Origin of the sequence: Streptomyces sp. DSM 15324, from assembly GCF_001514285.1 — a bacterium.
Classification (GTDB): Bacteria; Actinomycetota; Actinomycetes; order Streptomycetales; family Streptomycetaceae; genus Streptomyces.
Window position 1 is genome coordinate 178177 of the sequence record NZ_KQ949025.1, and the last position, 113222, is coordinate 291398.

Below are 113222 nucleotides of genomic sequence, written 5' to 3' on the forward strand. Positions count from 1 at the left end.
CCAGCTCGCGCTCGACAACTTCGCCGAGGACTGCACGTCCCGGTCCGGGGGCTGCCCCGTCGGCGACACCCCGCAGGACGTGCGGGACCGGATCGCCGCCCTGCTGAGACGTCTGGAGGCCAAACCGATCCCCGGCGTCTTCCCCCGCGTCCTGACCCAGAGCGCCGCCACCAACGGCATCGCGCAGTCGCTGTACTCGAAGGACTTCTGGGAGTACCTGACCGAGGGCCTGGAACAGGCCTACGACGGGGACGGCAGGATCCTGATGCTGCTGTCCGACTCGATGAACGGCCGCAGCGCCAACGGCGAGTACAGCAACATCGCCGCCGCGAACACCGCCATCAACTGCTCCGACGACCGGCCCCGCTACTCCGCCGAGGAGGTCGAGGCGAAGGTGCCGGAGTTCCGCGCCGCCTCACCCCTGTTCGGGGACTTCCTGGCCTGGTCCATGGTGGGCTGCACCGACTGGGCCGTGCCGGGCGCCGCCGACCACCCGGACGTCCACGCGCCCGGCTCGGCGCCCATCCTCGTCGTGGGCAACACCGGCGACCCGGCGACCCCGTACGAGGGGGCACGCAGGATGGCGACCGCGCTGGGCAAGGGCGTCGGCGTGGAGCTGACCTACCGGGGGCAGGGGCACGGCGCCTACGGCAGCAAGAACAGGTGTGTGCAGGCGGCCGTGGACGGCTATCTGCTGGAGGGCAAGGTGCCGACCGCCGGCACCGTCTGCTCCTGACGCTCCCCCGCAGCGCACCTCCCCGCTTCCCTCCCACTCCCCAAGAAACTGCAGGTCATAGCGTTATCCACAGGCTCCGACGAGTGGACCGCCCTCGACCTACCATGGCCTGACACCCGTCCCGCCACCCGGCGCGGACGGTCGGCGAGGGGGTAGGGCACATGGCGCGATTCCTACGGTGGACGGCTCTGGCAGCCGCCGCCGCGCTGCTCGCGGCGGGCTGCGCCGGCGGCTCCTCGGGGGGCGGGGAGGACGAGAAGCGGCCGTCAGCCGACGCGCGGCCGTCCGTGGGTTCATCGCGTACGGCGAGGGCGGCCCTCCCGGCAGCACTCACCCGGCAGAAGGTGGACTGGGGGCGCTGCCGGGGCCGCGCGGACTCGGCCGCTCCGGGCAGCGAGTGGCGGTGCGCCACCATGAAGGTGCCCCTGGACTGGTCGAAGCCCGACGGAAAGACCATCGGTCTCGCGCTGATCCGCGCCAGGTCCCGGGGCAGCGGCGGCGAGCGGATCGGGTCGCTGCTGTTCAACTTCGGCGGCCCCGGCGGCTCGGGCGTGGCCACCCTGCCGCCCTACGGCTCCACCTTCTCGGCTCTCCGCGAGCGGTACGACCTGGTCAGCTGGGACCCGCGCGGGGTGGGCGCGAGCGAGGGCATCCGCTGTCGCGACGACAAGGACATCCAGGCCGCCGAGTCCCTCGACAGCACCCCGGACACCGCAACCGAAGAAGAGGCATACCTCAGTGACGCCGCGGCCTTCGGCCGGGGCTGCGCGAAGGCCGCGGGCGATCTGCTGGCCCATGTGTCGACCACCGACACCGCCCGTGACATGGATCTGATGCGCCAGGTCCTCGGCGACACGAAGACGCACTACTTCGGGATCTCGTACGGCACCGAACTCGGCGGCGTGTACGCCCACCTGTTCCCTGAGCACGTGGGGCGGCTGGTCCTCGACGCGGTCGTCGACCCGACCGCCGACGCGGTGGGCCATGCCGAGAACCAGGCGAGGGGATTCCAGCGGGCGCTGGACGACTATCTGAAGTCGACGGGCCAGGACCCCGAGCAAGGCACCGCGAAGATCGCGGACCTCCTGGAGCGGCTCGACGGGGATCCGCTGCCGACGTCCGAGGGGCGGCGGCTGAACCAGGCCCTCGCCGTCACCGGGATCGTCCTGCCGCTGTACAGCGAGCAGAGCTGGCCGGCCCTGACCAGCGCCCTGGAGTCGGCGGAGCAGGGTGACGGCACCGAGCTGCTCGCGCTCGCGGACACGTACAACGAGCGGGACTCCTCGGGGCACTACGGCACGGCGTCCCATGCGCAACGGGTCATATCGTGCTCGGACGACAAGCAGCGGCCGACCGCCGAGGAGGCGAGGAAGCGGCTGCCGGAGTTCGAGAGGATCTCACCCGTGTTCGGGGACTTCCTGGGCTGGGACACGGCCGGCTGGTGTCACGACTGGCCGGTGGCCGGGCAGTACGACACCCCGGAGGTGAGCGCGCCGGGCGCGGCGCCCATGCTGCTGGTCGGCAACACCGGGGACCCGGCGACCCCGTACGAGGGTGCCCGGAGGATGGCGGACGAACTCGGCGAGGGGGTCGGGGTGCTGCTCACCTGGAAGGGCGAGGGGCACGTGGCGTACGGCAGCGGGAGCGACTGCGTGGACGCGACGGTGAACGCCTATCTGCTCAAGGGCACGGTGCCGCAGGACGGCAAGGTCTGCTCATGACGGCGGAGGGGGCCCCGGGCACTCGTAGTACCCGGACCCCCCTCCGATCGAAGCGGTCGCGCCTGCCGACGGGGTCAGTAGACCGGCTTGCTCGGTTCGATCTGGTTGACCCAGCCGATGACACCGCCACCGACGTGGACGGCGTCCGAGAAGCCCGCGGACTTCAGGACGGCCAGGACTTCCGCACTGCGGACACCCGTCTTGCAGTGCAAGACGATCTTCTTGTCCTGCGGCAGCCCCTCCAGGGCGGTGCCCAGGAGGAACTCGTTCTTCGGGATCAGCTTGGCGCCCGGGATGGAGACGATCTCGTACTCGTTCGGCTCGCGGACGTCGATGATCTCGATGTTCTCGCCGTCGTCGATCCACTCCTTGAGCTGCTTGGGAGTGATCGTCGAGCCGGCGGCCGCCTGCTGGGCCTCCTCGGAGACGACGCCGCAGAACGCCTCGTAGTCGATGAGTTCGGTGACGGTCGGGTTCTCGCCGCAGACCGCGCAGTTCGGGTCCTTGCGCACCTTCACCTGGCGGTACTGCATCTCCAGGGCGTCGTAGATCATCAGTCGGCCGACCAGGGGCTCACCGGTGCCGGTGAGGACCTTGATGGCCTCGGTGACCTGGATGGAGCCGATGGACGCGCACAGCACGCCCAGGACGCCGCCCTCGGCGCAGGAGGGGACCATGCCCGGCGGCGGGGGCTCCGGGTACAGGCAGCGGTAGCAGGGGCCGTGCTCGGACCAGAACACCGAGGCCTGGCCGTCGAAGCGGTAGATCGAGCCCCAGACGTACGGCTTGTTCAGCAGCACGCACGCGTCGTTGACCAGGTAGCGGGTCGCGAAGTTGTCCGTGCCGTCGACGATCAGGTCGTACTGGCTGAAGATGTCCATCACGTTCTCGGCCTCGAGCCGTTCCTCGTGAAGGATCACGTTCACGTACGGGTTGATGCCGAGGACCGAGTCGCGCGCGGACTCGGCCTTGGAGCGGCCGATGTCGGCCTGGCTGTGGATGATCTGGCGCTGCAGGTTCGACTCGTCGACCTCGTCGAACTCCACGATGCCGAGCGTGCCCACACCCGCCGCGGCCAGGTACATCAGCGCCGGCGAGCCCAGGCCGCCGGCGCCCACGCAGAGCACCTTGGCGTTCTTCAGCCGCTTCTGCCCGTCCATCCCGACGTCGGGGATGATCAGGTGGCGGGAGTACCGGCGAACCTCGTCTACGGTGAGCTCAGCGGCTGGCTCGACCAGGGGTGGCAGCGACACGGGGACTCCGTTGGTCGGTCGATCACTACAGTTGTTCTCCCCGTAACACTGCCACGGCCTTCTTCATTCCGAGACACCCGTTCCGATGCGCGAGACGATGTCGTCCCAGTAGCCGGGCATGGTCTCCCAGGGGTCGTCCAGTCCGCCCCGGTCCCCCCGATCCGTGAACCAGATCGTGGCCGCGCCCTGCCAGCGTGCGATGCGCAGGGCCTCGTCGAGATGACCGCGGGGCACGCCGTGCACCAAGTGGCAGAACCGCTCGGGCGGATGGTCGGCGGTCCACTCGGCCACCTGCGACCAGCGGTAGTCGGTCCAGGAGCCGTGGAAGGTGACCAGTTGGTCGGCGAGCTCGGCGTAGCCGGGGTGCGGGTGGGTGCCGTGACCGAGGACGATGTGGGGCGTGTCACGCAGAGCGCGCAGGGCGCCGACCGTGCTGCGGACCGCGGGGAGTTCAGGGCGTCCGGCCGGGCAGCGGTCCAGGAGGAAGCCGTCGACCTGGTACCAGTCGAGGTGCCGCCGCGCGTCGGAGAGCACCTCGGCGAAGGCGCGGACGCCGTGGCCGAGGTCGAGGTGGCCGAGGACGTGGACGCCCGCGTTGCGCAGTCCGCCGACGGCCTGGAGGCAGTGCGGGTCGGGGCGGACGCCGGGGCCGTCGGCGACGTTCAGGACGACCCAGCGCAGGGCCGCGCCCGCGCGGATGAGCGAGCCCCACTCGGCCGGCGCGAGCAGGGGGTGGGCCGTGCCGGGCATACCGAGACCCGTGCGCAGGTCGGTGGTCCCGGTGCCCGCGGCCCCTGTCGGCGTGCCGGTCAGATACGACATGCCGCCTCCATCCAGATGTCGGCGAGGGACTCCTCCAGATTGATCCGGGGCCGCCAGCCGAGCCGGTCGCGGGCGGTGCGCACATCGGCCTGCTGCCAGCTGCCGCAGCCGTCGGGGTACGGGTACGCGACCGGGACCGCGTGGTCGGGGTCGGCGCGGGGGTGTCCGATGGCCGGCCGCAGATGGGCGCCGGGCGGCCCGTCGAGTTCGTGGAGGGCGCCGCCGTACCCGGCCACGCGCGCGAGGATCGAGGCGGCGTCGCGCAGGCGGACGGCGCGCCCCGAGCCGATGTTGATGACGCCCTGGGCGGCGGACAGGGATGCCGCGTGCACGGCGCGGGCGACGTCGCGGACGTCGACGAAGTCGCGCTGGGCGCCGAGTCCGCCGAGTTTGAGTTCGCCGTCGCCGGACTGCATGGCCCGGCGCATGGCCTCCGCGAGGCGCCCGAGGGGTGATCCCGCCGGGGTGCCGGGGCCGGCCGGGGAGAACACCCGGAGCACGACGGCGTCCAGGCCGGAACCGAGGACGAGTTCGGTGGCGGCGAGTTTGCTGACGCCGTACGGACCGCCGGGGCGGGGGACGGCGTCCTCGGCGGTGGAGGAGCCGGGCTGGCTCGGGCCGTACTCGGCGCCGCAGCCGACCTGCACCAGGCGGGCGCCGCAGCCGCTGCGGCGCAGGGCCTCGCAGACGGTGGCGACGGCGACGGTGTTGTGCCGGGTGAGTTCGCGGGCGCCGCCGCGGGTGGCGCCCGCGCAGTTGACGACGACCTGGGGATGGACCGCGTCGAGGAAGCGGGTGAGCGCGCCGGGGCTGCCGGACGCGAGGTCGAAGCGGACGTCGGCGTCGTCGCCGCGGCCGAGCGCGGTGAGCTGGACGGCCGGGTCGGCGAGCAGGCGGTCGGCGACGAAGCGGCCGAGGTAGCCGTTGGCTCCGGTGAGCAGGACCCTCATCGTGCGGCTCCCTCGGTGTGCGCTGCGGCTGCCGGGGCCGCGTGGGCCGTACTCGCCCCGGGGGTCGCGGCTGCTCCTGTCGCCGTGGGGGCTCCTGCGACCGCGGGTGTCCCGGTGGCTCCGGTCGCTCCGGATCGGGAGGTGGTCATCTGTTCTCTCCTTCGAGGGTGGTGCGGTTGCCTGCGGCTGGATGGAGGAGCGCGTGCGTCGTGCGGTCGGCGCACGGTGGGGGTGGCGCTGCGCGCGGTGGTCGGGGGCCGGCGGTCGGCCGCGGGCCGCCTTGGCGGTCCGGGGCCCGGGCCGGGGTGCGGGAGGCGGGGCCGGTCAGCACCGGTGGGCCGTTCGCGCGTGGGCGGAGGCCCGGCTCAGGGTGCGGAAGGCGTGGACGAGCAGGGGCAGGGCGGCGGCCGCGCAGAGCAGGACCGAAACGCTCGCCGGCCCCCAGGCGGTGACGAGGGTGTCGACCGGGACGGCGAGAGCGCCGCAGCCGGGCAGGCGAGCCGCGAGGACCGTGGCCGGGGCGAGGGCCGTGGCGGTGCCCGTGGCGGCGAGGACGACCGCGGGGACCTGGGGGAAGCCGTGCGCCGTGAGGAGGCGGGCGAGGAAGAGGAGGGCGCCCAGGGTAAGGGTGGGGGCGTACGCGGGCGGCTCGTCCAGGGCCGCGGCGCACACGGCGGTCAGGGCGCCGAGGGCGCCCAGGAACAGGGTGAACACACCCAGCAGGACCGGCTGGACGGACGCGCTGAACTCCTCCAGACCACGGCTGGCGTCGAGTCGGCGGCAGGCGCCCGCGGTGAGGAGGTGGGCGCACCAGGCGGCGGGGGCGCAGGCCAGGGTGAGGGTGAGCAGGGGCACGGCGGCCAAGGGCCACGGGCCGTCCGGTGCGCCGGTGGGCGGTCCGTCGGGACCTCCTGCCACGGCGGCGCGCAGCAGACCCTCGCCCAGGGCGGCGTGGGCGAGGAGCAGGACGGTCCACAGGGCGGTCCTGCGCCGGCCGGGCCGGGTGCCGCGGCGGGGGCCGAGCGGGCCCTTGGCGAGGACCTGGCGCAGGGCGAGGGTGACGGCGAGGACGCCGGCGGCGGCCACGAGGAGGCGCGGCCGCCCGTCGGTGAACCGCAGTCCGGTCAGCGCCGCCGCGCACAGCGCGCCCGGCAGCAGGGTGAGCAGGGCGCGGTCCGGACGGGGGCGCGGGAGGGCCGTGGATGCGGGGGGCGGCGGTGTGTCGTCGCCACGCGGGATACGGGCGTACATCTCCTCGGCCAGGGAGAAGACGTCCCGGTGCCGGAAGCGGGCGGCGGTGCGGTCGGTCACGCCGTGCGCCTCCAGGCCCGCCGCGATCTCCATCGGGTCGACGGCGCGTTCGCACAGTTCCCGGTGACGGTGCATCAGCGCCTTCACGGGGTCCCCGGCACCGCGGCGGGGCGCGGCGGGGGTCTGCGGGTCACCGGGCCGGTCGAGTTCGTCCAGGCCGCTCATCGCGCCCCCTCGGCGAGGGGAGCCGCGGAGGCCGACGTGCCCTGCGCGGGTGGGCCACCGCGCGCCGAGACCCCCCGCACGGGCGGCCCCGCCGTCCAGCCCGGGCCCCGGCGGGCGGTGACCCGGGCGCCCAGGCCGGTCCAGCGGCCGGGCAGTCGGGCCTCGGCGGGGACGGCGAACGGACGGGGGTCGCCGGCCTCGTCGAGCGCGACTCCGAGGGCCGGGCACTGGGAGACGATCTCCAGGTACATGCCGTGGTAGGCCTCGACATTCTGCTCGACGGTGAAGAGTTCCAGCGCGCGGGCGCGGGCGGCCGCACCCAGGCGTGCACGGCGCTCGGGGTCGCGCAGCAAGGCCGCGCACGCCTGCGCGAGCGCCCGCGGATTGCGCGGCGGGACGACGAGCCCGGTGCCGCCGATGACCTCGACGACGGCGCCGACGTCGGTGGACACGGTCGCCCGGCCGCAGAACATCGCCTCCACGAGCCCCAGGGGGAAACCCTCGACGACGCTGGACAGGACGACGACGGCACCGGAGGCGTAGGTCTCGGCGAGGGTGGGGGCCTCCGGGCCGCCGAGCTCCTCGAAGGACACGGGGTTGGTGCCGACGGCGTGCGGGCCCTCGGCCTCGTCGGGGAAGAGCTGGGCCGCCAGCACCCGGCAGTGCCCGAGGTAGGCCCTGCCCTCGGGCCCGGGGGGCGGGCCGACGATCCGCAGGCGGGCCCTCGGCTGTTCGGTGCGGACCTGGGCGAAGGCGTGCAGGAGGGAGACCAGGTCCTTCGTCGGTTCCACCCGGCCGACCCAGACCAGGGTGTGCGGGTCGGCGGTGTCCGGTGCGTCGCCCACGTCCGCGAAGGGCGTGTCGTCCATCCCCGGGTGGATCGTGCGCACCTTGGCGCGGTCGGCGCCGCAGTGTTCCTGCCAGCGGCGGGCGTGCGCGTTGCCGGGGGCGAGGCGGGCCGCCTGCCGGTAGGTCTCGGCGGCGAGCAGGCCGTGGAAGGCGGCGAGCAGGGCGCGGACCGCCGGGCTCGTCGCGGAGGCGGACGCGCCGGGCGCCCCCGAGCTCAAGTAGTGCGTCCGCAGGCGCACGCCGTGCTCCGTCACGAGCAGCGGCACGTCGTGGAAGTGGCGTGCGAGGAGCCCGGGCAGTGCGGCGGGACCACCGGAGGCGGCGTGGCACAGGTCCACCGAGGCGAGGGTGCCGTCGTGCGGGCCGTCGGACCCGTACCAGTCGAGCGAGAGAGGGCGCAGGGCGCGTTCGAGTTGTCCCGTGACGGTCAGCAGCTCGGGTACGCGCGCCTCGCGCGCCGTGCGCAGCACGCCGGGAGCACGGCAGGCGCGCTCCAGAGCGCGGACGGCGCCTTCCGAGCGGAGCGCTCCCACGAGCCCGCGCTGGTCCCGGGCGAGTTCGGCGAGGCCGTAGAGCGCACTGGCGAAACGGTCCGCCTGGGCGGGTGAGCTGTCGCAGAGGGCGGCCACGAGGTCGCCGTAGCACTCGGTGAAGCGCCGGCGTGCGCGCCGTCCGTACACGACCCCGTCCTCCTCGGCCGTCCACAGCGGTGCCGTCCGCACCCGCCTGACCTGCGGCGGGAGTGTGAGACAGCCCGATCGCTCCCGGTGTGGTCCGTCGCTGAGCGCGTAGATGTCGAACTCGTGCTGCCCGAGCCCGCGCACGAGCCGGTCGCACCAGAGTCCGGCGTCACCGCCCACATACGGATAACCACCCTCCGTCAGCAGTCCGATGCGCACGCACGCACCCCCGATCTCCCCTCCGGGGAGCCGCCGTTGACCCGGCGGCTCACAGCGGGAAGAACGTATGCGGACAAGGCGGTGGCGCGACGGACGGTTGTCCATCGCGCCACCAAAAGGGGTGAACGGTCGTAACTTTCCCGTGCGGGTCGCGTTCGGTCGCGCTAGGAGTTCACTCGGATGCGAAACGTCACGGCGCGTTCAGCCGGCCTGCTCCGCCTCCCGCGCCCCGCGCGCCCCCGGCGGGACCGCCCGTCAACTCTTGGGATACACCCAGGGGTTGGGGAGACAGTGGATGCCGTTGTGGTCCAGGAACTTCGTCTGCTGTTGCATGACGGGGGCGAGCTCGCCGTCCTTCCGGCAGTTCTCGTGGTGGTAGCCGAGCCGGTGGCCGACTTCATGGTTGATCAACATCTGCCGGTACGCATGGATCGCGTCACCGTATGTACGTGATCCCTGGGCCCATCTGTACGCATTGATCATGACGCGTTCGGTGGCGGCGGAGTCGCAGGAGACGTTGTCCTCGGTGGTGTCCAGACCCGACTTGGCGCACCAGAAGGCGGTGGTGCCGGGGCTGGCGAGGGTGATGACGAAGTCCGGCTTTCCGGAGGAGACCCGCTCGAAGGTGCGCGCGTCGCCGTGCGCCCAGCTGCGGTCGTCGTTGAGGGTCTTCTGCACGGCCTGCGCGAACAGCTCGCCGTCGAGACCGAGACCCTGCTCCACGTCCACCCGGTAGGTGAACTTCCGCCCCTTGCCCGGCGCCCTGTCGACGCCGGGGATCGCGTCGAACTTCCCGGAACCCTTGAGCTTCGCGTCCAGCGGGTACCTGGTCGCCATCTTCTGGCCGTACGTCAGCGTCACGGCCTGTGCGGAGGGGGTTGCGAACGAGCCCGGCGCGGCGGACTCCAGCGCCCCGTCCGCGGCCCTCCCGGCGGCCGACTGCGACCGGACGCGGTTGGCGTCGCGACCGTCGGTCACCTGCCCCGCCACGACGACGGCCAGCACGGTCGTGACCGCGGCGGCGGCGATCCCGGTGAAGGTCCGCCCCTTCGTGCCCCTGCCGTTCGCGGGTGCGCCCGTGGGCGGCGCGTAGCCGTCCACCCCGGAGCCGGGACCGCCACCGTACGGGCCGCCCCCGGGCAGTTCGCCCGCCCCGGGGCCGGACACCTGGGCGCGCCACGCGCGCGTGGGCGTGAACTGCCGTCCCGGGCGCGTGAAGACGTCGTCGCCCTCGCCCCGGTCGAAGGCGTCGAGGTACTCCTGGCGGGGACCGGATCGCGGGCCCTGCGGCGGCACCGGACGCTGACGCGGTATCACCGGCTGTGCCGCGGCTCCCGCCTGACCGCCTCTCAGGTCGCCCCAGCCGCCGCCTGCCTCACGCAGCTCGGGGTGCCCCCCGCGGACCTGCGGGACAGCGCGCGCTGGGGTGCCGTCGGGATGGCGGGGAACCCCGTGCGACGGCGTGCCGTCGGGAAGCGCCACAGGGGTGCCGTCGGGGTGGCGCCCGGACGCCACCGGGCCGGGGGCTCCCGAGGAGGCGCGGGAGGAGTTCTCGGGTGCGCTCTTGGGCGCAGGTCCACGCCTACTGTGGCGTCCCACGTGAGTCTCAGCCCCCCGGTTTCGCGTCGGCGGTCTCGGCGAGCAGCTCGCGGAAGGCGGTGGCCACCGTCTCCGGGTACTCCATCATCGCCACGTGCCCGGCGTCCGGCAGGGTGAGCAGGCGGGAGTCACGGAAGGCGCGGGCGGCCCGCTGGGCCATGCGGAAGCCGACGAGCTGGTCGCGGCCGCCGTAGATCAGCAGGGTGGGGGCGAGAACGCGCTCGGCCTGGCGCCACAGCCCGTGCTGGCCGCCCAGAGTGTAGGCGTTGAGCAGCCCGCGCGTGGAGCGGGTCATGGCGTCCCAGAAGTAGGGCAGTTGCAGCCGCCGGTCGAGCTCCTCCACGGCGTGCCGGAAGGCCTCCGGGGAGACGCGGCCGGGATCGCCGTAGCAGAGCGCGAGGACGCCCCTGACGCGCTGCTCGGCCGTCCAGTCGCGGGTGAGGCGGCTGAAGAGCGCGGTCACCCCGGGCAGGCCGGCGAGACCGGTCGGGATGGCTGTGCGCTGCACGCGCAGCTCGGGCAGGGCCGGCGAGACCAGGGTCAGGGTGCGGACCAGGTCGGGGCGCACCGCGGCGACGCGCGTGGACACCGCGCCGCCGAGGGAGTTGCCGAAGAGGTGCACGGGGCCGCGGGCGGAGGCGTCGAGGTAGCGGATCACGGCACGCGCGTGTGCGGTGATCGAGTAGTCGCCGTCGTCCGGCGGCGGGGAGTCGCCGAAGCCCGGCAGGTCGACGGCCTCGCTCGCCACGGCCCCGTCGAGCCCGGCCATCAGCGCGGACCAGTTCTGCGAGGAACCGCCGAGGCCGTGGACGAACAGAGCGGGTTCGAGCCCCTCGCGCGCGGGGGGCCGGGACCGGACGGTCAGGGTGACGCCCGGCAGACCGACGGACCGCAGCCGCTCGCCCTCCGCGACCCTGACGGAGGCCACCCTCGGCAGCACGCTGGTGGGCGGCACGGACGGCAGCTCGGTCGAAGACATGCGGGCAATGTTACGAGACGATCACGTGCGGCCATGTGTGTTCGGCATCACAAGAGGGACGTGGGGCAGGTGCCGATACCGGCGCGATTCGGGGGCACATCGCATAGCGTCCGAAACGGGTGTCTCCTAGGCTCGTACTGAGGGCACCCGTGTGTATGGCCCCCGCGTGGTCCCGGGGGCGTCCGTTGGAAGGGAGCCCACCATGGCGATTGACCCCACCGACCCCGAGACGTTCACGGAAGAGGACGACGACTTCGGGGAGATCGACGTCGAGGAACCGGAGAACGCGGCCGCCGAGGAGTACGCGGACGCCGCCCCGGCGCGCGACGACCCCCTGGAAGGCGTGGACCCCGCGCGGGCGAACGAGGCGGATCAAGTCGAACAGACGCGCGTCGTCTCGCTGGACGAGGACGACTACCGCTGACGCCTCACCAGCGCTGACACGTCCATATCGCTGACATGCCCCTACAGCCGACGTGACCACTGCCGACGTCCCGGCGCCCACGAAGGCCTGCCGAACAGGAGTGAGGGAGGATTCTGCCCGGACTGCACCGGTTGAAAACCTTCTGTACCGCTTTTGTGATCGTCCGGTCCGTGAAATTCTGCGCTCGCACCGCGCGCCACACGGTTACCGAAAAGTACGATGGCGGCGCGGCGCTCACCGCATGAGGACGACTTTGGGAGGCGGCGTGACAGCCATCGAGCAGACAGAGGCGGCACGCCCGCGAGGCACGCGCCTTCCGCGCCGTGCCCGACGGAATCAGCTGCTGGGCGCCGCCCAGGAGGTCTTCGTGGCGCAGGGCTACCACTCGGCCGCCATGGACGACATCGCCGAGCGGGCGGGCGTCAGCAAGCCGGTGCTGTACCAGCACTTCCCGGGCAAGCTCGACCTCTACCTCGCCCTGCTGGACCAGCACTGCGAGTCGCTGATCCAGGCGGTGCGGGGCGCGCTCGCGTCGACCACCGACAACAAGCAGCGCGTCCGCGCCACGATGGACGCCTATTTCGCGTACGTCGAGGACGACGGCGGGGCCTTCCGCCTGGTCTTCGAGTCGGACCTGACGAACGAGCCCGCCGTGCGCGAGCGCGTCGACAAGGTCACCACCGAGTGCGCCGAGGCGATCTGCGACGTCATCGCGGAGGACACCGGCCTCTCCCGCCCCGAGTCGATGCTGCTGGCCTCCGGTATGGGCGGTCTGGCCCAGGTCGTCGCGCGCTCCTGGCTGCACAGCGACCGCAGCGTCCCGCGCGACCAGGCGGTGCAGCTCCTGGCCTCGCTGGCGTGGCGCGGCATCGCCGGCTTCCCTCTGCACGGCACCGATCAGCACTGACCCACGGCCCGCTCGTCCGTTTGTTCCCGCCCGCTGTTCGCTCCTGGCGTGGACGGCCGCGCCGTGCAGGTCCCCTCACCGGGCTAATGTGTGCAGCGTACGGCGCGGACGCCCGCGCACCCCATGACCGTCGGAGGGACATAGCCGTGGAGGTCAAGATCGGCGTGCAGCACGCGCCCCGCGAGATCGTTCTGGAGAGCGGTCAGACTCCCGAGGAAGTCGAGCGCGTGGTGGCCGACGCACTGGCCGGCAAGTCGCAGCTGCTCAGCCTCGTGGACCAGCACGGCCGCAAGGTCCTCGTACCGGCCGACCGCCTGGCCTACGTCGAGCTGGGCGAGCCGGCCCCGCGCAAGGTGGGCTTCGGCGCGCTGTAAGGCACGAGCGCCGCAAGGCACGAGCGCTGCGCACGCATCGCGAGAAGGGGCCCGGTGGTCAGGACGACCGCCGGGCCCCTTCGCACGTTCACCGCAGACGCACAGGCCACACAAGTGGTCCCCACAGGAGGATTGCCTTCCGCAGGTCACGGGTAGGACGGGCTGTGACCTTGGTGCACGGCCCGCCGCCCGGGAGGGACCCACATGATCTTGGAAGCGCTCGGCTCCGCTGTGCTCGGTCTCGCGCTCGCGTGGGCGGCGCTCCAGTGCCTGTCCCACCGCCTGCCGGTCCGCGTCCTCGTCCTCGCGACGGGTGTCGCCGGAGCCCTGTTCGGTGACTTCGTCACCCACAGCGCACTGGGCTCCGGCCCCCTGCTGCCGAGCCTGATCGGAGCGGCGGTCTTCTCCGTCGCCTCGGTCTCCCTGCTGCTGCGCCCGGCCGGCCGGCTGCGGCGCCGCTCGGCCCCGGCGTAGCCTCCCGGGGCCTCGGCGGCTGTCAGGCCGCGAGCCCCAGTGCGGCCATCCGCTTGGTGTGGGCCTCGGTGATCCGGGAGAACATCCGGCCGACCTCGGCCAGGTCGAAGCCGTCCGCGACACCGCCCACGAGCATCGTCGACAGCGCGTCCCGGTCGGCGACGACCCGCTGGGACTGCGACAGCGCCTCGCCCATCAGCCGGCGCGCCCACAGGGCGAGCCGTCCGCCCACGCGCGGGTCGGCGTCGATCGCCGCGCGGACCCGGTCCACGGCGAAGCCGGCGTGCCCGGTGTCGTCGAGCACGGCGAGCACCAGGGCGCGGGAGTCGCTGTCGAGGCGGACCGCGACCTCCCGGTAGAAGTCACTGGCGATCGAGTCGCCGACGTACGCCTTGACCAGGCCCTCCAGCCAGTCCGAGGGCGCGGTCTGCCGGTGGAAGCCGTCGAGCGCGGCCACGAACGGCTCCATGGCCGCGGTCGGCTCCTCGCCGATCTCCGTGAGCCGGTCGCGCAGCCGCTCGAAGTGGTGGAACTCGGCCGAGGCCATCTTCGCCAGCTCCGCCTTGTCCTCCAGCGTCGGCGCCAGCTTGGCGTCCTCCGCGAGCCGCTCGAACGCGGCCAGCTCGCCGTACGCGAGGGCGCCGAGCAGGTCCACGACCGCGGCCCGGTACTGCGGATCGGCGGAGGCCCGCGCCCAGTCCTGGGCGGCGATCCCCGTGACGGCCTCGGCGGCCTCGGCGGACCCGGTGGACTCGGCAGGCTCGGCAGGCTCTTCGGGGGCGTTCTCAGGCTTGTCAGAGGTGGTCATGCAGCGCACAATAGCCCGCTCACCGCGCGCCGGAAGTCCCTGGTCAATCAGTGTGACCGCGACGACGCGGACGACCACGTCCGACGGTGTGACAACCACAACGTGACCGAATCGGCCATCGCATGTGCGCGATTCCGGGGTATGGTGGTAATGCGCCTGCCGAATATTCGACGGGCCGCACGTATGAGGATGCCCGGTCGGTGGCCCGATCGGCTCCGACCCGACAGCCCTCCCCGGCCGTACGGCACATCGCGTACGACGACCGGAGGGAACCCTCCAGCGGTACGAGCGCTAGAGCGTCGGCAGAGGTCCCGTGCCATACGGCTCGCCGCCCCGCGGTTGGCCCGTAAGGCAGCCGACGTCCCCGGCACGGTCCGTCAAAGACCCCCGCGCTCGCCTCGCACCGCGTACACAGAAGAGGCAGCACCCTGACTACGACGTTCCGAGAGCTCGGAATCCTTCCCGAGACCGCCGAGGCCCTGGAGGCCGTCGGCATCACCACTCCCTTCCCCATCCAGGAGATGACGCTCCCCGTGGCCCTGTCGGGCACGGACGTCATCGGCCAGGCCAAGACCGGCACCGGCAAGACGCTCGGCTTCGGACTCCCGCTCCTCGAGCGCGTGACCGTCCCCGCCGACGTCGAGGCCGGCCGCGCGCGGCCCGAGGACCTCACCGAGGCCCCGCAGGCGCTCGTCGTCGTCCCCACGCGCGAGCTGTGCACCCAGGTCACCAACGACCTGCTGACCGCCGGCAAGGTGCGCAACGTGCGCGTCCTCGCCATCTACGGCGGCCGGGCCTACGAGCCCCAGGTCGAGGCCCTCAAGAAGGGCGTCGACGTCGTCGTCGGCACCCCGGGCCGGCTCCTCGACCTCGCGGGCCAGAAGAAGCTCAACCTCCAGCACATCAGGTCCCTCGTCCTCGACGAGGCCGACGAGATGCTCGACCTGGGCTTCCTGCCCGACGTCGAGAAGATCATCAACCTGCTGCCGGCGCGCCGCCAGACCATGCTGTTCTCGGCGACCATGCCGGGCGCGGTCATCGGACTCGCCCGCCGCTACATGTCGCAGCCCACGCACATCCGCGCCACCGCGCCGGACGACGAGGGCGTGACCGTCGCGAACATCTCGCAGCACGTGTACCGCGCGCACAACATGGACAAGCCGGAGATGGTCGCGCGCATCCTCCAGGCCGAGGGCCGTGGCCTCGCCATGATCTTCTGCCGCACCAAGCGCACCGCCGCCGACCTCGCCGACCAGCTCAAGCAGCGCGGCTTCGCCTCCGGCGCCGTCCACGGCGACCTCGGCCAGGGGGCGCGCGAGCAGGCGCTGCGCGCCTTCCGCAACGGCAAGGTGGACGTCCTCGTCTGCACCGACGTCGCCGCGCGCGGCATCGACGTCGAGGGTGTCACCCACGTCATCAACTACCAGACGCCCGAGGACGAGAAGACGTACCTGCACCGCGTCGGCCGTACGGGCCGCGCGGGCGCCAAGGGCATCGCCGTCACGCTCGTCGACTGGGACGACATCCCGCGCTGGCAGCTGATCAACAAGGCGCTGGAGCTTTCGTTCAACGATCCGCCGGAGACGTACTCCACCTCCCCGCACTTCTACGAGGAGATGAGCATCCCCGCCGGCACCAAGGGTGTCCTGCCCCGCTCCGAGCGCACCCGCGCCGGTCTGGACGCGGAGGAGCTGGAGGACCTGGGCGAGCCGGGCGGCCGCACCGCACGCGGTGGCCGTGGCGGCCGGCCCGAGCGCGGTGGCCGGGGCGAGTCCCGTTCCACCGACCGCTCCGCCGAGCGCGAGCGTCCGGCCCGCACGCCGCGCCGCCGGCGCCGTACGCGCGGCGGGGCCGTGCTCGACGGAGCGCCGGAGGTCTCCACGCCGGAGCAGACGCCCGTGGCCGAGGAGGCCGCCGCACCCCGCACCCCGCGCCGCCGACGCCGTACGCGCGCCGGAGCGGCCGCCGAGGCGACTGCCGTGACCACGGTGACGCCCGCCGCGCCGGAGGCCGCCGAGGCGGCCCTGACGACCGCGGAAGGGCCGTCCCTGGACGCCCCCGAGGCCCCGCGGGCCACAGACGCCCCGGCCCAGCCGCGCCGTCGCCGCACCCGCCGGTCCGCCGAGACCGCCCCGGCCACGGAGACGGCCGAGGCCGCGGAGCTGACGTCGGCTCAGGCCCCGTCCGCCGAAGCGGCCGTGGCCACGGCCGAGGGCACGGAGACGGCCCCCGAGGCCCCCGCCGCGCCGCGCCGCCGCACCCGCAGGAGCACGGCCGCGGCTCCGGCCGCCGAGGCCGTGGCCGAGACGGTCGAGGCGGCCGGGACGGCCCCGGTCACGGAGGTCGCCGAGGCCGCCGAGGCCGCTGCGGTCAAGCCCCGCCGCACGCGGAAGACGGCCACCACCACCCCGGCGGAGACTGCGGTGGACACCGCGGAGACGGCTGCGGTCACGCCGCGCCGCACCCGCAAGACCGCCGCCAAGACCGCCGCCGCCGCTCCCGCGGAAGCCGCGGTCGACACGACCGAGGCCGTCGAGTCCAAGCCGCGCCGCACCCGCAAGACGGCCGCCGCCCCGGTGACGGCCGAGGCCGCCGTGGACACCGCCGAGGCAGCCGAGGCCAAGCCGCGCCGCACCACGCGCAAGACCGCCGCCACCCCGGTGACGGCCGAGACCGCCGTGGACACCGCCGAAGCAGCCGAGGCCAAGCCCCGCCGCACCCGCAAGACGGCCACCGCCAAGACGGCCGCCCCCGCGGAGACCGTGGTCGACACCGCCGAGGCAGCCGAGGCCAAGCCCCGGCGTCGGACCACGCGCAAGGTCGCCGAGGCCCCGGAGACGGCCGCGACGGCCGAGATCCCGGCCCAGGCCACCGCCGTGGAGGCGGAGGCCAAGCCGCGTCGGACCACGCGCAAGACCGCCGCCGCCCCGGTGACGGCCGAGACCGCCGTGGACACCGCCGAGGCAGCCGAGGCCAAGCCCCGCCGCACCCGCAAGACGGCCACCGCCACGACGGCCGCCCCCGCGGAAGCCGTAGAGGCAGCCGAGGCCAAGCCGCGTCGGACCACGCGCAAGACCGCCGCCACCCCGGTGACGGCCGAGACCGCCGTGGACACCGCCGAAGCAGCCGAGGCCAAGCCCCGCCGCACCCGCAAGACGGCCACCGCCACGACGGCCGCCCCCGCGGAAGCCGTAGAGGCAGCCGAGGCCAAGCCCCGCCGCACCACGCGCAAGACCGCCGCCACCACGGTGACGGCCGAGATCCCTGCGCAGGCCACGGCCGAGGAAGCGGAGGCCAAGCCGCGCCGCACCCGGAAGACCGCGGCCACCGCCCCGGACGAGGCCGCCGAGGCGAAGCCGAGGGTGCGTCGCACCCGTAAGGCGACGGCCGTCGCGGAGCCCGCGGACGGCTGACCGGCACCGGCTGCACGGACCGACGGCCCGGTTCCTCCCCACGGAGGAGCCGGGCCGTCGGCGTTGACGCTGCCGCCTGCGGGTAGCCTCAGCACGTGACCAGGCCGACCTCCTCCTCGACCCCGTTCCCCCCGCCTCCCGGTGCGCGTGCGTACCCGCTGCGGACCGCGCGCGGTGACTTCGCCGTCGTCGACTCGCCGCCGGCCGCCGGTGCCGGGGAGCGGGGCGTGGCGCTGCTGATGCCCGGCTTCACCGGCAGCAAGGAGGACTTCCACCACTTGCACGGGCCCTTGGCGGCACGCGGCTACCGGACGGTCGCGGTGGACGGACGCGGACAGAACGAGTCCGACGGACCGGCGGACGACGAAACGCCGTACGCCCGCGAGGAGTTGGCCAGGGACGTCCTCGCGCAGGCGGCGGCGCTCGGCACCCCCGTGCATCTGGTCGGGCACTCCCTGGGCGGCCAGATCGCCCGTGCGGCGGTCCTGCTGGACCACTCCCCCTTCCTGTCCTTCACCCTGATGTCCTCGGGCCCGGCCGAGATCTCGGAGTCGCAGAAGCTGCGGGTGAAACTGCTGCACGACGCGCTCGCCGTGATGACGATGCCCGCGGTGTGGGAGGCCATCGTGGCGATGGGCCCGCCGGAGGAGGTCGGCGGCCCGGCCCGCGGGTTCGGGAATCCGGAGCAGTTGCGGCTGCGCTGGCTGAACCACAAGCCCGCCCAGCTCCTCGCCACCGGCCGTCAGCTGTGCGCGGAGCCCGACCGCGTCGACGAACTCGCCGCCGTACCGCTGCCGTTCCACGTCCTGTCGGGTGCGCGGGACGACACCTGGCCGCTGCCGCTGCTGGACGAGATGGCCCTGCGGCTGCGGGCCGACCGGACCGTGGTCCCTGATGCCGAGCACTCCCCCAACCTGGACCGGCCGCTGCCGACGGCCCAGGGTCTCGCCGACTTCTGGGACCGGCACCCGCACAGCGGCTAGCTAGTACTGCGTCTGCACGTGCTCCCAGAACCCGTCGCGCAGGGCGCGTCGCAGGTCGGACTGGCCGCGCAGGGAGTACTGCAGGATGCCCTCGGCCTCCACGAGGAGGTCCTGGTCGACGGAGCCGGGCAGGTAGGGGTGGCCGGGCAGCAGCTCGACGAGGGCCTCCCGGCCACGCGCCGCGAGCCACTTCGCCGCGATCTGGGCGCCAACGAAACGGACGTCGTCGCGGGTGGGCCGGCTCGCGCTGCTCGCCTCGTAGGTGGGGGCGGTGCGCCGGACGACGTACGGCTTGAAGAAGTCGAGGTCGAGGGTGCGCTGGCTGTCGACCTCCCAGAGCAGCGGCTCGGCCTGGTTGCGGCCCTCCGGTGCCTCGATGCCCCACAGGTGGACGCGGGCGCCGTACCCCTGGGCGGCCTCCACCGCGGAGACCAGGTCCTCGTCGCCGCCGAGCAGGGCCGCGTCGCTGATGGCGCGGTGCCGGGCCAGTGACTCCAGGTCGGTGCGGATCAGCGAGTCGACGCCCTTCTGCTGGTTGTTGGCGTTGAGGTTGCCCAACCGGACCTTGACGTCCGGGAGTTCGGCGATGGACTGCTGCTCGGCGGTGTGGATGCGGCGCCGGGCGCCGTCGTACCAGTAGACGCGCAGCAGTCTGCTGTCCGCGAAGATCGTGCGGGCGCGGTCGATGAGCGCCTCGATCAGCCCCTCGGCGTCGAGGTCGAAGGCCCTGCGGTCCTCCGTCCCGGCGATCAGCCGGCCCGCGGCGGCGTAGAGGTACCCCGCGTCGACGAAGATCGCATGGGTCGAGGGCGTCTTGGCCACCTCGGCGAGCATGCGGGTCAGCAGCTCGTTCGTGCGGTCGATGCGGGCGGCGAGGGCCGGGAGGTCGTCGTTCATCGCCTCCATTGTCCCGGCGGTCACGCTGTGAACACAACCGATCCCGTTCAGTCTCCGTACACACTCTTACCGACGGGTAATTAGTCGTTCGAAAAATTTCTTTAGCGTAGGGAATGTTTGTAACACGCAGCCCGTTGACTCCTCATGTAGCGAGCAATCCTCCAGGAGGATGACCAGACGAAGGGAGAAGCCTGTGCGCTTCGAAATCATGCGACTCGACGACGTCGACGGCACGCCCGTGGACAGCACCGTCGTGGACGCCGCCTCCGTCAACCGGATCGTGCAGGACGCCGCCGCCATCGGGCAGCGGCTGTGGATCCGACCGGCCGACTCCGCGGCCTCGTAGTCCGCGGGACCTCACACTTCAGAGCCCCGTACGGCGCCGATCGCCGTACGGGGCTCTGTGCGTGGACGCGGGTCAGCTCGCGCGGACGACCTGGGTGACGCCGTTGATGATCTGCTGCACGGCGATCGCGGAGAGCATCATGCCCGCCAGCCGGGTCACCAGGACCACGCCGCCGTCCTTGATGACACGGATGATCAGCAGCGAGTAGCGCATGACCAGCCACAGCACGACATGGATGGCGAGGATCGCGACCCACACCGAGACCTGCATGGCGACACCGTCGGCCTTCTGCACCGCCAGGATCACCGAAACGATCGCGCCCGGCCCGGCCAGCAGGGGCATGCCCAGCGGCACCAGCGCCACATTGACGTCCTTGGTCTGCTTGGGCTCGTCGGTCTTGCCGGTGAGCAGATCGAGCGCGATCAGCAGGAGCAGCAGGCCGCCCGCGATCATCAGGGCGGGCACGGAGACGTGCAGGTAGTTCAGGATCTGGTGCCCGAGGAGCCCGAAGACGGTGATGACACCGCCCGCGACACAGACGGCCTGGAACGCCATCCGCTTCTGCACCCTGCCGGGGCGCCCGGCGGTCAGCGCGAGGAAGATCGGGGTGATCCCGGGGGGATCCATGATGACAAAAAGGGTCAGGAACAGAGAGCCGAAGACGGCGACGTCGAACATCAGTGCAGAAGCCTTGCGGGAAAGAGGAACGGCGGACGGGCGGAGGTGACCCTCAGGCCCCGCCGGTCCCCGGGACGGGGAACGCCCCCGTGGCGCGCCGGGTGATCTCCCCGTACACCTCGGGGTCGGTGGTGTACTCGCCGAGCACACAGGTCTTGCGGCTGCCGTGGTAGTCGGAGGAGCCCGTGACGAGGAGCCCGAGGTCCTTCGCCAGCCCGCGCAGCCGGGCACGGGTGTCCGCGTCGTGATCCATGTGGTCGACCTCGATGCCGTCGAGGCCGGCGGCGGCCAGTTCGGCGATCGCGGCCTCGGGGACCGTACGCCCGCGCTTGTCGGCGCCGGGGTGCGCGAAGACGGTGACCCCGCCCGCGCCCTTGACCAGCCGGATCGCCTCGAAGGGGTCCGTCTCGTGCTTCTCGACGTAGGCCCGGCCGCCGTCGGCGAGCCACTCCTCGGTGAAGGCGTCGCTCACGCTCGGTACGACCCCGAGCTCGACGAGCGCGGTCGCGACGTGCGGCCGCCCCACGGAACCGTCACCGGCGATCCGGGCCACCTGCTCCCAGGTGACGGGCACGCCCAGCTCGCGGAGCTTGGCGATCATGCCGCGCGCCCGCGGCACCCGGTCGTCGCGCACCAGTTCGCGCTCGGCGAGCAGGGCGGGCTCCTCGGGGTCGAAGAGGTAGGCCAGCATGTGCAAGGAGACCCCGTCGAGCCGGCACGACAGCTCGGCACCGGTGACCAGGGTGAGCCCCTCGGGCAGCGCACCGATCGCCTCCGCGTACCCGCGGGTGGTGTCGTGATCGGTCAGGGCGACGACGTCCAGTCCGGCGGCGGCGGCGGCGTTCCGCACCAGCTCGGCGGGCGTGTCCGTGCCGTCGGACGCCGTGGAGTGACAGTGCAGATCGATACGCACAGGAACTCCCAGCGGGACGGCAGACGGAAGGGACGCCTCAGCATAGCCCAGATTCGAACACCGAATGTCACACCCGAAAGCGGGGTTCACCCCCTACATGCAGGGCAGGGCAACCGCCCTGAACAGGCGCGGGGAACCGCGCGGCAGGCCCCATCCACCCGCAGCCGACCACGGACCTCTCACGGCTTGAGCAAGCGCGGTGACAACGCCCCGCACGGCACCAGCTCCACTTCCGCCCCCGCGTCCCGCAGGTCCGTCAGCACCAACTCGTCGTACATCAGCAGCCCGGCCTGCTCGGGCCACATCACCGCCCACAACCACAGCCCGCGGGCCTCCCCCGCGAACACGGCCCGGTCGTCCGGCACCCCGGAGACATGCCACAACGGCGTGGGTCGGCCGACGGCCAGCACCTTCGCCTGCGCGGGTTTCTCGACGCTCATGTACGGCCCCGGGTCGGGCCCGTCGATCCCGGCGTACCGCGCGCCGAGCCCCACCCCGAGCTCCTCCGCGACGAGGATCATTTCGGCCACCCCGCCCAGCGGGCCGGGTCCGGAGCAGGCGACCGCGGTCGCGCGACCGCCGCTGCGGTCGTCACCGGCGTACGTCACGCCCGTGAACAGCCAGCCGACCGGCAGCGGCCACGGCATCCACACGGGCACCTGGGTGCGGTGCACCACGACACTGAGGGCCTCGACGCTGGGCGGGATCACGGGCTGGAGTGGATGCACCGTCCCGTGCACATCGCACTGCCAGGAATCGGAGAAGAGTCCGGGAGCCCTGACCCGGCCACCACACTTCGGGCAACTGGGTTCGCCCCTCATAGGGCCCCACGGTCCTACCCGAGCAGGCCCACGTCAAGGACGATCACCCGTCCGGCCGGAACGGGTTCACCGGACCCGGATGCATGTAGCTTGCATTAATGACCCGGTCCCACCCGGTCGGCGCCTCCGTCGTCACCGCCGCGATCCGGTCGTACAGCAGGATGGCCGCCGCGCCGACGATGACGGCGAGGGGCCCGAGGTCCCCGCGAGGCCCGCGAGGCCCGCGAGGCCCGCGAAGACAATGACGAACGCGAGCCCGAGCAGCAGGGTCCTGCGGCGGCACGGCCTGCGGCCCCCTGCTCGGCGCGGTGCTCGGCGACGCGAGCCGGCGCCCCCCTTCTCCGGCACCGCGCTCCCCGATGGCGGTGGGGTCCTGTGCCTCACGGCGTTCCTGGCGGAGCAGCCGAAGCCCGCCCGGAGGATCTCGCCGCTCACCGGGCCCGCCGAGCCCGCCGGTTCCCGGGGAGCCCCCACCGGACCGGCGCGGTGGTTCGCCGCGGCGGGCGCCCTGACTTCGCACCGAAGATCGAGGAGCTGACAGTGCGACACGCCACCGAGGACCGGTCGGCGTGTGCGTGAACCCACGGGCCGTGCGTTTCGCCAACCCATGCTTTTCGGCCACCGGTTGGTGACCTTCCTCACGAAGCGTCAGTCGAGCGATACGGACCTGCGGGCGGGATCCCGCAGGTCCGTCCCCTGCGTCAGCCAGCGCTCCTGGAGGGCCTGGGCGCCGTGCACCCGCTTCCAGGCCGCCTCGTTCGGGGTCATGGGGAGCAGCGGGAGGAAGCGGACCGGGTCGAGCGGCTCGTCCAGGTCCAGATCCGCCACGAGGCCGCCCGGCTCGGCGACCAGGACCGAGGTGAACGGAGCCCCGGGCCACAGCGGTTCACCCACGTCCAGGGAGGCTCCGGGCGCCACGACCACCCCCTCGACCTGCGGAGAAGCCGCGAGCACGGCCAGCGGCCTGAGCACCTTGTCGGTCTCGGCGAGGCCGCCCCGCACGGAGAGGACCAGTTCGGCGCGGGGGCCCTTGACGGGGTCGGCGAGGACCGCGGTGGGGTCCGCCATCGGCTGCGCCGACATGCCGAGCGTGGCGTAGCGGACGATGTCGCCCTCGTGGAAACGGAGCACCTCGACCCGGTCCGTACCGAGGAAGGTGACCGCCGCGCGGGCGTCCGGCTCGCCCAGCGCCGTACGCAACCGGGCCTCGACGAGAGGAAGAACATCAGCCATGTCGCGAGCATAGAACTCGTCAGTACCGGGCAAAGCAGCGCCTTGACACTTCAGGCGACTGATACTCTGAGCCGGTGGTTCGGGGCAGCACGCCGAAGCGTCGCGATCTTGCCCCGACGCCGATGGGACTCCCTTACGAGGGACCGGCTGGAGGAGGTGGGGCTGTCATGGATCGAAGTCACCCGTGCAGTACCACTCGCTCTTCCGGCCGCTGAGGCAGCTTCCTCTGGTTCCGGCTGACCGCCGTCCTTTCCTGTTCGCGTCTTTCACGCGGAAGAGCACTTCGTTTCGTTTTGCCTGATCTGTCTGATCTGAATCAGCAGCGAACTCGCCACCGCGACGGTGCGGTGCTCCCCGCTTTGTGGACGTGCCAAACATCCGAAGCAGGACGTCCCCATTCCGGGTAGTTCCACCCGTCACGGCCTTTCGTTGCCCGACGCGAAGGAGCCCTGCCATGTCGATGATCCGCGACCTGCGTGCCGTCGTCCGTCCCGCCCGCCCCTCCCTGCTCAAGGTCGGCGTCCGCAAGGGCGGTGTCCGGGTGGACACCGGTGCCTACGACACCACGCGCGACCCCGCGATGCCGTCGGCCGTCGTCGACTGCGCCGTCTACCGCGACGGCTCCCGCGTGCAGTTCGGGCACGCGCTGACCCCGCAGGAGGCCATGCGCCAGGTGCGGCGCGACGGAGGCTTCGTGTGGATCGGGCTGCACGAGCCGACCGAGGCCGAATTCTCCGGTATCGCGAGCGAGTTCGGGCTGCACCCGCTGGCCGTGGAGGACGCGGTGCAGGCCCACCAGCGCCCCAAGCTGGAGCGCTACGACGACTCCCTGTTCACCGTCTTCAAGACCATCCACTACGTCGAGCACGACCGGCTCACCGCCAACAGCGAGGTCGTGGAGACCGGTGAGGTCATGTGCTTCACCGGCAAGGACTTCTTCATCACCGTCCGGCACGGCGGCCAGGGTTCGCTGCGCGCGCTGCGCCACCGCCTCCAGGACGACCCCGAGCTGCTCGCCAAGGGGCCCTCGGCGGTGCTGCACGCCATCGCCGACCACGTCGTCGACGGGTACATCGCGGTCGCCGACGCTGTGCAGGACGACATCGACGAGGTCGAGACCGAGGTGTTCTCGCCGGGCCGCAAGGGCACCCCGCGCGGCACCGACGCCGGCCGGATCTACCAGCTCAAGCGGGAGGTGCTGGAGTTCAAGCGGGCCGTCTCCCCGCTGCTGCGCCCGATGCAGCTGCTCAGCGAGCGGCCGATGCGGCTGGTCGACCCCGACATCCAGAAGTACTTCCGGGACGTCGCCGACCACCTCGCCCGCGTCCAGGAGCAGGTCGTCGGCTTCGACGAGCTGCTGAACTCGATCCTCCAGGCCAACCTCGCGCAGGCCTCCGTCACCCAGAACGAGGACATGCGCAAGATCACGTCCTGGGCGGCCATCATCGCCGTACCGACGATGGTCTGCGGGGTGTACGGCATGAACTTCGACTACATGCCGGAACTGCACTGGAAGTTCGGCTACCCCGTCGTCATGACGGTCATGGTCGGGATGTGTGTCGGCATCCACCGCACGCTGAAGCGCAACGGCTGGCTGTGACCGGGCCCGGACCGGTCCTGACTAGGCTGGACGCCATGACTAGCGAGCTGCTCGACCAGGCCCTCGTCGAGGAGGCCACCAAGAAGTCCGGCCTCATCTGGGTCCGGGGCGCGGGCGAACCGGCCGCGCGTGCGCTGTGGCACGCGTGGCACGAGGGCGCGGCCTGCGTGGTCGGCGACGGGCCCGGCGAGCAGCCGCTGCCGGGGCTCGCGGAGGGCGGCTCCGCCGAGGTCACCGTCCGCAGCAAGGACAAGGGCGGCCGGCTGGTCACCTGGACCGCCGCGGTCGTCCGGCTCACGCCGGGGTCCGAGCAGTGGGAGGCGGCCGTCGCCGAGCTCAAGGGCAAGCGGCTCAACGCTCCCGACGGCGAGGCGATGACGGAGCGCTGGGCGCGGGAGTGCCGGGTGCTGCGCCTGGAGCCGTCGGGGGGTGTGCTGCCGTTGCCCGACGGCGATCTGGCGGCGCGGCCGGTACCGTCGCCGGCCACGACGCGGGAGGCGATCCCCGCCGGGCTGCACCGGCTGCTGGTCCGGCGGAGAAGGCGTAGCACCCCCTGAAGGGCGTAGCACTCCCCGAAGGGCGTAGCACCCCCCGAAGGGCGCAGCTGTTCCCTGAAGGGCGCGCGGCGCCCTCTACGACGTCGGGAGCTGTTTGCCGTAGTCGACCGTCTCGTCCTTCTTCGGTTCCTGCAACGGGAAGTCCTTGCCCCACGAGGAGAAGGTCAGGGTGCCCGCGCCGCCCGCCCGGACCAGGCGCAGCGGGTACGGCTCGCCCTCAAGGGAGACGTCCAGCGTGCCGCCGTCGCCGCCGTCCCCGGTGATGCGGATGGTGCGGGTGCCGGACTGCTCGTGGTGGCCGTCCGTCTTCACCGAACCGTGCAGGGTCAGCAGACCGTCGAGAAGGAGGTCCTTGTCCGTGAAGACGCTGAACTTCTTGTACGAGGGGTCCCCCGACGGCACCTTCACGTACTTGCCGTCGAGCTTGTCCGCCGCGGCCGTGTCCTTGGCGTCGTCGCCGGACGTGCCGTCCTCATGGGTCCAGAACGCCGAGTCGGCCTTCAGGAAGAGCTGCTCGCCCACCCGCAGCAGATGGAACGCGGCCCCCTCCGAGGTCACCGACCCGGTGCCGCCGTCCTCCTTCAGCCGCATGTCGAGCCGGTACGTACGGCCGCTGGTGACCACGGTCCCCGACAGCCGCACCGCGTCCACCGACCCGGCGGCCTTCTTCGTCTTCGCCTGGATCTGCGCGGCGGGCAGCTTGCCCACCCCGTTCGTGCCCGCGTCCGGATCCTCGGCGCACCCCGCTCCCAGGCCGACGACCAGTGCGCACAGCGCGCTCACCAGCGCGGCCCGGCGGGTACGGCTCTGGGGATTCGCAGTCACGGAGAGGCGTGCCTTTCTGCGGAGGTGGGCTCAGCGGCGTACGGCAGCGTACCGGGGCCCGGCACCGTCCTCGGAACGGGTCCGTACGGACCGCTCACCAGGGCGTATCCGATCGGGACGGGCTAGCCTGAAGCCCGCACGAGCGGGCAATTGGGAAGGCGGTCCGAAAAAGGAGAACAGCCGCACCGCGGTACGCAAAAGGAAGCAGGGAACCACAGCCATGGCAGCCGGTGCCCCCCGGATCTTCGTCTCGCACCTCGCCGGTGTCCCGGTCTTCGACCCCAGCGGTGACCAGGTGGGCCGTGTACGCGACCTGGTCGTCATGCTGCGCGTCGGACGCCGTCCCCCGCGGCTGCTCGGCCTGGTCGTCGAACTGTCCACCCGGCGCCGGATCTTCCTGCCCATGACCCGGGTGACCGGCATCGAGTCCGGCCAGGTCATCACCACCGGCGTGCTCAACGTCCGCCGCTTCGAGCAGCGGCCCACCGAGCGGCTCGTCTTCGGGGAACTGCTCGACCGGCGCGTCACCCTCGTCGAGACCGGCGAGGAGGTCACCGTCCTCGATGTGTCCGTGCAGCAGCTGCCGGCCCGCCGGGAGTGGGAGATCACCCGGGTCTTCGTGCGCAAGGGCAGGAAGGGCGGCGCCTTCCGGCGGGCCAAGGGCGAGACGCTCACGGTCGGCTGGTCGGCGGTGACCGGGTTCTCCCTGGAGGAACACGGACAGGGCGCCGAGAGCCTGCTCGCCACCTTCGAGCAGCTGCGCCCCGCCGACCTCGCCAACGTGCTGCACCACCTCTCCGCGAAACGGCGCGCCGAGGTCGCCGCCGCCCTCGACGACGACCGTCTCGCCGACGTGCTGGAGGAGCTGCCGGAGGACGACCAGATCGAGATCCTCGGCAAGCTGAAGGAGGAGCGCGCCGCGGACGTCCTGGAGGCCATGGACCCCGACGACGCGGCCGACCTGCTGGCCGAGCTGCCCGAGGCGGACAAGGAGCGGCTGCTGAGCCTGATGCAGCCCGACGACGCGGCCGACATGCGGCGGCTGATGTCCTACGAGGAGCACACGGCCGGCGGTCTGATGACCACCGAGCCGATCGTCCTGCGCCCCGACGCCACCGTCGCCGACGCCCTCGCGCGCGTCCGCAACGCCGACCTGTCCCCGGCGCTGGCGGCCCAGGTCTACGTCTGCCGCCCGCCCGACGAGACCCCCACCGGCAAGTACCTGGGCACGGTGCACTTCCAGCGGCTGCTGCGCGAACCGCCGTACACGCTGGTCAGCGCGGTCCTCGACGACGACCTCCAGGCGCTCGACCCGGAGGCCCAGCTGCCGGTCGTCGCCGGGTTCTTCGCTACGTACGACATGGTCGCGGCGCCCGTGGTGGACGAGGCGGGGGCGCTGCTCGGCGCCGTCACCGTGGACGACGTACTGGACCACATGCTGCCCGACGACTGGCGGGAGACGGAGTTCCACCTCAACGACGAGGCGGACGAGGCGGACGAGGAGACGGGCGACCGGACGGCCGGCGAGTCGGGCAAGGGGGTGGTCCCCCATGGCTCCTGAGCGCGACGGCACGCGGGAGAACGCGCGCGAGCGCACCCTCTCCGGCGCGACCGCGACCACCCGCCCGCGCGTTCGGCTCGACCAGCCGAGGCCGCCCCGGCGCCGACTGGTGCCCGAGTGGGACCCGGAGGCCTTCGGCCGCCTCTCCGAGCGCATCGCGCGCTTCCTCGGCACCGGGCGGTTCATCGTCTGGATGACGGTCGTCATCATCGTGTGGGTGCTGTGGAACGTCTTCGCCCCGCACGACCTGCGCTTCGACAACTACCCCTTCATCTTCCTCACCCTCATGCTGTCCCTCCAGGCCTCCTACGCCGCCCCGCTGATCCTGCTCGCGCAGAACCGGCAGGACGACCGCGACCGTGTCAACCTCGAACAGGACCGCAAGCAGAACGAGCGGTCGATCGCCGACACCGAGTACCTCACCCGGGAGGTGGCGGCACTGCGGATGGGCCTCGGCGAGGTCGCCACCCGCGACTGGATCCGCAACGAGCTGCAGGACATGCTCAAGGAGCTGGACGACCGGCGCGACGGCCACCGGGGTCATGAGGGCAAGGTGGTATTCCCGGCAGATCGGTCGCCGGGACGTGACACAGACGACCGCTGAGGGGCTGGCCGCGGGGCCCCGGGGGCGCCGTACCATCGTCCTTATGGCTAGCGAAGACGCGGTGCGCGAGGCACTGGCGACGGTGAACGACCCCGAGATCAACCGGCCCATCACCGAGCTGGGGATGGTCAAGTCGGTGGAGATCGGTGCGGACGGGGCGGTCGCGGTCACCGTGTACCTGACGGTCTCCGGCTGCCCGATGCGCGAGACCATCACCCAGCGGGTGACCGAGGCGGTCTCCGGGGTCGAGGGTGTCACCCGTGTCGACGTCACGCTCGACGTCATGAGCGACGAGCAGCGCAAGGAGCTGGCGAACGCCCTGCGCGGCGGTCAGACCGAGCGCGAGGTCCCCTTCGCCAAGCCCGGCAACCTCACCCGGGTCTACGCGGTGGCGTCCGGCAAGGGCGGCGTCGGCAAGTCCTCGGTGACGGTGAACCTGGCGGCGGCGATGGCGGCCGACGGGCTCAAGGTGGGCGTGGTCGACGCGGACATCTACGGCCACAGCGTCCCCCGCATGCTCGGCGCGGACGGCAGTCCGACCCAGGTCGAGAACATGATCATGCCGCCGTCGGCGCACGGCGTGAAGGTCATCTCCATCGGCATGTTCACCCCCGGCAACACCCCCGTGGTCTGGCGCGGCCCGATGCTCCACCGCGCGCTCCAGCAGTTCCTCGCGGACGTCTACTGGGGCGACCTGGACGTCCTCCTCCTGGACCTGCCGCCCGGCACCGGCGACATCGCGATCTCGGTGGCCCAGCTCGTCCCGAACGCGGAGATCCTCGTCGTCACCACCCCGCAGCAGGCGGCGGCGGAGGTCGCCGAGCGTGCGGGCGCGATCGCCGTCCAGACGCACCAGAAGATCGTCGGCGTGGTCGAGAACATGTCCGGCCTGCCCTGCCCGCACTGCGGCGAGATGGTCGACGTCTTCGGCACGGGCGGCGGCCAGCTCGTCGCGGACGGCCTGACCCGCACGACGGGCGCCACGGTCCCCGTCCTCGGCTCCATCCCGATCGACGTCCGCCTGCGCGAGGGCGGCGACGAGGGCAAGCCGGTGGTCCTGACGGACCCGTCCTCTCCGGCGGGTGCGGCGCTGCGGGCGATCGCGGGGAAGCTGGGCGGACGGCAGCGGGGCCTTTCGGGGCTGTCGCTCGGGATCACCCCCAAGAACAAGTTCTAGGCACGACCGACCTGAGGGCCGGCCGGCTCATCAGCCGGCTCGTCGGCCGACTCAGGGGCGCGGGGAACTGCGCGACCGGCCGCGAACGGCCCGCAGTTCCCCACCGGCCTAGACCGCGTACTCGGCGATGTCCTTGATCACCGAGAAGCCGAGCCCGTACGCGCTCATGCCCCTCCCGTACGCCCCGAGGTGCACCCCCTGCCCGGTGGACCCGGCCAGCACCCACCCGAACTCCGACTCGCGGTAGTGGAACGGCGTGGGCACCCCGTCCACCGGCAGGGACAGGCTCGACCACTCCGGTCCGGCGAGGTCGTCCGCCAGCGCCCACGCCGTCTCCGTCTGCTGGTCCAGCCAGTCGTCCCGCAGACTGTGGTCCATCTGCCCGGGCCAGGTGAAGGACAGCAGCCCCACGCCCGCCAGCCAGGCCGCCGAGGACACCGAGGTGGCCTCCAGCAGCCCCGTCCCGTCGGCGCTCCTGCGGGACGGGTTGGCGGCGACGGTGACGACGACCGCGAATCTCCCCCGGTCCTCCCCGGCGGTCTCGTGCCGCACCGAGGGTTCGTCACCGTGTCCGATGGAACCGTGTTCGACGGCCCCGTCGGCCGCCGTCCCCACCTGCATCAGCCAGCGCGGCCCCGTGAAGGCCTCGTCGAGGCCGTACCACGGGAAAGGTGCCTCCAGGTAGCCGTCGACGGTGCGCCAAGCGGAGGGGACCTGCTGTCCACCCTCCGCGGCCGGCACCTGTTCGACTGCCCGACTCGTCGTCTCCATGCCCGGACGCCTCCTCGCTCTCGACGGAACGGTCCGGCCCGCCCCCCTTCGGGCGTACTCGTCCGCTCCGCACAACAACCAGGCAGCATAGCCACCCGGTCGCGCACAGCGGGGAAGGCGGCCGTCAGGCGGCGAAGATCACGTGGCGTCGGAGTCGAAGGGCGGGCGGTCGTCCTTGCCCGGCTCCTCGGGCTTCTTCGTCATGTCGATGCGCCCGCCGGACGAAGAAGAGGACCCAGAAGACGCAGAAGACCCAGAAGACGACGAGGACGAGTCCGTGTCGCGGCTGTGGACGGCCTCGGTGACCTCGGCCATCTCCTTCTTGATGTCGAAGCCGTTGCGGATCTCCTTCAGCCCCAGCTCGTCGTTGTCGAGCTGCTTGCGGATGAAGGTCTTGGGGTTGAGATCCTCGAACTCGAAGTCCTTGAACTCCGGACCCAGTTCGGCGCGGATGTCGTGCTTGGCGCTCTCCGAGAACTCACGGATCTTCCGGACGGTGCGCATCACGTCCTGGATGACCTTCGGGAGCTTGTCCGGACCGAAGACGAGCACGGCCAGGACGACGATCGTCACCAGCTCGAGCGGTCCTATGTCATTGAACACCTGAAGCTCCTTGGGATGTCCGCGGTCCTCGGCCCTCGGCGGTCAGGTCAGGTCTTCCGTGGTCCGGGCCGGGTCCACGGTACCTGTCGCACCTGTCCGACCGGTACTGTCCCGCGCTGCCCGACCGGGTGCGCACCGTCGGTTTTCCGCGTTGTTTGCCTTGTCGTACGGGGTTTCGGGGTCCGGTCTGTGAGGTTTCTGTCAATCCCTGTGCACAGCCTGCCGCTCAGTCGCCCTCAGTCGCCCTCGGCCGACCCCAGGACGAGGGAGAGCGTACGTTCCCTGCCGTCGCGTTCGACGGTCAGCTCCAGGCGGTCGCCGGGGCGGTGGGCGCGGGTCTTGACGATCAGCTCGGTGCCGGAGTGCACCCGGGTGCCGTCGACCTCGGTGATCACGTCCCCGGCCTTGATGCCGGCCAGCGCTCCGGGGCCGCCCGGGGTGACCGGGGCACCGGCGTCGCCGCCCTTGACGCTCACCCGGGCGCCGTCGCCGGTGTAGTCCAGGTCGAGGGTGACACCGATGACCGGGTGGGTCGCGTGACCGGTGTTGATCAGCTCCTCGGCGACGCGTCTGCCCTGGTTGACGGGGATGGCGAAGCCGAGACCGATCGAACCGGCCTCGCCGCTGCCGGAGTCGGAGCCTTCGGCGGCGGAGCGGATGGCGGAGTTGATGCCGATGACCCGGCCCCGGGAGTCGAGGAGGGGGCCGCCGGAGTTGCCGGGGTTGATGGGGGCGTCGGTCTGCAAGGCGTCGACGTACGACACGTCGCTCGCGTCGCCGCTGTCGCCGCCGGCCGTGATGGGGCGCTCCTTGGCGCTGATGATGCCGGAGGTGACGGTGCCCTCCAGATCGAAGGGGGCGCCGATGGCGACGACCGGGTCGCCGACCTGGACGCCGTCGGAGTTGCCGAGCGGGAGCGGCCGCAGGCCGCTGACCCCCTTGACCTTGACCACGGCGAGGTCGTAGCCGCTGTCCCGGCCGACGACGTCCGCCTTGGCGGTCTGGCCGCCGTTGAAGACAACGGTTATCTCGCCGTCGTCGCCGGCGGGCTCGACGACGTGGTTGTTGGTGAGGATGTGGCCGCTGGTGTCGAGCACGAAGCCGGTGCCCGTGCCGGACTCCTCGCTGCCGCTGACGTGCAGGGTGACGACACTGGGCAGGGCACGGGCCGCGATGCCCGCGACAGTGTCGGCGGCGCGCCCGGTGGGCTCCGGGGACGCCTGCGGCAGGCTCACGCTGCGGAATCCGCCGTTGCGCTCCAGCTGGGCCCCCACGATCCCGCCGAGCACCCCGGAGGCCAACGCCAGCGCCAGCGCACCGCCGACGATCCGCTGCCGCACCTGCCGCCGCCGCTGGCCCTCACTGAGTACGGCGCCCCCACTCTCCTGCAACACCCCGCCGGGCACGGGGGCCCAGGGGTCGTAGCGGTGCCAGGGGTTGTCGGAGGGTGCTGTGACGGGGCCATTGGCGGAGGCTCCGGGAGCGGCCGGGGGCACCGCATCGGACACGGCGACCGGGGGCGCCGACGGGACGCTGCCTTCCGACACGGAGAACGACGGCGCGCCGACCACTGAGGCGGGCTGCACCGGGGCCACCCCGGCCACAGACTCCACCGAGCCCGGGGCGGCCGCCGCCTCGACGTGCATCTGGGGCCGAGGCTGGGCCGGGGGCGGGGTCGGTGCCGACCCCACGGGCGGGGCCTGGGCCGGGGCCGGTGCCGGTGCCGGCCCCAGGGCCTGGGCTTGGGCCTGGGCCGGGGTCGGTGCCACGGGCGGGGCCTGGGCCGGGGTCGGTGCCGGTGCCGGTGCCGGCCCCAGGGCCTGGGCCTGGGCCGGGGTCGGTGCCAGGGGCGGGGCCTGGGCCTGGGTCGGGGCCTGGGCCAGACCGTGCGTCTCAGCTTGAGCCTGCGTCCGGGCCAGAACCTCGGCCTCCGTCGTAGCCGCAGCCTGGGCATGAGTCGAAGCGGCGGCCTGAGCCTCACCCTGGGCCGGAGCTTGAGCTTCGGCCTCGGCCTCCGCCGGGGCCAGAGCCCCAGGGGGCCATGCCTTAGCCAGAGCCGACGCCGGGGTCTGACTCGGAGCCCTCGCCTCGGCCGGCGCCTGAGCCGGAGTCGGCACCGGGGCCTGGCTCCGAGCCTCGCCCTGAGCCAAAGCCGCGGCCTCAGGCGGCGCCTGCGCCTCGCACGGAGCCACGCTCTGGGCCTCGCCCTGGGCCACAACCTCGGCGCGGCCCCCAGCTTCCGCCCAGGCCTCAGCTTCCCACCGGGCCTGAGCCTCGGCTTCCGCCCGAGCCTCGGCCTCCGACCTGGCCTCAGCGTCCGCCCAGGCCGCCGTCGTCGCCGGGTGTTGGACAGGTGGGGCCGGGGCCCATGGGCCCGGGTGGCCGTAGGGCGGGGTGCTGTAGGCGTCGGGGTCGTGCAGCGGTATGGGCGGCGCTGCGGCGGGCACGTCGGCCCCGGTCTTCAGGGGCAGGTCCAGTTCGTAGTCCCCGGTGCCCACACCCGTCTCCTCGGCCTGGCCGGCCGAGGCCCCCTCACGGGGCGTCCCCTCGTCCATGCTCTCCCCACCTTCGGACCCGGTCGCGGCCGGGTGATCCCCGTTTCCTGGATTCAACCAGGTTCACGTCGGACCGGCGCCGGGACCGGTTCAGCGGAGGTCGTGCGAGCGCGGGGAGGCGACGGGGGCTGACGTGGTGTCGGGGTCGGGCCCGGCGAGCAGGACGGGGCCGGTGATCTCGGGGGCGGTGGCCCACGAGCTCACGGCGATCGGCGGGGTGGTGCCGAGCGGACGTATCAGCGGGGACATGGCGGCCGCCCCGGCCATCACCGGGGTGGTGAGCCGGTGCAGCACCGTCTCCTCCGTACGCCCGGAGGCCGGAGAGGGCACGCCGGGCAGCAGCGGCGCGGAGACCTCGGCCGGTGCCGCGGGGTTGCCGAGGAGCTGGCCGCCCTGGGCGAGCAGCGGTCCGACGGCCCGGCGCCGCTGGTTCTCGCCCGTCGCGGAGCCCGCCGAGCCCGAGCCCGGGGTCCGGGCCGGTGTCACGTTGCTCCCGCCGCTTCCGCCGCGCGCGTCCGCCGCGGTGTCGACCGGCGCGCCGGTGTTCATCCCGCCGAGGGCGATCGCGGCCAGCGACACCGCGCCGGCGGCGACGAAGGCGAACCGCAGCCCGCGGGAGCGCTCGCCGTCCCGGCCGACGGGGTGGATCCGGAAGCCCCGGTCGGCCGGCGCCAGCGCGGGGCCGTGGTCGCCCGTGGGCAGATAGCCGAAGGAGAACGGCTCCTCCCGGCTCACCCCGAAGACGCCGTCACCGAAGCCCCCCCTGCCCAGCGGCGTACCGCCGCCGTTTGGGTCACCTCCTGCGGGGAGCCCCTGGAGGCGGGCCAGGAAGCTCTCGGAGGGGGCGGGCGGGGCCACTTCCGCGAAGACGTTCTTCAGCCGGCGCTGGGCGTCGACCTCGGCCTTGCACTTCGCGCAGGTCGCCACGTGCGCGAGGACGCGCTCACGGGTGTCATGACCGAGTTCGCCGTCCACGAGGGCGGAGAGCCGGTCTCCCAGATGCTGTTCTGCGAGGAGCCCCTCTGCGGGGGTACGTCGGGTTCCGGTCACGCGGTCGCGCCCCCTCCTCCCAGAGCGGGCACCCGGGACACGAAGGAGCGGCGCTCGGCGCGCGCCTTCGGGGAGCGGTGGGCCAGGGCCTTGCGCAGCTGCGAGCGGCCGCGGTGGATGCGCGAGCGGACCGTGCCCAGCTTGACGCCGAGCGTCGCGGCGATCTCCTCGTACGACAGTCCCTCGATGTCGCACAGGACGACCGCGGCGCGGAACTCGGGCGCGAGGGTGTCGAGGGCCTGCTGGACGTCCGCGTCGAAGTGGGCGTCGTTGAAGACCTGCTGCGGGGTGGGCTCCTTGCTGGCCAGCCGCTCCGCCGCGTCCTCGCCGAGCGCGTCGAAGCGGATGCGCTGCTTGCGGCGGACCATGTCCAGGAACAGATTGGTGGTGATGCGGTGCAGCCAGCCCTCGAAGGTGCCGGGCGTGTAGGTCGACAGGGAGCGGAAGACGCGGACGAAGACCTCCTGGGTGAGATCCTCGGCGTCGTGCTGGTTGCCGGTCAGACGGTAGGCGAGCCGGTAGACCCGGCCGCTGTGCATGCTGACGATCTCCTCCCAGGTGGGCGGAGTCCACGCCTGCCCGTCCGCGTCGGTGGAGAAGGTCGCGGTCTGGGCGTAGTCGCCGGCGTGACGGTGGTCAGCGGTGTCGTTCACGGATGTCGGCCTGCCTGCCGATCCGAGAAAGCGCCGCAGCACTCCTCCCCGATCCACAGGCGCAGCCGCACCTCCCCTGTCGGCTCTGGTGGTGTCCAGTGGAGCCCCTACCATAGCCACCTCGCCCGTTAGCTCCGGATAAGCGGTTTTACGAGAATTTGATCTGTGCTGACACGGCTCATGCGGCTGCGTCAGCACTTGCTCGACGTGCCGTCCCTCGTCGTGATCCAACTGTGTCCCCCGCTCGTCGTTCCCACCCCTTCAAACGCCCGGTCCCATCTGCGGGTTCCCGGCCCCAACGGATACAGTCACGCCGAGGCAACCAGCGGGGACAGGAGAGGGTCATTACCGGCAACCGGCAGGCAAGCTGGGCGTTCGCCGACGCCTACGCCGCCGAGGACGACGCGCTGCGCTGGGCCCGCGACCGGGCCCGCGAGGCAGGGCTGCGCTCGGTGTCGCCCAGCACCGGCGCCGCGCTGCGGCTGCTCGCCGCCACCGTGGACGCGAAGGCGGTCGCGGAGATCGGTACCGGCACCGGCGTCTCCGGGATCCACCTGCTGCACGGCATGCGCCCCGACGGGGTCCTGACCACGGTCGACCCCGAGCCGGAGCACCAGCAGTTCGCCCGGCAGGCCTTCCGCGCCTGCGGCTTCGCCAGCAACCGGGCCCGGTTCATCCCCGGCCGCGCCCTCGACGTGCTGCCCCGGCTCGCGGACGCCGGCTACGACCTGGTCTTCTGCGACGGCGACCGGCTGGAGTTCCTCGACTATCTCGCTGAATCGTTGCGTCTGCTGCGCCCGGGCGGGCTCGTGGTCTTCGAGGGGGTCTTCGCCAACGGCCGCACCGTCGACTCGGGCCCGCAGCCCACGGAGGTCATACGGATCCGGGAGCTGCTGCGGGCGGTGCGCGAGAGCCAGGAGGTGGTGCCGTCCCTGCTGCCCGTGGGGGACGGGCTGCTGTGCGCGGTCAAGCGCTGAGCACGGGTGCGGTCGAGCGCTGAGCAAGGCTGCGGTCGGGCGCTGAGCAAGGCTGCGGTCGGGCGCTGAGCACTGGGCCGTACGGGCGAGGCGCCCCGGAACGACAGCGGCCCCGGCACCCAAGGGGATGCCGGGGCGACTGAAAGGGTATGGTCGCTTGCGCGTCAGCCGACGACCTTCTTGAGGGCGTCGCCGAGCGCGTCGGCCTCGTCAGGGGTCAGCTCGACGACGAGCCGACCGCCGCCTTCGAGCGGAACGCGCATGACGATGCCCCGCCCCTCCTTGGTCACCTCGAGCGGGCCATCGCCCGTCCGCGGCTTCATGGCCGCCATGCTCGTTCCCCTTCCTGAAACCAGCTCACGTCAAAAGCCGACGGCCCTGGCAGGGCACGCGCGATCCAGGCTGGGACACGCGACACCGGCATCGAACACATTGCTTCCCGGCCATTATCCCGCATCTCAGGACCCGATGACCAACATCAGTAGGCATCGCTTGGGCAACGCGCGCGAGCAAAACCACCCAATTCGGCGATGTGGCTGCGATACTGCGCCACCGCACGGACAGCCGCGGTCCGCGCACCGCGTCGATTTCTTTGACGCAGGTCACACGTCACGTCCGGTCCTCGGACGCCATGCTGTTCCCTGGTGACCGAGCGGACACCCGAGCGGACACACCAGCCGACCCACGAGCCGACACACAAGGGGATACGCCATGGCCGACACCGTGCTCTACGAGGTGAGCGACGGGCTTGCGACGATCACGCTGAACCGCCCCGAGGCGATGAACGCGCTGAACGTGGCGGCCAAGGTCGCCCTGCGGGAGGCGGCGCGCGCGGCGGCGGACGACACCAGGGTGCGTGCGGTGCTGCTGACCGCCGCCGGGGACCGGGCCTTCTGCGTCGGTCAGGACCTCAAGGAGCACATCGGGCTGCTGGCCGAGGGCTCGGATCACGTCATGAGCACGGTCAAGGAGCACTACAACCCGATCGTGCGGGCGCTGACGGAGGCGGCGAAGCCGGTCGTCGCGGCGGTCAACGGCGTCGCGGCGGGCGCCGGCTTCGGGTTCGCGCTGGCCGCGGACTACCGCGTGGTCGCCGACACGGCGTCCTTCAACACCTCGTTCGCGGGGGTCGCGCTGACCGCCGACTCCGGTGTCTCCTGGACGCTGCCCCGGGTGGTCGGGCCGGGGCGGGCCACCGACCTGCTGTTGTTCCCGCGGAACATCCCGGCCCAGGAGGCGTACGAGCTGGGGATCGCGAACCGGGTGGTGCCGGCCGCGGAGCTGCGGGCGGAGGCGGAGAAGCTGGCGCGGAAGCTGGCCTCGGGGCCGACCGTCGCCTACGCGGCACTCAAGGAGGCCGTCGCGTTCGGGTTCTCGCACTCGCTCTCGGAGACGTTGGAGAAGGAGAACGAGCTACAGACACGGGCGGGGGCCTCCGAGGACCACGCGACCGCCGTCTCGGCGTTCGTGAAGAAGGAGACGCCCCGGTACTCGGGGCGCTGAGCACGTCTGGGGTGCGGGTGCGCTGTGGCCGGTCGCGCAGTGCCCCGCACCCCTAGGGAGCGCTTCGGCTCACGCACGTTCCCAAGTGGTCGTTGACCAGGCCGCACGCCTGCATCAACGCGTAGGCCGTCGTCGGTCCCACGAAGCGCAGGCCCTTCTTCTTGAGGGCCTTCGACAGGGCCGTCGACTCGTCCGTGACCGCCGGGACGTCCGCGAGGGTCTCCGGGACCCTGCCCGTCGTCGGGGCGTGGGACCAGATCAGCTCGTCCAGGTCGCCCGGGGCCCAGTCCAGGAGCACGCGCGCGTTGGCCAGGGTCGCGTCGATCTTGGCCCGGTTGCGGATGATGCCGGCGTCGGCGAGGAGGCGTTCGCGGTCCTCGTCGGTGAAGGCGGCGACCGAGGCGATCTTGAAGTCGGCGAAGGCGGCGCGGAAGCCCTCGCGGCGGCGCAGGATCGTGATCCAGGACAGACCGGACTGGAAGGCCTCCAGGCTGAGGCGTTCGAAGAGGGCGTCGTCCCCGTGGACCGGCCTGCCCCACTCCTCGTCGTGGTACGTGATGTAGTCGGGCGTGGACAGGGCCCAGGGGCAGCGCAGGGCGCCGTCGGGGCCGGCGAGGGCGGCGCCGTCGCTCACTGCTCGTCCTCCGGTGCGGGCTTCTCGAAGGAGACGTGGGGCCGCGCCGGGGGCTGGGCGCCCGCGAGGGCGGTCTCCAGGACGGCGATCCGGGCGTCGCGCTCGGCGAGCTCGGCGGCGACCCGGTTCAGGGCGTCGTCGACGTCCTCCATGCGGTAGCCGCGCAGGGCCAGCGGGAAGCGGAGCCGGTCGACGTCGGACCGGTCGAGCGGACGGTCCGGGGGCAGCGGGTCGTGCAGCCGCTCGGGGGCCGCCTCGGGCAGCGGCCCGGTGCCCTCGCCGCCGCCCACCACGGCGAGTGTCACCGCGGCGACCACCACGGCGAGCGCGATGACCAGGAACAAGAACATAACCATCGGTGGGTCCCCAGGCTCGGTGTGCTCGGTCTCGGATGTGTTCGGATGTGTGTGGGTCCGATCGTGCCATGCGAGCCCGGCGGTTAGGGTCGCAGGCGGCGGATGCGGGGCGGTACGAAGAGAGGTCACAGGCGATGCTCAGGCTGGGCAGGCGGGAATTCGGGGCCCACGAGCCGGTGATCATGGCGATCGTGAACCGGACCCCTGACTCCTTCTACGACCAGGGGGCCACCTTCCGGGACGAGCCGGCGCTCGCCCGGGTGGAGCGGGCCGTGGCCGAGGGGGCCGCCATCGTCGACATCGGCGGGGTGAAGGCCGGCCCCGGTGAGGAGGTCACCGCCGAGGAGGAGGCGCGGCGCACGGTCGGGTTCGTGGCGGAGGTGCGGCGGCGCTTCCCCGACGTGATCATCAGCGTGGACACCTGGCGGGCCGAGGTCGGCGAGGCGGTCTGCAAGGCGGGCGCGGATCTGCTGAACGACGCCTGGGGCGGGGTGGATCCGGGGCTCGCGGAGGTCGCCGCGCGGTACGGCGTGGGGCTGGTGTGCACGCACGCGGGCGGCTCGGAGCCCCGGACGCGGCCGCACCGGGTGGCGTACGACGACGTCATGGCGGACATCCTGTCGGTGACCCTGGGACTGGCCGAGCGGGCGGCGGAGCTGGGGGTGCCGCGGGAGTCGATCCTGATCGATCCGGGGCACGACTTCGGGAAGAACACCCGGCACAGTCTGGAGGCGACGCGGCGGCTGCCGGAGATGGTGCGGACGGGCTGGCCGGTGCTGGTGTCGCTGTCCAACAAGGACTTCGTCGGGGAGACGCTGGACCGGCCGGTGAAGGAGCGGGTGCTGGGGACGCTGGCGACGACCGCCGTCTCCGCGTGGCTCGGGGCGCAGGTGTACCGGGTGCACGAGGTGGCGGAGACCCGGCAGGTGCTGGACATGGTGGCGTCCATCGCGGGCCACCGCCCACCGGCGGTGGCCCGACGAGGACTCGCCTGAACCGCTGAGCGGTCAGTCGCGGGCCGCTTCCTTCGACACCAGGGCGACCGCCTCGTCCACGTCGTCCGTGACGTGGAAGAGCAGCAGGTCCTTCTCGGCGGCCTTGCCCTGGGCGACCAGGGTGTTCTTCAGCCAGTCGACGAGCCCGCCCCAGTACGCCGTGCCGAAGAGGACGATCGGGAAGCGGGTGACCTTCTGGGTCTGGACGAGGGTGAGGGCCTCGAACAGCTCGTCCAGGGTGCCCAGTCCGCCGGGCAGCACCACGAAGCCCTGCGCGTACTTCACGAACATCATCTTGCGGACGAAGAAGTAGCGGAAGTTGAGGCCGATGTCGACGTAGGGGTTGAGGCCCTGCTCGAAGGGGAGCTCGATGCCGAGGCCGACCGAGGTGCCGCCCGCCTCGCAGGCGCCCTTGTTGGCCGCCTCCATCGCGCCGGGGCCGCCGCCGGTGATCACCGCCCAGCCGGCGTCGACGAGGGCGTGGCCGAGGCGGACGCCCGCCTCGTACTCCGGGGAGTCGACGGGCGTCCGGGCGGAGCCGAACACACTGATCGCGGGGGGCAGTTCGGCCAGGGTGCCGAAGCCCTCGATGAACTCCGACTGGATGCGCAGGACACGCCAGGGGTCCGTGTGGACCCAGTCCGAGGGGCCTCCCGCATCGAGCAGACGCTGGTCGGTGGTGCTCGCCGTGACCTGACCCCGCCGCCGGAGGACCGGTCCCAGCCGCTGCTCGTCCGGCGGCTGCTTCTTCCCCTCGGGGTTTCCGGTAGCCATGTGCGCTCCCTCCGCTTGCAGGTCTTTCCGTGCCAGCGTAGATCCACCCGGGTTACGGAGGGGGGACGTCGGCGTGTCCGGCACAAAGCGCCGGGGTGCCCGGGGTCAGGCGCCGAGCCAGGCCCGCAGCCGCTCCTCCCCCGCGAGGACCTTCGCCACCTCGACGCGTTCGTCGCGCTTGTGGGCCAGGTGCGGGTTGCCGGGGCCGTAGTTGACCGCGGGGACGCCGAGCGACGAGAAGCGGCTGACGTCGGTCCAGCCGTACTTGGGCATCGGGGTGCCGCCCACCGCCTCGATGAAGGCGGCCGCCGCGGGGTGGGAGAGGCCGGGCAGGGCGCCGGGGCTGTGGTCGTCGACGACGAACTCCGTGACACCGCAGTCGGCGAACACCTCCCTGACGTGCGCGATCGCCTCCTCCCCGGTGCGGTCGGGCGCGTAGCGGAAGTTGACGGTGATCACGCACTCGTCGGGGATGACGTTGCCCGCGACCCCGCCCTGGATGCCGACCGCGTTCAGGCCCTCGCGGTACTCCAGGCCGTCGATGACCGGCCATCGCGGCCGGTACTCCGCGAGGCGGGCCAGGACGGGGGCGGCGGCGTGGATCGCGTTGGAGCCCATCCAGCCGCGCGCCGAGTGGGCCCGCTCGCCGGAGGTCTTCAGCAGCATCCGCAGGGTGCCCTGGCAGCCGCCCTCGACCTGGCCGTCCGAGGGCTCCAGCAGAACCGCGAAGTCGCCGGCGAGCCACTCGGGGTGGGCCTCGGCGACATGCTTGAGGCCGTTGAGATCGGCGGCGACCTCCTCGTTGTCGTAGAAGACGAAGGTCAGGTCGCGGTTGGGGGCCGGGACGGTGGCCGCTATCCGCAGCTGGACGGCGACGCCCGCCTTCATGTCGCAGGTGCCGCAGCCCCACAGGACCCCGTCCTCGTCGAGGCGCGAGGGGACGTTGCCGGCGATCGGCACGGTGTCGATGTGGCCGGCGAGGATCACCCGCTCGGGACGGCCCAGGTGGGTCCGGGCGATCACGTTGTTGCCGAACCGGTCCACCGTGAGGTGCGGCAGCGCGCGCAGGGCGGTCTCGATCGCGTCCGCGAGGGGCTTCTCGGTGCCGCTTTCGGAGGGGAAGTCGACGAGCTGCGCGGTGAGGGCGGCGGCGTCCAGCGTGAGATCAAGGGGGGTGTCGGCCATGGCGTCGACCCTAACGCGCCACATCCGCATACCGCTCTTCACCGGCTGAGCACCAGTCTCCTCCGTTTCCATACTCTCCAGTACCTTGTACGCGTGCCAGAGCAGTCCCCTTCCCCCAAGCGTCGCGGCCGCCGCCTCCTGAGGCTCGGCGCGTCCTGCGTGGTCCTGTCAGCCGTCGCGGGCTATGTCGTGGTCCAGTACGTCACCGGTGGGGCCGGCGATCCCGGGTGCAGAGTCGTTTCCGGTACGGGGGACAAGGCGCGGTACGAGTTCACGCCCGAGCAGGCGGTGAACGCGGCGACGATCGCCGCCGTCGGCACCGACCGGGAGATGCCCGAGCGGGCCGTGGCCATCGCGCTGGCGACCGCGATCCAGGAGTCGGGGCTGCGCAACCTCGCCCACGGCGACCGGGACTCGCTCGGCCTGTTCCAGCAGCGGCCCTCACAGGGCTGGGGCACCGAGAAGCAGGTCACGGACCCGGCGTACGCGGCGAGCATCTTCTACGAGCACCTCGCCAAGGTGCCCGACTACACCGAACTCCCGCTCACCGTCGCCGCGCAGAAGGTGCAGCGCAGCGGCTACCCGGAGGCGTACGCCAAGCACGAGGGGGACGCCGTGATGCTGGCCGCCGCGCTCACCGGGACCTCGGCGGCCACGCTGACCTGCGACGGACGTCTGGACTCCGGTACGACGAGCGCGGCGAGCACGGTGGCCGCGGTGGCGGCGACCGGCCCGGACGCGGTGCGCGCGGCGCTCTCCCGGGACTTCGGGCGGGACGCGCTGGAGGAAGCGAAGGCGCAGGAGGACGGGAACGGCGACGGGAACGGGGACGGGGACGGCAAGGCGGCCGCCTCGGCCGGCGCCGGCGTGCCCGCCGCCGAGACCGACGGGCGGACCGTGACCCTGCCCGTGTCCCGGGAGACGTCCGCCGGGCGCGCCGTCCGGGAGCGGGGCTGGCAGCTGGCGCACTGGGCCGTCGCCAACGCCTCGGCGCTGCACATCCGGCAGGTGTCGTACGCGGGCCGGGAGTGGACCGCCGGGAACACCGACAGCCAGTGGCGGCCCATGGGCTCGGGCAGCACGGAGGCGGCCGGGGCGGCGGGGTCGGGCGGCGGCACGGGCAGTGTGCGGATCGTGACCGGTCAGTAGTACGGGCCTTCACCCGGCCGGGTGGCGTGTGGGGCCGCGGACCGGCCCGGCACCCACAGGTGCGCGGCCGGCCCCCCGGAAGGTGGCGGAACCCTTGCGGGCGCGGGGCTCCGGCCGTTCGGCCGACTGTCACATCGGGTGGTTATCGCCCACCTTTGTCCACGGCCCGATAATGCGACGCATTGCCAACTCTTTACATCGGGCGTGCGCAACCTTCGGCGGCTTCGAGCGGTAGTCACAGCGTTCTCTGTTCTCTCCCGTCGAAGGAGCACCATGTCCCTCCCCCTGACCCGCAGGATCGCCCGTGCCGCGCTGCTCGTCGCTGCGGGAGCGGCCGCCGGGGTCGGTGCGGCCGGCTCCGCGAGCGCTGCCCCCTCCACCCTGCCCGCCACCCCGGACCTCGGCGGGCTGACCGCCCTGGACGGGGCGTCCGTCGGCAAGACGCTCGACGGTGCGACCCGCAGTGCGACCGGGGTCGCGGGTGAAGCCGGCGGCAAGGCCGTGGAGAAGGCCGTGCCGGGCGCGGGCAAGGCCGGCGGCAAGGCCGTGAAGAAGGCGACGCCGGCGGTGCAGAAGGTGGCCGGTGAGGCCGCCGGGTCCGCCGGGGGTGTCCTCGGGGACACCGCCAAGTCCGCCACGAAGGGCGGCCTGCCCACGGACGCGCTCACCAAGGGCGGTCTGCCGGGCGGCGGCACGGTGAAGGGCCTGCCGCTCGGCTGACGCCGGGGCGCACTCCGGTGAGACGGACGGGGTCCGGGGCGCTGCCCCGGACCCCGTTCGCTCGTGATCAATACATTTAGCCCGCCAGGCGGGACACCGCGGTGGCGATCCGTTCGTCCGTCGCCGTCAGGGCCACGCGGACGAAGGTGGCGCCCGCCTCGCCGTAGAAGTCGCCGGGGGCCACCAGGATGCCCCGGTCGGCGAGGTGGGCGACCGTGGTCCAGCAGGACTCGTCGCGGGTGGCCCAGAGGTAGAGGCTGGCCTCGCTGTGCTCGATGCGGAAGCCGTGGGCCAGCAGGGCCTCGCGCAGCAGGGTGCGGCGGGCCGCGTACCGGGCGCGCTGCTCATGGACGTGGGTGTCGTCGCCGAGGGCCGCCACCACCGCCGCCTGGGTCGGCGCCGAGGTCATCATGCCGCCGTGCTTGCGGATCTCCAGCAGCGGGGCGAGGACCGCGGGGTCGCCGGCCAGGAAGGCGGCGCGGTAGCCCGCGAGGTTGGAGCGCTTGGAGAGCGAGTGGACCGCGACGATGCCGTCGTACGATCCGCCGTTCACGTCCGGGTGCAGCACGGAGACGGGGTCGGCCTCCCAGCCCAGTTCCAGGTAGCACTCGTCGGAGAAGATCAGGACGCCGTGCTCACGGGCCCAGGCGACGATCCGGGTCAGCTCCTGCCGGGAGAGGACCTTGCCGGTGGGGTTCGACGGGGAGTTCAGCCACAGCAGCTTCAGGCCCTCGGGGTCGAGCCGGGTCGGGTCGTCGTAGACCTCGTACTCCGCCCGGGCGAGCCGGGCGCCGACCTCGTACGTCGGGTAGGCCAGGCGCGGGTACGCGACCCGGTCGCCCGGGCCGAGGCCGAGCTGGGTCGGCAGCCAGGCGACGAGTTCCTTGGAGCCGACGATCGGCAGGACGTGCCGGTGGGTGACCTCACGGGCGCCCAGCCGGCGCTCCACCCAGCCGGTGAGCGCGTCCCGCAGCGCCGGGGTGCCCCAGACGGTCGGGTAGCCCGGGGAGTCCGCCGCGTCGATCAGGGCCTTCTGGATCAGGTCGGGGACCGGGTCGACCGGCGTGCCGACGGAGAGGTCGACGATGCCGTCCGGATGCGAGGCGGCCGTCTTCTTGTACGGCTCCAGCTTGTCCCAGGGGAACGTGGGCAGGCGGTCGGAGACTGCGGACACGGGTTCTGGCTCACTTTCTCGTACGGACCCTGTCGTGTCGTACGGAAGCTGTCGTACGGACGGCAAACGCCCCGGTCCCGTACGGCCGGCAGAGCTGATCAGGCCGTACGGGACCGAGGCGGCACGTAGGGTGCGGGCCGCTGTCGCGGTTACTCGGCCTGCGGCGGCAGCGCGGCGATGAAGGGGTGATCGCGCTCGATCAGACCCAGCTTGCTGGCGCCGCCGGGCGAGCCGAGCTCGTCGAAGAACTCGACGTTCGCCTTGTAGTAGTCCTTCCACTCCTCCGGAGTGTCGTCCTCGTAGAAGATCGCCTCGACCGGGCAGACCGGCTCACAGGCACCACAGTCGACGCATTCGTCCGGGTGGATGTACAAGGACCGGGAGCCCTCGTAGATGCAGTCGACCGGGCACTCCTCGATGCACGCCTTGTCCTTCACGTCGACACAAGGCTGCGCGATGACGTAGGTCACGCTGTCGTTCCTCCTCGATAGGGCGCTGGCGGGCCTCCTCAGGCCCTGCCGCCTGGCGCGCGGGAGCGCGGCGTCGTCGATGCCCGCCCCTAGTATCTCCGTTCTTGGGCATGATCCGAACAGGAGGGGTGAACCGACTAGTGGAATTCTCGGCCTACGGACGCCTCGAGGTCCGTATCACCGCTGCTGACGTGGGCAAACGCGTCTCGGTACGGCGGTTGACCGGCCCTGGGGTCACGGAGGGGAAATTCACCGACACGGTGGGTGTTCTCGCATCATGGGACGCGGGTGTGCTCCTGATCACACGGAAGAGCGGGGAGGTCGTCCGGGTTGACGAGTCCTCCCTGGTCGCCGGGAAGGTCGTCCCCGCCGCCCCTGCCCGCCGCCGGGGTCCGGCCGCCACCTACGAGGAACTCGCCCGCACCGCCTCGCGGGCCTGGCGGCCCGTGGAGAGCGAGCGCCTCGGCGGGTGGGAGCTGAGGGCCGCCGCCGGATTCACCCGCCGCGCCAATTCCGTGCTGCCGCTCGGCGACCCCGGTCTGCCGCTCGACGCGGCCCTGGACGCCGTACGACGCTGGTACCGCGAGCGCGGTCTGCCCGCCTATGTGCAGACGGCGACGGGCGCCGAGGGGACCCAGGAGCTGCTCTGCGCGGAGCTGGAGGGGCGCGGGTGGGCGCGCGAGGTGACCGCCGGACTGTGGACCGGGGCGCTGGCGCCCGTCGCCGACCGGGCGGACGCTGAGGGGGTGGTGCTGGGCAGGGAGGCCGACGAGGCGTGGCTGGCCCGGTATCAGCGCAAGGGGGTGAGCGAGGTGGCTCTGAGCGTGCTCGGGAGCGGGCCGTCGGTGTGGTTCGCGTCCGTACCCGGTCCGGGCGGCGGTGCGCCCGCCGCGATCGGGCGGTGTGTCGTGGACGGGCGGTGGGCCGGGTTCGGTGCCGTCGAGGTCGATCCGGCACAGCGCCGCAGGGGCCTCGCCACGCGCGTGATGGCCGCGCTGGCCCGGCGGGCGCTGGACGAGGGCGCCTCGGCCGCCTGGCTCCAGGTGGAGGAGGAGAACGCGGGGGCTCTGGCGCTGTACGCCGGGATGGGGTTCTCGGCGCACCACGCCTACCACCACTACCGGGAGCCGTCGTGAGCGCGTACGACCCCGCCGAGGTGCGGCGGCTGTTCGCCGAGGAGGCGCGGGCCGAGCGGCCCGACCTGGCGGCGCTGTGTCTGCTGATCGGCGCGGCCGCCGACCCGGAGCTGGGCGAGGCCGGGGTGGACGCCGCGCAGATGGAACTCGACCGGCTGGCCGGGGAGGTGCCCTTCCGGCCGGGTGGGGTGCGGGCGTGGGCGCTGGCGCTGGAGGAGCTGCTGGGCGGGCGGTACGGGTTCCGGGGCTCCGGCGCGGACTACCAGCGTCTGGATTCCTCGCTGCTGCACCAGGTGCTGCTGCGGCGGCGCGGGCTGCCGATCCTGCTGTCGGTGGTGTGGGTGGAGGTCGCGCGGCGGGCGGGGGCGCCGGTGTACGGGGTCGCGCTGCCGGGGCACTTCGTGGTGGGGTTCGGGCCGCCGGAGGATCTCGAACGGCAGGTGCTGGTCGATCCGTTCGACGGGGGCCGGGTGCTGTCGGGCGGCGACGCGGAGCTGCTGGTGGCCGGGGCGGGTGCGACGCGGCTGGAGCCGTCGATGCTGGTTCCGGCGGAGCCGTTGTCGGTGGTGATGCGGATCCTGAACAACATCCGGTCGTGGGCGGCGGCCCGGCCGGAGCGGTCGGACGTGGGCCTGTGGGCGGTGGAGCTGTCGCTGCTGGTGCCCTCTCATCCGGCTCGGTTGCGGTACGAGAAGGGGGCGTTGCTGGTGCAGCGGGGGGATTTCCTGGGCGGGGCAGCGGAGTTGGAGGAGTACGCGTCGCTGGTGGAGGTCGTGGACGAGCCCGCGGCGGCGAAGGTGCGGCGGGAGGCCCATGCGGCGCGCGCCATGCTGAACTGAGCCGTCTTTGGGGTGCGCGTGCGATCCGTGGGTGCGGGTGAGCCCTGACTGAGCCGTCTTTGGGGTGCGCGTGCGATCCGTGGGTGCGGGTGAGTCGTGGGTGCGGGTGAGTCGTGGCCGGTCGCGCAGTTCCCCGCGCCCCTCCCCGCGCTCCTGCGCTCCCGCGCTCCCGCGCTTTTGGAAGACCTTGGCCTGCCCCCCGTTCAGAGCCAGCCCTTCTCCCTCGCTATCCGTACCGCCTCCGCCCTGTTCCTCGCCGCCAGTTTCTGGATCGCCGTCGAGAGGTAGTTGCGGACCGTTCCCTGCGAGAGGTGGAGCCGCGCCGCCAGTTCGGCGTTGGTGGAGCCGTCGGCCGCCGCGCGCAGGATCTCGCGTTCGCGGTCCGTCAGGGGGTTGGCGCCCTCCGCGAGGGCCGCTGCGGCGAGGGTGGGGTCGATGACGCGCTCCCCCGCCAGTACCTTGCGGACCGCCTGGGCGAGCTGGGCGGCCGGGGCGTCCTTCACCAGGAAGGCGTCGGCGCCCGCCTCCATGGCGCTGCGGAGGTAGCCGGGGCGGCCGAAGGTCGTGAGGACGACCAGTTTCAGGCGCGGGAACTCCTGGTGGAGCTGGGCCGCCGCCTCGATGCCGGTGCAGCCGGGCATCTCGATGTCGAGGAGGGCCACGTCGACGTCGTGGGCGCGGGCGGCGGCGAGGACCTCGTCTCCGCGAGCCGCCTGGGCGACCACCTCGATGTCGTCCTCCAGGCCGAGGAGGGCGGCCAGTGCCTCGCGGACCATCGACTGGTCCTCCGCCAGCAGGACCTTGATCGTGCCGTCACTCATGGGCGGGATCCTACGTCCGCGGCGGTGCCCGCCGGGACGCGGGCGGTCACCCGGAAGCCGTGTTTGACGCGGCCCGCCTCCAGCGTGCCGCCGGCCTTCTCCAGGCGCTCGGTGAGGCCGGTGAGGCCGTTGCCGGGGCCCTTGCCGGAGCCGCCTGAGCCGTTGTCCTCGACGCAGAGTTCGAGGCGGGGGCCGTCGAGGGTCTGGCGCCGGTGGACCTCCACCGTGCAGCGGGTGGCGCCGCTGTGCCGTACGACGTTGGTGACGGCCTCGCGCAGGGCCCAGGCGAGGGCGGACTCGCTCTCCTCGGGGACGCCGTCGAGGTCGGGTTCGGCGGGGGTCGTGGCGGTGATGCCCGCCGCCGTCAACGCGACCTGGGCGCCGGCGAGTTCGGCGGCCAGACGGGGACGCCGGTAGCCGGTGACGGCCTCCCGGACGTCGACCAGGGCCTGGCGGCTGACCTGTTCGATGTCGGCGACCTGCTGGGCGGCCTTCTCGGGGTGGTCGGGGAGCATCCGGCCCGCCAGCTCGCTCTTGAGGGTGATCAGGGAGAGGGAGTGGCCGAGGAGGTCGTGCAGATCGCGGGCCAGCCGCAACCGCTCCTCGTTGGCGGCCAGTTGGGCGACGGTGGCGCGGGCCTTGCGCAACTCGACGGTCGTCCGGACCAGTTGGCCGACGCCGGTCATCGCGAAGCCGATGAGCAGGACCAGCACGAGGAGGTTGGCGGCCGCCTCGACGTCGGTGCGCAGGCCGACCAGCATCAGGACCGCCCCGGTGCCGGGGATCACCCAGAACGCCATCCGCGGCGGCAGGGCGATCCCGCCGGCGACGGAGACGTAACAGAACAGGCCGAGCCAGGCGGAGCCGAGCGTGAGGGACAGCACCACGGCGAGCACCGCCATCGCGGCGATGAGGCCGTGGACCACCCTCGACGGGTAGGGCGTCGCCCCCATGTCGCGGAAGAGGAGCGAGAGGTAGACGGCGACGAACACCGCCAGGCCCGTCCAGCCGGCGGCCGTGCCGGCGGTGGTGTGCCGGCCGGACACCAGATCGTGGACCGGTGAGCTCAGGAACACCAGCCAGACGCCGATCCACAGCGCCTTGCGCCGCCACAGCTCACGTCGGGTGCGGGCCGCCTGGCCCAGCAGGATCGACGGCCCCTGGCGGGCTTCCTCCGACAGCGGGTCGTCCGTCATGGCACTCACGCCTTCAGCGTGTCCTTCCGGTACAGCCAGGCCGCGCCGCCCGTGAACAGGGCGAAGAAGACGGCCAGGATGGCGATGTCCTTGGCGTGCGGGGCCCGGCTCTGTTCGATCGCCTGCCCCAGGGCAGCGTACGCGCGGGTGGGCACCCACCTGGCTATGTCCTGCAACCACTGCGGGAAGGTCGTCGTCGGCATCCACAGGCCGCCGAGGATCGACAGCCCGAAGTAGGTGATCATCGTGATGGGCCGGACCGCGTCCCCGCTCGCGAGGTAGCCGATCGCGACGCCCAGGGCGGCGAAGACGAGGCTGCCGGCCCAGATCGCGCCCGTGAGCGCCGGCCACTGCCACGCCTCCAGCCGTACGCCCTTGACGGCGGCGGCGACGGCGAAGACCACGACGATCGACGGGAGGCTGACGACGGCCGCGCTCGCGGTCTTCGCCAGGACGTATCCGCGACCCGGCAGCGTGGTCAGCCGCAGCTGGCGCACCCAGCCGCTCTCCCGCTCCTTGGCGATGCGCTCGCTGTTGCCCATCAGGACGGCCGTGAGGGCGCCGAAGGAGGCCATCGAGACCATCATGTACGTCGGGAGGGTCAGGCCGGTGCCGTCGACCTCGGTGGTGGCGTCGGCGCTGCCCGCGATCAGCAGGAACAGCACCGACGGGTAGACCACCGAGAAGAACAGGAACTTGCGGTTGCGCAGGGCTCGCGCGAGCTCCAGCTTGATCAGGCTGTTCACTTGGTCCTCGCCTCCTCGGCGGCGGTGATGGCGACGAAGGCCTGCTCCAGACCGAGCCCGGCGACTTCGAGGTTGCGGGGGTAGAGGCCGAGGCCGTAGAGCGCGTGGACGGTGGCGTCGGCGTCGGAGGACTGGATACGGACCGTCCGGCCAACGACGTCGAACGTGGTGAGGAACGGCAGGGCACGCAGCGCGGACTCGTCGATGTCGCCCTCGAGGTCGAAGGAGACCCGGCGGGCGCCCGCCTTGGCCTTGATCTCGGCGGCGGTGCCGTCGGCCAGCAGCCGGCCCCGGTGCAGGACGAGGACCCGGTCGGCGATGGCGTCGGCCTCTTCCAGGTAATGCGTGGCGAACAGGACGGTCCGCCCCTGGTCGGCCTGTTCACGCATGGTGGCCCAGAAGCCCTGACGGGTGGTGACGTCCATGCCGGTGGTGGGCTCGTCCAGGACGATCAGATCGCTGTCGCCGGCGGTGGCGAGGGCGAAGCGGACGCGCTGGGCCTGGCCGCCGGAGAGCTTGTTGACCTTGCGGGAGGCGATCTGGCCGATGCCCGCGCGGGCGAGCACGTCGGAGACCTTGTAGGGCTTGGGGTGCAGGGCGCAGGCGAGGCCGACCAGCTCGCCGACGGTGACCTCGTCCATCAGGCCGCCGCTCTGGAGCATGGCCCCGACCCGTCCGGCGACGATGGCCTCGCGCGGGCTGGTGCCGAACACGGTGACCTGGCCGCCGTCGGCCTGCTTGAGGCCGAGGAGCAGGTCGAGGGTGGTGGACTTGCCGGCCCCGTTGGGCCCGAGGAGCGCCACGGTCTCCCCCGGGTGCAGCTCCAGGGTCAGCCCGTCCACGGCGCGTACCTCGCCGTAGGTCTTGCTCACGCGGTCGAAGCCGACCACGGGTGCCGTCTTCGCCCCGGGGGCTGCTGTCTTCGTCGTCATACCCCGATCGTCGCCCGGAGGACCCGGGCGGGGGCAGTGTCGGGCGTCCTCGGTGCCGCATGACAGATGTCATGAGCCGAGGTGCGCGCCGGTGGGGCGCGTGGGGCCCCTCCCGCACGTGGGGGCGGCCCCTCCGAGCCCGTGGAGGCCCGTCCCTGCCCAGGGACGGGCCTCCACCGCCGTCACGGACGGCCGACGGTCAGTTCGGGTTGGTGTCGATGACTCCGACGCGCTCCGCCGCCGTCTTGCCCCGCAGGGCCTTGCGCAGAGCGGCGACGACATCCTGCGGCAGGATGTCCCGCTTGCCGCTCGCGCCGTCGACCTTCACCCCGTCGAAGGTGCTGCCGTACGCCTTCTCCAGCGCCTGGAGGTTGTACGTCTCGACGAGCTTCCCGTTGATGGCCTTGACGCCGAGGATCTTCGGCAGCGACACCGGGCCGAACGGAATGCTGTGTGCCGCGTCGGTCTGCACGGTGACCAGGCCGGACATCGCCGGTTCGGCGAACTCCTTCATCATGCGGTCGACCTCGGCGTTGGTGATCGTCGGCTGCTTGGTCGTCGTCGGGACGGTCACCGGGGCGGTGGCACCGGTCTCCACCTGGGTGCGGTACCCGGCGACGACGGCCTCTTCGGCCTTCGCCGCGTCGATGCCCTTGCCCGCCTTGCCGTAGACGGCGATGGCCTTGCCCGACTCGAACTTGATGGTGCCGTCGGTGGCCGACCCCGCGCCGCCCGCCACGCTCTGCAGCGCCGCCTGGAGCTTCTCCTCGTCGACCGGCATCTCGGGCTCGACCACCCGGTGCTGCCCGAACAGCGAGCCGATCACGGAGACCGGGTTGTAGTCGCTCTTCGCGGCGTCGTCGAGGGTGGCCTGGATGTCGAACTGGAGGCCCGCCTGGTCCGGCTTGAGGGAGACGGTGTCGCCGTCGACGGACAGCTTCAGCGGCTGCGCGGCCCGCTTGTCGAAGGCGTCGTCGAGCTTCTTGACGGCCTCGTCGCGGGTGCTGCCGCCGATGTCGACGCCGAGCACGGTGGTGCCCTTGGGCACGTCGGAGTGGTTCATCAGCAGTCCGGCGCCGTACACGCCGACCCCGCCGAGGACCAGGACGCCGCCGAGCAGGACCAGCTTGCTGCGGCCCTTCTTCTTCGCCTTCTTGGAGCCGGACGCGCTCTGCGCGGCCCTGGCGGCGGGCTTGGGCGCCTTCTTCGCCCCGGGCCCGCCGCTCTGCGTACCGCCGGGCGCGCCGGGGGTGCCCTGGTCAGCGGAGGGCACGACCGGGATACCGCTGGTGACGGTGTGCCCGGAGACGTTGTCGGCGGGACGGCCGTAGCCGCCCGCGCCCGGCCCGGGGGCCTGGATCTGCGGGGTGAGGACCGCGGTGTCGTCGCTCAGACCGCCGCCGGGGAGCCGGGCCGTGCCGGGAACGGTCGTACGAGGGCCGCCGGGAGCGGTCGTACGAGGGCCGCCGGGAGCGCCGCCGTAGCCGTTCGGGGAGCCGGGGATGCCAGGGATGCCGGGGGCGCCGACGGCCGGGCCGGCCGCGCCCTGGGCCACCGGGGGCACGATCGGGCCGTCGCCGGTGACCGGGCCGCCGGTCGGGCCGGTGGGCCCCTGCGGGCCGCCGTGGCCGTGCGGGCCGGCGGGGATGTCGGGGCCGTTGAAGTCGTGCCGGCTGCCGGGACCGGGGGCGCCGCCCTGGCCGTTCGTCCCGGGGAAGCCCGGCTGGTCGCCCTGGCCGTTGCCGGAGAAGTACGGCAGCTCGTCGCGGCGTGCCTCGGCACCGCCGCCACTCTGACCGCCCGGCGACTGGCCGGGTCCCTGCCCCTGACCCTGCGCCTGTGCTTGCCCCTGACCCTGGCCCTGTCCCGGGCGCGGGGTGCCGAGCGGACCCGCGGACAGCGCCTCGGTGACGTCGAAGGAACCGGTGCCGCCGCCGTGCCCGGGAGCCACCGGACCGCCGGTGGCACCGGGGAGCCCGGCGCCGTTGGTGCCGCCCGGCCGGGGGCCGATCGGCGCGCTCATGGAACCGACCACGCCACCGGGACGCCCACCGGCCGGTCGCCCGGCACCGGGACGCGCGCCACCGGCCGGAGTACCCGACACGCCCGAAGCGCCGGAAGTACCAGAAGCACCGGAAGCACCAGGCGCACCAGAAGCGCCGGAAGCGCCCACACCTGCGACGGAACCGCCCGGAATGCCCGCCCCGTTGGTGGCCCCGCCGCCCTGACCGCCCTTGGCGGGACCGGACTTGCGCGGGGCGAACCAGTCGCTCGCCGCCTTCTCCCCCACGCCGGCCGCGGTGTCGGCGGGCGCCGCGAAGCTGCCCGTGTCGGCCCCGGAGAAACCGGCAGAACCGGAGGAACCGGCAGAACCGGCAGAACCGGCAGAACCGGAGGAGTTGCCGGAATCGGTACCTGCGCCGGCACCGACTGCGGGCCTCGACTGCGGGCCGGTGTCGGCGTTGGCGCCGGCGTTGGTGTCGTCGCCCTCGGACTCGGCGACGGGCTTGCGCACGACGACCGGCGGAATGGGCCGGGAACCGGGGATGTTGATCCGGATCCGGGTCGTCAGCGTGGTCTCGGTCTTGCGTTCCTCCGGCCGGGCGGCCGAACGGCCCGCGTCCGCACCGGCGTCGGACACCACGGGGATGCCGTACGGCGGCGTACCCGAGGGGTACGCGGCCCCGCCGCGCCCGTTGGGCCCGGAGGACGGACTGTCAGTTTCACGACTCAAGGCAGGTTCTCCAGGTTGGCTCCACCGCCCGCCACGACCTCACGGGCAGCTCGGCGGCGCGCACCACCATACTGGCCGCTTCTGGCGCGTATCCCACGACCGCCATTGAAACCCGCACGGGACTCGCACGGCCGCGCCCTGCGAAGTGGTACGTCACTTGCCAAGTCGGACGTCGGGGCGGTCCGGTTGCCTCCCCAGCCCAAGGGTGGCGCAGATCACAGCCAGCGCCATACCGCCGAGCAGGAAGAGGTACGAGCCGCCTCCCGCGCCGAACAGGAAGTCCCCTTCGGCACGGCCCGCGGTGCACACGATGACGGCGATCATCCAGCCGGCGGCCGGCGCGACCGCCCCGGCACGGCTGTTCGCGGCCCGGGCGCCGCCGAGGAACAGCCCGGCCGCACCGGCGAGCGCGAGCAGCAGTCCGCCGGGGAACCAGCCGGACTGCACGAGCGCACCGGCCAGGCCGGTCACCGCACCGAGGACGAAGAGCCCGAGGTAGGCGGCGATCCGTCCGGCGGGGGGACGCTGGAGGGGCTGGGCGAGCATCGAACCGGGACCGGGCATCAGGCGCTCGCCTCCGTCCCGACCTCGACTCCGGCGAACAGGTCCGTCTCCCTGTTCCCCACCCGCTCCCCGGGCTCACCGCGCACCAACTCGTAGTACTCAGTGGTGAAGAGGGGCTGGGCCAGCTCGTTGGAGAGGGCGAAGCAGCGCTCGCCCGGGGCGACCTCGATCTGGGTGGCGTGCGCGCGCATCGCGGCGGCCTTTGCGGGCGCGTACGGGGTGCCGTCGATGACGGTGGTGATCCGGTCGTCGTCGACGACCCCGGGTACGTCGGCGACGGCGGCGCTCTTGTCGAAGGGCAGCGTCGGCAGTTCCTCGCGGAGCCGCTCGAAGGCGGCCTCGACGACGGAGCGCGGCACGCGGTTGTAATAGACCTTGGGGACGGCCCAGCCGGTCTCGGCGGCGAAGTCGACGGCCCGCAGGGCGACGCGGTGCGCCTGGATGTGGTCGGGGTGGCCGTAGCCGCCGTTGTCGTCGTAGGCGACAAGGACATGGGGACGCACTTCGAGGATCACCTCGGCAAGCGCGGCGGCGGCCTCGTCGACGTTCGCCTGCCAGAAGCAGGCGGGGTCGTCGTTGTCGGCGACGCCCATCATCCCGGAGTCGCCGTACCGCCCCACACCGCCGAGCAGCCGGAAGTCCCCGACACCGAGCGCGGCCATGGCGTCGGTCAGCTCACGCAGCCGGTACTCACCGAGGGCGGCACCGCTCAGATGCCGCAGCTCGGGCGGGATGACCTCCCCGCGCTCACCGAGCGTGCAGGTCACGAGCGTGACCCTGGCGCCCTCGGCCGCGTAGCGGGCCATGGTCGCGCCGTTGTTGATCGACTCGTCGTCCGGATGCGCGTGCACCAGGAGCAGACGCCGAGCGGGCAGTTCCGTCATGAGGCCAGCCTACGAGGCGACGACCGCCCGGCGGTCATCTGCCTCCTCCGTGGACTCAGGCGTCGCCCTGCGGCTCGGTGAAGATGTCCCCGGCGGAGGCTGCGGTCGCTGCCCGGGTGAGCCAGATACGCAGGAGATCCGGGTCGTCGCAGGCGGTGATGCGCTCGCGGAGTCCCTCGGAGACATCGAGGCCCCGGGCCTCAAGGACGAGCAGCACGTCCTCGGCGCCCCGCTGGACGCGGCCCTGCGTGCGCCCCTCGTCCCGGATCTCTTCGGAGATGTACGACTTATAGAAGGACAGGTCCACAGCCACCAGGTTCCTCCAGATTTCTGCGGCCCGGCGGTTGCCACCGATGCCTTGGGCGGTGAATTCGATGATCGTGCCGGCGACAGCCTCGGGCACGTCCAGCAGAGCGGTGGACAGGGCCTTCAGTATCCCATCGACGACCGCTTCCTTTGCGTGAGTGATGACGGACAGCGCGGCCAGCGCCGGATCGGCCCGAGCCTCATCCGGGTCGGCGATCACCGGCATGTTGTGCGGGCCGACCACGAGCGGGTGCAGGGTGAGGGAGGTCCACTGCTCCGGGCCGATGGGCACGGACCGTGCAGCCCACTCGGCGGTGGGCCGATCCTGGCAGACGACCAGCAGCAGAGGCGGGATCTTGTACTTCGTGTACAGGAAGGACAGGTAGTAGGCCCAGCTGGCGGGCTTGTCCGGATCCTTCGCGCTCTGCGCCTCGACGGCCACGAGGAACGAGCCGTCGCCGTCGTAGTCGAAACGGAGCAACGTGTCGACCCGACGCTCGACAGGCCGAGCCTCGGTGAGATCGGTCGGCAGAACCGTGACGGACCTGGGCGGGACGAAGGGGAGGTCGAGGACCTTGGAAACGCCGGCGAACAGGTCGGGGCATTCCTGAAAGATGCGGTGCATCGCCTCGTGGGACGACTTCACCATGCGGTTCCTCACTTGGTTCGCTTGTTCGGTTCTCCTGAGAGCCCCCGACCGAGGCGGAGGCCTTCAGTCGACGGTTCAGGGCTGCGGGCCCTACTGGTGGCAGAAGACCACGTGGGTGACAGTGCGACCGTCCGGAGTACGTTCGCTCTCACGGCGGAGGAAGCCGTGGACCTCCAGCTCAGTCAGGGCGGCGGCGGTATCGGTCGCGTCGTCGGGGAAACGGGCGCTCAGGGTTTCGACGTCGACCGGAGTTCCCGCCGGCATCGACTGGAGGCGGACGCCGATCCCGATCGCCACGAGGGACAGTCCCGGGTGCTGGGCGAGGTGATCGCCGATCACCGTGAAGCCGAAGGTGCCGTCCTGCCCATCCATCCAGGCCTTCTCCTCAACACTGTCGGGGCGTTCGTGGGGGATTGCCGCCCCGGCGAAGGCCGTCGCATTTGTACGGGTCCGTTGCGCCGAGAGTAGGTCAGGCAACGTCCGCCAAGGGCAGCCCAGTTGGCGATGTTCACTCCTGCGAGTGACGCGGGCCATGGGCGGGAGAAAGATGAGTGCACGCCGAAGACAGTGCGCCCGCGAGCGCACCCATCAGGTCGGCGCCCCGAGCGAAAGCCAGTACGACAGTCCGGCGACGTTCGCGCAGCCGGGGCAACACCCTGGCCCTGACCAGCGAGGACTTTCCGCTACCCGGACGCGCCGACGAGCGGCAGAAACCGCTCCCCCCGGGCGGATCGCAGACGCGTGCAGCCTTCGCGTCAGCCCGGCGGCCTGCTCCTCCCGCCCGCAGCAGACAGGCGCCTCGTCCGTACTCGCAGTGTTCAACGGTGCACAAGCGTTTTGGCCACGGGAATCAGAGCCAATCCGACAGGAAACCTTCAGCAGAGCCGGTTTCGTGGATCACATCACGCTGAGTCGCGGCACTTGCCTACCGTGAAGAGTAACGAAGCGATTGCTTACGGTGAGCGACGGAGGGGTGCGGTATGCCGAAGGTGGGCGGGGAAGCGGTGCGACTCAAGAGCGAGGCGGACGAGCCCGGTTGGGAGGTGGATCCCGACGACGAGTGGGGCCTCGCGATCGTCGCCACGATCGGACGACAGCTGAAGCTGCGGCGGGAGTCCGTGGGTATGCGGGCGGGCAAGTTCGGTGAAGCCGTCGGGTACGGCGAGGACATGATCTACGAGCTGGAGAGCGGGAAGCGTATCCCTCGGCCGGAGTTCCTGGACAGGGCGGACGAGGTGCTCGGGGCCGGTGGGCTGCTCTCCGCGATGAAGGAGGACGTGGAGAAGGTCCGGTATCCGAAGAAGGTTCGGGATCTGGCGGAGATGGAGGCGAAGGCCGTCGAACTGCTCTCGTACGGCAACCACAACCTGCACGGACTCCTGCAGACAAAGGACTACGCATGGGCGTTGATGGGGACTCGGCGCCCCGTGCCCCCGGAGGTAGATCTGGAGCAGGCAGTAGCGGCACGCATGGCCCGAAAGGCGATCTTCGATCGTTCACCCGCTCCCGAACTCAGCTTCGTCCTGGAAGAGACGACCCTGAGACGTCCGGTCGGAGGCAAGATGGTGTGGCGCACGCAGCTCGAACACCTCCTGCATGTGGGGCAACTGCGAAACGTCGAGATTCAGGTGATGCCGACGGACCGCTGGGACCACCCTGGGACGGGAGGGCGTATCCAGGTGCTGAAGTTCGAGGATGGCACGGCGGTCGGGCGCATGGACGATGAGTTCAACGGCCGCCCCGTTCACGACCCGAGGCAGCTCAGGATCCTTGAACTGCGCTATGGCATCATCCGGGCCGAGGCTCTGACCGCAAGGGAGTCATTGGCCTTCGTCGAGACACTGGTGGGAGAAACCTGATGCAGGACCTGGTGTGGTTCAAGAGCAGCTACAGCGACAGCAGCAACCCGAGCGACTGCGTCGAGATCGCCAACACCCCCGACACCGTCCACGTCCGCGACTCCAAGCACACCGCCGGCCCCCGCCTCCAGCTCTCGCCGGAGGCCTGGGCCGACTTCGTGCCGTACGCGTCCGAAGGCTGACCCGCCCGCCGCATGGACACAGTGGGCGCCGCCGCGGGGCGACCGCCTCCCGGTCCGCGGCCTTCATCCCGCCAACCACCCACTCGGCGTCCGGGTCGTACTCCCAGGCCCACCCCGTGGCGTCGTCCTCCTGGCCTCTTCGCGTTCGTTCACCACTGGATGACTCCGGCCTCTTCGGATGCCGTGTCGAGTACGCGGGTGACAGTGGCTTGGGCCTGTCGGAAGGCACCTTCTGAAGCACTGGGGTCAGTGATGGTCCGCTCGGCCTCGCGCATCCTGCGAGCCTGCTCAGGGTGGCGCTCGACGGCCACGAGCGTCGCCCACCTTCTCCAAGAACAGCCGCATCGGGGTGACGGAGGAGAGCTGGATGGCCTGATCGAAGGCTTCGCCCAGGTCACGATCGAACTCGGGAAGCCGGGCGAGCGCGATCTGCTTGACGGCTTCGCGCAGGGCGTCGCGGACGATCTCCTCGGCGATCGCCTCCGGCGGGAGGCCGCTACCGGCGAGCCAGGGAGGGCGAAGAGCAGCTGCTGGCCGTAGCGACGCCCGAAGTTGGGCGAGGCCTTCGCCCGCTTCCGCAGGCGATCGTCAGCGTCGTGTCCGTTCACGCGCCCCGGCTTACGGATCCGGATGCGGGGAAGGCGCGGTTCATGGCAGCGAAGGCCGAGCTCCGGTCAACCGCCCACCGGAGCCCCCGCGACGGCACGCGTCAGAACTTGATGCTGCCGATCATGCTCGCCACGCTCGTCGTCAGATCGTTGATCGTCCCCGCCATCGTCGAGGAGGCGAGGTAGAAGCCGAGCAGCATGCAGACGACCGCATGACCGCCCTTCAGTCCTGACTTCTTGATCAACAAGAAGACGATGATCGCCAGCAGCACCACCGCCGAAATCGAGAGTGCCACGGCGGCTCACCTCCAAGAACCCGGGAACGTGGGGGCAGAACAGAACGAGGGAACTTGTAAATCCATACAACTGCCAGCAGGTTCATACCCACAGTGCGCTAGTGATCATAACTACGAGTACGTGTGCATCTCGCGGCGCACAGCCGCACAAGGGGGCGCATGGCCAATATGGTCGTGGGATGACGACCGAGTCCGACTCCTTCCCCCGCCGGCACGCGCGCACCCAGCGTTTCACCCTCGGCGCGCCGCGTTCGTTCACGGTGGCCCCCGATGGCTCCCGGGTGGTGTTCCTGCGCTCCGGCTCCGGTACCGATCGCGCGGGCGCCCTGTGGGTGCTCGATCCCGCTGATGGTGCGGAGCGGCCGGCCGCCGATCCCCGGGGGCTTCTCGGGGGCGCCGCGGAGGACCTCTCCGCCGAGGAACGGGCACGCCGGGAGCGCAGTCGTGAAGGCGGTGCCGGGATCGTCGGCTACGCCACCGACGAGGCCGTGGAACTGGCCGCGTTCTCGTTGTCCGGGCGGCTTTTCACGGCCGAGCTGAGGGCGGGGACGGCGCGCGAGATCCGGGTGCCGGGGCCGGTGGTCGATCCCCGTCCGTCCCCCGACGGGCGGCTCGTCGCGTATGTCGCGGGGGGCGCGCTGCGGGTGGTGAGCGCCGAGGGCGAGGACGACCGGGCGGTCGCGGAGCCCGAATCGGGCACGGTTTCCTATGGATTGGCCGAGTTCGTCGCGGCGGAGGAAATGGCGCGTTCCCGGGGCTTCTGGTGGGCTCCGGAGTCGGACCGGCTGCTGGTGGCGCGGGTGGACGACACGCCGGTGGAGCGGTGGTGGATCTCGGACCCCGCGCAGCCGAAACGTGACCCACAACACGTGCCGTATCCAGCTGCTGGGACGGCCAACGCGGAGGTCCGGCTGTTCGTGTTCGACCTGGACGGGGTGCGGACCGAGGTCGTCTGGGACCGGGCGCGGTACCCCTATCTGGCGCGAGTGCACTGGTCAGGGGCGGGTGCGCCGCTGCTTCTCGTCCAGGCGCGCGATCAGCGCAGCCAGGTGTATCTGGCGGTGGACACGGAGTCCGGGGCCACGCGGATGGTGCACGCCGACGAAGATCCGATTTGGCTGGATCTTTTCCCTGGGGTGCCGTGCTGGAGCCCTTCCGGGCGGTTGGTACGGATCGCCGACGAGGGCGGCGCCCGGGTCCTCGCGGTCGGCGAACGTCCGCTGACCGGAGCGCAGTTGCATGTCCGGGCGGTGCTGGACGTCACGGACGACGAGGTGCTGATCTCGGCGTCGGCCGGCACGGAGGCGGAGAGCCCGGAGACCGGCGAGGTGCATGTCTACCGGGTCAGCGAACTCGGGGTGGAGCGCGTCTCGCAGGAGCCCGGCGTGCACTCCGCCGTGCGCGCCGGGGGCGTGACCGTGCTGGTGTCCGCGGCGCTCGACCGGCCCGGGAGCGTGGCGCGCATCCTGCGGGACGGGAAGCAGACGGCGACCGTCCGGTCGTATGCCGAAGATCCCGGTCTGTCCCCGCGCGTGGTCCTCACCGAAGGGGGCGCACGACGGATCCCGTGCGCCGTGCTCATGCCTGCCGACTACCCCGGCGACACCTCACCACCCTCCGCACCCCTGCTGCCCGTCCTCCTCGACCCCTACGGCGGCCCCCACGGCCCCCGGGTCCTCGCCGCCCACAACGCGCATCTGACCTCGCAGTGGTTCGCCGACCAGGGCTTCGCGGTGGTCGTCGCCGACGGCCGGGGCACCCCGGGCCGCTCCCCCGCCTGGGAGAAGGCGATCCACCACGACCTCACCGTCAGTCTCGACGACCAGATCGAGGCCCTCCAGGACCTCGCGAAGAGGTACCCCCTGGACCTGACCCGGGTGGCGATCCGCGGCTGGTCCTACGGCGGCTGGCTGGCCGCTCTCGCGGTGCTGCGCCGCCCGGACGTCTTCCACGCGGGCGTCGCCGGCGCCCCGGTCACCGACTGGCGGCTGTACGACACCCACTACACCGAGCGCTACCTCGGCGACCCGGCCGCGAACGCCGAGGCGTACACGCGGAGTTCTCTCGTCACCGACGACGGGCTGTCCGCGCCCGCCGAGCCGCACCGGCCGCTGATGATCGTGCACGGCCTCGCCGACGACAACGTGGTCGTCGCGCACTCCCTGCGGCTGTCCTCGGCCCTGCTCGCGGCGGGGCGGCCGCACGAGGTGCTGCCGCTGTCCGGCGTCACGCACATGACCCCGCAGGAGCAGGTCGCGGAGAACCTGCTGCTGCTCCAGGTGGACTTCCTGAAGCGCTCGCTGGGGCTCGCGCCCCACCCGGGGGAGACGGCCTAGGCAAGGCAACGGGCCGGGATGACATGGCGCATCCCGGCCCGTTTACGGCACCCGCACGGCCGTACGCTGTTCAGACTGACGCGTCCGTATATCGGAATCGGGTCAGCCAAGTTGCCTGCGTGTTAACGCAGTTACGGTACAAATGTGCGGTTATGTGCCGTCGTTGGAGTGATCGACTCCCGCGAAGTGGCAGGCGGAGGGGTGCGCTGCGGGCCCGCCCAGGTCCTGCAAGGGCTCCGGGACGGCGAGCACCGGCACCTCCTGGGCGCACCGCTCGCGCGCCTTCCAGCAGCGGGTGCGGAAGCGGCAGCCGGACGGCACGTCCGTCGGGGACGGCACGTCTCCGGTGAGGATGATCCGCTCCCGCCGGCTGCGCGCCCCGGGGTCCGGCACCGGGACCGCGGAGAGCAGCGCCTGGGTGTACGGGTGCGTCGGACGGCCGTAGATCTGCTCGTCGGAGCCGATCTCCACGATCCGGCCGAGGTACATCACCCCGACCCGGTCCGAGATGTGCCGGACCACCGACAGGTCGTGGGCGATGAAGAGGTACGACAGCGCGAACTCGCTCTGGAGGCGGCCGAGGAGGTTGACGACCTGGGCCTGCACCGAGACGTCCAGCGCGGACACCGGTTCGTCGGCGACGATCACCTCGGGGCGCAGGGCGAGGCCGCGGGCGATGCCGATGCGCTGGCGCTGGCCGCCGGAGAACTGGTGGGGGTAGCGGTTGATGTGCTCCGGGTTGAGGCCGACCACGTCGAGCAGTTCCCGCACCCGGCGGCGCCGGTCGCCCTTGGGGGCGGCCTCGGGGTGGATCTCGTAGGGCTCCCCGACGATGTCACCGACCGTCATCCTGGGGTTGAGGGAGGTGTACGGGTCCTGGAACACCATCTGGATGTTGCGGCGGACCGCCTTCAGGGCGCGCCCGGAGAGCCGGGTGATGTCCTCGCCCTTGTAGTGGATCCGGCCGCGCGTCGGGCGCTCCAGGCTGACCAGCAGCTTGGCGACCGTGGACTTGCCGCAGCCGGACTCGCCGACGATCCCGAGGGTCTCGCCCCTGCCGAGCGCGAAGTCGACGCCGTCGACGGCCTTCACCGAGCCGACCCGCTTCTTGAACAGGACGCCCCGGGTGAGCGGGTAGTGCTTGTACAGCCCGCTCACGTGGAGGATCGGCTCAGCCATGCAGGCACTCCCTCCAGAAGTGGCAGGCGCTGCCGCGGTCCTCGGCCACCGGGTGCAGCGGCGGTACGTCGCTCCGGCAGGCGTCCCGGGCCGCAGGGCAGCGGGGGTGGAAGGCGCAGCCGGGCGGGATGTCCATGAGGTTCGGCGGCAGGCCCTGGATGGCGTGGAGTGCGTGGCCCTTGCGGTCGAGGCGGGGGATGGAGTCGAGAAGCCCCCGGGTGTACGGGTGGGCCGGGGCCTTGTAGAGGTCGTGGACGGGGGCCGACTCGACGATCCGGCCCGCGTACATCACGGCGATGCGGTCGGCGACGTCGGCCACCACGCCGAGGTCGTGGGTGATGAGGACGAGGCCCATGCGGTACTCGCGCCGCAGTTCGGCGAGCAGGTCCATGACCTGGGCCTGGACGGTGACGTCGAGGGCGGTGGTGGGCTCGTCGGCGATGATCAGGGCCGGTTCGAGGGCGAGCGCCATCGCGATCATGATGCGTTGGCGCATACCGCCGGAGAACTGGTGCGGGTAGTCGCCGACCCGCTGCCGCGCGGCCGGGATGCGGACGCGGTCCATCAGCTCCACGGCCCTGGCCCGCGCGTCCTTCCTCGACATGGCGCGGTGGACGACGAACATCTCGCCGAGCTGGTCGCCGACGGGGAGGACCGGGTTCAGGGAGGACAGCGCGTCCTGGAAGATCATCGCCATCTCGGCGCCGCGGATCCTGCGGCGCTCGTCCTCCTTCATCGTGAGCAGGTCCCGGCCCTTGAACAGCACCTGGCCGCCGGTGATCCGGCCGGGCGGCACGTCGAGGATCCCCATCACCGCCTGCGCGGTCACCGACTTGCCCGATCCGGACTCCCCGAGCACCGCGAGCGTCTCACCGGCCCGCACGGTCCAGCTGACCCCGTTGACGGCCCGCGCGACGCCGTCCCGGGTGCGGAACTCCACCCGCAGATCCCGTACGTCGAGCAGCGCCTCCCCCCGGGAGTACGGCTCCGCGAACTGCGCCTCCCCTGCTTCCCCTGCGTCCAGCGGCATCGCCGGTCACCTCAGTTTCGGGTCGAGGGCGTCGCGGATCGCGTCGCCGAGCATGATGAACGCCAGGACCGTCAGGGCGAGGGCGCCGGAGGGCCACAGCAGGGCGTGGGGGGCGTTGCGGACGTAGGGGGAGGCGGCGGAGATGTCGATGCCCCAGGAGACCGTGGGCGGCTTCAGGCCGACGCCGAGGTAGGACAGGGTCGCTTCCAGGGCGATGTACGTGCCCAGGGCGATGGTCGCGACGACGATCACGGGGGCCACCGCGTTCGGGGCGATGTGGCGCAGGAGGATGCGGGAGGAGGAGGCGCCGAGCGCGCGGGCCGCCTGGACGTAGTCGTGCTGTTTCGCCGTGATCACCGAGCCGCGGGCGATCCGGGAGATCTGGGGCCAGCCGAGCAGCACCATGAAGCCGATGACCGGCCAGACGGTGTCGCCGGTGACCACGGAGAGCAGCACCAGCCCGCCGAGGACCACGGGGATCGCGAAGAACACGTCCGTGACGCGGGAGAGGACCGCGTCCCCGGCGCCGCCGAAGAAGCCGGCCAGGCCGCCGAGGACGCTGCCGAGGACGGCGACCCCGAGGGTGGCGAGGACGCCGACCATGACGGACGTACGGGCGCCGTAGACCGTGCGGGTGTAGACGTCGCAGCCCTGGCCGTCGTAACCGAAGGGGTGGCCCGGTCCCGAACCCTCCTGCGCGTGGGCGAGGTCGCACTTCAGGGGGCTCTCCCAGGTGATGGCCGAGGGCCACAGGGAGATGAACAGCAGGAAGAGGATGATCAGTGAGGACGCCAGGAAGACCGGGTTGCGGCGCAGGTCGCGCCAGGCGTCGGACCACAGGGAGCGGGGTCTGCCCGTGGTCCCGGCGACCGGTGCCTGCTCCAGGGGCAGCGGCTCCCCCACGGTCAGCCCCGGCGCCACGATCTCGCCCTCCGGCTCCAGTTCAGGCATAGCGGATCCTCGGGTCGAGTACGGCGTACAGGAGGTCGACGAGCAGATTGGTGACCAGGAAGACCAGCACGAGCACGGTGACGAAGCCGACGACCGTCTGGGTGTTCTGGCGGAGGATGCCCTGGTAGAGCTGGTAGCCGACGCCGTGGATGTTGAAGATCCGCTCGGTGACGATGGCGCCGCCCATCAGGAAGCCGATGTCCGCGCCGATGAAGGTGACCACGGGGATGAGGGAGTTGCGCAGCAGGTGCCGGGTGACGACCCGCCGGCGCGGCAGCCCCTTGGCGACGGCGGTGCGGACGTAGTCGGAGCGCCGGTTCTCGGCGATCGAGGTCCGGGTCAGCCGGGTGACGTACGCCAGCGAGACCGAGGCCAGGACCAGGCCGGGTACGAGGAGTTCACCGAAGGCGGCGTCCGGGGAGACGGACGGCCTGATCCAGCCCCACTCGACGCCGAGCAGCAGCTGGAGCAGCAGACCGGTGACGAAGGTGGGCACGGAGATCACCACGAGGGTGGCCAGCAGGACGCCGGTGTCGACGGGGCGGCCCCGGCGCATCCCGGTGACGACCCCGAGGGTGATCCCGATGACGATCTCGAAGAGGATCGCGACCAGCGTGAGGCGCGCGGTGACGGGGAAGGCCGTCGCCATCAGCTCGGTGACCGGCTGGCCGTTGAACGCCGTGCCGAAGTCCCCGGTGAAGACGTTCCCCATGTAGGTCAGGTACTGCTGCCAGACCGGCCGGTCGAGACCGAACTCCTGCTTGAGCTGCGCGGTCGTCGCCGCGTCGCACTGCCGTTCGCCGCACAGGCCCGCGACGGGGTCGCCCATCACGTTCACCATGAGGAAGATCAGCAGGGTCGCGCCGAGGAACACGGGCACCATCTGCAGCAGGCGCCGTACGACGTACCGCCCCATGGCGGGTCAGCCCACCTTGATGTCGGTGTAGACCGGGACGGAGAACGGGTTGAGCCGGACGTCGGAGAGGCGTTCCCCGTAGCCGCCCGTGCCGTTCTGGTACCACAGCGGGATGGCGGCCATGTCGTCCCGGACGACCCCCTCGGCCTGCTGGAACAGCGCCACGGCCTTGGCCGGGTCGGTCTCGGCGTTGGCCCGGTCGACGAGCCGGTCGAACTCCTTGTTGGACCACTTGCCGTCGTTGGAGGGGGCGTTGGTGTAGTAGAGCGGCTGAAGGAAGTTCTGGATGAGCGGGTAGTCCATCTGCCAGCCGGCCCGGAAGGGTCCGCTCAGCTTCTGCCGGGTGGTCTTGTCGCGGTAGTCCGCGAAGGTGCCGATGGGGCTGCCGGCGCAGGCCCGGTCGTCGCCGAGGACGTTGTTGATGGAGTTGCAGACGGCGTCCACCCACTGCTTGTGGGAGCCGGCGTCCGCGTTGTACGTGATCCGCACCTGCCCGCCGGGCAGTCCCCCGCCCTGCTGGATCAGCTCCTTGGCCCGGGCCGGGTCGTAGGTGCACCACTCGCCGCACAGCCCCTTGCTGTCGCCGCCCTTGATCCCGAGGACCGGTGAGGTCCAGTCCGTCGCCGGGACGCGGGTGCTCCGGTAGATCGTCCTGGTGATCCGGTCGCGGTCGATGGCCATGGACAGCCCCTTGCGGACCTTGTCCATGCCGGGCTTCGCCCACTCCTTGTCGTAGTAGGGGAAGGCGATCGTCTGGATGATCCCGGCGGGCTGGTTGAGGTAGCGGCCGCCGAGGTCGCCCGGGGCGTTCCCCAGCTGGGCGGCGGGCACGTCGTCGGTGAGGTCGAGGTTGCCGGCCAGCAGGTCGGTGTAGGCGGTGTTGGGGTCGGTGTAGACCTTCAGGGTGACCCCGCCGTTGCGCGCCCTGTCCGGGCCGGGGTAGTCGGCGCGGCGGACCAGGTTCATCTGGGCGCCCCGGGTGTACGAGGTGATCGTGTAGGGCCCGTTGCCGACGGGTTTCCTCAGCCAGGCCTCGTGGTCGTCGAAGAACGCCCGGGGCAGCGGGGAGAAGACGGCGTAGCCGAGGGTGTCGGGGAAGGACGAGAACTTCTGGCTGAGGCGCACGGTGAAGGTGCGGTCGTCGACGACCTTCAGTCCGGACAGGGTGTCGGCGCTCTGTTTCCCCGTCGCCGGGTGGATCCGGTCGTACCCCTCGATGTACTTGAAGAACTCGGCGGCCTTCTGCGCGTTCTTCAGGCTCGCCCCGTAGTTCCAGGCGTCGACGAACGAGCGGGCGGTCACCTTCTCGCCGTCGCTGAACGTCCAGCCGTCCTTCAGGGTGACCGTGAAGTTCTGCGAGTCCGGTGTCTCGATGCTCTGCGCCAGCATGTTCTGCGCCTGGGCGGTCACGGGGTCGTACCGCTTCAGGCCGCGGAAGATCATGTCGAGGACCTTGCCGCCCTGCACCTCGTTGGTGTTGGCGGGCTCCAGCGGGTTCTGCGGGTCGCCCCAGGACGAGGTGAGGACCTCGCTCGTGTCTCCGCCGCTGCTTCCGCCGCCGCAGGCCGCCGTCGCCAGCAGGGCCGCCGCCGCGCACACGGCCCACCTGGCTTGCGTGGCTCCTCGCATGGAGTGCCTCCTCTTGACTGGCGCCGGACCCAGGAGTGCCTTGATCCTTTACCAGCCAATATCGGCACATGGTCGCTTCCGTGCATGTTCACCCCACCCGTACGGGTGCGAAGGGGCGTCAGAAGGAGGACCCCGGACGGCTCGGCTGAGCCGTTCGGGGGCCGGCATGGGGGTGCCTGGCGTCGGGGTGCCTGACGTGGGCGTGCCTGACGTGGGCGTGCCTAGCGCGGCACGGCCTTGAAGACCACGTGGACGCCGCCGTGCGGTGACATGGAGATCAGCAGGTTCGACGACAGGGCCGCCGCCAGCCGCTCCAGCAGCGGCAGGGTCGGCACCCCGTGACCGCACTCCATGCGCGAGAGCGCGCCCTGCGTCATGCCCGCCTCGTTCGCCAGGCGTTCCTGGGTGAGCCCCAGCTCCAGCCGCCGGGCCCGCACCGCCGCCCCGAAGGGCCGCCCGACGTCACCGGCTCTGCGTTCCGCTGCCACCAACAATGCGTCACTCCCCGTTTGTGTCTGACCAATGATCAGGACTCGGGGCGCGCCGCGTGCGGTTCCTGGCTTGGGGAAGTCTTGAGGGCGCCTTTCATACCGCAAAGCACATGAGGCCGTGCGGTGAGACGCTGCTCACTTCATACCGGCGATGCGATACCGACCTTCGGTACGGAGACAGCCAATTCGGCCCGCTCCGACCTGCGACGACTCCCCGTGTGCACCCTTTGCCCGGTGGCGGCCGGGACTGTCAATGCCCTGCGGTGCATGGGCGTGTCGCGGCGCCCCGCAATCTGTTTGCAGGCTTGTCCGGGCACAGCCAGTCTGACGGCGCGCTCCCGGTGAGCGCAGCGTTCCTGAAGGGGGAATCGTTCGTGCTGAGAATCTCAAGTGCCCTCGTGAGCACGGCCGTCGTGGCCGGCGGCATCGTGACCGGCGTGGCCGCCCCGGCCTCCGCCTCGTGTGCCCCGAGCCCCGGGACGGGCTACCACATCACCAACAAGTCGACCGTGAGCAAGCCGACCAACCTGCACAGCGAGTGGATGTACGACAACCTCGGCGGCACCCTCACCTACAACCACACCAGGACCGCCACGGTGAGCGCCAGCGGCACCGCCGGTGTGGAGGCCGAGGCCGGGGTCATCTTCGCCAAGGCGAGCACGTCGTTCAGCGTGACCGTCGGCAAGTCCTGGACGAAGTCGAACAGCTGGAGCTACGCGATCCCGGCGAAGAACAAGGCGGGCAAGACCAAGGTCCGCATGACGATGTTCCACGAGTCCAAGAAGTTCAAGGCCACGAAGTACTCGTACTACTACGACGGCCACTGCAAGTACCACGAGAACAAGAAGTGGTCGAAGTGGTTCGTGGCCCCGGTGAAGGCGGACGCCAACGTCTGGGGCCTGGAGTGGAAGTAGGGAACTGAGGGCGGTTCAGGGGCCGTTCGCCACCAGCTCGGCCTCGAAGCCGTCCGTGTTCTCCAGGTAGGCCGCGTAGTGGTCCGGGCCGCCCGCGTGCGGGTAGCGGTCCGCGAAGAGCGGGGTCCAGCCGTGGGCCGGGCCCTCCTGCGCCAGCGCGTCGACCTGCGCCCGGGTTCCGGCGTGGAACGCCAGGTGGTTGAGGCCGGGACGCAGGCGGTCGTGGCCCGTGCCCGTGCGCACCGCCGGGGACTCCTCGACCACGAGGTAGAGCGTGCCGTGGCGCCAACTGCGGCCGCGGTCCCACTCCTGGTACGGCGTGCAGCCGAGCCGGCCGAGCAGCCAGCCCCATTCGTCCACCGCCCTGCCCAGGTCGGGGACCCACAGCTCGATGTGGTGAAGCATCGGTCCTTTTCTCCGGTGAGCGCGAAAGCCCGGCATCTCTGCGCGAGGTGCCGGGCTTTCGCGGGTCGCTCACGCCGCGTGCACGACGTCCTTCTCCTCGGCGAAGTGGCAGGCCGACTCATGGGCCGCCGGGGTGTCCTCGCCCCGGAAGCGCTCCGGTACGGCGAGCACCGGGACCTCGGTCGCGCACTTGTCCTGCGCCTTCCAGCACCGGGTGCGGAAGCGGCAGCCGGACGGCGGGTTCGCGGGCGAGGGGACGTCACCGGTGAGGATGATCCGCTCGCGGCCCTCACGGGCCTCCGGGTCCGGGACCGGGACCGCCGACAGCAGCGCCTGGGTGTAGGGGTGCGTCGGGTGGTCGTAGATCTGCTCGTCGGAGCCGATCTCGGCGATCTTGCCGAGGTACATCACACCGACGCGGTCCGAGATGTGCCGGACGATCGACAGGTCGTGCGCGATGAAGATGTAGGAGAGGTTGAACTCGTCCTGCAGTCGCTCCATCAGGTTGATGACCTGGGCCTGGACGGACACGTCCAGCGCGGAGACCGGCTCGTCGCAGATGATGACCTCGGGGTTGAGGGCCAGGCCGCGGGCGATGCCGATGCGCTGGCGCTGACCGCCCGAGAACTGGTGCGGGTAGCGGTTGATGTACTCCGGGTTCAGACCCACGACGTCCAGGAGCTCCTGGACCTTGCGGCGCCGGTCACCCTTCGGGGCCACCTCGGGGTGGATGTCGAAGGGCTCGCCGATGATGTCGCCGACCGTCATCCTCGGGTTGAGCGAGGTGTACGGGTCCTGGAACACCATCTGGATGTTGCGGCGGACCGCCTTCAGGGCGCGCCCGGACAGCTTGGTGATGTCCTGGCCCTTGTAGAAGATCTCGCCGGCGGTGGCCCGCTCCAGGTTCATCAGCAGCTTGGCGACGGTGGACTTGCCGCAGCCGGACTCGCCCACGATGCCCAGGGTCTCGCCCTGGTACAGGTCGAAGGAGACCCCGTCGACGGCCTTGACCGCGCCGATCTGCTTCTTGAACAGGATGCCCTGGGTGAGCGGGAAGTGCTTCACCAGGTTGCGCACCTGGAGGATGGGCTCACCGCGGTCGACGGGCGCCTCGATCGCGGCGACCGCCTCCGACTCACTGTGGACGTCGGCGGTCTCCACCTCGGAGACGTTCGGCGTGCTCTCCTGCCCGTCGTTCTTGCTGAGCTCAGCCATGGATCGTCTCCTTCCAGAAGTGGCACGCCGAAGCCCGGCCGACCAGTTCGCCGCCGTCCTGTTCGGTCACCGGCACCAGGGCCGGGATCTCCGTGCGGCAGATGTCCTGCGCCTTGGGGCAGCGCGGGTTGAAGGCGCAGCCGGAGGGGATCCGCAGCAGGTTGGGCGGCAGTCCCTTGATCGCGTACAGCTCCTGGCCCTTCTGGTCCAGGCGCGGGATCGAGTCCAGCAGACCGCGGGTGTAGGGGTGCGCGGGGCGCTTGTACAGCTCGTGCACGGGGGCGCGCTCCACGATCCGGCCCGCGTACATCACGGCGATCTTGTCCGCGACGTCGGCGACCACGCCGAGGTCGTGGGTGATCAGGATCAGACCCATGTTGTACTCGCGCTGGAGCTCGGCGAGCAGATCCATGACCTGGGCCTGGACCGTCACGTCGAGGGCCGTGGTGGGCTCGTCGGCGATGATCAGGTCCGGCTCCAGGGCCAGCGCCATCGCGATCATGATGCGCTGGCGCATACCGCCGGAGAACTGGTGCGGGTAGTCGTCCACCCGGGCTGCGGCGGCGGGGATCTTGACCTTGTCCATCAGCTCGATCGACTTGGTCCTGGCCTCCTTCTTGGAGAGGCCCTGGTGCACCCGGAACATCTCGCCGAGCTGGTAGCCGACGGAGAGCACCGGGTTGAGCGAGCTGAGCGCGTCCTGGAAGATCATGGCGATCCGCCGGCCGCGGATGCGCCGGCGCTCCTCGGCGGACATCTTCAGCATGTCCTGGCCGCGGAAGAGGATCTCGCCCTGCGGGATCCGGGCCGGCGGCATGTCGAGGATGCCCATGATCGCCTGCGCGGTCACGGACTTGCCGGAGCCGGACTCGCCGAGGACGGCGAGGGTCTCGCCGGCCTTCACGCTGTAGTTGACGCCGTTGACGGCCTGGACGACACCCTCGCGGGTGACGAACTCGACGTGCAGGTCACGCACTTCCAGCAGCGGCCCGTCGTCGCCCTCGCGGGGCGCCGGCACCGGTGCGGTTTCTTCGATGATGGTCACGTACGCCTCCCTCAGCGCGTCTTCGGGTCAAGGGCGTTGCGTACCGCTTCACCGAGCATGATGAACGCCAGCACCGTGATGGTGAGCATGATCGAGGGGTACAGCATGATCCACTGTGCCACTCGGATCTGGTTGCCGCCGTCGGAGATGTCGTTGCCCCAGGAGACGCCGTTCAGGCCGAGGCCCAGGAAGGACAGCGTGGCCTCGGAGCCGATGTAGACACCGAGCGAGATGGTCGCGACGACGATCACCGGGGCCAGGGTGTTCGGCAGGATGTGCCGGAACAGGATGCGCGGGGTGCTCGCGCCCAGCGCCTTGGCCGCCTGGACGTAGTCGGACTGCTTGGTGGTGATCACCGCACCGCGCATCACTCGGGCCAGCTGGGTCCAGCCGAAGAAGCCGAGGGCGCCGATGACGACCCAGGCCGTGCGCTCCGGGAAGGAGTTGAGGACGACCATGGTGCCCAGCAGGAACGGGATGCCGAAGAACACGTCCACGAGCCGGGACAGGATCGAGTCGACGATCCCGCCGAAGTAGCCGGCGATCATGCCGATGAGACCGCCCGCGACCGTCACGACGATCGTGGTGCCGAAACCGACGGCGATGGAGGCCCGGGCGCCGTAGATGAGCCGGGCGTAGACGCTGCGGCCCTGCTGGTCGTAGCCCAGCCACTCGGGCGAGAAGAGCTTCCCGAGCTGCGGCTTCTGCAGGTAGTGCTTGGACAGGTCGCCGTAGGCCGGGTTGGCGCTGGTGAACCAGCCGGGGAAGAAGGTGATCGTCAGCAGCAGCAGGATCAGCACCGCGGAGATCAGGAAGATCTTGTTGCGGCGCAGGTCCTCCCAGGCATCGCCCCACAGGCTGCGCGTCTTCTCGGCCTTGACCGGCTGCGGGGCGGGCGCGGCGGCCTCGACCGCGTCCGGCGCGGCGGCGGTGGTGTCGGATTTGGTCATGTCAGGCATAGCGAATCCTCGGGTCAAGGACCGCGTAGAGCAGGTCGACAAGGAGGCTGGCGACGAGATAGACGAGGACGAGGATGGTCACCAGGCCCACGAGGGTGGTGCCTTCCCGGCGGACGATCGACTGGTAGATCGTGCCGCCGATGCCCTGGATGTTGAAGATGCCCTCGGTGACGACGGCGCCGCCGAGCAGGGCGCCGATGTCGGTGCCGAGGTAGGTGACGACCGGGATCAGCGAGTTGCGCATGAGGTGGACGCCGACCACCCGGCGGCGAGGCAGGCCCTTGGCGATGGCCGTGCGGACGTAGTCGGCGCGCATGTTCTCCGCGATCGACGTACGGGTCAGCCGGGACACATAGGCCAGTGACGCCGTGGCCAGCACAATCGCGGGCATCAGCAGCTCACCGTAGTTCGTCGGGTCGTTGACGTTCGGTTCCAGCCACTGCAGCTCGTCGGCGAAGATCCACTTGAGGATGAAGCCGAGGACGAACACCGGGACCGAGATCAGCAGCAGCGTGACCATCAGGACCGAGGTGTCGGCGGCGCGTCCGGCACGCAGGCCGGCGAAGATGCCGAGGCCGATGCCGAGGACGAGCTCGATGACGAAGGCGAAGCCGCCGAGGCGCAGGGTCACCGGGAACGCGTCACCGAGCACGTCGGTGACGGGCCGGCCACTGGCGATCTGCGTGCCGAAGTCGGCATGCAGGATGATGCCCTTCATGTAGTCCCAGTACTGGACCAGGATCGGCTGGTCCAGGCCGTACTGGTGTCTCAGCGCGGCGATGACCTGAGGGCTTCCGCCCTTGTCGCCGAACAGCCCGCGGACGGGGTCGCCGGGCAGGGCGTAGACCATGAGGAAGATGAGCAATGTGGTCCCGATGAAGACCGGGATCATCTGGAGCAGTCGTCGTGCGACGTAGCGCCCCATCGTGCCTCCATAAAAAAGTCACAGCGGCAGCAGGCGGGCCCTTTCCCCGCGTACCGCCCCGGCGATACGTGTGGAAAGGGCCCCCCGGCCGCTGCCGTCGCGGCCGGGGCACGCTGTGCGCGCCCCGGCCAACGGGCTGTCTGCGGTTACTTCTTGACCTGGACACCGGTCAGGATGGGGTCCCCGTCCTGGCCGAACTTGACTCCGGAGACCTTCTCCGAGTAGCCCGCGTTGACCTTGTAGTACCAGAGCGGAATGCTCGGCATGTAGTTGACGAGGTCCTTCTCGACCTGCTGGTAGCCCTTCACCGACTCGTCCAGCGTGGCGGCGCTGTCGGCTGCGGCGATCTCCTCGTCGATCTTCTTGTTGGAGAAGCCGCTCTGGTTGCCGGACGACTTGGTGCCGTACAGGTCACGGAGGAAGTTGGCGTTCACCGGGTAGTCCAGCACCCAGCCCGAGCGGTACAGGGACTTGACCTCCTTCGCGTCACGCGCGTCGAGGTCGGCCTGGAAGTCGGCCTTCGGGTCGGTGCCGCACTTCACACCGGTGGCGTTGGTGATGGAGTTGCAGACCGCCTCCACCCACTCCTTGTGACCGCCGTCGGTGTTGTACTGGATGGTGATCGCGTTGCCGGGAACGCCGCCACCCTCCTTGATGAGCTGCTTGGCCTTCGTCGGGTCGTACTTGGTGACGTCACCCGCGACGTTGGGCTCGTAGCCGAGGACTCCCTTGGCGACCCAGCCGGTGGCCGGCTCACGGGTGCCCTGGAGCACGGTCTTGGTGATGGTGGCGCGGTCGATCGCCATCGACAGGCCCTGGAGGACCTTCGGGTTGATGTCCTTCCACTGCTTGCTGTAGAAGGCGGGGGTGATCATCTGGATGGCGGAGTACGCCTGGTCGACCGCGCGGTCGCCGAGGTCCTGCTTGTAGACCGGCAGGTCCTTCGGGGCGACCTGGGTGATGACGTCGAGGTTGCCGGACTTCAGGTCCTCGTACGCGGTCTCCGGGGTGGAGTAGTTCTTGAAGACCACGCCGCCGTTCTTGGCCGCGTTCGAGCCCTGGTAACCGGCGAACTTCTTGACCGTGATGGCCTTCTTGTGGTCCCAGCTCACGAACTGGTACGGGCCGTTGCCGACCGGCTTCTCACCGGCGGCCTTCGGGTCCTTGTAGAAGGACTCGGGCAGCGGCGAGAAGGCCTGGTAGCCGAGCTTGTACTCGTAGTACGGAATCGCCGTGGTCAGCTGGATGGTGAAGGTGTTGTCGTCGACGACCTTCAGGCCGGACAGCTCGGTGGCCGTGGCCTTGCCCTTCTCCGGCGCGACCTTGTCGTAGCCCGCGATGTCGGAGAACCAGAAGCTGTTGGTCTGCTTGTTGGCCGGGCTGGCGGCCCAGTTCCAGGCCTTGACGTAGGACTCGGCGGTGACCGGGGTGCCGTCGTGGAACTTCCAGCCCGGCTTCAGCTTGACCGTCCAGGTCTTGCTGTCCTTGCTGTCGATCGACTCGGCGTTCATGTAGACGATCTTGCCGCTCTCGTCGTAGTCGACCAGACCGGTGAACAGCGAGTTGATCACGATGCTGCCGTAGGACTCCATCGTGTTCGCCGGCTGCAGCGGGTTCTGCGGCTCACCGGACTCGACCGTGAACGTGCCGTTCGGGTCGATGGCGGCCTTGCTGTCGCCCTTGCTGTCGCCGTCGCCACCACCACAGGCGGTCGCTCCCAGTGCCACAACCGCGGCTATCGCGACCCACTTGGCACTCCTCGCACCGCGCATGGGTTCCTCCTCAAGAATCCATTGGTTCACTGCACAGGGCAGCACACGACACAACACCGTTTCCGGCGCCTGAAAATGGTCGGTGCCCCCAGCGCTCGCGAGCCTGCGCCGCCTGTCGGCGCCTGACCCGTCCTCCGAGCTCTACGCGCCTAACTATCTGCCATCAGCGAATGCCGAACCACACCGGCAAGGTCTCGGTTCGATCACACCTGGCGGCTAGATCTTCCAAAATCCGGACAAAGGGATAGAGGGAAGATCCCTGCGAAACGGACTTGTTACACATCTATCGGCGACGAGTGTCCGCATTCCGGACGCAAGGGAGGGAAAAACCAGTTGCGGCTAACGTGGCCGCTGTGCGGGGGTCGTCTTGGCATGTTCACCGTGAGCAACGGACCATGCCCACAAGGTCGTTCACCGACACCGCACCCGCCGTGCGCACACTGCACACACATCCGAGGCTAGTACCGAAGGGCCCCATGCGGGCGGTTCCGCACGCGATCAAAGGGTTATCCCTATGTCCCCTCGGAGTAAAAACTGTGTTCAACAAGTGAGCCAGGTCCCGCGGTGCGGGACCTGGCTCACTCGCTACGGCCTGGGTCAGGCGTGCTTGGCGCGGCTCGCGGTGCGGGCGCGCTCGCGGGCGTCCAGGACCACCTTGCGGATGCGGACGGCCTCCGGGGTCACCTCGACGCACTCGTCGTCACGGCAGAACTCCAGCGACTGCTCCAGGGAGAGCTTGCGCGGCGGCACGATGGCCTCGAACGAGTCGGCCGACGACGACCGCATGTTCGTGAGCTTCTTCTCCTTGGTGATGTTGACGTCCATGTCGTCGGAGCGGGAGTTCTCCCCGACGATCATGCCCTCGTACACCTCGGTGCCGGGGTCCGTGAACAGCACGCCGCGCTCCTGGAGGTTCGTCATCGCGAAGGCGGTGACGGCACCGGCGCGGTCGGCGACCAGCGAGCCGTTGTTCCGGGTCTGCAGGGCGCCGAACCAGGGCTCGTGGCCCTCGTGGATGGAGTGCCCGATGCCCGTGCCACGGGTCTGCGTCAGGAACTCGGTACGGAAGCCGATGAGACCGCGGGAGGGCACCACGAACTCCATGCGGACCCAGCCCGAGCCGTGGTTGGACATGTTGTCCATCCGGCCCTTGCGGACGCCCATGAGCTGCGTGACCGCGCCCATGTGCTCCTCGGGCACGTCGATCGTCATGCGCTCGACGGGCTCGTACGTCTTGCCGTCGACCTCCTTGGTGACGACCTGCGGCTTGCCGATGGTCAGCTCGAAGCCCTCACGGCGCATCTGCTCGACCAGGATCGCGAGCGCCAGCTCACCCCGGCCCTGGACCTCCCAGGCGTCCGGGCGCTCGGTGTCGAGCACGCGGAGGGAGACGTTACCGATCAGCTCGCGGTCGAGGCGGTCCTTGACCTGGCGGGCGGTGACCTTGCGGTCCTTGACCGCGGCCTTGTTGTCGGCGCCCTTGCCGGTACCGCCCCGGCCGACCAGCGGCGAGGTGTTCGTACCGATGACCATCGAGATCGCCGGCTCGTCGACGGTGATCAGCGGCAGCGGGATCGGGTTCTCGGGGTCGGCGAGGGTCTCACCGATCATGATGTCCGAGATGCCGGCGACGGCGCAGATGTCGCCCGGGCCGGCCATCTCGGCGGGCTTGCGGGTGAGCGCCTCGGTCATCAGCAGCTCGGTGATGCGCACGTTCGACATCGTGCCGTCACGCTTGATCCAGGTGACGGTCTGGCCCTTGCGCAGCTCGCCCTGCTCGACGCGGAGGAGCGCGATACGGCCGAGGAAGTTGTCGGCGTCCAGGTTGGTGACGTGCGCCTGGAGCGGGGCCGCCTCGTCGTACTCCGGAGCCGGGACGTGGGAGAGGATCGTGGAGAAGAACGGCTCCAGGCTGTCGCTGTCGGCCGGGACGGTGCCGTCCTCCGGCTTGGTCAGCGAGGCCACGCCGTCCCGCGCGCACGCGTAGACGATCGGGAACTCGATCTGGTCCTCGTCGGCGTCCAGGTCGAGGAAGAGGTCGTAGGTCTCGTTGACGACCTCGTCGATGCGCGAGTCCGGGCGGTCCGTCTTGTTGATGCACAGGATGACGGGCAGGCGCTGCTGGAGCGCCTTGCGCAGCACGAACCGGGTCTGCGGCAGCGGGCCCTCGGAGGCGTCGACGAGCAGCACCACCGCGTCCACCATCGACAGACCGCGCTCGACCTCGCCACCGAAGTCGGCGTGGCCCGGGGTGTCGATGATGTTGATGGTGATGACGTCTCCGCCATCCTTCGGGTGATACTTCACGGCCGTGTTCTTGGCCAGGATCGTGATGCCCTTCTCACGCTCCAGGTCGTTCGAGTCCATCATTCGGTCGTCGAGCGATTCGGCCGCGTGCGCCGCGAAGGCACCGGCCTGCTTCAGCATGGCGTCGACGAGGGTCGTCTTGCCGTGGTCGACGTGGGCGACGATGGCGACGTTGCGGATGTCGTGGCGCGTGGCCATAAAGCGGCGTTCTCCCGGAGTGTGAGGAAGGCCCGTCGTGTACGTCTGTGTGACGCGGGCCCTGCCGGGCTTGACATGCCACGGCCTCACCCCATGGTACGGGGCCCGGAGGGGGTCGGCCTCCCAAGGGCTCTCCGCACCCGTCAGGCGCTCTTCGTCCGAGGCGAGAGCTCCACCCTCAGCTCGAGCCCCAGAGCACGGGCCAGCCGGTCCAGGACGGGAATCGTCGGGACGGTGCCGCCTGCCTCGAACCGTGCCACGGCCGACTGGGTCATGCCGGCCCGGTGACCTAGTTCATGCTGCGACAAGCCGAGGTCCTGCCGCTTGACGCGCACCGTTTCCCCCAGGGCGAACCGCAGGTGCGCGGCCGCGTACTCGTCCATGATCTCGGGTGTCATGGCCCGGGCCTCCCGGGCCTCGGCGAGGCTGGTCCGCGTGGTTTCCGTCACTGTTCCTCCTCGTCCAGGGTGTGCCCTTCCGCCTGGCACCGCTTCATGGCCTGCCGCGCCCGCTCCACCTCGGCGAACTCGCGCATTCGTGTCTTGGGGAACACGGTGAGCATGATGATGCGGCGTCCCGTGGCGATCCAGTACGTGACGCGGACGCGTTCGGCGCCGCAGTAGAAACGCAGCTCTCTGAGTTTTCCGTCGAGCTGGCGTGTGTACGGCTCACCGAGATGGACTCCCCGCTGCTCCAGCAGGTCAAGATGCATGAGGGCCTGCGCCCAGCGCCTGTCGTCGAGCCCGGCCAGCCATTCAGCGACCTCCGGCTCCAGTTCGACGGTACCCCAATTCATAGCACTGACGCTATGTGCGCAGGTAGGCGCCCTCGGGCCGTTCGGGCCTGTATTCACCCGATCGTGGGCGCGGCCGCCATTCCCCACCGACGCGGGATGGCGGCCCGGCAATGTGGACCGGCTGGGGACTGTCAGCTCGCCGACGGGCTCGGCGGCCCCTGGGCGCCCTTCTTCAGGAAGCCCATGTCCTCGTAGACCGGCGTCTGGAAGCCGAAGGCTCCCGCGTTGACGACGTTCTTGCGGGCGGCCGTGAGCTGGGGGCGCTGGTAGAGGGGGATGGACGCGGCCGCCGCCCAGATGCGCGAGTCGGCCTTGCGGATGAGGGAGAGCTCCTCGTCCGCGTCCAGGGTGGTGCTCGCCCGGTCGAAGAGCTGGTCGACCTGGTCGGTGCCGACGCGGGTGTAGTTCTGCTCGACGCTCAGCGAGCCGTCGGCGCCCGGTACCGGCTTGGCGTAGATCGGGCGGGCGTCGGTGGCCGGGAACGCCGTCGCCGGCCAGGAGTAGAGCGCGAGGTCGTAGGCGCCGGAGGCGATGTGGTCCTTGAAGTAGCTCTCGTCCGAGACCTTGACGGTCTCCGTGCGGATGCCGACCGTGCCCAGCATCTTCGTGATCCGCGCGGCGACCGTGCGCAGCGGCTCCGAGCCCGGCCCGGACGGCACCACGAACCGCAGCGACAGCGCCTTGCCGTCCTTGGCCAGCGCCCCCGCGGCGGCACCGGCCGGGGCGCGGGTGCCCTGGGGGGCATAGGCACCGGGGGCGGCGCCCTGCCGCTGCTGCCGGTACCGGGTGCCCTCCTGTGCGAGCTGCCGGTCGTCCGTGCCGTGGCCCTTGTCGTCCTCCCCGACGATGTACGCCCCCTCCGAGCCGCCCTGCGACTTCTCGTCGTCGGACCCCTCGTCCTCGGCGCCCTCCTCGCCGGACGCCTCCTCCTCCCCGGCCTTGGCGCCCTTGCCTCCCTTCTCCCCCTTTTCCTCCTTCTTCCCCTTCGCCCCCGCCGCCTTCTCGCCCTTCTTCTCCTCCTTGACCGGTCCCCCGGCCACCCATCCGGCGTCCGTGAGCAGCGCCTGCGCCTCCGCGGTGTCCTGACCGCCGAGCGCCCCGCTGTTGTCGGCGTACGCCTCCTGCCCGGAGAGGGCGAGATGGCTGCCGACCGGCACCGCGGGCAGCCCCAGCGGCTTCAGCACCAGCTCAGCCAGGGCCTTGCGGTCCAGTGCCCGGGCCACGGCCCGCCGCACCCGTTCGTCCGCCAGCGGCCCGCCCGCGCCGTTGAGTGCCAGCTGGGTGTAGGCCGGCTCCAGGGAGCGCCGTACCTCGACGTCCTTGAGCGCCTTCTGCTGGCGCTCCCACGTGGCGATCGCCTTGCGCAGCTTCGCGCGGGCCCGTGTCTCGTGCTCGGCCGTCTCCTCGTCGGAGCCGTGCGCGAGCGCCCAGGAGCGCAGGCTCTTCGCGGCGGTGCGGCCCGCGCCCGGTCCGGCGAGGGGTCCGGCCGCCGTTCCCTTCGCCGCGCCCTCGATGCGCCGCGCGTCGGCGGCGTCGATGTCGGCCAGCTCGATCTTCCCGGCGGCCAGGGCGGCGGCCCGCTCGGTGCGGGGCACGGCCGTGAGCTGGATCTCGGACAGCTTGGCCGGCTCCCCCCACCAGCGCGGATTGCGGGTGAGCCGGACCTGCGCCTTCTTGCGGTCGACCTTCTTCACCAGGAAGGGGCCGGCCGTCACCTTCAGCGTGCGCCGGGCCCCGTCGTTGAACGAGGTGGGCGTGCCCATGACGTCCTTCGGGTACAGCGGCGAGAACAGCGACTGCCAGTCGGAGTAGGGGCGGGCGAAGGTGACCCGGACCTCCAGGTCGTTGGCGCCGCGCTCGATCTTCTCGATGCGTTCGTAGCCGGCGTTGCGCGCGGTCCAGTACGCGCTGTCCTTGCCGGACAGGGCGCGCCACTGGGCGGCGAAGTCGGCGGCGCCGATCTCCCGGCCGTCGCTCCACACCGCCTGCTGGTTCAGCTTGTACAGCACGACCTGCTTGGGCTCGGTGTCGACGACCTTCGCGGACTCCAGGTAGTCGGGGTTGCGCCGGGCCCGCCCGGCCGCGTCGATCCGGTACATCGACGGCAGGACGGCCTGGGCCACCCGGGTCGTCGTGGCGTCGGCGTCCGCCTGGAAGGTGTTGAAGGTCTCCGGGACCGCGTCCACCGCCCAGTGCAGCGTGCCCCCGTCGGCGACGAGCGCCCGGGCGGCCGGGGCGACGTCCTGAGGGGCCAGCGGCCGGCCGGCCTCGTCGCTGTCGCCGCAGCCGGTCAGCAGCGGCACCGCGAGCACGCCCGCCGCGAGGAAGGCGACCGAGCGCATGACCGCGCGCAGTCCGACGCCGTCGTAGGGCTTCGACATCTCTGGTACCTCCGGGGAGCCGCTTCCGGTGCGTTCTGATCACATTTGGCGGTATTTTGGAGTTGATCAGATCTACGGTCTGGTCTACGGCTCACTGAAGAGGAAAGGGTTCGCCTGCCGGGAGCGACACGGCGGCGGGGGCGCGCAGCCCCACCCGTGCGGAGCAATGCACGTCTTCCGCACCCGCCAATCGCTGCACACGCCTTCACATCGACAGGTGTGACGCGCAACACTCGCAGGCGCACATGAACGTTGCCGTCCAGGGCACAGCCGCCCACGGAAGCGAGGTCACGTCATGTCCGTGCACGACGACCTGACTACGGTCCAGCGCTGCCTCGACGACCTCTCCCGGTCCGTCGGCCGCCTGGAGCAGCAGCTCGGCAGCGGCGGCCTGGAGATGCGCCGCGTCCGCGCCGACGCCGACCACCTCCGGGAGAGCGTCGCGCTGCTGCGGGAGACCGCAGCGGGAACGAAGGCGCCGCCGGCCCCGCAGAAGCAGCAGCTCCTCACCATCCCGGACACCCCCTACGACGACTCCCTGTGGATCGACACGGACGACGAGGGACTCGGCGCCCGGGACCGGCACGCCCCCTGAGAACCCCTCCGACCCGACACCGACCGGAGTCCTGCGTTGGCCACTGGTACGGAACCTCCCTCCACGGAACCCCATCCCCCGGGCGGCGTACGCGGCGCCGGACGCGCCGCGATCGCCGCCCCTCATCTGCGGACCGACCGCTGGTGGCTGGCGCCCGCCGCCACCGCCGCCGGTCTGCTGGCGTTCATCGCCTACTCGACCTGGCGCGCCTTCGCGAACGCCGACTACTACGCGGCGCCGTACGTCTCGCCGTTCTACTCCCCCTGTCTGGCGGAGAACTGCCGGCCCATGCACGCCGGCCCCAACGCGGAGATCTTCGGCGGCTGGTGGGGCATCTCGCCCGCGATCATCATCCTGATCTTCCCGCTGGGCTTCCGCCTGACCTGCTACTACTACCGCAAGGCCTACTACCGGGGCTTCTGGGCCTCGCCCCCGGCCTGCGCGGTGGCCGAGCCGCACACCAAGTACACCGGTGAGACCCGCTTCCCGCTGATCCTGCAGAACATCCACCGGTACTTCTTCTACGCCGCGATCGTCGTCGCCGGGATCCTGACCTACGACACCGTGCTCTCCTTCCGCGACGAGCACTACCGCTGGGGCCACATGGGCCTCGGCACGCTGGTCTTCCTGGTCAACATCACGCTGATCTGGGCGTACACGATCTCCTGCCACTCCTGCCGGCACATCGTGGGCGGCAAGCTCAAGCACTTCTCCCGGCATCCCGTGCGCTACCGGGCGTGGCAGTTCGTCGGCAGGCTCAACGCCCGGCACATGCAGCTCGCCTGGGCGTCGCTGGTGAGCGTGGCGGCCGCCGACTTCTACGTCTACCTGGTCGCGTCCGGTGTCTTCGACGATCCGAGGTTCTTCTGATGAGTGGGGCGTTCTGATGTCCGTGGTCGAGCGGCAGGAGTGGGACGTCGTGGTCGTGGGCGCGGGCGGCGCGGGACTGCGCGCCGCCGTCGAGGCCCGGGAGCGCGGCGCCCGTACGGCCGTGATCTGCAAGTCCCTGTTCGGCAAGGCGCACACCGTGATGGCCGAGGGCGGTATCGCGGCGGCGATGGCCAACGCCAACGAGCACGACAACTGGCAGGTCCACTTCCGCGACACCATGCGCGGCGGCAAGTTCCTCAACCAGTGGCGGATGGCCGAGCTGCACGCCCAGGAGGCTCCGGACCGGGTGTGGGAGCTGGAGACCTGGGGCGCACTCTTCGACCGGACGAAGGACGGGCGGATCTCCCAGCGCAACTTCGGCGGCCATGAGTACCCGCGCCTCGCGCACGTCGGCGACCGCACCGGCCTGGAGCTGATCCGCACCCTCCAGCAGAAGATCGTCGCCCTCCAGCAGGAGGACTTCCGCGAGACCGGCGACTACGAGTCCCGGCTGAAGGTCTTCCAGGAGTGCACGGTGACCCGGGTCCTCAAGGACGGCCCGCGGGTCAGCGGGGTCTTCGCCTACGAACGGGAGACCGGCCGTTTCTTCGTCCTTCAGGCGCCGGCCGTGGTGATCGCCACCGGCGGCATCGGCAAGTCCTTCAAGGTGACGTCGAACTCGTGGGAGTACACCGGCGACGGCCACGCGCTGGCACTGCTCGCGGGCGCGCCCCTGCTGAACATGGAGTTCGTGCAGTTCCACCCCACGGGCATGGTCTGGCCGCCGTCGGTGAAGGGCATCCTGGTCACCGAGTCGGTGCGCGGCGACGGCGGGGTGCTGCGCAACTCCGAGGGCAAGCGGTTCATGTTCGACTACGTCCCCGACGTCTTCAAGGAGAAGTACGCCGAGTCCGAGGAGGAGGGCGACCGCTGGTACGAGGACCCGGACCACAACCGGCGCCCGCCGGAACTCCTCCCCCGCGACGAGGTGGCCCGTGCCATCAACGCCGAGGTGAAGGCGGGCCGGGGCTCCCCGCACGGCGGTGTCTTCCTCGACGTCTCCACCCGGATGCCCGCCGAGACGATCAAACGGCGGCTGCCGTCGATGTACCACCAGTTCAAGGAGCTGGCCGACGTCGACATCACGGCGGAGGCCATGGAGGTCGGGCCGACCTGCCACTACGTCATGGGCGGCATCGCCGTCGACTCCGACACCGCCGCCGCACGCGGCGTACCGGGACTGTTCGCGGCCGGTGAGGTGGCCGGCGGGATGCACGGCTCCAACCGGCTCGGCGGGAACTCCCTGTCCGACCTGCTGGTGTTCGGCCGCCGGGCCGGACTGCACGCGGCCGCGTACGCGGCGGGGACGGACGTACGGCCTCCGGTGCACGACGCGGACCTCGCGGCGGCCGAGGAGGAGGCCCTGCGGCCGTTCTCGGGCGACCCGGCCGAGAATCCGTACACCCTGCACCACGAGCTCCAGCAGGCCATGAACGACCTGGTGGGCATCATCCGCCGGCAGGGCGAGATGGAACAGGCCCTTCAGCGGCTCGCGGAGCTGCGGGTACGGGCCGCGCGCGCCGGGGTCGAGGGCCACCGCCAGTTCAACCCGGGCTGGCACCTCGCCCTGGACCTCAGGAACATGCTGCTGGTCAGCGAGTGCGTGGCCCGCGCGGCCCTGGAGCGCACCGAGTCGCGGGGCGGCCACACCCGCGAGGACCACCCGGCGATGGAACGGACCTGGCGCAACGTCAACCTGCTGTGCCGGCTCACCGACGACGCGAGCGGCGTCGGCCTCGCCCGGGAGACCACCGATCCCATCCGCCCGGACCTGCTCGCCCTGTTCGAGAAGGAGGAGCTGGTCAAGTACCTCGCCGAAGAGGAGCTGTACGAGTGAGCAGCTACGAGGCCCGCTTCAAGGTGTGGCGGGGTGATGTGGGCGGCGGGGGTCTGGAGGACTTCGCGGTCGAGGTCAACGACGGCGAGGTGGTGCTGGACATCATCCACCGCCTCCAGGCCACCCAGGCCCCCGATCTGGCCGTCCGCTGGAACTGCAAGGCGGGCAAGTGCGGTTCGTGCTCCGCGGAGATCAACGGGCGGCCCCGGCTGATGTGCATGACCCGGATGTCGGTGTTCGACCGGGCCGAGACGATCACCGTGACCCCGCTGCGCGCCTTCCCGGTGATCCGCGACCTGGTGACCGACGTCGGTTTCAACTACCAGAAGGCGCGGGAGGTCCCGGCGTTCGTGCCGCCCGAGGGGGTCGGTCCCGGCGAGTACCGGATGTTCCAGGAGGACGTGGACCGGTCGCAGGAGTTCCGCAAGTGCATCGAGTGCTTCCTGTGCCAGGACACCTGCCATGTGGTGCGCGACCACGAGGAGAACAAGACCGCGTTCGCCGGCCCGCGCTTCCTGATGCGGGTGGCCGAGCTGGACATGCACCCGCTGGACGCGGCGGAGGAAACCGGCCTGGACCGCAAGAAGACGGCGCAGGACGAACACGGCCTCGGCTACTGCAACATCACCAAGTGCTGCACGGAGGTCTGCCCGGAAGGCATCAAGATCACCGACAACGCGCTGATCCCGCTGAAGGAACGGGCGGTCGACCGCAAGTACGACCCGCTGGTGTGGCTGGGATCGAAGATCCGGCGGCGCTGATCAGGAAGGCGTCGTCCGCGCGGACGGCGGGGGCAGGGGGCGGGCGCGCCGGGCGTACGACTGGAGCGCCAGGCCCGCCAGGTTGAGGCCCATGCCGATCAGCGGAAGGTCGCGGTGGAGGTGGTGCGTGCTGTTCAGCGGGCCGAGGAACAGGAAGGCCGTCAGACCGAACGCGCTGAGCAGCACGCCGGCCCCCCACAGCCTCGTCCGCTCCTCGACCCCGGTGAACCGCAGGGTCCGGCCGGTGACGAGGGCCACCACGCCCAGCACCGCCATGCCCGCCAGGCAGACCACGCCGATACCCATCAATGCCGTGAACATGACGGTCATGATCCCCGGGAGCGGCGGCTCGCGCCAGAGATCCGACTCAGCGGCCGCAGGTCCCGTGCGTACGCCGGCCGGCCCGTCTCCGTCGCCGTGAGGTCCACCCGTGAGATCTACCCGTGAGATCCACCCGTGAGGTCCACCCGCGAGATCCACGGAGGCCGCCACCCCGGCGTACGCGCGGCCGGCGCCGGCCCGGGACGCCTCGTCATCCGTCCCCGTTCCCCTCTTCCGCAGTCCCCCGCCCCACCGGTCCCGCCTCGGGTGTATCCCGCTCGCGTGGCCGCATTCGCGGCCATACGCTCCGAAATGTGACGTCATCCATGCACCGAGGCAGGCGGCGGGCCAGATCGCACATACCCGTGCGGGTGGCGCACGCCGTGCTGGGCGGTGCGGCCGGGGTCGTGTGGCTGGTGCTGCCGGGGATGACGCCGGGAGACGACGCGCCCGTCACGAGCAAGGAGCCACGGCAGGTGGTGAGCGCCACGGCAGTGGCCCGGAACTCGGCGCTGGACTCGCCATGGGACTCGGCGCTGGACTCGCCACGGGACTCGGCGCCGGACTCACCGCCGGACTTCATACAGTCACGAACGGCCGAGGCCGACGGGACGTCCACCACCGACCTCGTACTTCCCCTGGTGGCGGCCGGCGCGGTGGGCGCGGTCGCGGCCTACGGCTACATACGCCGGGTCAGGCGGACGCGCGGGCGGACGACCCCCGGCGGGGTGAGCGGGCCCCCGCCCGTGAGTACGCCTCCGCAGTCCCTCGCGGAGCCGGACGCGCAGGCGTGTGCGGCGCTGGTCCGCGCCGACGACCGGCTCCGCGTGGCCCGTGCCGAACTCGGCTTCGCGCGCGGACTCCTCGGTGCGGCGGCCGTCGCCCCGTTCACGCGGGCACTGGGCGAGGCCGAGGGCGAACTGGCCGCCGCCTTCCGGATGCGGCAGCGCTACGACGAGGGCGTACCGGCGGAAGAGGCAGCCCGGCGGCACGCGCTCGCCGGGATGATCGGCCGCTGCGAGGAGGCCGGCCGCCGGCTGGACGCCGTGGCGGAGGACTTCGCGCGCCTGCGGGACCCGGAGCGGGCCCTCCCCTACGCGGAGGCGCGCTTCCGCGACCTGACCGGACACACCGCCGCGGCCCAGGCCCTCCTGGCCGACCTCGCGGAGCGGTACGCCCCCACCGCGACCTCCGCCGTCACCGGCTCGGTCGAACAGGCCAAGGACCGGCTGCTGTTCGCCACCCTGCGGCTCAACATGGCCCGCCAGGAACTCTTCTCGGGCCACACCGAGGCCGCGTCCCGCCCACTGCACTCCGCCGAGGCGGCGGTGGCCCAGGCAGCCGTCTTCGTCGAGGGCGTCGACCGCACGGCCGCCGAGCTGCGGGACGCCGAGGAGACCGTACCGGCGGCGCTCACCGGCGCGGAGGCCGAGCTGTCGGCGGCACGGCGGCACACCGTCCGCGCGGACGAGCCGCACCCCCGCCTCCTCAACGCCGACGCCGTCCTCGCCTCCGTACGCCAGGAGGTGACGTCGAACCGGCCGTACGACCCGCTGAGCGCCCTGCGCCGGATCGTACGGGCGACCGCGCCGCTCGCCTCGGGCCGGGCCGGGGTGCTTCCGGCCGCCGCGCTCTCCGTGGCCCGCGCCTCGTCCGCCGCCGCGGACGACTTCGTCGCCACGCACCGGGGTGCGGTGGGTGCCACCGCCCGCACCCGGCTCGCGGAGGCGCGCCGGCTGCTGGCCGAGGGCGCACCGGGAGACCTCGAGCGCGCGGACGAACTGGCCCTGGAGGCAAGCGACCTGGCGGAGCGTGACGTACGGCTGCACGGCAATCCGGCGTCCCCGGCACCGGCCGGACAGCCGGAGACGGACGGCTCCGCCGGGGCGGTCCTCGGCGGGATCCTCCCGGGGGAGGCGGCGGCCGAGGAGGGCGGGGAGCACTCGGCGTGGGGTTTCGGCCGACTCTAGAGTCGGTCGGCTCTAGAGTAAGAACGTGAAAATCGGCGGTAGTTGTGGCGAAACGGTGACGGTCCCGAGGCCGTGCCAGCCCCCCTTCGTATGATGATCTGACTCTTGTCGCGCGTTTTTCATCGCGGGGACGAGTCGGACACACGGGGGTGTGACAGGCGTGATCAAGCCGGAGGAGATTCCGCAGTTCACCGGCGATCTGTTCCAACTGGAGCTGGACCATGCCGCGTTGAGGAAGGACGCGGGGAACGTCCGGACTACGGGCAGTGATGTGGACGCGCAGTTCCAGGGTCTGTCGGCGTTCTACAAAGCGCCCGAGGCGGAGCAGCTGTTCGCGACGACGAAGCCGGTAAAGACGAGGGCGGACGATTTCGCGACGGACCTGGAGACGGTGTCGTCGGCCCTGTCCTCCTACGCCACCGAGATCCGTCCCCTGGTGTCGAAGCTGCGGGAGCTGAAGACGCAGGCGACCACGTTCGTCGCGTCGGTGAAGGACGACGACGAGTGGGAGTACGACGAGGACAAGGTCGACGAGCACAACCGGCTCCGGGACGACATCACGGCGACGGTGGCGGCGTTCTGGGCGGCGGAGCGGACCTGCCACAACAAGATCACCGGGATCTGGGGCGGGACCCAGATGGTCGCGGGGGACGGCTCCGAGCGCAAGGACCAGTACGGCTTCAACGCCGCGGACCTGAAGAACGCGAAGCTTCCCTGGGGTGACCCGGTGGAGGAGAAGCACCACTGGTACGAGGTCGGCCACTGGGTGAAGTCGTTCGTGTGGGACGGCCTGATCGTGGACGGCGTCTGGGGCACCATCAAGGGCCTGGGCACGTTGGTGGGCTTCGGCGGCTGGGACGCGATGGGCCAGGCGTGGAAGGGCCTCGCCCAGCTCGCGACCGGCCTCGCGCTGGCCTCCATCCCCGGCGTGGGCACGGCGTTCTGGCTCATCCCCGACGACAAGCTCCCGTCCTGGATCCGTGACTCGCGGACCGCGATGAAGGAGACCGGCAAGGCGCTGGTGGCGTGGGACGAGTGGGGCAAGAACCCCGGCCGGGCGGCCGGCGCGGTCACCTTCAACGTCCTGACGACGGTCTTCACCGGCGGCGCGGGCGGCGCCGCGGCCGGCGCCGGCAAGGCGGGCGCGGTCGCCAAGGCGCTGTCCATCGCGGGCAAGGCGGGTCGCGTGATCGACCCGATGACGTACATCGCCAAGGGCGCGGGCGCGGGCCTGTCGAAGATCGGCGACATCGCCAAGACCCTGAAAGGCATGGGGAACATCGAGATCCCCAAGCTGCCCGAGAACGCCATCACCCTCCCCGAGGGAACGGTCCACCTCCCCGACGGAACGATCCACCTGCCCGAGGGCGCGACGGTCCCGGACGGCGTGACCAAACTCCCCGACGGCACCCTCAAACTCCCCGACAACACCCCGGCCCTGCCGGAAGGCTCGGTCAAGCTGCCCACGGACGCGGGCGCCCCGGCCCGCTACTACGACCCGCACGGCAACCTCCTCGACGAGAACGGCACCGTCCTGAAGGAAGTCGCGGACGGCCCCGGCGACATCGTCGACCAGCCCGACACCCCCGCGACCGGCTCCGACACCCCCCGAGTCGACACCCCGGCCAAGGAACCCGCCCTGGCCGGCGCCGGCACCCACACCCCCGACTCCGCCGCCCAGCACATCAACCTCGGCCACAGCCTCGACACCGACCTCGGCGACATCGGCCGCACCGGCGACAACCCCACCACCACCCCGACGGCCCATGGCGGAAGCGACCACCTCCCCGGCGGCACCGCGGACCACCTGCCGGGGGGAGGGGTGGGCGACAATGCGGCGCGGAACAGCATCGACACCCCCGCCCCGGCGAGCGCCGGCGACAACGCGATCCCGGAAACATCGACCGGCGACCACGCCCCGGGCGGCCACACCACCGGCACCGGCCCGGGCGCGGGGCACGACCTCCCGGGCACCGGCGGCCATGGCCTCCCGGGCACGTCCGGTCACGACTTCCCCGGCCATACCCCGGACACCCCACCCGGCGGCGGCCCGGGCGGCCTGGGCGACGACGCGACCGCGGCGGGCCACCACGCCGCGCCAGAACGTCCTGACTTCATGCGGGACGGCGACCATCCCTACGGCCCGAAGGATTCACTGACTCCCGAGCAGATCAAGGAAATTCAGGTCTACCGGGCCAATCACGAACCGGGCTACTACGAAAAGTACTACTACGACGACGGACGTCGACTCAGGACGAACATCCCGGACGAGAGTGGTTACGCCCCGGTTCAGATGCACGTCGATCCCGTCACCGGGGTGAAGACCGCGGCTTCTGACGCGCCGCCCCCCATTCCCGAGAAGTACATCGACAGTGCCGAAGTGAGTCGCGGCCGGCACCAGGTGCTGAACGACGAGACGCTCCGGCATCTGGATGAGGCCGCGGCGCACCGCAGGAGTTCGATCGACTACTCGAAGAGCGCCGAGCACCACAGGGACATCATCGAGGGCTGGGACGACGCGCACGGGGCGCTGGACGATGCCGGCAACGAGTACAAGTCCGCGATGAACGAACGGACCAAGGCTGCCGAAGCCTTCGGCGAGGCCGTCGCGGAGCACCAGGTGATCCCCGAGCTGTACCCGAATTCGGTCCGGGAGACTCTCCATGGTCCGGCGAACGGAAATGACCAGTTCGATCAGTTGTGGCGCCGCGAGGACGGAAGATTCGTCGTCGTCGAGGCCAAATCGACGGTCGATACCAAGCTGGGTAAGAGGGACGTGCCCTACCTCGATGGCAAGAGGGCCGCCATGCAGGGCACCAGGGAATACTTCATGGACATCATCCAGAAGATGGAGAGCAGGGGCCGGAAATATCCGAGTGAGGCACGGCTTGCTGCGGACTTGAAGATTGCCCTGGCCGAAGGCAAGGTTGACTACATTCTCGTCAAGGGCAAGGTCGACGGCGGTCTGTACGCTGGCTACGAGAAGCAGCAGTTCGACATCGGGTGACGGGAGAGTTCAGTGACAACAAGGGTGATCCGGCACGGCAGTCCCGGCCCTGATGACGAGGCGTACGCGCAGACCTTGAGCGAGGGACTGGAACGGACAATCGCCGTCCTGGAAAGGTCGCCGCGCATGTTCGACGGAGCTATGGGAGGCGCGGCAACCTACCTTAACGCGCGCCTGGCGGTCGATCCCGATGCCTCTCATCTCCGCACCTGGGAAGCCACCGTCACCGCGATGCAGGTGTATTCCTCGGCATTCGCCGCCGCGGTTCGGACGGAGGGTACCGTCGAGTGCCGTATCGCTGACGTGATGCGAACAATCCCGGCAACCGGTCAGCAGTACTACACGAATGCCGGAAACTGGCTCACCGCGTTCTGGCTGGCGGTCGTCTGCCGTGAACAGGCCCGCATGACCCAACTGTGCGAGGTTTCGGTCGAATTCCTGCGCTCGTCAGGAGTGGACTACGACGAGTACGTTTATCACTGGATCGACGCTCTCCAGACGTACTGGTCGGAGCGTCCGGGACTGGGTGAGAAACTGCTCGCGGCGATCCGGACTTCCGAACCGGACGTCGTGCGCATCGCCGACCGGGAACTGCTGGACAAGATTCTTTATCAGCCGATCAATCTCTTCCAGTATTTCCTCCGCAAGGACCACGAAGGTTTCCGGCAGGCCCTCGTCGAGGCCTTGGAGCTCCATAAGTCGTTCTGGACGGCGTCGGAGGAACGCGAAGAGACGGTCGACGGCTACCTGGCGCTCGGCCCTCTCGCCATCGCCTGCCTCGCCTACGACGCCGGGTTCCCCATCGAGGTCGAATCCGACTACCTCCCCGGCGAGTTGCTCAAGCGTGCCTGGCTCGGCGAGTTCCCGACCTGACGTAGCCGGTCAGAACAGACTCAGCAACGCCTCCGCCGGATCCGTCAGCCCCGTTTCGCCGTCCGGGAGGGGGAGTTCGAACCAGACCGTCTTGCCTCGGGGGGTGCGGCGGGAGCCCCAGGCCGCGCTGAGGAGGCCGACCAGTTGGAGGCCTCGGCCGCCCTCGTCCGTGTCACGGGCGCGGCGGCGGCGCGGCTGGACCAGGCCCGCGTCCCAGACCTCGCAGACCAGGGTGCGGTCGAGCAGGAGGCGGAGCCGGATCTCGCCCTCGCCGTAGCGCAGGGCGTTGGTGACGAGTTCGCTGACCAGCAACTCCGTCGTGTCGACGAGGGGTTCGAGGTCCCAGGAGAGGAGCCGGGTGCGGGCGTACTCCCGTGCGCGGCCCACACTGCGCGGCTCGCGCGGCAGGGTCCAGTCGCCGACGGAGTCGGCGGGCAGGCCCTGTACACGTGCCATCAGCAACGCGATGTCGTCCTCGCCGTGATGGGTGTCGAGGGTGTTGAGGACGTGGTCGCAGACGTCCTCCAGGGGCCGGGTGGGGTCCGTGAGGGCGCCGACGAAGGCCTGGAGGCCCTCGTCCAGCGGGTGGTCGCGGGACTCGACGAGGCCGTCCGTGTAGAGGGCGAGCAGCGCGCCCTCGGGCAGGTCGACCTCCACCTCCTCGAAGGGCTCGCCGCCGACGCCGAGCGGCATGCCCGGCGGGACGTCGAGCATCAGCGCCGGTTCGCCGGGTTCGACGAGGACGGGCGGGAGGTGGCCGGCGTTGGCGAAGGTGCAGCGGCGGGTGACGGAGTCGTAGACGGCGTACACGCAGGTCGCGAGGTACACCTCGGAGAGGTCGGCCTCGCGGGGGCGGCGGGCGGCACGGGTGGCCTGTTGGACGCCGCCGGGCGTGCCCAGCCCGCGCGCGATCTCGTCCAGCGCGGAGAGGACCTCGGCGGGTTCGAGGTCGAGCAGGGCCAGGGTGCGGACGGCGGTGCGCAGTTCGCCCATCGCGACCGCCGCGCGCAGGCCGCGGCCCATGACGTCGCCGACGACCAGGGCGGTGCGGTGGCCGGGGAGTTCGATGACGTCGAACCAGTCGCCGCCGACCTCGCTGGGCCGCCCCGTGGAGACGTTGCCCGGGAGGTAGCGGCAGGCGATGTCGAGGCCGGAGGCGACCGGGTCGCCGGGGGGCAGCAGGGACCGTTGCAGTATCAACGCCCGCTCGTGCTCACGCCGGTAGAGGCGGGCGTTGTCGATGCAGACGGCGGCCCGTGCCGCCAGTTCCCAGGCCAGGTCCCGGTCCCGGTCCCCGAACGGCTCGCTGCCCTTCGTACGGGAGAACTGCGCGAGCCCCACCACGGTGTCGTGGGCGACCATCGGGATGGCCAGCGTGGACTGGACGAGGCCGCCCTCCTCGCCGGGGATGCTCTGCGGACGGGCCGTGCGCAGGGCGTCCGCGCACGGGGAGTTGAACGGGAAGTGGTGGACCGCGCCGACCGCGACGGGCGCGCCGGTGGCCGAGTACGGGGCGTCGGAGACGGCGGAGGAGAAGGCGACCCGGCGCAGTTCGGCGCTGCCGTCGGCGAGGCCGGGCGGGGTCTCGTCGCCGGCCAGGAGGCCCTGGTAGAGGTCGACGGTGGCGAGGTCGCAGAATCCGGGCACGACGACGTCGAGGAGTTCGCGCGCGGTGGTCTCCAGGTCGAGGGAGTTCCCTATGCGGGCGCCCGCCTCGTTCAGCAGGGCGAGATTGCGCCGTGCGGCGGCGGCCTCGCGGGCGGCGGCGCGGCGGGCGGTGATGTCGGTTCCGAGCCAGGCGATGCCGATGGGGCGGCCGGTGCCGCTGTGCACGCGGTAGAGGTTGATGGACCAGTGCCGGCGTTCCTCGAAGCCCGGGACGAAGCCGGTGACGTGCATGTCCGTGATGGAGTCGCCGGTCTCCAGGACCCGGCGCAGGGTGGCGCTGACCCGCTCGGCCTCGGGCCGGGGCAGGTAGTCGTGGACGCCCTTGCCGCGGTGTTCCTCGGGGCTGCCGCCGAAGATGGAGGCGAACCGCTGGTTGGCGCGGCGGACCCGCAGGTCGGGGTCGATCAGCAGGAAGCCGAACGGGGATTGGCCGAAAATGGCCTGCGAGGCGGCGAGGTCGGTCTCGATGCTGCGCAGGGTGCGGACGTCGACGACGATGCACACGGCGGCCTTGTCGCCGTCGAGGCCGCGGGTCGGCATGACGTACACCTCGGCGAGCCCGCGCTCGCCGCGTCCGCCGCCGGGCACGGGGTCCGGCATCCGGAAGGGGACCACTCCGGTCCACTCCCGGCCGTCGAGGATCTCGGCCATCTTGCGCTCGCCGCGCTCGCGCAGGTCCGGGTCGATGAACGCCTCGATGGGGTCCATGCCGACGGCCCGGTCCGCGGAGATGCCGAAGATCTGTTCGGCGCGCAGGCTCCACTGGTCGACGAGCCCGTCGGGGCCGATCGAGAAGGACGCGACCTTGATGTAGTCGTAGATGGAGCCGGGCGGGCTGCTCTGCCACACGGCTTCCCCCGGTGCCGTCCCGGCGTCCATGAGTCCGTCGTGGGCGCGCTCCGCGGCCGGGGAGGCGTCCGAAGCGAACGCCCCTGCGGCCCTGGCCCTCACGCCGCCCGACGGGTCCTCGGACCCCGTGGCCTTCGCTGGTATCTCGCTCACGCGAACCGTCCCCTCCAGCTCACCGCGCCCGGCACCGGTCACCGGCGGCGGCTGCCCGCAGTATCCAGCACTACGGCGCCGCACGACACGGTGTTCACGATCACAGCACGGTCCGGGCTTTTTTTGGACCGTTCCGCGACAACACACCCAGTCTTCTAACCAGCGGGCACGGGGTCGAACCACACCTTTCCGGGACGCTCGCCCACGGGCGCCGGACGAGTGGCACCGGACGAGTGACGCCGGCCGAGTGACGGCGCTGTCCCGCCGTACATCCGGTCAACCCGGCACCGCGAGTTCGAACCAGACCGTCTTCCCGTTCTCGCCCGGCCGGGTTCCCCAGCGCCGGGAGGAGGAGGCCACCAGTTGCAGTCCGCGGCCGCTCTCGTCCTCGGGCCGGGCGGCGCGCTCGCGCGGCGGGTCGGGCAGCGGGTCGGAGACCTCGACCAGCAGGACGTCGTCGAGGCCCGCCGGGCGGACCAGGCGGACGCCGATGGGGCCGGTGGCGTGCCGCAGGGCGTTGGTCACCAGTTCGCTGACCAGCAGGGCGGTGATGTCACCGAGACTGTCGAGGCCCCAGCCGTGCAGTCGGCCCCGGACGACGCGGCGGGCGGTGGCCACCGCGCCGGGGTCCGCCGGGAACGTCCACTCTGCGCAGCCGTCTTCGGTGTCGACCACACCGATCACTTCCCGGACCAGCGAGGGAACCCATGTCCGGTTTCATGGGGCTAGTAGGGACATACCCGATATCCAGGGGGCGCTATCGCCCGTCCGCCCGGGGAAGGCCGGCGCCGGAGGAAGGCCCTCACCCCGGGAAGGCCCTCGGCCCGGGAAGGCCCTCGGCCCGGGAATGCCGGCGCCCGGCGGAAGCCGGCCGGGGGTCAGCCGGGCCGGGTGGAGTCAGCAGGGCCGACCGGGGTCAGCGGGGCCGGGTGGAGTCAGCGGGGCCGGGCGGCGTGCCCGAGCCGGGTGAGGGTCTCCCGTACGGCGGGGACGTCCTGGTCCAGCCAGGGCACGTCCCAGATCTCGTCGGGGGTGAGCCAGCGCAGCTCGTCGTGGTCCTGGAGAGGCGCGGGGGCGGCGGAGCCGGGGCGCAGCCGGGCGGTCCACACCTGGAGCACGTAGGGCGCCCTGAGGGGCCATTCGCCGGGGACGCGCTCCACGGCCTCGGTGTCGATGCCCAGTTCCTCGCGCAGTTCGCGTACGAGGGCGGCCTCGGGCCGCTCGCCGGGCTCGACCTTGCCGCCGGGCAGCTCCCAGCGGCCGGCCAGCTCGGGGGGCGCGCTGCGGCGCGCGGCGAGCAGCCGGCCCGCGTCGAGGAGGGCGGCTCCGACCACCACGGTCCGTTCGGTCATGCGCCGGAGCCTACGGGACGTCGGTCGGGGTCAGTTCCGGCTGCTGTCCCCGCTCGAGGCCTGGCTCTGGCCGATGCGCTCGACCCAGTAGAGCTGCTTGTGGCCGCGGTCGTCGAGGCTGTCCGCGATCTTCTGGGCCTCCGCCCGGGTGGCGTACCGGCCCACGCGGTAGCGATTGCCGTTGTCGTCCTGCCGTATGACGAGCCAGGGCAGAGAGATGGTGCCCTCGTTCATCGCGCCCCTCCGCTTCCCCGGCACGGCCCGCTCCGCGCCCCGCCCTCTAAGGAAACCGCAATCCGCATATGCCCGAGCGTACGCCTTACCTTTACACAGCGAACACGGCTTTGCACAAAGAGGTACGCAACCAGCCAAGACGCAGGGGGCGCACGAGACCGAACGCGCCGTGCGGGCGCGCTGACGCGTCCGGTCGGCGGCACGTCGGGCATATATGGGGCGACCTGCGAGAACGATCGGAAACGACCGGATACCGACGGCGTGCGGGCGCGCTGTGTGCGGGCCTTTTCCGGGGGCAACTGCCGGAAGGGTGTGCGCCGCCCTCCGCGATGCGCTACCGCAAGGACGACCGGGGGCGACGCTATCTGACGGGCAGGTGGTAGGCGACGCGGTAACGGTCGGCCGGGATGACCACGTCGGCCGTCTCCACCGGGCGGCCCGAGGCGTAGTACGTGCGCTGGACGACCAGGACGACATGGCCGGGGACACCGCCGAGCGCGAGGAGTTCCTCGGCGAGGCCCGGGCGGGCGCCCACCTCCTCCGTCACGTTGTCCACGATGACGTCGATGGCGCGCATCCGCTCGACCACGCCCATGCCGCCGAGCGGACCCTCCTCGGGCAGCATGACGGGCGTCCGGCCGGTGACGGCGAGGGGTTCCCAGGAGGTCGAGAGCATCATCGTCTCGCCGGCCTCCCGGAAGACGTACTTGGTGCACATCACGCGGTCGCCGGCCTTGATGCCCAGCCGCTCGGCGACCGCCCCGCTCGCCTCGGACTGCCGGCTGCTGGACTCCCAGGTCCCGCGGGCGTGCGTCTCGGCCTGCTCCTGACGGAAGGGTGTGGCCCCGCTCGCGGGCCGGTTGCCGGAGCGGGCGATACGGCGGGGCACCGGCCGCTCGCGGACATACGTGCCGGATCCGGAGCGGCCCTCGACCAGGCCTTCGGCCATCAGGACCTTGCGGGCCTCCAGGGCGACGGTGTCCGAGACGCCGTACTCCTCGCGGATTCTCGCCTGGGACGGCAGCCGGGCGTGCGGTGGCAGCGAGCCGTCCACGATCTTCTTGCGGAGATCGCCCGCGACACGCAGGTACGCCGGCTGCTCACCGAATGTCACTGGCCGCTCCCATCAGGTTGTACAGACAGCTACAGCGTGGCAACCGTGGGTTCGACCATGCAAGCAAAGGCCAGAGAATCACTCGATGTGATGACATGTGCTTCGAGAAGGCTTTACGCAGGCACTTTCTGCCCGCTACCGGCGCGATCACACGTCTTCGCTGCCGCTCCCGCCGGAACCGGAGCCGGAACCCGAGCCCGAGCCGGAGTCGCCCCCGTCGCCTTCGTCCTCGTCGTACGAGGGCGGGGTGGTGGCCAGGTCCAGGGCCTTGCGGGCGGCGACGGTGGTGTCGCCGTCGACGTAGGCGTAGCCGCTCTCGTAGTGCAGGTAGAAGGTGTCGGCGTCCCCCGCGGTGGCCGCCTTCGCCCAGTCCGCCCGCGCATCCCGCATCTCCCGCACCAGGGCGTCCACCGACTTGCCCGCGTCACCGGACCAGGTGTGGGCGTCCAGCGCGCCGGCCTGTTCCGCGAGCACGTCCCGCACGTCCGCCGCCCAGTCCTTGTTGGCGTCCAGGTCCGCCTCGGCGTAGTCGTCCGGCTCCTCGTAGAGGACGTCGTCGATCGCGGCCATCGCCTTCAGGAAGGCCATCTGGTCGGCGTCCAGGGTCGTCTCGTCGGCGCGCAGCGAGCCGGTCAGGGTGCCGGTCTCGTCGGTGTGCGCGAAGACGCAGGTGATCTCGCGGTCGCCCCACTCCCAGCTGTCCGCGGTCGGCGTGAGGTAGTAGACGTCGACCTCGTCGCCCAGCGCCCAGCGGTCCATCGCGTAGGCGTCCTGGAGGGGCCCGCACTTGTCCTCGGCCTGGTCCGTGACGTATCCGTCGCCCGGGTAGTCGTCGCCGGACAGCGGGATCGTGCCGAACGCCTCACCCTCGTGCGGATCGGAGCAGGGCACCTCGTCGACGTCGTAGACGTCCCGGTCGAAGCTGCCCGGCACGTCGAAGCAGTCGCCCGCGGCGAGCGAGTAGCCGCCGCCCCTCGCGCCCTCCTTGACGCCCTCCCAGAACTCGGAGGCGACGTTCGTGGACAGCGACAGCGCCCACAGCGCGAGGCCGAGCGAGGACACGACCGCGCCCGCGATCGCCATCCCCTTGCCGCGCTCGCCGCGCTTCTTGATCTGCACCAGCGCGATGATCCCGAGGATCAGCCCGACGGCCGGCAGGAAACAGAGCAGCCCCAGCACGAGCGCGGCGATGGCGACCCCGTTGACCGGAGCGGGACGGGCGAGCGGCGAGTACCCCTGCCCCCAGACCTGGTACGGCCCGGGCACGGCACCGTAAGGGGCCTGGGGGGCTTGGGGGTACGGCCCCTGCGGATACGGGCCGTGCGGCGGCGGCGGCCGGTACGGGTCCTGGGGCTGCGGGGACCCTGGGGGCGGGGGTATGGACACGAGTACCGTGCTCCTGGTTCGGGCGGATCGAGGCGGGGTGCGGGCAGTCTGGCAGCGGGGTCCGACAGTGGCGCGGACAGTGGTGCGGAACTCGGATGCGAAGGACGCGACTGGGCGGCATCGTAAGCGTGTGACTCACGGGGGCGGAATGGCGGTCGCGAACGCGACGATTCGGGCGGTGAACGCGCTTGCCGCGCGCTGGGCCGGGGAGATCCGCGCGGACGGGAACTCGGTCTTCTCGGCGGCGGGCGTCTGGCCCCTGCTGGCCTTCCTCGCGGACGGCGCCGCGGGAGCCGCGCGGGCGGAACTGGCGGACGCCCTCGGGGTGCCGGCGGATCAGGCCGCGGGGGCGGCGCGGGAGTTGCTCGCCGGGATGGGCGCGGCACGGGGGCTGGACACGGCCCTGGGCCTGTGGACGAAGCGGACCCTGGAACTGCGGGAGCCGTGGGCGGCGGGCCTGCCCGCCGAGGCGCACGGGGCGCTCACCGGGGACCTGGGCGCCGACCGGGCGGCGCTCGACGCCTGGGCGGCGCGGCGGACCGGCGGCCTGGTGGAGGCGATGCCGGTCGACGTGACGGACCGCACCGAGCTGGTGCTGGCGAGCGCGCTGGGGTTGCGGACCCGCTGGCTGCGGCCCTTCCGGGAGGGCGGTCCGCTGGACACCCCGCACTGGCCCGAGGGGGACGTGGCGGCCCTGACGCGGGAGAGCGCGGTGCTGGACCGGATCGGGGTGGCGGACACGCCCGACGGCCACGTCACCGAACTGAAGGTCCTCGGCGACAACGCCCTCGACGTCCATCTGCTGCTCGGCGAGGAGCGGATGACGCCGGGGCAGGTGCTGGGCGCCGGTGTGGGGCTGCTCGCCCGCCGGCACCCGGTCCTGCCCGGGTCGCGGCTGCCGTACGGCGTGGCGGGGCCCGGCGTGCGCGTGGAGCGGGAGCGTTCCCTGACGCCGGATCCGCCGACACTGAAGGTGGCGACACCGGCGTTCCGCGTCACCGCCCGCCACGATCTGCTCGAACGGCACGAGTTGTTCGGACTCACCACGGCCCGCGACCAACAGCACGGTCACTTCCCCGGCATCAGCGGCACCCTGCCGCTGGCCATCGGGTCGGCCGGGCAGTCGGCGGTGGCGAGGTTCGGCGCGACGGGCTTCGAGGCGGCCGTGGTGACGGCGTTCGGCGTGGTCGGCGCCGCCGGTGTGCCGCGCCTGCCGTGGCTGGTCACGACCGTCCGGGCCCGCTTCGACCGCCCGTTCGGCTTCCTCGCCGTGCACCGCCACTCACGGCTGGTGCTGGCGGCGGGATGGGTCGCGGACCCCGAACGGCTTCCCGAGGACCCCGAGGACCCCGGTTCCTACGAAGACCCCGAGGACTCCGAGGACTCCGAGGGCTGCTGATGCGTGCGATCCCCCTGGTCAACGGCCTCACCGCGCGCTGGGCGGCGGCCGCTCCCGCGCGCGGCGGCTCGGTGTTCTCCGCGGCCGGGCTCTGGCCGCTGCTCGCGTTCCTGGCGGACGGGGCCACGGGCCGCGTACGGGAGGAACTGGCGGACGCCCTCGGGGTGCCGGCGGATCAGGCGGCCGCGTCCGCACGGGAGTTGCTGGGCCTGCTGGTGGGTGTGGAGGGGGTGGAGTCCGCGCTCGGACTGTGGACGGCTCGGACGGTGGAGCTGGAGGAGCCCTGGGCGGCGGGGCTGCCCGCCGGGGCGCACGGGGTGCTCACCGGGGACGCGGGCGCCGACCGTGCGGCGCTCGACGCCTGGGCGGCGCGGCGGACCGGCGGGCGGATCGGGCGGATGCCGGTACGGCTGGACCGGGACAGCTCGCTGGTGCTGGCGACGGCGACGGCGCTGCGGACGGACTGGGAGGAGCCGTTCAGCGGGGACATCGGCGTCTGGGCGGGCGGGCTGCCGTCCGGTGAGGACGTGGCGGGGCTGCGCCGGACGACCACCGACCTCGACGCCGTCGGGGTGGCGCGGACGCCCGACGGGTCGGTGACCGAGGCACGGGTGCGGGGCACGAACGGGCTGGACGTCCATCTGCTGCTCGGCGAGGAGCGGATGACGCCGGGGCAGGTGCTGGCGGCGGGGGTGGAGATCCTCGGGGGCCGGCTCACAGTCGTTCCCGGTGGGCGGCTGCCGCTCGGCGCGGCGGGGCCCGGGCTGTGCGTGGCGCGGCAGTGGGTGCGGGAGCCCGCGCCGCCCTCCGTCGTCCTCACCGCCGTGGAGTTCGCGCTGACCTGCGAGCACGACGTGGCGGCCCACCCCGACCCGTTCGGCCTGGCCGGCGCCGTCGACGGCCGACCCGGTCACTTCCCCGGCATCAGCAGGGCCCCGCTCGCACTGCGCTCCGTCCACCAGACGGCCACGGCCGTCTTCAGCGCCGAGGGCTTCCGGGCGACGGCGGTGACGGCGGCGGAGGCGATCTGGCTGAGCGTGGAGGAACTGCCGTACGAGACCACGGTCGTCCGCGCCTCTTTCGACCGCCCCTTCGGCTTCCTCGCCGTCCACCGGGCGAGCGGGCTGGTCCTGACGGCGGGGTGGGTGACCGAGCCGAAGGCGTGGCGGGAGGAGGACTACGGGCGGCCGGAGGAGGGGGCCGAGACACCGGCGGTCTTCTGAGCCTCGCCCCTCCCCTTCCCCCTCCCCTTCCCTCGCCTCCCCTCCCCTCCCCTCGCCTCGCCTCGCTCGCGAGCCTGGGCTGCTCCTCCTCCCGCTCGCGCGCGCCTGCCGTCCCACGACCGGGGCGGCGGCGGGGTCGTACTGGCGGTGGCGCGGGGTCGTCTGGAGGGCCGCTGACGGGCGGAGGCGGGGCGGCCCAGCGGCCGAGGGGCGCGGGCGGCCGGGGCGCCCGGGTCATCGGCTCCGGCTCCGTCTGCGAAGCTGGCCCGATGACCACGAAGATCACGGCGGAGTGGGAACAGCGGTGTGCCGCCCTGTGGGCCGCCTTCGACGACTGCGACGCGGCGGAATTCCGCTCGAGGATCAAGGCGCTGACCGACGAACTGCCGGAGGGCCACCCCGTCGCGGCATTCGAGCTCGCCTCCGCCCACGACGCGACCGACCTGGGCGAGCGCGCCGTCGCCCTGTACCGGGCGGCTCTGGACGGCGGCCTGGACGGTACGCGCCGACGGGAGGCGGTCATCCAGCTCGCGAGTACGCTGCGCGCCCTCGGCCGGCCGGAGAGCAGCGCCGAGCTGTTGATGGCGGAGCGCGGGCGGACGTCGGACCACCTCGATGACGCGGTCACCGCGTTCCTCGCCCTGACGTTCGTCGACCTCGGCCGCGAACGGGAGGCCGCGGCACTGGCACTCGGCGCGCTCGCCGGCCGTCTGCCGTCCTACAACCGCTCACTGGCCCGCTACGCGGCCGAGCTGACCGACCCGATTCCCGACCACTGAGCCGGGCCGGACGTACGTACTCGCCCCTTGTGACGGACGACGACGGCGCCGTGCACCGACGGGGGTACGAAGCCAGGGGCTTGCGTGTCAGGCGGGCCGTGGCCGCCCGGCCGTCACGGGGCGCCGTCTACGGACTGGGAGCCTTCGCCCGGACCGGCCTGGCCGCGGTCGCGATCCTCCTGGTCGGCGTCGTCCTCTCCGCCGTCGGCTACCCCATGGGCTCTGACTCGCCGTTCCGCCCCGACGACGCGGCTTGACCTCGGTGGTGCCGCTCCCGCATGGGAAGAGCAAAGGACCCGACTGAAGCGAAATGCCCGCACACCAACCCTGCCCTGTGGCGGAGTCGCGTGCAGTGCCCTGACCAGGCATTTCCTGGTTGAGGTGCGTGGGTCCCGACGGTCGCCTACGGGTGTCCGGCTTGGCCTCGGCCAGCAGCGGACCGAGCCGCTCCGACGTGATCCGTGCATCAGCATCGAAGGCCATACCGCGCTATGGTTGATGTATGGCTACCAAGAAGGTGACTATCACTCTCGACGAATCCCTGGTCGAAGCCCTGGCCGGAGCCGCCGAGGAAGAAGGCATCCCGCTCTCCCGTCTCGTCGCCGGAGCAGCCGAACGCGAGCTGCGCCTGCGGGCCGGCCTGGCCGTCATTCGGGAGTGGCAGGCCGAACACGGCGCCTTCACCCCGGAAGAGCTCGCCGCCGCCCGCGCGGACCTGGCCGCGGCCGACGCCGAGTACCTCAGCAGCTCGGGAGCCTCGGCCGCGTGAACATCCCCTACCTATACGACGCCGGGGTGCTGATCGCAATCGACAACGACGACCGACGCATGTGGGCCCGCCACAGCCTGGCCCTGGAAGACGGCCGAGACATCCACGTCCCGTCCGTCGTCGTCAGCCAGGCATGGCGGGACTCCCGCCGCCAGGTCAGACTCGGCAAGTTCCTCGCCGGCTGCCACGTCGTACCCGTCGGCCTCGAAACCGCCAAAACCGCAGGCATCCTCTGCGGCAAGGCCGGCACCTCCGACATCGTCGACGCCACCGTCGTAACCATGGCAGCCAGCCTCGGCGCCATCATCTGGACCTCGGACCCGGACGACATCCGCGCCCTCATCTATGCCCAGGACATCAAACCCGCCCCCGTCATCCGCGCCGTCTGAGCACTGGTGTTCCCCGACGGCCAACCTGGGCCAGAGAGCACAGGGGGAGGGAAACAGACACGGCTGCCTGATCATGCAGGGACGGACAGACACTGCAGTGGCGTCGGACGGAGAAACCTGCGACAGGGGAGGCCAGACAGCGCTACGGCTCACCGGCCTGATGGCGGCAGGACGGCATCGTCCGCTGACACGAGACCAGCGCCTGACCGCCTAGCCGACGGATTCTCGCCACGCGGTCACACGGCGCGGTCGCCGTGTACGACGCCGCCTCCCAGTGAGACCGCCGTGGAGAAGCACCGCACCGTCCCGCTCCCCCGCATGGCGGTGGATGCGATGAAGGCCCACCCGCGGGGTTTCCCGCCGACGGGCCCGAGGGGGCTGGTTCTTCACGGCACCGCAGGGCGGACCCGTGGTCTACACGCACTTCATGGACGGGTCCTGGCGGCCCGCCTGCGCGAAGGCCGGCATAGCGAAAGGCACGGGACCTCATGCCCTGCGGCATCACTGCGCCCAGCCTGCTGATCAAGCACGGCGAGTCCGAGAAGACGGTCTCCGAGCGCCTCGGCCACACCAATGCGGCCATGACGCCGAACATCTACACCCACCTGTGGCCCGACTCCGAGGAGCGGACCCGGGCCGCCGTCGACAAGGCGTACGCGGACCAGTCCGCCGACGCCGGCCACAGGCCGACGAAGCGGCGTAGCCGCTCCCCCCGCGCGCTGACCGAAGTCAGCACGCTGCGGACTCTGCGCGGAGAGCAAAGGCCGCCCAACCCGCTCCGCCGCAGGTCAGACGGCCTTCCGCCGGATGTATCAGACGTTGAAGCGGAACTCCACGACGTCGCCGTCCTGCATGACGTAGTCCTTGCCCTCCATGCGGGCCTTGCCCTTGGCGCGGGCCTCGGTGACCGAGCCGGTCTCCACCAGGTCGGCGAAGGAGATGACCTCGGCCTTGATGAAGCCCTTCTGGAAGTCGGTGTGGATGACACCGGCCGCCTCGGGGGCCGTCGCGCCCTTCTTGATGGTCCAGGCGCGGGACTCCTTCGGGCCGGCCGTGAGGTAGGTCTGGAGGCCGAGGGTGTCGAAGCCGACGCGGGCGAGGGTCGCGAGGCCGGGCTCCTCGGCGCCGACCGACTCCAGCAGTTCCATGGCGTCCGCCTCGTCCAGCTCGGCGAGGTCCGCCTCCAGCTTGGCGTTGAGGAAGATCGCCTCGGCCGGGGCGACCAGGGCGCGCTGCTCGTCCTTGAAGCCGTCGTCGGTCAGCTCGTCCTCGTCGACATTGAAGACGTAGAGGAACGGCTTGGTGGTGAGCAGGTGCAGGTCGTGCAGGAGTTCAGCGCGCTCGCCGCCCTGGACGATGCCCTGGGAGAACAGCGTGTCGCCCTTCTCCAGGATCTCCTTGGCCTCCTCGACGGCCTTGACCTTGGGGGCCACGTCCTTCTTGATGCGCGACTCCTTCTGGAGGCGCGGGAGGACCTTCTCGATCGTCTGGAGGTCCGCCAGGATCAGCTCGGTGTTGATCGTCTCGATGTCGTCCTTGGGCGAGACCTTGCCGTCGACGTGCACGACGTTCTCGTCCTTGAAGGCACGGATGACCTGGCAGATCGCGTCGGACTCACGGATGTTCGCCAGGAACTTGTTGCCGAGGCCCTCGCCCTCGGAGGCACCGCGCACGATGCCGGCGATGTCGACGAAGTCGACCGTCGCCGGGAGGATCCGCTGGGAGGAGAAGATCTCGGCCAGCTTGGTGAGGCGGGCGTCGGGGACGCCGACCACGCCGACGTTCGGCTCGATCGTGGCGAACGGGTAGTTGGCCGCCAGCACGTCGTTCTTGGTCAGGGCGTTGAACAGGGTCGACTTGCCGACATTCGGCAGACCGACGATTCCGATCGTGAGCGACACGTTGCGACTTCCCGTAGTCAGAGGGCCAGGGGGCCGGTTCCCGTGGAGAGGGCCGGGGCGGGCGGGCCAGAGGCCGACCGATCCACCAGTTTACGGCGTGCCGGGCACGGGGCCTGCGGCCCAGTCGAACGCGTGGCCAGCGTCCGCCCCTCGGCGTGTCCGACACCCGATTCGGCACATAAACCGACCTAAGTTGGTGCAGTGGAGCAACACAGGACGCGCCCCCCGCAGAGCCCGACGCGCCGCGAGCCGCCTTCGCCACCGCCGCCGGCTCTGCCGCCCCAGGCGGCCCGGGAAACCCCCACGGGGGTGAGGACCGGGACGGAGGCACGCCTTGAGCTGCGGACACACGGGGAGAGCGGCGGGGAATCGGCCGCCGGTGCTGCGGGGAGGGGGCCTGGGGGTCCGGTTGCGGATCACGCGGGGAGTCCGGCAACGGGGTCAGGGGCAGGGTCAGGAGGTTCGGTAACGGATTCCGCGTGCGGGTGGGGGCCCAGGTCGGCCCCGGCCGACGCCGAGGCCGGCCGCCCCTCGGTGCCACCTCGCCCGGCGGTGCCGCCCCGGCCCATGAAGCTGCCCGCCAGGCCTAGGCCACGGCGCCCGTCGGGGGCCTCCCGCCCGGCCCCGGTCCGCACCTCGCCAAGCGTTGGACCACGCCCAGCCGGTCGCCCCTTCCCAGGTGCCGGGCGTTTTCGTGGCGACCGGCCCTCCCCGGCTGACGGATCCCCCCCTGCCGGGCCCGCCTCCCCGGACCGACGCCCCTACCCCAGCGGCAGTCCTTCGCCCAACGAGCGTCCCTTGCCCAACAAGCGTCCCTCGCCCCACGAGCGCCCCTCGGCCAACAAGCACCCCTCGGCCAATACGCGCCCCTCTCCCACGCGCCGCCCCACCCCCACTGACCGCGCTACCCCCACGAGTCGCCCTGCCCCCGCCGGCCGCTCTACCCCCAAGGGCCGCCCATCTCCCGCGAACCGCCCCACCCCAAAGAGCCGCCCCTCCCCCACCCACCGCCCCACACCCAACACCCGCCCCTCCTCCCCCGGCGCGCCCCCCTCCCCCGCCAGGTACGCCCGAGCGGACGCGGCCCCGGGGCCGAACCCCCGGCTCACCGGGCTGGGGAGTGGGCTGTTCGGTGGGCTGGTGATGCTCGCGCTGGGGGGTGTGGACGAGTTGCTGTTCAGCGGCTCGCTGACCGTGTACGGCGTGTTGTTCCTGCCGGTGTGTCTGCTGGTCGCGCTGTGGGTGCGGCCGGGGGATCTGCTGTCGGCGCCCGTCGTCGTGCCCATCGCCTTCGCCGTGGGGCTGCTGCCCCTCGCCGGGGGCGCGGACAGGCTCGGGGCCCGGCTGATGGGGCTGGCCACGGCGCTGGCCGCGCAGGCCGGTTGGCTCTACGCCGGCACGCTCCTCACGGCCGCGACCGTCCTCGTACGGGGCGTACGCCGGGCCACGGCCCGCCGCCGGACCGCCGCACACGCAACGCGAGGTCCACACCCCTCACGCCGGGCTTCCTGATCCGAAGCCGAACCCGAACCCGAACCCGAAGCCGAACCCGCCCCGGACCTACCCCGGCCCCCGCCCCGGACACGAACGCGAAGCTCAGACCGCCCGGCCGCCCCCCGCCGTCGCCCTCATCGCCGCGCCCACGATTCCCGCGTTGTTCTGTAGCTGCGCCGGGACGACCTCCGCCTTGATGCCCTCGATGCAGTGCAGGAACTTCTCCGACTTGCGGCTGACTCCACCGCCGATGATGAAGAGCTCCGGGGAGAACAGCATCTCGACGTGGGCGAGGTACTTGGTGACCCGGCGGGCCCAGTGTTCCCAGGTCAGCTCGTGGTCGTCCTTCGCCTTGCTGGAGGCCCGCTTCTCGGCGTCGTGGCCGTTCAGTTCGAGGTGGCCGAGTTCGGTGTTGGGGACGAGGACGCCGTCCGTGAAGACGGCGCTGCCGATGCCCGTGCCGAAGGTCAGCAGGATGACCGTGCCCTCGCGGCCGCGGCCGGCGCCGAAGGCCATCTCGGCGACGCCCGCCGCGTCCGCGTCGTTGACGACGGTCACCGGGAGGCCGCCCAGCCGTTCGCTGAACAACGCGCGCGCGTCGGTGTCGATCCAGGCCTTGTCGACGTTGGCCGCCGTACGGATGTGGGAGCCGCCGGTGACCACACCGGGGAAGGTGAGGCCGACCGGTCCGGTCCAGCCGAAGTGCTCGACGACTTCCTGGACACCGTCGGCCACCGCATCGGGCGTCGCCGGATGCGGGGTGAGCACTTTGAGGCGCTCCTGAGCGAGGTCGCCCCTGTCCAGGTCCACAGGGGCGCCCTTGATCCCTGATCCGCCGATGTCCACGCCGAAGATCTGCATGGCCCTACGTTACGACGGACGACTGACCGTCACTCGCCCGAGACGGCCCCCGGGGAGTCCGCGGCACCGCTGCCGCCACGCGCCGCCACCAGCGCCGCCGCCTCCTCGCGGAGGTCGCGGCGCAGCTCCTTGGGGAGCGAGAAGGTGATGTGCTCGTCGGCCGCCTTGACCAGCTCGACGTCGGCGTAGTCACGCTCGGCGAGGAAGGCGAGGACCTCCTCGACGAGGACCTCGGGGACGGAGGCGCCGGAGGTGACACCGACGGTGCTCACGCCCTCCAGCCAGGCCTCGTCGATCTCGCTCGCGAAGTCCACCAGGTACGAGGCGCGCGCACCGGCCAGCTTGGCGACCTCGACGAGCCGCTTGGAGTTGGAGGAGTTGCGCGAGCCGACCACGATGACCAGTTCGGCCTCGGCGCCCATCTGCTTCACGGCGAGCTGACGGTTCTGCGTGGCATAGCAGATGTCGTCGCTCGGCGGGGAGATGAGCTGCGGGAACTTCTCCTTGAGGGCGTCGACCGTCTCCATGGTCTCGTCGACCGAGAGGGTGGTCTGGGACAGCCAGACGACCTTGGAGGGGTCGCGGACCTCCACCTTGGCGACATCGCCCGGGCCGTCGACGAGCTGGATGTGGTCGGGGGCCTCGCCGGAGGTGCCGATGACCTCCTCGTGTCCCTCGTGGCCGATCAGGAGGATGTCGTAGTCGTCCTGGGCGAAACGGACGGCCTCCTTGTGCACCTTGGTGACCAGGGGGCAGGTCGCGTCGATCGTGGCGAGCCTGCCGCGCGCGGCCTCCTCGTGGACGACGGGGGCGACGCCGTGCGCGGAGAACATCACGATGTTGCCCGGCGGGACCTCCTCGGTCCGCTCGACGAAGATCGCGCCCTTCTTCTCCAGGGTCTGCACGACGTACTTGTTGTGGACGATCTCGTGCCGGACGTAGACCGGGGCGCCGTACTGCTCCAGGGCCTTCTCGACGGCGATCACGGCGCGGTCCACACCCGCGCAGTAGCCCCGGGGAGCGGCGAGCAGGACACGGCGGCGGGCTGGCGAAGCAGTCATGTGTCCCATCGTAAGGCCGCCCGCCGTACCGTCTCGTAAGGTCGCCGCCGTACCGTCCGGCGCCCGCCGCGAGCGCTCGGCGGTGTTGTCGGTGCCTGCCGATACTCTCGGTCGCATGGCTGTGAACACGTCCGCGGACGCCCCGCTGCCCGTCGGCGAGGTGTCCCGGCTCATCGGGGGGTGGATCGAGCGGCTCGGCGCCGTGTGGGTCGAGGGGCAGATCACCCAGTTGTCGCGGCGTCCCGGGGCGGGCGTCGTGTTCCTGACGCTGCGGGACCCCTCGCACGACATCTCGGTGGGCGTGACCTGCTACCGGCAGGTCTTCGACGCCGTCGCGGACGTCGTCGGGGAGGGCGCCCGGGTCGTCGTGCACGCGAAGCCCGAGTGGTATGCGCCGCGGGGGCAGTTGTCGCTGCGGGCCGTGGAGATAAGGCCGGTGGGGGTCGGGGAGCTGCTGGCCCGGCTGGAGCAGCTGAAGAAGTCGCTGGCGGCGGAGGGGCTGTTCGCGGCCGACCGGAAGAAGCCGCTGCCCTTTCTGCCGCAGCTGATCGGGCTGGTGTGCGGGCGGGCGTCGGCCGCGGAGCGTGATGTGCTGGAGAACGCCCGGCACCGCTGGCCCGCGGTCCGCTTCGAGGTGCGCAATGTCGCCGTGCAGGGGGTGCACGCGGTGGCGCAGGTCGTCCAGGCCGTGAAGGAGCTGGACGAGGTCCCCGAGGTCGACGTGATCGTCGTGGCGCGGGGCGGCGGCAGTGTGGAGGATCTGCTGCCGTTCTCCGACGAGCAGCTGGTGCGGGCGGTCGCCGCCTGTCGTACGCCCGTGGTCTCGGCCATCGGGCACGAGCCGGACTCTCCGCTCCTCGACCATGTCGCCGATCTGCGGGCCTCCACGCCCACGGACGCCGCCAAGAAGGTCGTCCCGGACGTCGGCGAGGAGCTGGAGCGGGTGCGGATGCTGCGCGGGCGGGCGCGGCGGTGTGCCCAGGCGTTCGTGGAGCGGGAGGAGCGCGGCCTGGCGCACGCGCTGGGGCGGCCGGTCATACAGGATCCGCACCGGATGGTCGAGGAGCGCGCCGACCAGGTCACCTCGCTCGTCGAGCGGTCCCGGCGCACGCTCGGGCATCTGCTGGACCGTGCCGACTCGGAGCTGACGCACACGCACGCGCGCGTGGTGGCCCTCTCGCCGGCCGCGACGCTGAAGCGGGGGTACGCGGTGCTGCAGCGGGCCGACGGGCACGCGGTCCGGGATCCGGGCGAGGTGGGCGTGGCGGAGGTACTGCGCGCGCGGGTCGCCGAGGGCGAGTTCGCGGTTCGAGTCGAGGAGAGGGAAGGACCCGCATGACGAGCAAGGCCGAGGAAGCCCTCGGGTACGAGCAGGCCCGGGACGAGCTGATCGATGTCGTACGACGTCTGGAGGCGGGGGGTACGACGCTGGAGGAGTCGCTGGCCCTGTGGGAGCGCGGGGAGGAGCTGGCCAAGGTGTGCCGGCGCTGGCTGGAGGGCGCGCGGGCGCGGCTGGACGCGGCGCTGGCCGAGGAGGGGGAGTCGGACGGCGAGTGAGCGCGCCTCGGGGTGGCACTGTGAGCCGGGTCACCCGCTTCCGTCTTTTGTTGAAGCTTGAATCTCTCTTCGCGTACGGTCGTCCCATCAGCCGATCCGGACCACGGTCCGGAACGGAGTCAGGCGCCCCACACCAGAAAGTCCACACGCATGTCTCTCGTTCTTGACCCCGCCGCCCAGGACCTGCTGTTCCGCGAGGCCCACACCGCGAACACCTTCACCGACGAGCAGGTGACCGACGAGCAGATCCAGGCGATCTACGACCTGGTCAAGTTCGGCCCGACCGCCTTCAACCAGACCCCCCTGCGCATCACCCTGGTCCGCTCGGCCGAGGCCCGCGAGCGCCTGGTCCAGCACATGGCCGACGGCAACAAGGACAAGACGTCCACCGCCCCCCTGGTCGCGATCCTCTCCGCGGACAACGAGTTCCACGAGGAGCTGCCGACCCTGTTCCCGGCCTTCCCGCAGGCCAAGGACCTCTTCTTCGCCGAGCGCGCGGCCCGCGAGGGCGCCGCCGGGATGAACGCCGCCCTCCAGGCCGCGTACTTCATCATCGGCATCCGCGCCGCCGGTCTGGCCGCCGGCCCGATGACCGGCCTGGACTTCGAGGGCGTCCGCAAGGAGTTCCTCGACGACGACCACACCCCGCTGATGGTGATCAACATCGGCAAGCCCGGCCCGGACGCCTCCTACCCGCGTTCCCCGCGCCTCGCCTACGACGACGTCGTCACCACCGTCTGAGCGACCCCGCACAGACGAAGAGGCCCCCGGCTGACCGGGGGCCTCTTCGCATGTCAGGGGGTGCTCACGCCGTCTTCAGCGCCTTCGCCATCTCCGTCAGACGGTCGAAGGACGCCGTACCCGCGACCACCGTCGTGGAGCCGTCGGTGCCCTGGAGGACGAGGGCGTCGTAGCGCCCGCCGGTGTAGCGGGTCCAGGTGCGGCCGGCGATGTCCTCGGTGATCTTGGTCGCCTCGGCGCCCTGGCTCGCCTCCTCGATGAAGTCCGCGCGCTTCTGAGTCGACTGCTCGATCGCGACGTACTCCCCGTCGGGAGTGTGGAAGCCGAGATGCCAGGAGTCGGAGTCGGCCCCCCGGAAGCGCACGGAGGTCGCCTTCCAGCTCTCGGGCAGGCCCTCGGGCGCGGCCACCGGGTACGACGCCGCGCGGCGGGCCGTGAGCAGCTCGACGCGGTAGTCGACCCGCTTGACGTCGGGAGCCGTCTCGTCGTGCGGGACGAAGAGGTAGATCACATACGCCGCGATGACGATGAGGCCCAGGGAGAGAATCATGTCCCGGGCCGTCTTCTGCTTGCCGTTCGAACCTGCCACGCCCCCTATCGTCGCAGGTGCTCAGCCCGCTCATCCGTGGGGTCCCCTGCTCATTTTGTCGGACTGGCGATAGAGTCGAGTACCGAACCCTCATCCGGCCGTCGTCGTATCAGAAAGGTGCGCTCCGATGACCGAGCACCATCATCTGCCGTCCGAACTCGATGTCCCTTCCGAAGCCCCCGACCGCAACCTCGCCCTGGAACTGGTCCGTGTGACCGAAGCCGCCGCGATGGCCGCGGGCCGCTGGGTGGGGCGCGGTGACAAGAACGGCGCCGACGGTGCCGCGGTGCGCGCGATGCGGACCCTCGTCTCGACCGTCTCGATGAACGGCGTCGTCGTCATCGGTGAGGGCGAGAAGGACGAGGCGCCGATGCTGTTCAACGGCGAGCGCGTCGGCGACGGCACCGGGCCGGAGGTGGACATCGCCGTCGACCCGATCGACGGGACCACGCTGACGGCCAAGGGCATGCCGAACGCGATCGCGGTGCTCGCGGCGACCGAGCGGGGCGCGATGTTCGACCCGTCCGCCGTGTTCTACATGGACAAGCTGGTCACCGGCCCCGAGGCGGCCGAGTTCGTCGACATCAACGCACCCGTCGAGGTCAACATCCGGCGGGTCGCCAAGGCCAAGCGGGCCACCCCGGAGGACGTCACGGTCGTCATCCTGGACCGGCCGCGGCACGAGGGCATGATCAAGGAGATCCGGGACACCGGCGCGCGCATCAAGCTGATCTCCGACGGCGATGTGGCCGGCTCGATCCTGGCACTGCGCGAGGGCACCGGCATCGACCTGCTGCTCGGCGTCGGCGGAACGCCGGAGGGCATCATCTCGGCCTGCGCGGTGAAGTGCCTGGGCGGCACCATCCAGGGCAAGCTCTGGCCCAAGGACGACGAGGAGCGGCAGCGGGCGATCGACGCGGGGCACGATCTCGACCGGGTGCTGACGACCGAGGACCTGGTCAAGGGCGAGAACGTGTTCTTCGTCGCCACCGGCATCACGGACGGGGAGCTGCTGCGCGGGGTGCGTTACCGCTCGGAGACGGCGACGACCGACTCGATCGTGATGCGCTCGCGGTCGGGAACGGTCCGGCGGATCGATTCCGAGCACCGGCTCAGCAAGCTGCGGGCGTACAGCGCGATCGACTTCGACCGGGCCAAGTAACGTCAAGAAGTGGGCGCCCCCGGTGCGGAGGGGGCGCCCACTTCCGCGTCGGCGGCTCCCCCTAGCCCGCCTGCGCTATGCGGCCGGCCGTTCTGGCGGCCTTCTTCAGTTCCATGTCGCGGCGGCGGCGTCGGGCCAGGACGACCCGGCGTTCGGCGGCGGTCAGGCCGCCCCAGACGCCGTAGGGCTCGGGCTGGAGCAGGGCGTGCTCCCGGCACTCCACCATGACGGGGCAGCGGGCGCACACCCGCTTCGCGGCCTCTTCGCGGGAGAGGCGGGCGGCGGTGGGCTCCTTGGAGGGAGCGAAGAACAAACCGGCCTCGTCGCGTCGGCACACCGCCTCGGTATGCCAGGGAGCATCTTGGTCGCGCGCTGGCACCCGCTGGGCCGGAACGGCGGCGACCTGCAGGGACGAATGCGGCGGTTGCAGCACGGGTCTACTCCTGACGACGGCTTCGCGAGCGAGAGACGATGCAGCAAGGCCTACCCGCTGTACGCGCGCCTATGCACTGCGTCCCGAACCGCTGATTCACGACCGTCAATGGCCCAGGTGTTTGCGCAAACCCTTGTCGACCTTGCGCTGCACGCGATCGAGGATGTCCGCGACACGTCTGCCGCGCTTCGGCCGGCCCTCGATGTTGCCGAGCACCGCCCAGCCGTCGACGTAGACCACGGGGGCGTCCGGTTCGGGCGAGTCGAGGGCGTCCACCTCGAAGTTGCCGAGGACGCCGCCGCCGGTGCCGCGCAGCGACACGTTCTCCGGGACGTACACCTCGACGTTACCGAAGACGGACCAGGCCTTGATCATGACCTGCTGGTACTCGAAGAGTGCCTCGCTGAGGTCGATCTCGACGCTGCCGAAGACCGCGTACGCGTGGATACGGCGGCCCGCGCGCCAGCGGCCCCGGCGGCTGGCGCTGCTGAACACCGCGACCACGTTGTCGTCGGGGTCGGCGGGGATCGCGCCGCGGTCGGGGTGGCTCGGGGCGCCGACGGGTGCCGTCCGGCGGGCGTGGGCGGCGGGCAGGTCCCGGATGAAGACCTCCAGTTCGCCGACCGTCTTGGCGGCCAGCACGCCCTCCACGCGCTCGGCGTGCTCGTCGGCGGTCAGCCGGCCCTCGGCCAGGGCCTCGCGCAGGATGTCGGCGACGCGGTCGCGGTCGGCGTCCGAGGCGCGCAGCGGGGTGGGCGGTGTGGGGGCGGCAGCGGTCTGCTTCTGAAGGTCCACGGGACCAGCGTACCCAAACACGATAGATCGCGATAGTCCCCGCTCGGCCGGATCGAACTGAGCCTTACCTCACAACCTCCGTGCTCCCCGCAGGTTCTAGGCTGGTGAGGCCCGCCAGTGTCGGCGGGCCGCCGTCTGCAGAGTGAGGAATGGGCTGCGATGCCTGAGTTCGCGTACACCGATCTGCTCCCCATGGGAGAGGACACCACCCCGTACCGGCTGGTGACCTCCGAGGGTGTCTCCACCTTCGAGGCCGACGGGCGGACGTTCCTCAAGGTGGAGCCGGAGGCGCTGCGCAAGCTCGCCGCGGAGGCGATCCACGACATCCAGCACTATCTGCGGCCGGCCCACCTGGCGCAGCTCAGGCGGA

At 71.5% G+C, this 113222-nt stretch carries 109 protein-coding genes and 1 pseudogene (2 of these 110 only partly in view); 44 read left to right on the plus strand and 66 right to left on the minus strand.

Annotation, left to right across the window (positions count from 1 at the left end; genetic code table 11):
* Nucleotides 1-736, plus strand: the 3' portion of a protein-coding gene (locus tag AQJ58_RS11070; RefSeq protein WP_067248187.1) for an alpha/beta hydrolase. It extends 809 nt beyond the left edge of the window; only the last 736 of its 1545 coding nucleotides appear in the window; its start codon lies off the left edge, out of view; it ends in the stop codon at nt 734-736.
* 161 nt (nt 737-897) lie between these two features.
* Nucleotides 898-2457, plus strand: a complete 1560-nt coding sequence (locus AQJ58_RS11075; RefSeq protein ID WP_067248190.1) for an alpha/beta hydrolase — start codon at nt 898-900, stop codon at nt 2455-2457.
* A 74-nt stretch (nt 2458-2531) separates the two neighbouring features.
* Here AQJ58_RS11075 and moeZ read toward each other — a convergent pair whose 3' ends face one another.
* The 7 genes from moeZ to AQJ58_RS11110 form a co-directional block, all read right to left on the minus strand.
* Entirely contained in the window at nt 2532-3710 is a 1179-nt protein-coding gene (gene moeZ / locus AQJ58_RS11080; RefSeq protein ID WP_067248193.1) for an adenylyltransferase/sulfurtransferase MoeZ, read from the minus strand.
* A gap of 63 nt (nt 3711-3773) precedes the next feature.
* Nucleotides 3774-4532 (minus strand): spherulation-specific family 4 protein, encoded by a 759-nt coding sequence (locus tag AQJ58_RS11085; RefSeq protein WP_067248196.1) that lies wholly within the window; start codon nt 4530-4532, stop codon nt 3774-3776.
* Nucleotides 4520-5482: an NAD-dependent epimerase/dehydratase family protein gene (locus AQJ58_RS11090; RefSeq protein ID WP_067248199.1), complete on the minus strand. Its 963-nt coding sequence runs from the start codon at nt 5480-5482 to the stop codon at nt 4520-4522. The genes AQJ58_RS11085 and AQJ58_RS11090 overlap by 13 nt, the downstream gene beginning before the upstream one ends.
* 324 nt (nt 5483-5806) lie before the next feature.
* Complete coding sequence (locus AQJ58_RS11095; protein WP_067248202.1) at nt 5807-6958, minus strand: hypothetical protein; 1152 nt, start codon at nt 6956-6958, stop codon at nt 5807-5809.
* Nucleotides 6955-8706 (minus strand): DUF3492 domain-containing protein, encoded by a 1752-nt coding sequence (locus AQJ58_RS11100; RefSeq protein WP_067248206.1) that lies wholly within the window; start codon nt 8704-8706, stop codon nt 6955-6957. The genes AQJ58_RS11095 and AQJ58_RS11100 overlap by 4 nt, the downstream gene beginning before the upstream one ends.
* 255 nt (nt 8707-8961) lie before the next feature.
* Nucleotides 8962-10023: a DUF3152 domain-containing protein gene (locus tag AQJ58_RS11105; RefSeq protein WP_067248209.1), complete on the minus strand. Its 1062-nt coding sequence runs from the start codon at nt 10021-10023 to the stop codon at nt 8962-8964.
* 289 nt (nt 10024-10312) lie between these two features.
* Nucleotides 10313-11284, minus strand: a complete 972-nt coding sequence (locus tag AQJ58_RS11110) for an alpha/beta fold hydrolase (protein ID WP_067248213.1) — start codon at nt 11282-11284, stop codon at nt 10313-10315.
* A 202-nt stretch (nt 11285-11486) separates the two neighbouring features.
* Between AQJ58_RS11110 and AQJ58_RS11115 the strand changes: the two genes are divergently transcribed.
* The 4 genes from AQJ58_RS11115 to AQJ58_RS11130 all read left to right on the plus strand — a co-directional run bounded on the left by AQJ58_RS11115 (nt 11487) and on the right by AQJ58_RS11130 (nt 13463).
* Nucleotides 11487-11708 (plus strand): hypothetical protein, encoded by a 222-nt coding sequence (locus AQJ58_RS11115; RefSeq protein WP_067248216.1) that lies wholly within the window; start codon nt 11487-11489, stop codon nt 11706-11708.
* A gap of 265 nt (nt 11709-11973) precedes the next feature.
* Nucleotides 11974-12615: a TetR/AcrR family transcriptional regulator gene (locus AQJ58_RS11120; RefSeq protein WP_067248218.1), complete on the plus strand. Its 642-nt coding sequence runs from the start codon at nt 11974-11976 to the stop codon at nt 12613-12615.
* Between the two features lie 146 nt (nt 12616-12761).
* Nucleotides 12762-12989 carry a DUF3107 domain-containing protein gene (locus AQJ58_RS11125; RefSeq protein ID WP_067248221.1) on the plus strand — a complete coding sequence of 76 codons (228 nt, stop codon included), beginning with the start codon at nt 12762-12764 and terminating at the stop codon, nt 12987-12989.
* 204 nt (nt 12990-13193) lie between these two features.
* Complete coding sequence (locus AQJ58_RS11130) at nt 13194-13463, plus strand: hypothetical protein (RefSeq protein ID WP_067248224.1); 270 nt, start codon at nt 13194-13196, stop codon at nt 13461-13463.
* 22 nt (nt 13464-13485) lie between these two features.
* On the opposite strand, the gene AQJ58_RS11135 is transcribed toward AQJ58_RS11130, so the two are convergent.
* Nucleotides 13486-14280, minus strand: coding sequence for a ferritin-like fold-containing protein (locus AQJ58_RS11135; protein ID WP_067248226.1), 795 nt, complete (start codon nt 14278-14280; stop codon nt 13486-13488).
* Between the two features lie 512 nt (nt 14281-14792).
* Here AQJ58_RS11135 and AQJ58_RS11140 point away from each other — a divergent pair.
* Both AQJ58_RS11140 and AQJ58_RS11145 read left to right on the plus strand, forming a co-directional pair.
* Nucleotides 14793-17684: a DEAD/DEAH box helicase gene (locus tag AQJ58_RS11140; RefSeq protein ID WP_067248229.1), complete on the plus strand. Its 2892-nt coding sequence runs from the start codon at nt 14793-14795 to the stop codon at nt 17682-17684.
* Between the two features lie 95 nt (nt 17685-17779).
* Complete coding sequence (locus AQJ58_RS11145; protein WP_067248232.1) at nt 17780-18667, plus strand: alpha/beta fold hydrolase; 888 nt, start codon at nt 17780-17782, stop codon at nt 18665-18667.
* Here AQJ58_RS11145 and AQJ58_RS11150 read toward each other — a convergent pair whose 3' ends face one another.
* Nucleotides 18668-19564: an NYN domain-containing protein gene (locus tag AQJ58_RS11150; RefSeq protein ID WP_067249639.1), complete on the minus strand. Its 897-nt coding sequence runs from the start codon at nt 19562-19564 to the stop codon at nt 18668-18670.
* Between the two features lie 193 nt (nt 19565-19757).
* On the opposite strand from AQJ58_RS11150, the gene AQJ58_RS42425 reads away from it, so the two are divergent.
* The gene (locus tag AQJ58_RS42425; protein ID WP_099054039.1) at nt 19758-19910 is read left to right on the plus strand and encodes a hypothetical protein; all 153 of its coding nucleotides are present in this window, start codon (nt 19758-19760) and stop codon (nt 19908-19910) included.
* 72 nt (nt 19911-19982) lie between these two features.
* Here the strand turns inward: AQJ58_RS42425 and AQJ58_RS11155 are convergent, their stop codons facing one another.
* The 4 genes from AQJ58_RS11155 to AQJ58_RS11170 form a co-directional block, all read right to left on the minus strand.
* Complete coding sequence (locus AQJ58_RS11155; RefSeq protein ID WP_067248235.1) at nt 19983-20588, minus strand: MarC family protein; 606 nt, start codon at nt 20586-20588, stop codon at nt 19983-19985.
* Nucleotides 20589-20640: 52 nt separating this feature from the next.
* On the minus strand, nt 20641-21501 hold the full coding sequence (locus tag AQJ58_RS11160; protein WP_067248237.1) for a PHP domain-containing protein: 861 nt from the start codon (nt 21499-21501) through the stop codon (nt 20641-20643).
* Between the two features lie 179 nt (nt 21502-21680).
* Nucleotides 21681-22322 carry a DUF6758 family protein gene (locus AQJ58_RS11165; protein WP_067248240.1) on the minus strand — a complete coding sequence of 214 codons (642 nt, stop codon included), beginning with the start codon at nt 22320-22322 and terminating at the stop codon, nt 21681-21683.
* A gap of 648 nt (nt 22323-22970) precedes the next feature.
* Nucleotides 22971-23555, minus strand: a complete 585-nt coding sequence (locus tag AQJ58_RS11170) for a suppressor of fused domain protein (RefSeq protein ID WP_079078861.1) — start codon at nt 23553-23555, stop codon at nt 22971-22973.
* A gap of 454 nt (nt 23556-24009) precedes the next feature.
* Between AQJ58_RS11170 and AQJ58_RS11175 the strand changes: the two genes are divergently transcribed.
* Nucleotides 24010-25155, plus strand: a complete 1146-nt coding sequence (locus AQJ58_RS11175) for a magnesium and cobalt transport protein CorA (protein ID WP_067248245.1) — start codon at nt 24010-24012, stop codon at nt 25153-25155.
* A gap of 35 nt (nt 25156-25190) precedes the next feature.
* The gene (locus tag AQJ58_RS11180; RefSeq protein WP_067248247.1) at nt 25191-25712 is read left to right on the plus strand and encodes a hypothetical protein; all 522 of its coding nucleotides are present in this window, start codon (nt 25191-25193) and stop codon (nt 25710-25712) included.
* Between the two features lie 75 nt (nt 25713-25787).
* On the opposite strand, the gene AQJ58_RS11185 is transcribed toward AQJ58_RS11180, so the two are convergent.
* Entirely contained in the window at nt 25788-26537 is a 750-nt protein-coding gene (locus tag AQJ58_RS11185; RefSeq protein WP_067248249.1) for a hypothetical protein, read from the minus strand.
* 220 nt (nt 26538-26757) lie between these two features.
* On the opposite strand from AQJ58_RS11185, the gene AQJ58_RS11190 reads away from it, so the two are divergent.
* Genes AQJ58_RS11190 through AQJ58_RS11200 form a run of 3 tightly spaced genes read left to right on the plus strand, consistent with a single transcriptional unit; the run spans nt 26758 to nt 29879 of the window.
* Nucleotides 26758-28098 carry a magnesium transporter MgtE N-terminal domain-containing protein gene (locus tag AQJ58_RS11190; protein ID WP_067248252.1) on the plus strand — a complete coding sequence of 447 codons (1341 nt, stop codon included), beginning with the start codon at nt 26758-26760 and terminating at the stop codon, nt 28096-28098.
* The gene (locus tag AQJ58_RS11195) at nt 28088-28702 is read left to right on the plus strand and encodes a DUF1003 domain-containing protein (protein WP_067248253.1); all 615 of its coding nucleotides are present in this window, start codon (nt 28088-28090) and stop codon (nt 28700-28702) included. The genes AQJ58_RS11190 and AQJ58_RS11195 overlap by 11 nt, the downstream gene beginning before the upstream one ends.
* 43 nt (nt 28703-28745) lie before the next feature.
* Nucleotides 28746-29879 carry an Mrp/NBP35 family ATP-binding protein gene (locus AQJ58_RS11200; protein ID WP_067248256.1) on the plus strand — a complete coding sequence of 378 codons (1134 nt, stop codon included), beginning with the start codon at nt 28746-28748 and terminating at the stop codon, nt 29877-29879.
* A gap of 108 nt (nt 29880-29987) precedes the next feature.
* Here the strand turns inward: AQJ58_RS11200 and AQJ58_RS11205 are convergent, their stop codons facing one another.
* The 6 genes and pseudogenes from AQJ58_RS11205 to sigE all read right to left on the minus strand — a co-directional run bounded on the left by AQJ58_RS11205 (nt 29988) and on the right by sigE (nt 35625).
* Nucleotides 29988-30650 carry a hypothetical protein gene (locus AQJ58_RS11205; RefSeq protein ID WP_067248258.1) on the minus strand — a complete coding sequence of 221 codons (663 nt, stop codon included), beginning with the start codon at nt 30648-30650 and terminating at the stop codon, nt 29988-29990.
* Between the two features lie 138 nt (nt 30651-30788).
* Nucleotides 30789-31253, minus strand: a complete 465-nt coding sequence (locus AQJ58_RS11210) for a sec-independent translocase (protein WP_067248261.1) — start codon at nt 31251-31253, stop codon at nt 30789-30791.
* A 236-nt stretch (nt 31254-31489) separates the two neighbouring features.
* The gene (locus AQJ58_RS11215; protein ID WP_107122040.1) at nt 31490-33136 is read right to left on the minus strand and encodes a S1C family serine protease; all 1647 of its coding nucleotides are present in this window, start codon (nt 33134-33136) and stop codon (nt 31490-31492) included.
* A gap of 456 nt (nt 33137-33592) precedes the next feature.
* Nucleotides 33593-33865 (minus strand): annotated as a pseudogene (locus AQJ58_RS45860) (protease); the annotation flags it as partial.
* A gap of 33 nt (nt 33866-33898) precedes the next feature.
* Nucleotides 33899-34858 (minus strand): anti-sigma factor family protein, encoded by a 960-nt coding sequence (locus AQJ58_RS11220; protein ID WP_067248263.1) that lies wholly within the window; start codon nt 34856-34858, stop codon nt 33899-33901.
* A complete protein-coding gene (gene sigE / locus AQJ58_RS11225) occupies nt 34855-35625 on the minus strand; it encodes an RNA polymerase sigma factor SigE (RefSeq protein WP_234360021.1) in 771 nt (256 codons plus the stop codon). Before sigE ends, AQJ58_RS11220 begins: the two co-directional genes overlap by 4 nt.
* 188 nt (nt 35626-35813) lie before the next feature.
* Between sigE and AQJ58_RS11230 the strand changes: the two genes are divergently transcribed.
* Nucleotides 35814-36488 carry an O-methyltransferase gene (locus AQJ58_RS11230; protein ID WP_079078917.1) on the plus strand — a complete coding sequence of 225 codons (675 nt, stop codon included), beginning with the start codon at nt 35814-35816 and terminating at the stop codon, nt 36486-36488.
* 164 nt (nt 36489-36652) lie between these two features.
* Here the strand turns inward: AQJ58_RS11230 and AQJ58_RS40620 are convergent, their stop codons facing one another.
* Nucleotides 36653-36820, minus strand: a complete 168-nt coding sequence (locus AQJ58_RS40620; RefSeq protein WP_003966491.1) for a DUF3117 domain-containing protein — start codon at nt 36818-36820, stop codon at nt 36653-36655.
* 379 nt (nt 36821-37199) lie between these two features.
* On the opposite strand from AQJ58_RS40620, the gene AQJ58_RS11235 reads away from it, so the two are divergent.
* Nucleotides 37200-37991, plus strand: coding sequence for a 2-cyclohexenylcarbonyl CoA isomerase (locus AQJ58_RS11235; protein WP_067248271.1), 792 nt, complete (start codon nt 37200-37202; stop codon nt 37989-37991).
* 52 nt (nt 37992-38043) lie between these two features.
* Here AQJ58_RS11235 and AQJ58_RS11240 read toward each other — a convergent pair whose 3' ends face one another.
* Both AQJ58_RS11240 and AQJ58_RS11245 read right to left on the minus strand, forming a co-directional pair.
* Nucleotides 38044-38625: a DNA-3-methyladenine glycosylase I gene (locus AQJ58_RS11240; RefSeq protein WP_067248273.1), complete on the minus strand. Its 582-nt coding sequence runs from the start codon at nt 38623-38625 to the stop codon at nt 38044-38046.
* On the minus strand, nt 38622-38975 hold the full coding sequence (locus tag AQJ58_RS11245; RefSeq protein ID WP_067248275.1) for a DivIVA domain-containing protein: 354 nt from the start codon (nt 38973-38975) through the stop codon (nt 38622-38624). Before AQJ58_RS11245 ends, AQJ58_RS11240 begins: the two co-directional genes overlap by 4 nt.
* A gap of 140 nt (nt 38976-39115) precedes the next feature.
* On the opposite strand from AQJ58_RS11245, the gene folP reads away from it, so the two are divergent.
* Nucleotides 39116-39976, plus strand: a complete 861-nt coding sequence (folP, locus tag AQJ58_RS11250; protein ID WP_067248278.1) for a dihydropteroate synthase — start codon at nt 39116-39118, stop codon at nt 39974-39976.
* A 12-nt stretch (nt 39977-39988) separates the two neighbouring features.
* Here the strand turns inward: folP and AQJ58_RS11255 are convergent, their stop codons facing one another.
* Together AQJ58_RS11255 and dapE are read right to left on the minus strand one after the other, a co-directional pair.
* Nucleotides 39989-40750 carry an LOG family protein gene (locus AQJ58_RS11255; RefSeq protein ID WP_067248281.1) on the minus strand — a complete coding sequence of 254 codons (762 nt, stop codon included), beginning with the start codon at nt 40748-40750 and terminating at the stop codon, nt 39989-39991.
* Nucleotides 40751-40855: 105 nt separating this feature from the next.
* Nucleotides 40856-41935 (minus strand): succinyl-diaminopimelate desuccinylase, encoded by a 1080-nt coding sequence (dapE, locus tag AQJ58_RS11260; RefSeq protein ID WP_067248283.1) that lies wholly within the window; start codon nt 41933-41935, stop codon nt 40856-40858.
* 93 nt (nt 41936-42028) lie between these two features.
* Between dapE and AQJ58_RS11265 the strand changes: the two genes are divergently transcribed.
* Nucleotides 42029-43084, plus strand: coding sequence for a VldE C-terminal domain-containing protein (locus tag AQJ58_RS11265; protein WP_079078862.1), 1056 nt, complete (start codon nt 42029-42031; stop codon nt 43082-43084).
* A gap of 273 nt (nt 43085-43357) precedes the next feature.
* On the plus strand, nt 43358-43804 hold the full coding sequence (locus AQJ58_RS11270; RefSeq protein ID WP_067248288.1) for an ATP-binding protein: 447 nt from the start codon (nt 43358-43360) through the stop codon (nt 43802-43804).
* A gap of 76 nt (nt 43805-43880) precedes the next feature.
* Here AQJ58_RS11270 and AQJ58_RS11275 read toward each other — a convergent pair whose 3' ends face one another.
* Together AQJ58_RS11275 and fdxA are read right to left on the minus strand one after the other, a co-directional pair.
* Nucleotides 43881-44978 carry a bifunctional succinyldiaminopimelate transaminase/glutamate-prephenate aminotransferase gene (locus AQJ58_RS11275; protein WP_067248290.1) on the minus strand — a complete coding sequence of 366 codons (1098 nt, stop codon included), beginning with the start codon at nt 44976-44978 and terminating at the stop codon, nt 43881-43883.
* Between the two features lie 149 nt (nt 44979-45127).
* Nucleotides 45128-45448: a ferredoxin gene (fdxA, locus tag AQJ58_RS11280; RefSeq protein ID WP_030961637.1), complete on the minus strand. Its 321-nt coding sequence runs from the start codon at nt 45446-45448 to the stop codon at nt 45128-45130.
* Nucleotides 45449-45588: 140 nt separating this feature from the next.
* On the opposite strand from fdxA, the gene AQJ58_RS11285 reads away from it, so the two are divergent.
* Both AQJ58_RS11285 and AQJ58_RS11290 read left to right on the plus strand, forming a co-directional pair.
* The gene (locus AQJ58_RS11285; RefSeq protein ID WP_067248293.1) at nt 45589-46584 is read left to right on the plus strand and encodes a GNAT family N-acetyltransferase; all 996 of its coding nucleotides are present in this window, start codon (nt 45589-45591) and stop codon (nt 46582-46584) included.
* Nucleotides 46581-47423 (plus strand): transglutaminase-like and tetratricopeptide repeat-containing protein, encoded by an 843-nt coding sequence (locus AQJ58_RS11290; protein WP_067248296.1) that lies wholly within the window; start codon nt 46581-46583, stop codon nt 47421-47423. Before AQJ58_RS11285 ends, AQJ58_RS11290 begins: the two co-directional genes overlap by 4 nt.
* 203 nt (nt 47424-47626) lie before the next feature.
* On the opposite strand, the gene AQJ58_RS11295 is transcribed toward AQJ58_RS11290, so the two are convergent.
* The 9 genes from AQJ58_RS11295 to AQJ58_RS11335 all read right to left on the minus strand — a co-directional run bounded on the left by AQJ58_RS11295 (nt 47627) and on the right by AQJ58_RS11335 (nt 56627).
* The gene (locus tag AQJ58_RS11295; protein WP_067248299.1) at nt 47627-48244 is read right to left on the minus strand and encodes a response regulator transcription factor; all 618 of its coding nucleotides are present in this window, start codon (nt 48242-48244) and stop codon (nt 47627-47629) included.
* Nucleotides 48241-49440, minus strand: coding sequence for a sensor histidine kinase (locus AQJ58_RS11300; RefSeq protein ID WP_067248302.1), 1200 nt, complete (start codon nt 49438-49440; stop codon nt 48241-48243). The genes AQJ58_RS11295 and AQJ58_RS11300 overlap by 4 nt, the downstream gene beginning before the upstream one ends.
* A 5-nt stretch (nt 49441-49445) precedes the next feature.
* Nucleotides 49446-50186, minus strand: coding sequence for an ABC transporter permease (locus AQJ58_RS11305; RefSeq protein ID WP_067248303.1), 741 nt, complete (start codon nt 50184-50186; stop codon nt 49446-49448).
* Nucleotides 50183-51118 (minus strand): ABC transporter ATP-binding protein, encoded by a 936-nt coding sequence (locus tag AQJ58_RS11310; protein ID WP_067248306.1) that lies wholly within the window; start codon nt 51116-51118, stop codon nt 50183-50185. The genes AQJ58_RS11305 and AQJ58_RS11310 overlap by 4 nt, the downstream gene beginning before the upstream one ends.
* Before the next feature lie 199 nt (nt 51119-51317).
* The gene (locus AQJ58_RS11315; RefSeq protein ID WP_199844568.1) at nt 51318-53852 is read right to left on the minus strand and encodes a hypothetical protein; all 2535 of its coding nucleotides are present in this window, start codon (nt 53850-53852) and stop codon (nt 51318-51320) included.
* Nucleotides 53853-54005: 153 nt separating this feature from the next.
* Nucleotides 54006-54416: a DUF6113 family protein gene (locus tag AQJ58_RS11320; protein ID WP_067248312.1), complete on the minus strand. Its 411-nt coding sequence runs from the start codon at nt 54414-54416 to the stop codon at nt 54006-54008.
* Nucleotides 54416-55300 (minus strand): N-acetyl-1-D-myo-inositol-2-amino-2-deoxy-alpha-D-glucopyranoside deacetylase, encoded by an 885-nt coding sequence (mshB, locus tag AQJ58_RS11325; protein WP_067248313.1) that lies wholly within the window; start codon nt 55298-55300, stop codon nt 54416-54418. The genes AQJ58_RS11320 and mshB overlap by 1 nt, the downstream gene beginning before the upstream one ends.
* Before the next feature lie 55 nt (nt 55301-55355).
* Nucleotides 55356-56255, minus strand: coding sequence for an RpnC/YadD family protein (locus AQJ58_RS11330; protein ID WP_067248316.1), 900 nt, complete (start codon nt 56253-56255; stop codon nt 55356-55358).
* A 90-nt stretch (nt 56256-56345) separates the two neighbouring features.
* A complete protein-coding gene (locus tag AQJ58_RS11335; RefSeq protein WP_067248319.1) occupies nt 56346-56627 on the minus strand; it encodes a hypothetical protein in 282 nt (93 codons plus the stop codon).
* Between the two features lie 608 nt (nt 56628-57235).
* Here AQJ58_RS11335 and AQJ58_RS11340 point away from each other — a divergent pair.
* Together AQJ58_RS11340 and AQJ58_RS11345 are read left to right on the plus strand one after the other, a co-directional pair.
* Nucleotides 57236-58114, plus strand: coding sequence for a helix-turn-helix domain-containing protein (locus tag AQJ58_RS11340; RefSeq protein WP_067248321.1), 879 nt, complete (start codon nt 57236-57238; stop codon nt 58112-58114).
* A complete protein-coding gene (locus tag AQJ58_RS11345; protein ID WP_067248324.1) occupies nt 58114-58296 on the plus strand; it encodes a DUF397 domain-containing protein in 183 nt (60 codons plus the stop codon). Before AQJ58_RS11340 ends, AQJ58_RS11345 begins: the two co-directional genes overlap by 1 nt.
* A gap of 709 nt (nt 58297-59005) precedes the next feature.
* On the opposite strand, the gene AQJ58_RS11355 is transcribed toward AQJ58_RS11345, so the two are convergent.
* Nucleotides 59006-59200: a hypothetical protein gene (locus AQJ58_RS11355; RefSeq protein WP_055635483.1), complete on the minus strand. Its 195-nt coding sequence runs from the start codon at nt 59198-59200 to the stop codon at nt 59006-59008.
* A gap of 179 nt (nt 59201-59379) precedes the next feature.
* On the opposite strand from AQJ58_RS11355, the gene AQJ58_RS11360 reads away from it, so the two are divergent.
* Complete coding sequence (locus AQJ58_RS11360; RefSeq protein WP_067248329.1) at nt 59380-61536, plus strand: S9 family peptidase; 2157 nt, start codon at nt 59380-59382, stop codon at nt 61534-61536.
* Nucleotides 61537-61686: 150 nt separating this feature from the next.
* On the opposite strand, the gene AQJ58_RS11365 is transcribed toward AQJ58_RS11360, so the two are convergent.
* From AQJ58_RS11365 to AQJ58_RS11390, 6 genes are all read right to left on the minus strand, one after another.
* Complete coding sequence (locus tag AQJ58_RS11365) at nt 61687-62715, minus strand: ABC transporter ATP-binding protein (RefSeq protein WP_067248332.1); 1029 nt, start codon at nt 62713-62715, stop codon at nt 61687-61689.
* Complete coding sequence (locus AQJ58_RS11370) at nt 62708-63745, minus strand: ABC transporter ATP-binding protein (protein WP_079078865.1); 1038 nt, start codon at nt 63743-63745, stop codon at nt 62708-62710. The genes AQJ58_RS11365 and AQJ58_RS11370 overlap by 8 nt, the downstream gene beginning before the upstream one ends.
* A gap of 6 nt (nt 63746-63751) precedes the next feature.
* Entirely contained in the window at nt 63752-64696 is a 945-nt protein-coding gene (locus AQJ58_RS11375; protein WP_067248335.1) for an ABC transporter permease, read from the minus strand.
* The gene (locus tag AQJ58_RS11380; RefSeq protein WP_067248337.1) at nt 64689-65612 is read right to left on the minus strand and encodes an ABC transporter permease; all 924 of its coding nucleotides are present in this window, start codon (nt 65610-65612) and stop codon (nt 64689-64691) included. Before AQJ58_RS11380 ends, AQJ58_RS11375 begins: the two co-directional genes overlap by 8 nt.
* A 6-nt stretch (nt 65613-65618) precedes the next feature.
* Nucleotides 65619-67241 (minus strand): peptide ABC transporter substrate-binding protein, encoded by a 1623-nt coding sequence (locus AQJ58_RS11385; RefSeq protein WP_067248339.1) that lies wholly within the window; start codon nt 67239-67241, stop codon nt 65619-65621.
* Nucleotides 67242-67462: 221 nt separating this feature from the next.
* Entirely contained in the window at nt 67463-67729 is a 267-nt protein-coding gene (locus AQJ58_RS11390; RefSeq protein ID WP_067248342.1) for a helix-turn-helix domain-containing protein, read from the minus strand.
* 401 nt (nt 67730-68130) lie between these two features.
* Between AQJ58_RS11390 and AQJ58_RS11395 the strand changes: the two genes are divergently transcribed.
* Entirely contained in the window at nt 68131-68646 is a 516-nt protein-coding gene (locus AQJ58_RS11395; RefSeq protein ID WP_234360022.1) for a hypothetical protein, read from the plus strand.
* 15 nt (nt 68647-68661) lie between these two features.
* On the opposite strand, the gene AQJ58_RS11400 is transcribed toward AQJ58_RS11395, so the two are convergent.
* From AQJ58_RS11400 to AQJ58_RS11445, 10 genes are all read right to left on the minus strand, one after another.
* Nucleotides 68662-69051, minus strand: a complete 390-nt coding sequence (locus AQJ58_RS11400; RefSeq protein WP_067248345.1) for a VOC family protein — start codon at nt 69049-69051, stop codon at nt 68662-68664.
* 69 nt (nt 69052-69120) lie between these two features.
* Nucleotides 69121-70266 carry an ABC transporter ATP-binding protein gene (locus AQJ58_RS11405; RefSeq protein WP_067248347.1) on the minus strand — a complete coding sequence of 382 codons (1146 nt, stop codon included), beginning with the start codon at nt 70264-70266 and terminating at the stop codon, nt 69121-69123.
* Entirely contained in the window at nt 70259-71311 is a 1053-nt protein-coding gene (locus tag AQJ58_RS11410) for an ABC transporter ATP-binding protein (RefSeq protein WP_067248349.1), read from the minus strand. The genes AQJ58_RS11405 and AQJ58_RS11410 overlap by 8 nt, the downstream gene beginning before the upstream one ends.
* Nucleotides 71312-71322: 11 nt before the next feature.
* Nucleotides 71323-72270 (minus strand): ABC transporter permease, encoded by a 948-nt coding sequence (locus tag AQJ58_RS11415; protein ID WP_067248352.1) that lies wholly within the window; start codon nt 72268-72270, stop codon nt 71323-71325.
* Nucleotides 72263-73195, minus strand: a complete 933-nt coding sequence (locus AQJ58_RS11420; RefSeq protein WP_067248355.1) for an ABC transporter permease — start codon at nt 73193-73195, stop codon at nt 72263-72265. The genes AQJ58_RS11415 and AQJ58_RS11420 overlap by 8 nt, the downstream gene beginning before the upstream one ends.
* Nucleotides 73196-73341: 146 nt before the next feature.
* Entirely contained in the window at nt 73342-74967 is a 1626-nt protein-coding gene (locus AQJ58_RS11425) for a peptide ABC transporter substrate-binding protein (protein WP_067248358.1), read from the minus strand.
* Between the two features lie 597 nt (nt 74968-75564).
* Nucleotides 75565-77472 (minus strand): translational GTPase TypA, encoded by a 1908-nt coding sequence (gene typA, locus AQJ58_RS11430; RefSeq protein ID WP_067248360.1) that lies wholly within the window; start codon nt 77470-77472, stop codon nt 75565-75567.
* Nucleotides 77473-77615: 143 nt separating this feature from the next.
* Complete coding sequence (locus tag AQJ58_RS11435; protein ID WP_067248363.1) at nt 77616-77921, minus strand: helix-turn-helix domain-containing protein; 306 nt, start codon at nt 77919-77921, stop codon at nt 77616-77618.
* On the minus strand, nt 77918-78268 hold the full coding sequence (locus AQJ58_RS11440; RefSeq protein ID WP_079078866.1) for a type II toxin-antitoxin system RelE/ParE family toxin: 351 nt from the start codon (nt 78266-78268) through the stop codon (nt 77918-77920). The genes AQJ58_RS11435 and AQJ58_RS11440 overlap by 4 nt, the downstream gene beginning before the upstream one ends.
* A gap of 131 nt (nt 78269-78399) precedes the next feature.
* The gene (locus AQJ58_RS11445) at nt 78400-80649 is read right to left on the minus strand and encodes an ABC transporter family substrate-binding protein (protein ID WP_067248364.1); all 2250 of its coding nucleotides are present in this window, start codon (nt 80647-80649) and stop codon (nt 78400-78402) included.
* A gap of 295 nt (nt 80650-80944) precedes the next feature.
* Here AQJ58_RS11445 and AQJ58_RS11450 point away from each other — a divergent pair, with 295 nt between their 5' ends.
* Genes AQJ58_RS11450 through AQJ58_RS11465 form a run of 4 tightly spaced genes read left to right on the plus strand, consistent with a single transcriptional unit; the run spans nt 80945 to nt 84772 of the window.
* Nucleotides 80945-81244, plus strand: coding sequence for a hypothetical protein (locus AQJ58_RS11450; RefSeq protein ID WP_067248367.1), 300 nt, complete (start codon nt 80945-80947; stop codon nt 81242-81244).
* Nucleotides 81245-81280: 36 nt separating this feature from the next.
* Complete coding sequence (locus tag AQJ58_RS11455) at nt 81281-82114, plus strand: hypothetical protein (protein ID WP_067248370.1); 834 nt, start codon at nt 81281-81283, stop codon at nt 82112-82114.
* Nucleotides 82115-82130: 16 nt separating this feature from the next.
* Nucleotides 82131-84011, plus strand: coding sequence for a fumarate reductase/succinate dehydrogenase flavoprotein subunit (locus AQJ58_RS11460; protein WP_067248373.1), 1881 nt, complete (start codon nt 82131-82133; stop codon nt 84009-84011).
* Nucleotides 84008-84772, plus strand: a complete 765-nt coding sequence (locus AQJ58_RS11465) for a succinate dehydrogenase/fumarate reductase iron-sulfur subunit (protein WP_067248376.1) — start codon at nt 84008-84010, stop codon at nt 84770-84772. Before AQJ58_RS11460 ends, AQJ58_RS11465 begins: the two co-directional genes overlap by 4 nt.
* Here the strand turns inward: AQJ58_RS11465 and AQJ58_RS11470 are convergent, their stop codons facing one another.
* Entirely contained in the window at nt 84773-85093 is a 321-nt protein-coding gene (locus tag AQJ58_RS11470; protein ID WP_159056232.1) for a hypothetical protein, read from the minus strand.
* 371 nt (nt 85094-85464) lie between these two features.
* On the opposite strand from AQJ58_RS11470, the gene AQJ58_RS11475 reads away from it, so the two are divergent.
* From AQJ58_RS11475 to AQJ58_RS11485, 3 genes are all read left to right on the plus strand, one after another.
* Nucleotides 85465-87063 (plus strand): hypothetical protein, encoded by a 1599-nt coding sequence (locus AQJ58_RS11475; protein ID WP_199844569.1) that lies wholly within the window; start codon nt 85465-85467, stop codon nt 87061-87063.
* A 160-nt stretch (nt 87064-87223) separates the two neighbouring features.
* The gene (locus AQJ58_RS44350; protein ID WP_234360046.1) at nt 87224-90070 is read left to right on the plus strand and encodes a hypothetical protein; all 2847 of its coding nucleotides are present in this window, start codon (nt 87224-87226) and stop codon (nt 90068-90070) included.
* Between the two features lie 75 nt (nt 90071-90145).
* Nucleotides 90146-90943 carry an immunity 49 family protein gene (locus AQJ58_RS11485; RefSeq protein ID WP_324613751.1) on the plus strand — a complete coding sequence of 266 codons (798 nt, stop codon included), beginning with the start codon at nt 90146-90148 and terminating at the stop codon, nt 90941-90943.
* Nucleotides 90944-90952: 9 nt separating this feature from the next.
* Here AQJ58_RS11485 and AQJ58_RS11490 read toward each other — a convergent pair whose 3' ends face one another.
* The 6 genes from AQJ58_RS11490 to AQJ58_RS11515 form a co-directional block, all read right to left on the minus strand.
* Nucleotides 90953-93613: a SpoIIE family protein phosphatase gene (locus tag AQJ58_RS11490; protein WP_067248391.1), complete on the minus strand. Its 2661-nt coding sequence runs from the start codon at nt 93611-93613 to the stop codon at nt 90953-90955.
* A 276-nt stretch (nt 93614-93889) separates the two neighbouring features.
* Nucleotides 93890-94297: an ATP-binding protein gene (locus AQJ58_RS11495; RefSeq protein WP_067248393.1), complete on the minus strand. Its 408-nt coding sequence runs from the start codon at nt 94295-94297 to the stop codon at nt 93890-93892.
* A 251-nt stretch (nt 94298-94548) separates the two neighbouring features.
* A complete protein-coding gene (locus AQJ58_RS11500) occupies nt 94549-94965 on the minus strand; it encodes a (deoxy)nucleoside triphosphate pyrophosphohydrolase (RefSeq protein ID WP_067248396.1) in 417 nt (138 codons plus the stop codon).
* A gap of 30 nt (nt 94966-94995) precedes the next feature.
* Complete coding sequence (locus tag AQJ58_RS11505) at nt 94996-95199, minus strand: SPOR domain-containing protein (RefSeq protein WP_067248397.1); 204 nt, start codon at nt 95197-95199, stop codon at nt 94996-94998.
* Nucleotides 95200-95560: 361 nt separating this feature from the next.
* The gene (locus AQJ58_RS11510) at nt 95561-96313 is read right to left on the minus strand and encodes a GntR family transcriptional regulator (RefSeq protein ID WP_067248400.1); all 753 of its coding nucleotides are present in this window, start codon (nt 96311-96313) and stop codon (nt 95561-95563) included.
* Nucleotides 96314-96460: 147 nt separating this feature from the next.
* On the minus strand, nt 96461-97579 hold the full coding sequence (locus AQJ58_RS11515; protein WP_324613752.1) for a DUF4190 domain-containing protein: 1119 nt from the start codon (nt 97577-97579) through the stop codon (nt 96461-96463).
* Between the two features lie 268 nt (nt 97580-97847).
* On the opposite strand from AQJ58_RS11515, the gene AQJ58_RS11520 reads away from it, so the two are divergent.
* From AQJ58_RS11520 to AQJ58_RS11545, 6 genes are all read left to right on the plus strand, one after another.
* The gene (locus AQJ58_RS11520; protein WP_067248405.1) at nt 97848-99098 is read left to right on the plus strand and encodes a serpin family protein; all 1251 of its coding nucleotides are present in this window, start codon (nt 97848-97850) and stop codon (nt 99096-99098) included.
* Complete coding sequence (locus AQJ58_RS11525; RefSeq protein ID WP_067248408.1) at nt 99098-100321, plus strand: serpin family protein; 1224 nt, start codon at nt 99098-99100, stop codon at nt 100319-100321. The genes AQJ58_RS11520 and AQJ58_RS11525 overlap by 1 nt, the downstream gene beginning before the upstream one ends.
* 269 nt (nt 100322-100590) lie before the next feature.
* A complete protein-coding gene (locus AQJ58_RS11530; protein ID WP_067248411.1) occupies nt 100591-101100 on the plus strand; it encodes a tetratricopeptide repeat protein in 510 nt (169 codons plus the stop codon).
* 80 nt (nt 101101-101180) lie between these two features.
* Complete coding sequence (locus AQJ58_RS11535; protein ID WP_159056233.1) at nt 101181-101357, plus strand: hypothetical protein; 177 nt, start codon at nt 101181-101183, stop codon at nt 101355-101357.
* A gap of 245 nt (nt 101358-101602) precedes the next feature.
* Nucleotides 101603-101869, plus strand: a complete 267-nt coding sequence (locus AQJ58_RS11540; protein WP_067248416.1) for a hypothetical protein — start codon at nt 101603-101605, stop codon at nt 101867-101869.
* The gene (locus AQJ58_RS11545) at nt 101866-102258 is read left to right on the plus strand and encodes a PIN domain-containing protein (protein WP_067248419.1); all 393 of its coding nucleotides are present in this window, start codon (nt 101866-101868) and stop codon (nt 102256-102258) included. The genes AQJ58_RS11540 and AQJ58_RS11545 overlap by 4 nt, the downstream gene beginning before the upstream one ends.
* A gap of 812 nt (nt 102259-103070) precedes the next feature.
* On the opposite strand, the gene ychF is transcribed toward AQJ58_RS11545, so the two are convergent.
* On the minus strand, nt 103071-104159 hold the full coding sequence (ychF, locus tag AQJ58_RS11550; RefSeq protein ID WP_067248422.1) for a redox-regulated ATPase YchF: 1089 nt from the start codon (nt 104157-104159) through the stop codon (nt 103071-103073).
* 1143 nt (nt 104160-105302) lie between these two features.
* Here ychF and AQJ58_RS11555 point away from each other — a divergent pair.
* A complete protein-coding gene (locus tag AQJ58_RS11555) occupies nt 105303-105671 on the plus strand; it encodes a DUF6542 domain-containing protein (RefSeq protein ID WP_067248424.1) in 369 nt (122 codons plus the stop codon).
* Between the two features lie 84 nt (nt 105672-105755).
* Here AQJ58_RS11555 and ppgK read toward each other — a convergent pair whose 3' ends face one another.
* Together ppgK and AQJ58_RS11565 are read right to left on the minus strand one after the other, a co-directional pair.
* Nucleotides 105756-106514, minus strand: coding sequence for a polyphosphate--glucose phosphotransferase (gene ppgK / locus AQJ58_RS11560; RefSeq protein ID WP_067248427.1), 759 nt, complete (start codon nt 106512-106514; stop codon nt 105756-105758).
* A gap of 29 nt (nt 106515-106543) precedes the next feature.
* Nucleotides 106544-107575, minus strand: a complete 1032-nt coding sequence (locus tag AQJ58_RS11565; RefSeq protein WP_067248430.1) for a 4-hydroxy-3-methylbut-2-enyl diphosphate reductase — start codon at nt 107573-107575, stop codon at nt 106544-106546.
* Between the two features lie 115 nt (nt 107576-107690).
* Here AQJ58_RS11565 and xseA point away from each other — a divergent pair, with 115 nt between their 5' ends.
* From xseA to AQJ58_RS11580, 3 genes are all read left to right on the plus strand, one after another.
* Complete coding sequence (gene xseA / locus AQJ58_RS11570) at nt 107691-108914, plus strand: exodeoxyribonuclease VII large subunit (RefSeq protein WP_067248434.1); 1224 nt, start codon at nt 107691-107693, stop codon at nt 108912-108914.
* Nucleotides 108911-109132: an exodeoxyribonuclease VII small subunit gene (locus tag AQJ58_RS11575; protein ID WP_067248436.1), complete on the plus strand. Its 222-nt coding sequence runs from the start codon at nt 108911-108913 to the stop codon at nt 109130-109132. Before xseA ends, AQJ58_RS11575 begins: the two co-directional genes overlap by 4 nt.
* A 150-nt stretch (nt 109133-109282) precedes the next feature.
* On the plus strand, nt 109283-109873 hold the full coding sequence (locus AQJ58_RS11580; RefSeq protein ID WP_067248438.1) for a malonic semialdehyde reductase: 591 nt from the start codon (nt 109283-109285) through the stop codon (nt 109871-109873).
* Nucleotides 109874-109937: 64 nt separating this feature from the next.
* Here the strand turns inward: AQJ58_RS11580 and AQJ58_RS11585 are convergent, their stop codons facing one another.
* On the minus strand, nt 109938-110462 hold the full coding sequence (locus AQJ58_RS11585; protein ID WP_067248441.1) for a DUF4245 domain-containing protein: 525 nt from the start codon (nt 110460-110462) through the stop codon (nt 109938-109940).
* 127 nt (nt 110463-110589) lie between these two features.
* Here AQJ58_RS11585 and glpX point away from each other — a divergent pair, with 127 nt between their 5' ends.
* Nucleotides 110590-111624: a class II fructose-bisphosphatase gene (gene glpX, locus AQJ58_RS11590; protein WP_067248445.1), complete on the plus strand. Its 1035-nt coding sequence runs from the start codon at nt 110590-110592 to the stop codon at nt 111622-111624.
* A gap of 61 nt (nt 111625-111685) precedes the next feature.
* On the opposite strand, the gene AQJ58_RS11595 is transcribed toward glpX, so the two are convergent.
* Together AQJ58_RS11595 and AQJ58_RS11600 are read right to left on the minus strand one after the other, a co-directional pair.
* Entirely contained in the window at nt 111686-112057 is a 372-nt protein-coding gene (locus AQJ58_RS11595) for a WhiB family transcriptional regulator (RefSeq protein WP_079078867.1), read from the minus strand.
* Between the two features lie 105 nt (nt 112058-112162).
* A complete protein-coding gene (locus AQJ58_RS11600; protein ID WP_067248452.1) occupies nt 112163-112852 on the minus strand; it encodes a DUF1707 SHOCT-like domain-containing protein in 690 nt (229 codons plus the stop codon).
* Between the two features lie 159 nt (nt 112853-113011).
* On the opposite strand from AQJ58_RS11600, the gene AQJ58_RS11605 reads away from it, so the two are divergent.
* On the plus strand, nt 113012-113222 hold the 5' end (the start) of the coding sequence (locus AQJ58_RS11605; RefSeq protein WP_067248454.1) for a fumarate hydratase. It continues 1460 nt past the right edge of the window; the window shows 211 of its 1671 coding nt (coding positions 1-211); it begins with the start codon at nt 113012-113014; the stop codon falls past the right edge of the window.

Coding starts and splice junctions, on each gene's coding strand:
- AQJ58_RS11190 (WP_067248252.1), top strand. CDS start 26,758: ATGGCAGCCGGTGCCCCCCGGATCTTCGTCTCGCACCTCGCCGGTGTC.
- AQJ58_RS11335 (WP_067248319.1), bottom strand. CDS start 56,627: ATGGATGGGCAGGACGGCACCTTCGGCTTCACGGTGATCGGCGATCAC.
- AQJ58_RS11195 (WP_067248253.1), top strand. CDS start 28,088: ATGGCTCCTGAGCGCGACGGCACGCGGGAGAACGCGCGCGAGCGCACC.
- AQJ58_RS11380 (WP_067248337.1), bottom strand. CDS start 65,612: ATGGGGCGGTACGTCGTACGGCGCCTGCTGCAGATGGTGCCCGTGTTC.
- AQJ58_RS11300 (WP_067248302.1), bottom strand. CDS start 49,440: ATGACGGACGACCCGCTGTCGGAGGAAGCCCGCCAGGGGCCGTCGATC.
- AQJ58_RS11530 (WP_067248411.1), top strand. CDS start 100,591: ATGACCACGAAGATCACGGCGGAGTGGGAACAGCGGTGTGCCGCCCTG.
- AQJ58_RS11180 (WP_067248247.1), top strand. CDS start 25,191: ATGACTAGCGAGCTGCTCGACCAGGCCCTCGTCGAGGAGGCCACCAAG.
- glpX (WP_067248445.1), top strand. CDS start 110,590: ATGACCGAGCACCATCATCTGCCGTCCGAACTCGATGTCCCTTCCGAA.
- AQJ58_RS11470 (WP_159056232.1), bottom strand. CDS start 85,093: ATGTTCACGGCATTGATGGGTATCGGCGTGGTCTGCCTGGCGGGCATG.
- AQJ58_RS11575 (WP_067248436.1), top strand. CDS start 108,911: ATGACGAGCAAGGCCGAGGAAGCCCTCGGGTACGAGCAGGCCCGGGAC.
- AQJ58_RS11525 (WP_067248408.1), top strand. CDS start 99,098: ATGCGTGCGATCCCCCTGGTCAACGGCCTCACCGCGCGCTGGGCGGCG.
- AQJ58_RS11450 (WP_067248367.1), top strand. CDS start 80,945: ATGTCCGTGCACGACGACCTGACTACGGTCCAGCGCTGCCTCGACGAC.
- AQJ58_RS11375 (WP_067248335.1), bottom strand. CDS start 64,696: ATGCCTGAACTGGAGCCGGAGGGCGAGATCGTGGCGCCGGGGCTGACC.
- AQJ58_RS11095 (WP_067248202.1), bottom strand. CDS start 6,958: ATGAGCGGCCTGGACGAACTCGACCGGCCCGGTGACCCGCAGACCCCC.
- AQJ58_RS11205 (WP_067248258.1), bottom strand. CDS start 30,650: ATGGAGACGACGAGTCGGGCAGTCGAACAGGTGCCGGCCGCGGAGGGT.
- sigE (WP_234360021.1), bottom strand. CDS start 35,625: ATGGTAGGGGCTCCACTGGACACCACCAGAGCCGACAGGGGAGGTGCG.
- AQJ58_RS11415 (WP_067248352.1), bottom strand. CDS start 72,270: ATGCCTGACATGACCAAATCCGACACCACCGCCGCCGCGCCGGACGCG.
- AQJ58_RS11425 (WP_067248358.1), bottom strand. CDS start 74,967: ATGCGCGGTGCGAGGAGTGCCAAGTGGGTCGCGATAGCCGCGGTTGTG.
- AQJ58_RS11405 (WP_067248347.1), bottom strand. CDS start 70,266: ATGGCTGAGCTCAGCAAGAACGACGGGCAGGAGAGCACGCCGAACGTC.
- AQJ58_RS11440 (WP_079078866.1), bottom strand. CDS start 78,268: ATGAATTGGGGTACCGTCGAACTGGAGCCGGAGGTCGCTGAATGGCTG.
- AQJ58_RS11295 (WP_067248299.1), bottom strand. CDS start 48,244: ATGAGTGACGGCACGATCAAGGTCCTGCTGGCGGAGGACCAGTCGATG.
- AQJ58_RS40620 (WP_003966491.1), bottom strand. CDS start 36,820: ATGGCGGCCATGAAGCCGCGGACGGGCGATGGCCCGCTCGAGGTGACC.
- typA (WP_067248360.1), bottom strand. CDS start 77,472: ATGGCCACGCGCCACGACATCCGCAACGTCGCCATCGTCGCCCACGTC.
- AQJ58_RS11170 (WP_079078861.1), bottom strand. CDS start 23,555: ATGGCTGATGTTCTTCCTCTCGTCGAGGCCCGGTTGCGTACGGCGCTG.
- AQJ58_RS11320 (WP_067248312.1), bottom strand. CDS start 54,416: ATGCCCGGTCCCGGTTCGATGCTCGCCCAGCCCCTCCAGCGTCCCCCC.
- AQJ58_RS11085 (WP_067248196.1), bottom strand. CDS start 4,532: ATGTCGTATCTGACCGGCACGCCGACAGGGGCCGCGGGCACCGGGACC.
- AQJ58_RS11400 (WP_067248345.1), bottom strand. CDS start 69,051: ATGCTTCACCACATCGAGCTGTGGGTCCCCGACCTGGGCAGGGCGGTG.
- AQJ58_RS11270 (WP_067248288.1), top strand. CDS start 43,358: ATGTCCCTCCCCCTGACCCGCAGGATCGCCCGTGCCGCGCTGCTCGTC.
- AQJ58_RS11310 (WP_067248306.1), bottom strand. CDS start 51,118: ATGACGACGAAGACAGCAGCCCCCGGGGCGAAGACGGCACCCGTGGTC.
- AQJ58_RS11150 (WP_067249639.1), bottom strand. CDS start 19,564: ATGAACGACGACCTCCCGGCCCTCGCCGCCCGCATCGACCGCACGAAC.
- AQJ58_RS11505 (WP_067248397.1), bottom strand. CDS start 95,199: ATGAACGAGGGCACCATCTCTCTGCCCTGGCTCGTCATACGGCAGGAC.
- AQJ58_RS11200 (WP_067248256.1), top strand. CDS start 28,746: ATGGCTAGCGAAGACGCGGTGCGCGAGGCACTGGCGACGGTGAACGAC.
- AQJ58_RS11385 (WP_067248339.1), bottom strand. CDS start 67,241: ATGCGAGGAGCCACGCAAGCCAGGTGGGCCGTGTGCGCGGCGGCGGCC.
- AQJ58_RS11175 (WP_067248245.1), top strand. CDS start 24,010: ATGTCGATGATCCGCGACCTGCGTGCCGTCGTCCGTCCCGCCCGCCCC.
- AQJ58_RS11540 (WP_067248416.1), top strand. CDS start 101,603: ATGGCTACCAAGAAGGTGACTATCACTCTCGACGAATCCCTGGTCGAA.
- dapE (WP_067248283.1), bottom strand. CDS start 41,935: ATGGCCGACACCCCCCTTGATCTCACGCTGGACGCCGCCGCCCTCACC.
- AQJ58_RS11555 (WP_067248424.1), top strand. CDS start 105,303: ATGCTCGCGCTGGGGGGTGTGGACGAGTTGCTGTTCAGCGGCTCGCTG.
- xseA (WP_067248434.1), top strand. CDS start 107,691: ATGGCTGTGAACACGTCCGCGGACGCCCCGCTGCCCGTCGGCGAGGTG.
- AQJ58_RS11500 (WP_067248396.1), bottom strand. CDS start 94,965: ATGACCGAACGGACCGTGGTGGTCGGAGCCGCCCTCCTCGACGCGGGC.
- AQJ58_RS11140 (WP_067248229.1), top strand. CDS start 14,793: ATGACGCTCCCCGTGGCCCTGTCGGGCACGGACGTCATCGGCCAGGCC.
- AQJ58_RS11090 (WP_067248199.1), bottom strand. CDS start 5,482: ATGAGGGTCCTGCTCACCGGAGCCAACGGCTACCTCGGCCGCTTCGTC.
- AQJ58_RS11580 (WP_067248438.1), top strand. CDS start 109,283: ATGTCTCTCGTTCTTGACCCCGCCGCCCAGGACCTGCTGTTCCGCGAG.
- AQJ58_RS11345 (WP_067248324.1), top strand. CDS start 58,114: ATGCAGGACCTGGTGTGGTTCAAGAGCAGCTACAGCGACAGCAGCAAC.
- AQJ58_RS11245 (WP_067248275.1), bottom strand. CDS start 38,975: ATGTTCTTGTTCCTGGTCATCGCGCTCGCCGTGGTGGTCGCCGCGGTG.
- mshB (WP_067248313.1), bottom strand. CDS start 55,300: ATGACGGAACTGCCCGCTCGGCGTCTGCTCCTGGTGCACGCGCATCCG.
- AQJ58_RS11255 (WP_067248281.1), bottom strand. CDS start 40,750: ATGGCTACCGGAAACCCCGAGGGGAAGAAGCAGCCGCCGGACGAGCAG.
- AQJ58_RS11565 (WP_067248430.1), bottom strand. CDS start 107,575: ATGACTGCTTCGCCAGCCCGCCGCCGTGTCCTGCTCGCCGCTCCCCGG.
- AQJ58_RS11370 (WP_079078865.1), bottom strand. CDS start 63,745: ATGCCGCTGGACGCAGGGGAAGCAGGGGAGGCGCAGTTCGCGGAGCCG.
- AQJ58_RS11075 (WP_067248190.1), top strand. CDS start 898: ATGGCGCGATTCCTACGGTGGACGGCTCTGGCAGCCGCCGCCGCGCTG.
- AQJ58_RS11330 (WP_067248316.1), bottom strand. CDS start 56,255: ATGGTGAAGTCGTCCCACGAGGCGATGCACCGCATCTTTCAGGAATGC.
- AQJ58_RS11445 (WP_067248364.1), bottom strand. CDS start 80,649: ATGTCGAAGCCCTACGACGGCGTCGGACTGCGCGCGGTCATGCGCTCG.
- AQJ58_RS11360 (WP_067248329.1), top strand. CDS start 59,380: ATGACGACCGAGTCCGACTCCTTCCCCCGCCGGCACGCGCGCACCCAG.
- folP (WP_067248278.1), top strand. CDS start 39,116: ATGCTCAGGCTGGGCAGGCGGGAATTCGGGGCCCACGAGCCGGTGATC.
- AQJ58_RS11235 (WP_067248271.1), top strand. CDS start 37,200: ATGGCCGACACCGTGCTCTACGAGGTGAGCGACGGGCTTGCGACGATC.
- AQJ58_RS11365 (WP_067248332.1), bottom strand. CDS start 62,715: ATGGCTGAGCCGATCCTCCACGTGAGCGGGCTGTACAAGCACTACCCG.
- AQJ58_RS11340 (WP_067248321.1), top strand. CDS start 57,236: ATGCCGAAGGTGGGCGGGGAAGCGGTGCGACTCAAGAGCGAGGCGGAC.
- AQJ58_RS11115 (WP_067248216.1), top strand. CDS start 11,487: ATGGCGATTGACCCCACCGACCCCGAGACGTTCACGGAAGAGGACGAC.
- AQJ58_RS11520 (WP_067248405.1), top strand. CDS start 97,848: ATGGCGGTCGCGAACGCGACGATTCGGGCGGTGAACGCGCTTGCCGCG.
- AQJ58_RS11155 (WP_067248235.1), bottom strand. CDS start 20,588: ATGTTCGACGTCGCCGTCTTCGGCTCTCTGTTCCTGACCCTTTTTGTC.
- AQJ58_RS11420 (WP_067248355.1), bottom strand. CDS start 73,195: ATGGGGCGCTACGTCGCACGACGACTGCTCCAGATGATCCCGGTCTTC.
- AQJ58_RS11130 (WP_067248224.1), top strand. CDS start 13,194: ATGATCTTGGAAGCGCTCGGCTCCGCTGTGCTCGGTCTCGCGCTCGCG.
- AQJ58_RS11110 (WP_067248213.1), bottom strand. CDS start 11,284: ATGTCTTCGACCGAGCTGCCGTCCGTGCCGCCCACCAGCGTGCTGCCG.
- ppgK (WP_067248427.1), bottom strand. CDS start 106,514: ATGCAGATCTTCGGCGTGGACATCGGCGGATCAGGGATCAAGGGCGCC.
- AQJ58_RS11165 (WP_067248240.1), bottom strand. CDS start 22,322: ATGAGGGGCGAACCCAGTTGCCCGAAGTGTGGTGGCCGGGTCAGGGCT.
- AQJ58_RS11460 (WP_067248373.1), top strand. CDS start 82,131: ATGTCCGTGGTCGAGCGGCAGGAGTGGGACGTCGTGGTCGTGGGCGCG.